Annotated in this window: 100 protein-coding genes, 1 other RNA gene, 4 pseudogenes and 1 riboswitch (1 of these 106 running past the window's edge); of the genes and pseudogenes, 51 read left to right on the plus strand and 54 right to left on the minus strand. The window is 62.8% G+C overall.

All coding sequences use genetic code 11. The annotated features are described in order from the left end of the window. Positions 1–62 precede the first annotated feature (62 nt). Positions 63–689, plus strand: a complete 627-nt coding sequence (locus tag AC57B6_RS29445; RefSeq protein ID WP_046567790.1) for a TetR/AcrR family transcriptional regulator — start codon at positions 63–65, stop codon at positions 687–689. Here the strand turns inward: AC57B6_RS29445 and AC57B6_RS29450 are convergent. Beyond that, positions 686–1,060: a hypothetical protein gene (locus AC57B6_RS29450; protein WP_028196357.1), complete on the minus strand. Its 375-nt coding sequence runs from the start codon at positions 1,058–1,060 to the stop codon at positions 686–688. The two genes, AC57B6_RS29445 and AC57B6_RS29450, sit on opposite strands and share 4 nt — an antisense overlap. A gap of 201 nt (positions 1,061–1,261) precedes the next feature. Here AC57B6_RS29450 and glpD point away from each other — a divergent pair, with 201 nt between their 5' ends. From glpD to AC57B6_RS29465, 3 genes and pseudogenes are all read left to right on the plus strand, one after another. After that, positions 1,262–2,791 carry a glycerol-3-phosphate dehydrogenase gene (gene glpD / locus AC57B6_RS29455; protein ID WP_028196358.1) on the plus strand — a complete coding sequence of 510 codons (1,530 nt, stop codon included), beginning with the start codon at positions 1,262–1,264 and terminating at the stop codon, positions 2,789–2,791. Between the two features lie 161 nt (positions 2,792–2,952). Continuing rightward, positions 2,953–4,452, plus strand: a complete 1,500-nt coding sequence (glpK, locus tag AC57B6_RS29460; RefSeq protein ID WP_028196359.1) for a glycerol kinase GlpK — start codon at positions 2,953–2,955, stop codon at positions 4,450–4,452. A gap of 84 nt (positions 4,453–4,536) precedes the next feature. After that, a pseudogene (locus AC57B6_RS29465) lies at positions 4,537–4,692 on the plus strand (aquaporin family protein); the annotation flags it as partial. A gap of 223 nt (positions 4,693–4,915) precedes the next feature. Here the strand turns inward: AC57B6_RS29465 and AC57B6_RS29470 are convergent. The 3 genes from AC57B6_RS29470 to AC57B6_RS29480 all read right to left on the minus strand — a co-directional run bounded on the left by AC57B6_RS29470 (position 4,916) and on the right by AC57B6_RS29480 (position 7,276). Then, positions 4,916–5,485 (minus strand): DUF2127 domain-containing protein, encoded by a 570-nt coding sequence (locus AC57B6_RS29470; RefSeq protein ID WP_208647899.1) that lies wholly within the window; start codon positions 5,483–5,485, stop codon positions 4,916–4,918. A gap of 70 nt (positions 5,486–5,555) precedes the next feature. Further along, positions 5,556–6,080 carry a hypothetical protein gene (locus AC57B6_RS29475; protein ID WP_106356947.1) on the minus strand — a complete coding sequence of 175 codons (525 nt, stop codon included), beginning with the start codon at positions 6,078–6,080 and terminating at the stop codon, positions 5,556–5,558. Beyond that, positions 6,077–7,276 (minus strand): tyrosine-type recombinase/integrase, encoded by a 1,200-nt coding sequence (locus tag AC57B6_RS29480; protein ID WP_496422687.1) that lies wholly within the window; start codon positions 7,274–7,276, stop codon positions 6,077–6,079. Before AC57B6_RS29480 ends, AC57B6_RS29475 begins: the two co-directional genes overlap by 4 nt. A gap of 179 nt (positions 7,277–7,455) precedes the next feature. On the opposite strand from AC57B6_RS29480, the gene AC57B6_RS29485 reads away from it, so the two are divergent. The 14 genes and pseudogenes from AC57B6_RS29485 to AC57B6_RS29550 all read left to right on the plus strand — a co-directional run bounded on the left by AC57B6_RS29485 (position 7,456) and on the right by AC57B6_RS29550 (position 25,229). Further along, positions 7,456–8,463, plus strand: a complete 1,008-nt coding sequence (locus tag AC57B6_RS29485) for a DNA-binding protein (protein ID WP_106356951.1) — start codon at positions 7,456–7,458, stop codon at positions 8,461–8,463. Positions 8,464–8,526: 63 nt separating this feature from the next. Next, positions 8,527–9,216, plus strand: coding sequence for a response regulator transcription factor (locus tag AC57B6_RS29490; protein ID WP_106356953.1), 690 nt, complete (start codon positions 8,527–8,529; stop codon positions 9,214–9,216). Beyond that, positions 9,200–10,507, plus strand: a complete 1,308-nt coding sequence (locus AC57B6_RS29495; RefSeq protein WP_106356955.1) for a sensor histidine kinase — start codon at positions 9,200–9,202, stop codon at positions 10,505–10,507. Before AC57B6_RS29490 ends, AC57B6_RS29495 begins: the two co-directional genes overlap by 17 nt. A gap of 103 nt (positions 10,508–10,610) precedes the next feature. Further along, positions 10,611–10,901: a DUF4148 domain-containing protein gene (locus AC57B6_RS29500; protein ID WP_106356956.1), complete on the plus strand. Its 291-nt coding sequence runs from the start codon at positions 10,611–10,613 to the stop codon at positions 10,899–10,901. Positions 10,902–11,127: 226 nt separating this feature from the next. Beyond that, the gene (locus AC57B6_RS29505; protein WP_106356958.1) at positions 11,128–12,519 is read left to right on the plus strand and encodes a TolC family protein; all 1,392 of its coding nucleotides are present in this window, start codon (positions 11,128–11,130) and stop codon (positions 12,517–12,519) included. Next, a complete protein-coding gene (locus AC57B6_RS29510) occupies positions 12,516–13,580 on the plus strand; it encodes an efflux RND transporter periplasmic adaptor subunit (RefSeq protein ID WP_106356959.1) in 1,065 nt (354 codons plus the stop codon). Before AC57B6_RS29505 ends, AC57B6_RS29510 begins: the two co-directional genes overlap by 4 nt. Before the next feature lie 42 nt (positions 13,581–13,622). Continuing rightward, positions 13,623–16,742 (plus strand): efflux RND transporter permease subunit, encoded by a 3,120-nt coding sequence (locus AC57B6_RS29515; RefSeq protein ID WP_106356961.1) that lies wholly within the window; start codon positions 13,623–13,625, stop codon positions 16,740–16,742. Between the two features lie 116 nt (positions 16,743–16,858). Continuing rightward, the gene (locus AC57B6_RS29520) at positions 16,859–17,152 is read left to right on the plus strand and encodes a hypothetical protein (RefSeq protein WP_106356962.1); all 294 of its coding nucleotides are present in this window, start codon (positions 16,859–16,861) and stop codon (positions 17,150–17,152) included. Between the two features lie 267 nt (positions 17,153–17,419). Next, complete coding sequence (locus AC57B6_RS29525) at positions 17,420–19,450, plus strand: bifunctional DedA family/phosphatase PAP2 family protein (RefSeq protein ID WP_106356964.1); 2,031 nt, start codon at positions 17,420–17,422, stop codon at positions 19,448–19,450. 39 nt (positions 19,451–19,489) lie between these two features. After that, the gene (locus AC57B6_RS29530; protein ID WP_106356966.1) at positions 19,490–20,092 is read left to right on the plus strand and encodes a phosphatase PAP2 family protein; all 603 of its coding nucleotides are present in this window, start codon (positions 19,490–19,492) and stop codon (positions 20,090–20,092) included. 17 nt (positions 20,093–20,109) lie between these two features. Continuing rightward, complete coding sequence (locus tag AC57B6_RS29535) at positions 20,110–20,763, plus strand: HAD-IB family hydrolase (RefSeq protein WP_106356967.1); 654 nt, start codon at positions 20,110–20,112, stop codon at positions 20,761–20,763. Next, positions 20,760–23,744, plus strand: a complete 2,985-nt coding sequence (locus AC57B6_RS29540; RefSeq protein ID WP_106356969.1) for a Tn3 family transposase — start codon at positions 20,760–20,762, stop codon at positions 23,742–23,744. The genes AC57B6_RS29535 and AC57B6_RS29540 overlap by 4 nt, the downstream gene beginning before the upstream one ends. A gap of 41 nt (positions 23,745–23,785) precedes the next feature. Beyond that, positions 23,786–24,346, plus strand: a pseudogene (locus AC57B6_RS29545) (MIP/aquaporin family protein); the annotation flags it as partial. Between the two features lie 196 nt (positions 24,347–24,542). After that, positions 24,543–25,229, plus strand: coding sequence for an HAD family hydrolase (locus AC57B6_RS29550; protein ID WP_046567788.1), 687 nt, complete (start codon positions 24,543–24,545; stop codon positions 25,227–25,229). Between the two features lie 120 nt (positions 25,230–25,349). Here the strand turns inward: AC57B6_RS29550 and ribB are convergent, their stop codons facing one another. The 4 genes from ribB to AC57B6_RS29570 all read right to left on the minus strand — a co-directional run bounded on the left by ribB (position 25,350) and on the right by AC57B6_RS29570 (position 29,084). Further along, positions 25,350–26,069, minus strand: coding sequence for a 3,4-dihydroxy-2-butanone-4-phosphate synthase (gene ribB, locus AC57B6_RS29555; RefSeq protein ID WP_028196362.1), 720 nt, complete (start codon positions 26,067–26,069; stop codon positions 25,350–25,352). A gap of 146 nt (positions 26,070–26,215) precedes the next feature. Further along, positions 26,216–26,444: riboswitch (FMN riboswitch) on the minus strand. A gap of 120 nt (positions 26,445–26,564) precedes the next feature. Continuing rightward, positions 26,565–27,254 carry a helix-turn-helix domain-containing protein gene (locus AC57B6_RS29560; RefSeq protein WP_028196363.1) on the minus strand — a complete coding sequence of 230 codons (690 nt, stop codon included), beginning with the start codon at positions 27,252–27,254 and terminating at the stop codon, positions 26,565–26,567. Between the two features lie 230 nt (positions 27,255–27,484). Further along, a complete protein-coding gene (locus tag AC57B6_RS29565) occupies positions 27,485–28,651 on the minus strand; it encodes an MFS transporter (protein ID WP_028196364.1) in 1,167 nt (388 codons plus the stop codon). 22 nt (positions 28,652–28,673) lie between these two features. Next, complete coding sequence (locus AC57B6_RS29570; RefSeq protein WP_183796351.1) at positions 28,674–29,084, minus strand: VOC family protein; 411 nt, start codon at positions 29,082–29,084, stop codon at positions 28,674–28,676. A gap of 116 nt (positions 29,085–29,200) precedes the next feature. Here AC57B6_RS29570 and AC57B6_RS29575 point away from each other — a divergent pair, with 116 nt between their 5' ends. The 7 genes from AC57B6_RS29575 (at position 29,201) to lnt (ending at position 37,064) form a co-directional block, all read left to right on the plus strand. After that, the gene (locus AC57B6_RS29575; RefSeq protein ID WP_496422688.1) at positions 29,201–30,184 is read left to right on the plus strand and encodes a LysR family transcriptional regulator; all 984 of its coding nucleotides are present in this window, start codon (positions 29,201–29,203) and stop codon (positions 30,182–30,184) included. A gap of 200 nt (positions 30,185–30,384) precedes the next feature. Beyond that, positions 30,385–31,758: a tRNA (N6-isopentenyl adenosine(37)-C2)-methylthiotransferase MiaB gene (miaB, locus tag AC57B6_RS29580; RefSeq protein ID WP_046567782.1), complete on the plus strand. Its 1,374-nt coding sequence runs from the start codon at positions 30,385–30,387 to the stop codon at positions 31,756–31,758. A gap of 47 nt (positions 31,759–31,805) precedes the next feature. Next, positions 31,806–32,879 (plus strand): PhoH family protein, encoded by a 1,074-nt coding sequence (locus AC57B6_RS29585; protein WP_496422689.1) that lies wholly within the window; start codon positions 31,806–31,808, stop codon positions 32,877–32,879. An 89-nt stretch (positions 32,880–32,968) separates the two neighbouring features. Beyond that, positions 32,969–33,430 carry an rRNA maturation RNase YbeY gene (ybeY, locus tag AC57B6_RS29590; RefSeq protein ID WP_496422690.1) on the plus strand — a complete coding sequence of 154 codons (462 nt, stop codon included), beginning with the start codon at positions 32,969–32,971 and terminating at the stop codon, positions 33,428–33,430. Between the two features lie 27 nt (positions 33,431–33,457). Continuing rightward, positions 33,458–34,138, plus strand: a complete 681-nt coding sequence (locus AC57B6_RS29595) for a gamma-glutamylcyclotransferase (RefSeq protein WP_496422691.1) — start codon at positions 33,458–33,460, stop codon at positions 34,136–34,138. 220 nt (positions 34,139–34,358) lie between these two features. Further along, complete coding sequence (locus tag AC57B6_RS29600; RefSeq protein ID WP_028196370.1) at positions 34,359–35,252, plus strand: CorC family transporter; 894 nt, start codon at positions 34,359–34,361, stop codon at positions 35,250–35,252. Between the two features lie 93 nt (positions 35,253–35,345). After that, the gene (gene lnt, locus AC57B6_RS29605; protein ID WP_028196371.1) at positions 35,346–37,064 is read left to right on the plus strand and encodes an apolipoprotein N-acyltransferase; all 1,719 of its coding nucleotides are present in this window, start codon (positions 35,346–35,348) and stop codon (positions 37,062–37,064) included. A 139-nt stretch (positions 37,065–37,203) separates the two neighbouring features. On the opposite strand, the gene AC57B6_RS29610 is transcribed toward lnt, so the two are convergent. After that, positions 37,204–37,818, minus strand: coding sequence for a glutathione S-transferase C-terminal domain-containing protein (locus AC57B6_RS29610; protein WP_030100989.1), 615 nt, complete (start codon positions 37,816–37,818; stop codon positions 37,204–37,206). 233 nt (positions 37,819–38,051) lie between these two features. Here AC57B6_RS29610 and AC57B6_RS29615 point away from each other — a divergent pair, with 233 nt between their 5' ends. From AC57B6_RS29615 to purH, 5 genes are all read left to right on the plus strand, one after another. Beyond that, positions 38,052–39,458: an aminopeptidase P N-terminal domain-containing protein gene (locus tag AC57B6_RS29615; RefSeq protein WP_046567776.1), complete on the plus strand. Its 1,407-nt coding sequence runs from the start codon at positions 38,052–38,054 to the stop codon at positions 39,456–39,458. A gap of 31 nt (positions 39,459–39,489) precedes the next feature. Continuing rightward, positions 39,490–40,725, plus strand: a complete 1,236-nt coding sequence (locus tag AC57B6_RS29620) for a UbiH/UbiF/VisC/COQ6 family ubiquinone biosynthesis hydroxylase (RefSeq protein ID WP_281664248.1) — start codon at positions 39,490–39,492, stop codon at positions 40,723–40,725. Positions 40,726–40,975: 250 nt separating this feature from the next. Further along, positions 40,976–42,043, plus strand: a complete 1,068-nt coding sequence (gene dusB, locus AC57B6_RS29625; protein WP_496422692.1) for a tRNA dihydrouridine synthase DusB — start codon at positions 40,976–40,978, stop codon at positions 42,041–42,043. Next, positions 42,040–42,273: a Fis family transcriptional regulator gene (locus AC57B6_RS29630; RefSeq protein ID WP_007180440.1), complete on the plus strand. Its 234-nt coding sequence runs from the start codon at positions 42,040–42,042 to the stop codon at positions 42,271–42,273. The genes dusB and AC57B6_RS29630 overlap by 4 nt, the downstream gene beginning before the upstream one ends. A 55-nt stretch (positions 42,274–42,328) precedes the next feature. Then, the gene (purH, locus tag AC57B6_RS29635; protein ID WP_178369261.1) at positions 42,329–43,894 is read left to right on the plus strand and encodes a bifunctional phosphoribosylaminoimidazolecarboxamide formyltransferase/IMP cyclohydrolase; all 1,566 of its coding nucleotides are present in this window, start codon (positions 42,329–42,331) and stop codon (positions 43,892–43,894) included. A gap of 123 nt (positions 43,895–44,017) precedes the next feature. Here purH and AC57B6_RS29640 read toward each other — a convergent pair whose 3' ends face one another. After that, positions 44,018–44,254, minus strand: coding sequence for a hypothetical protein (locus AC57B6_RS29640; protein WP_496422693.1), 237 nt, complete (start codon positions 44,252–44,254; stop codon positions 44,018–44,020). Positions 44,255–44,403: 149 nt separating this feature from the next. Here AC57B6_RS29640 and ruvC point away from each other — a divergent pair, with 149 nt between their 5' ends. Beyond that, positions 44,404–44,946, plus strand: coding sequence for a crossover junction endodeoxyribonuclease RuvC (ruvC, locus tag AC57B6_RS29645; RefSeq protein ID WP_028196378.1), 543 nt, complete (start codon positions 44,404–44,406; stop codon positions 44,944–44,946). A gap of 4 nt (positions 44,947–44,950) precedes the next feature. Here the strand turns inward: ruvC and AC57B6_RS29650 are convergent, their stop codons facing one another. Next, a complete protein-coding gene (locus AC57B6_RS29650; protein WP_030100984.1) occupies positions 44,951–45,583 on the minus strand; it encodes a LysE family translocator in 633 nt (210 codons plus the stop codon). A 197-nt stretch (positions 45,584–45,780) separates the two neighbouring features. Between AC57B6_RS29650 and ruvA the strand changes: the two genes are divergently transcribed. Both ruvA and ruvB read left to right on the plus strand, forming a co-directional pair. After that, positions 45,781–46,362, plus strand: coding sequence for a Holliday junction branch migration protein RuvA (gene ruvA, locus AC57B6_RS29655; RefSeq protein ID WP_028196380.1), 582 nt, complete (start codon positions 45,781–45,783; stop codon positions 46,360–46,362). A gap of 121 nt (positions 46,363–46,483) precedes the next feature. Continuing rightward, entirely contained in the window at positions 46,484–47,548 is a 1,065-nt protein-coding gene (gene ruvB / locus AC57B6_RS29660; protein WP_028196381.1) for a Holliday junction branch migration DNA helicase RuvB, read from the plus strand. Positions 47,549–47,608: 60 nt separating this feature from the next. Here ruvB and AC57B6_RS29665 read toward each other — a convergent pair whose 3' ends face one another. The 3 genes from AC57B6_RS29665 to tyrS all read right to left on the minus strand — a co-directional run bounded on the left by AC57B6_RS29665 (position 47,609) and on the right by tyrS (position 50,172). Then, positions 47,609–48,286 carry a histidine phosphatase family protein gene (locus tag AC57B6_RS29665; RefSeq protein WP_183796347.1) on the minus strand — a complete coding sequence of 226 codons (678 nt, stop codon included), beginning with the start codon at positions 48,284–48,286 and terminating at the stop codon, positions 47,609–47,611. A gap of 111 nt (positions 48,287–48,397) precedes the next feature. Beyond that, positions 48,398–48,856, minus strand: a complete 459-nt coding sequence (gene dtd, locus AC57B6_RS29670; protein WP_030100982.1) for a D-aminoacyl-tRNA deacylase — start codon at positions 48,854–48,856, stop codon at positions 48,398–48,400. 65 nt (positions 48,857–48,921) lie between these two features. Beyond that, positions 48,922–50,172, minus strand: coding sequence for a tyrosine--tRNA ligase (tyrS, locus tag AC57B6_RS29675; RefSeq protein ID WP_030100981.1), 1,251 nt, complete (start codon positions 50,170–50,172; stop codon positions 48,922–48,924). A gap of 205 nt (positions 50,173–50,377) precedes the next feature. On the opposite strand from tyrS, the gene AC57B6_RS29680 reads away from it, so the two are divergent. Beyond that, positions 50,378–51,508, plus strand: coding sequence for an anhydro-N-acetylmuramic acid kinase (locus AC57B6_RS29680; RefSeq protein ID WP_028196385.1), 1,131 nt, complete (start codon positions 50,378–50,380; stop codon positions 51,506–51,508). Positions 51,509–51,595: 87 nt separating this feature from the next. Here the strand turns inward: AC57B6_RS29680 and erpA are convergent, their stop codons facing one another. The 3 genes from erpA to rplM form a co-directional block, all read right to left on the minus strand. Beyond that, positions 51,596–51,961, minus strand: a complete 366-nt coding sequence (gene erpA, locus AC57B6_RS29685) for an iron-sulfur cluster insertion protein ErpA (protein ID WP_007180424.1) — start codon at positions 51,959–51,961, stop codon at positions 51,596–51,598. Positions 51,962–52,229: 268 nt separating this feature from the next. Beyond that, positions 52,230–52,622 carry a 30S ribosomal protein S9 gene (rpsI, locus tag AC57B6_RS29690; protein ID WP_007180423.1) on the minus strand — a complete coding sequence of 131 codons (393 nt, stop codon included), beginning with the start codon at positions 52,620–52,622 and terminating at the stop codon, positions 52,230–52,232. Positions 52,623–52,633: 11 nt separating this feature from the next. Further along, positions 52,634–53,062: a 50S ribosomal protein L13 gene (gene rplM, locus AC57B6_RS29695; RefSeq protein WP_007180422.1), complete on the minus strand. Its 429-nt coding sequence runs from the start codon at positions 53,060–53,062 to the stop codon at positions 52,634–52,636. 334 nt (positions 53,063–53,396) lie between these two features. Between rplM and AC57B6_RS29700 the strand changes: the two genes are divergently transcribed. The 5 genes from AC57B6_RS29700 (at position 53,397) to AC57B6_RS29720 (ending at position 61,345) form a co-directional block, all read left to right on the plus strand. Beyond that, positions 53,397–54,029, plus strand: a complete 633-nt coding sequence (locus tag AC57B6_RS29700; RefSeq protein WP_496422694.1) for a response regulator — start codon at positions 53,397–53,399, stop codon at positions 54,027–54,029. Beyond that, positions 54,022–57,372, plus strand: a complete 3,351-nt coding sequence (locus tag AC57B6_RS29705) for an ATP-binding protein (RefSeq protein WP_496422695.1) — start codon at positions 54,022–54,024, stop codon at positions 57,370–57,372. The genes AC57B6_RS29700 and AC57B6_RS29705 overlap by 8 nt, the downstream gene beginning before the upstream one ends. A 114-nt stretch (positions 57,373–57,486) precedes the next feature. Beyond that, on the plus strand, positions 57,487–57,915 hold the full coding sequence (locus AC57B6_RS29710; protein ID WP_028196388.1) for a DUF1090 family protein: 429 nt from the start codon (positions 57,487–57,489) through the stop codon (positions 57,913–57,915). 88 nt (positions 57,916–58,003) lie between these two features. Continuing rightward, complete coding sequence (locus tag AC57B6_RS29715; protein ID WP_496422696.1) at positions 58,004–60,472, plus strand: fimbria/pilus outer membrane usher protein; 2,469 nt, start codon at positions 58,004–58,006, stop codon at positions 60,470–60,472. A 450-nt stretch (positions 60,473–60,922) separates the two neighbouring features. Then, entirely contained in the window at positions 60,923–61,345 is a 423-nt protein-coding gene (locus tag AC57B6_RS29720; RefSeq protein ID WP_028196390.1) for an OsmC family protein, read from the plus strand. Between the two features lie 97 nt (positions 61,346–61,442). Here the strand turns inward: AC57B6_RS29720 and rnpB are convergent. From rnpB to pyrC, 3 genes are all read right to left on the minus strand, one after another. Next, positions 61,443–61,856: RNase P RNA component class A (rnpB, locus tag AC57B6_RS29725), an RNA gene on the minus strand. 41 nt (positions 61,857–61,897) lie between these two features. Next, on the minus strand, positions 61,898–62,830 hold the full coding sequence (locus AC57B6_RS29730) for a DUF3025 domain-containing protein (protein WP_496422697.1): 933 nt from the start codon (positions 62,828–62,830) through the stop codon (positions 61,898–61,900). Continuing rightward, the gene (gene pyrC, locus AC57B6_RS29735) at positions 62,743–63,822 is read right to left on the minus strand and encodes a dihydroorotase (RefSeq protein WP_030100974.1); all 1,080 of its coding nucleotides are present in this window, start codon (positions 63,820–63,822) and stop codon (positions 62,743–62,745) included. The genes AC57B6_RS29730 and pyrC overlap by 88 nt, the downstream gene beginning before the upstream one ends. 189 nt (positions 63,823–64,011) lie before the next feature. Here pyrC and AC57B6_RS29740 point away from each other — a divergent pair, with 189 nt between their 5' ends. Continuing rightward, a complete protein-coding gene (locus AC57B6_RS29740; RefSeq protein WP_082094311.1) occupies positions 64,012–64,944 on the plus strand; it encodes a class II glutamine amidotransferase in 933 nt (310 codons plus the stop codon). A 91-nt stretch (positions 64,945–65,035) separates the two neighbouring features. On the opposite strand, the gene AC57B6_RS29745 is transcribed toward AC57B6_RS29740, so the two are convergent. The 6 genes from AC57B6_RS29745 to AC57B6_RS29770 form a co-directional block, all read right to left on the minus strand. Beyond that, positions 65,036–65,761: an amino acid ABC transporter ATP-binding protein gene (locus tag AC57B6_RS29745; RefSeq protein ID WP_253045473.1), complete on the minus strand. Its 726-nt coding sequence runs from the start codon at positions 65,759–65,761 to the stop codon at positions 65,036–65,038. Then, positions 65,758–66,435: a glutamate/aspartate ABC transporter permease GltK gene (gltK, locus tag AC57B6_RS29750; RefSeq protein WP_028196395.1), complete on the minus strand. Its 678-nt coding sequence runs from the start codon at positions 66,433–66,435 to the stop codon at positions 65,758–65,760. The genes AC57B6_RS29745 and gltK overlap by 4 nt, the downstream gene beginning before the upstream one ends. Next, positions 66,435–67,175 carry an amino acid ABC transporter permease gene (locus tag AC57B6_RS29755; protein ID WP_028196396.1) on the minus strand — a complete coding sequence of 247 codons (741 nt, stop codon included), beginning with the start codon at positions 67,173–67,175 and terminating at the stop codon, positions 66,435–66,437. The genes gltK and AC57B6_RS29755 overlap by 1 nt, the downstream gene beginning before the upstream one ends. An 82-nt stretch (positions 67,176–67,257) precedes the next feature. After that, on the minus strand, positions 67,258–68,151 hold the full coding sequence (locus AC57B6_RS29760; protein ID WP_028196397.1) for a glutamate/aspartate ABC transporter substrate-binding protein: 894 nt from the start codon (positions 68,149–68,151) through the stop codon (positions 67,258–67,260). Between the two features lie 322 nt (positions 68,152–68,473). Next, positions 68,474–69,787 (minus strand): Glu/Leu/Phe/Val family dehydrogenase, encoded by a 1,314-nt coding sequence (locus tag AC57B6_RS29765; protein ID WP_028196399.1) that lies wholly within the window; start codon positions 69,785–69,787, stop codon positions 68,474–68,476. Between the two features lie 138 nt (positions 69,788–69,925). Further along, on the minus strand, positions 69,926–70,888 hold the full coding sequence (locus tag AC57B6_RS29770; RefSeq protein ID WP_183796339.1) for a LysR family transcriptional regulator: 963 nt from the start codon (positions 70,886–70,888) through the stop codon (positions 69,926–69,928). 311 nt (positions 70,889–71,199) lie between these two features. Between AC57B6_RS29770 and purB the strand changes: the two genes are divergently transcribed. After that, entirely contained in the window at positions 71,200–72,588 is a 1,389-nt protein-coding gene (gene purB / locus AC57B6_RS29775) for an adenylosuccinate lyase (protein ID WP_028196401.1), read from the plus strand. Positions 72,589–72,688: 100 nt separating this feature from the next. Here the strand turns inward: purB and AC57B6_RS29780 are convergent, their stop codons facing one another. The 5 genes from AC57B6_RS29780 to edd form a co-directional block, all read right to left on the minus strand. Further along, complete coding sequence (locus tag AC57B6_RS29780; protein WP_496422698.1) at positions 72,689–73,447, minus strand: class I SAM-dependent methyltransferase; 759 nt, start codon at positions 73,445–73,447, stop codon at positions 72,689–72,691. Between the two features lie 204 nt (positions 73,448–73,651). Further along, positions 73,652–74,155 (minus strand): gluconokinase, encoded by a 504-nt coding sequence (locus tag AC57B6_RS29785; protein WP_046567758.1) that lies wholly within the window; start codon positions 74,153–74,155, stop codon positions 73,652–73,654. A gap of 10 nt (positions 74,156–74,165) precedes the next feature. Beyond that, positions 74,166–75,530: a GntP family permease gene (locus AC57B6_RS29790; RefSeq protein WP_252888434.1), complete on the minus strand. Its 1,365-nt coding sequence runs from the start codon at positions 75,528–75,530 to the stop codon at positions 74,166–74,168. Positions 75,531–75,781: 251 nt separating this feature from the next. Next, complete coding sequence (gene eda / locus AC57B6_RS29795; RefSeq protein WP_028196405.1) at positions 75,782–76,423, minus strand: bifunctional 4-hydroxy-2-oxoglutarate aldolase/2-dehydro-3-deoxy-phosphogluconate aldolase; 642 nt, start codon at positions 76,421–76,423, stop codon at positions 75,782–75,784. Positions 76,424–76,449: 26 nt separating this feature from the next. After that, positions 76,450–78,366, minus strand: coding sequence for a phosphogluconate dehydratase (gene edd, locus AC57B6_RS29800; RefSeq protein WP_030100967.1), 1,917 nt, complete (start codon positions 78,364–78,366; stop codon positions 76,450–76,452). Between the two features lie 291 nt (positions 78,367–78,657). On the opposite strand from edd, the gene AC57B6_RS29805 reads away from it, so the two are divergent. Next, on the plus strand, positions 78,658–79,503 hold the full coding sequence (locus AC57B6_RS29805; RefSeq protein WP_028196407.1) for a MurR/RpiR family transcriptional regulator: 846 nt from the start codon (positions 78,658–78,660) through the stop codon (positions 79,501–79,503). Positions 79,504–79,702: 199 nt separating this feature from the next. Here the strand turns inward: AC57B6_RS29805 and AC57B6_RS29810 are convergent. From AC57B6_RS29810 to AC57B6_RS29860, 11 genes and pseudogenes are all read right to left on the minus strand, one after another. After that, positions 79,703–84,226, minus strand: a pseudogene (locus AC57B6_RS29810) (beta strand repeat-containing protein); the annotation flags it as partial. Positions 84,227–84,535: 309 nt separating this feature from the next. Beyond that, positions 84,536–84,658 (minus strand): annotated as a pseudogene (locus tag AC57B6_RS29815) (ESPR domain-containing protein); the annotation flags it as partial. A 546-nt stretch (positions 84,659–85,204) separates the two neighbouring features. Continuing rightward, a complete protein-coding gene (locus AC57B6_RS29820; protein WP_252888437.1) occupies positions 85,205–85,621 on the minus strand; it encodes a CopD family protein in 417 nt (138 codons plus the stop codon). Between the two features lie 135 nt (positions 85,622–85,756). Next, on the minus strand, positions 85,757–87,028 hold the full coding sequence (locus tag AC57B6_RS29825; RefSeq protein ID WP_178369248.1) for a glutamate-5-semialdehyde dehydrogenase: 1,272 nt from the start codon (positions 87,026–87,028) through the stop codon (positions 85,757–85,759). Between the two features lie 156 nt (positions 87,029–87,184). Beyond that, a complete protein-coding gene (gene holA, locus AC57B6_RS29830) occupies positions 87,185–88,306 on the minus strand; it encodes a DNA polymerase III subunit delta (RefSeq protein ID WP_281664236.1) in 1,122 nt (373 codons plus the stop codon). 49 nt (positions 88,307–88,355) lie between these two features. Next, positions 88,356–88,907 (minus strand): LPS-assembly lipoprotein LptE, encoded by a 552-nt coding sequence (locus AC57B6_RS29835; RefSeq protein ID WP_046567748.1) that lies wholly within the window; start codon positions 88,905–88,907, stop codon positions 88,356–88,358. A gap of 109 nt (positions 88,908–89,016) precedes the next feature. Next, complete coding sequence (gene leuS, locus AC57B6_RS29840) at positions 89,017–91,608, minus strand: leucine--tRNA ligase (RefSeq protein ID WP_496422699.1); 2,592 nt, start codon at positions 91,606–91,608, stop codon at positions 89,017–89,019. 189 nt (positions 91,609–91,797) lie between these two features. Next, positions 91,798–92,235, minus strand: coding sequence for an ExbD/TolR family protein (locus AC57B6_RS29845; RefSeq protein WP_046567744.1), 438 nt, complete (start codon positions 92,233–92,235; stop codon positions 91,798–91,800). Positions 92,236–92,259: 24 nt separating this feature from the next. Beyond that, on the minus strand, positions 92,260–92,988 hold the full coding sequence (locus AC57B6_RS29850) for a MotA/TolQ/ExbB proton channel family protein (protein WP_183796323.1): 729 nt from the start codon (positions 92,986–92,988) through the stop codon (positions 92,260–92,262). Positions 92,989–93,073: 85 nt separating this feature from the next. Further along, positions 93,074–93,871: a 4-hydroxy-tetrahydrodipicolinate reductase gene (gene dapB / locus AC57B6_RS29855; RefSeq protein WP_106354165.1), complete on the minus strand. Its 798-nt coding sequence runs from the start codon at positions 93,869–93,871 to the stop codon at positions 93,074–93,076. A 201-nt stretch (positions 93,872–94,072) separates the two neighbouring features. Then, positions 94,073–94,915 (minus strand): outer membrane protein assembly factor BamE, encoded by an 843-nt coding sequence (locus AC57B6_RS29860; RefSeq protein WP_046567741.1) that lies wholly within the window; start codon positions 94,913–94,915, stop codon positions 94,073–94,075. Positions 94,916–95,073: 158 nt separating this feature from the next. Here AC57B6_RS29860 and fur point away from each other — a divergent pair, with 158 nt between their 5' ends. Then, entirely contained in the window at positions 95,074–95,502 is a 429-nt protein-coding gene (gene fur / locus AC57B6_RS29865; protein WP_012434340.1) for a ferric iron uptake transcriptional regulator, read from the plus strand. Positions 95,503–95,697: 195 nt separating this feature from the next. Here fur and AC57B6_RS29870 read toward each other — a convergent pair whose 3' ends face one another. The 3 genes from AC57B6_RS29870 to AC57B6_RS29880 form a co-directional block, all read right to left on the minus strand. After that, positions 95,698–96,210, minus strand: a complete 513-nt coding sequence (locus tag AC57B6_RS29870) for an ureidoglycolate lyase (RefSeq protein WP_106354163.1) — start codon at positions 96,208–96,210, stop codon at positions 95,698–95,700. A gap of 13 nt (positions 96,211–96,223) precedes the next feature. Beyond that, complete coding sequence (alc, locus tag AC57B6_RS29875; protein ID WP_046567737.1) at positions 96,224–97,234, minus strand: allantoicase; 1,011 nt, start codon at positions 97,232–97,234, stop codon at positions 96,224–96,226. 133 nt (positions 97,235–97,367) lie between these two features. Continuing rightward, positions 97,368–98,696: a C4-dicarboxylate transporter DctA gene (locus AC57B6_RS29880; protein ID WP_030100954.1), complete on the minus strand. Its 1,329-nt coding sequence runs from the start codon at positions 98,694–98,696 to the stop codon at positions 97,368–97,370. A 226-nt stretch (positions 98,697–98,922) separates the two neighbouring features. Between AC57B6_RS29880 and AC57B6_RS29885 the strand changes: the two genes are divergently transcribed. After that, entirely contained in the window at positions 98,923–99,615 is a 693-nt protein-coding gene (locus tag AC57B6_RS29885) for a FadR/GntR family transcriptional regulator (RefSeq protein ID WP_028196420.1), read from the plus strand. A 79-nt stretch (positions 99,616–99,694) separates the two neighbouring features. Here the strand turns inward: AC57B6_RS29885 and gap are convergent, their stop codons facing one another. Both gap and tkt read right to left on the minus strand, forming a co-directional pair. Then, positions 99,695–100,705, minus strand: a complete 1,011-nt coding sequence (gene gap, locus AC57B6_RS29890; RefSeq protein ID WP_106285226.1) for a type I glyceraldehyde-3-phosphate dehydrogenase — start codon at positions 100,703–100,705, stop codon at positions 99,695–99,697. 96 nt (positions 100,706–100,801) lie between these two features. Further along, positions 100,802–102,823 carry a transketolase gene (gene tkt, locus AC57B6_RS29895; protein ID WP_028196422.1) on the minus strand — a complete coding sequence of 674 codons (2,022 nt, stop codon included), beginning with the start codon at positions 102,821–102,823 and terminating at the stop codon, positions 100,802–100,804. 357 nt (positions 102,824–103,180) lie between these two features. Here tkt and speE point away from each other — a divergent pair, with 357 nt between their 5' ends. The 3 genes from speE to AC57B6_RS29910 all read left to right on the plus strand — a co-directional run bounded on the left by speE (position 103,181) and on the right by AC57B6_RS29910 (position 105,350). After that, entirely contained in the window at positions 103,181–104,062 is an 882-nt protein-coding gene (gene speE, locus AC57B6_RS29900; RefSeq protein ID WP_496422700.1) for a polyamine aminopropyltransferase, read from the plus strand. A gap of 114 nt (positions 104,063–104,176) precedes the next feature. Beyond that, positions 104,177–104,590 carry a VOC family protein gene (locus AC57B6_RS29905; protein ID WP_028196424.1) on the plus strand — a complete coding sequence of 138 codons (414 nt, stop codon included), beginning with the start codon at positions 104,177–104,179 and terminating at the stop codon, positions 104,588–104,590. A gap of 19 nt (positions 104,591–104,609) precedes the next feature. Beyond that, positions 104,610–105,350, plus strand: coding sequence for a 16S rRNA (uracil(1498)-N(3))-methyltransferase (locus tag AC57B6_RS29910; RefSeq protein ID WP_030100950.1), 741 nt, complete (start codon positions 104,610–104,612; stop codon positions 105,348–105,350). A gap of 94 nt (positions 105,351–105,444) precedes the next feature. Here AC57B6_RS29910 and AC57B6_RS29915 read toward each other — a convergent pair whose 3' ends face one another. The 3 genes from AC57B6_RS29915 to AC57B6_RS29925 all read right to left on the minus strand — a co-directional run bounded on the left by AC57B6_RS29915 (position 105,445) and on the right by AC57B6_RS29925 (position 109,199). Then, positions 105,445–106,005: a barstar family protein gene (locus AC57B6_RS29915; RefSeq protein WP_028196426.1), complete on the minus strand. Its 561-nt coding sequence runs from the start codon at positions 106,003–106,005 to the stop codon at positions 105,445–105,447. A gap of 16 nt (positions 106,006–106,021) precedes the next feature. Continuing rightward, positions 106,022–106,438: a ribonuclease gene (locus AC57B6_RS29920; RefSeq protein WP_028196427.1), complete on the minus strand. Its 417-nt coding sequence runs from the start codon at positions 106,436–106,438 to the stop codon at positions 106,022–106,024. A 421-nt stretch (positions 106,439–106,859) separates the two neighbouring features. Further along, on the minus strand, positions 106,860–109,199 hold the full coding sequence (locus tag AC57B6_RS29925) for an NADP-dependent malic enzyme (RefSeq protein WP_028196428.1): 2,340 nt from the start codon (positions 109,197–109,199) through the stop codon (positions 106,860–106,862). Positions 109,200–109,403: 204 nt separating this feature from the next. Between AC57B6_RS29925 and thiL the strand changes: the two genes are divergently transcribed. From thiL to AC57B6_RS29945, 4 genes are all read left to right on the plus strand, one after another. Then, positions 109,404–110,399, plus strand: coding sequence for a thiamine-phosphate kinase (thiL, locus tag AC57B6_RS29930; protein ID WP_030100948.1), 996 nt, complete (start codon positions 109,404–109,406; stop codon positions 110,397–110,399). After that, positions 110,389–110,961, plus strand: coding sequence for a phosphatidylglycerophosphatase A family protein (locus AC57B6_RS29935; protein WP_178369244.1), 573 nt, complete (start codon positions 110,389–110,391; stop codon positions 110,959–110,961). The genes thiL and AC57B6_RS29935 overlap by 11 nt, the downstream gene beginning before the upstream one ends. A gap of 82 nt (positions 110,962–111,043) precedes the next feature. Continuing rightward, positions 111,044–111,544 (plus strand): CinA family protein, encoded by a 501-nt coding sequence (locus AC57B6_RS29940; protein WP_028196431.1) that lies wholly within the window; start codon positions 111,044–111,046, stop codon positions 111,542–111,544. Between the two features lie 31 nt (positions 111,545–111,575). Next, positions 111,576–112,106 carry a cupin domain-containing protein gene (locus AC57B6_RS29945; protein ID WP_496422701.1) on the plus strand — a complete coding sequence of 177 codons (531 nt, stop codon included), beginning with the start codon at positions 111,576–111,578 and terminating at the stop codon, positions 112,104–112,106. A 33-nt stretch (positions 112,107–112,139) separates the two neighbouring features. Here AC57B6_RS29945 and pyrF read toward each other — a convergent pair whose 3' ends face one another. The 4 genes from pyrF to AC57B6_RS29965 all read right to left on the minus strand — a co-directional run. After that, positions 112,140–112,955 (minus strand): orotidine-5'-phosphate decarboxylase, encoded by an 816-nt coding sequence (pyrF, locus tag AC57B6_RS29950; RefSeq protein ID WP_496422702.1) that lies wholly within the window; start codon positions 112,953–112,955, stop codon positions 112,140–112,142. Between the two features lie 137 nt (positions 112,956–113,092). Continuing rightward, positions 113,093–114,145 (minus strand): aldose 1-epimerase, encoded by a 1,053-nt coding sequence (locus tag AC57B6_RS29955; protein WP_028196434.1) that lies wholly within the window; start codon positions 114,143–114,145, stop codon positions 113,093–113,095. Between the two features lie 208 nt (positions 114,146–114,353). Beyond that, positions 114,354–115,298 carry an SMP-30/gluconolactonase/LRE family protein gene (locus AC57B6_RS29960; protein ID WP_496422703.1) on the minus strand — a complete coding sequence of 315 codons (945 nt, stop codon included), beginning with the start codon at positions 115,296–115,298 and terminating at the stop codon, positions 114,354–114,356. Beyond that, positions 115,295–115,343 carry the 3' portion of an SDR family NAD(P)-dependent oxidoreductase gene (locus AC57B6_RS29965; RefSeq protein ID WP_028196436.1) on the minus strand. 752 nt of this gene lie beyond the right edge of the window, so the window shows 49 of its 801 coding nt (coding positions 753–801); the start codon falls outside the window, past its right edge; its stop codon occupies positions 115,295–115,297. Before AC57B6_RS29965 ends, AC57B6_RS29960 begins: the two co-directional genes overlap by 4 nt.

The following is a 115,343-nucleotide window of genomic DNA, read 5'->3' on the forward strand; positions in this document are numbered from 1 at the left end:
GCTTTGTTGTGCCTAATTCATTTACGCTGTAAATTGTCGCGACGGATCTTCAGCCCTCGCGCATGCCAAAAACGCTCTCCTCCGACGACATCCAGCAATTTCGCGAAGCCATGCGGCGTGTCGCTGAAAATGCGTTCGCCACCCGCGGCGCAGAAGGCGTGACGATGCGCGAACTGGCGAAGGAGCTGGGTTGCAGCGCGATGACGCCTTACCGCTATTTCCGCGACAAGGATGAAATTCTCGCGATGGTCCGCGCCGCGGCGTTCAACCGCTTTGCGGCGCGGCTCGAAGCCGTGGCGAAACAGGCCCCCTCGACCGACCGCTACGCACTCAGCGACGCCTACGTGGCATTTGCCTTCGACGAGCCGCACGCCTACCGTCTGATGTTCGATCTAGCCCAGCGGGACGAAGCCTACCCGGAACTCGCCGCCGCTTCGCAACGCGCCTGGCAGATGCTCGGGGCGCACTTCGAGAAGCTGGTTGCCGCGGGCATTCTGGAAGGCGATCCCTACCTGATCGGCTACGCCTACTGGGCGAGCTTGCACGGCTTCACCATGCTCGCGCTCGCCAATCAGTTGCCGCTGCCTCAGGCGCAACAGCCCGCCACAAGCAGCGCGCCGACACGCGAAGACGTGTTCGCGCAAATCCGCCGGATGTTGTGGCGCGGAGCTCAGCCTCAGCGCGGCTAGCCCGCACGCAAGGTCGGATCGCCCGCCGCGCGCCAACTCAACGCCCTGGCACGCTGATCGATGAAAAAGCTCACCCACTGATTACGCACCTGCGGATCGGTACTCGTCCCTTGTGCCGTATAGCGCTGCGCAAGCGACGTCTGGAACGCGCAGTAATCCTCTTTCGACAACTTGCCGCGCCGGTTCGCCACGTACGCATCGAACAGCGTCGTGTAGACGTTCTGCGCATCGTTGCCGTAGTCGACCGTTTGGGGACCGCACATCTGTTGCAACGACGCGAACGAAGGCGCGCCCATCGTCCCGTTCAAGCTCGGCGAACTGATGCACCCCGTCAGGAGTGCAACGCCACCGATCATCCAAAGTCCACGCATGAATTCACCTCGAAATGGCTCCTTTCGAGAGTATCGTCCGTGGCCGCGCGTTACGCCACCACCTTCGCCAGGCACTAGAGGAATACCCAAGAAAACCGAACTTTACTTTTTCGAATATGTTCATTAAAGTTCGAAAACGAACACTATCGGTTCGATAGTTTTTCCAAACCATTTCCGGATACGACGCAGGGGACACAGCAGGTGACGCAAGGCTCGAGATACGATTTGCTCGTCGTGGGCGGCGGGATCAACGGCGCAGGCATCGCACGCGATGCGGCGGGCCGCGGCCTGTCGGTGCTGCTCTGCGAACAGGACGATCTGGCCGCCCATACGTCGTCGGCCAGCACCAAGCTGATCCACGGCGGCCTGCGCTACCTTGAATACCGCGAATTCGGGCTGGTGCGCAAAGCGCTGCAGGAGCGCGAAACGCTGCTGCGCGCCGCGCCGCACATCATGTGGCCGCTGCGCTTCGTGATGCCGCACATGCCCGATCTGCGTCCGGCCTGGCTGATCCGCGCCGGCCTGTTCCTTTACGATCACCTGGCGAGGCGCGAACTGCTGCCTGGCTCGCGCGGCATCGTCATGCGCGATCATCCTGCCGGCGCGCCGCTGGTCGATTCGATCAAGCGCGGGTTCGTGTATTCGGATGGGTGGGTAAACGACGCGCGTCTGGTCGTGCTGAACGCGCTGGATGCGCAGGAACGGGGCGCCAAGATTCTCACGCGCACCAAACTGCTGAGCGCGGTGCGCGCCGGTGGCGAATGGCGCGCACAACTCAAGCGTGCGGACGGCACGATCCTCGACGTGCGCGCGGCCTCGATCGCAAATGCGGCCGGACCGTGGGTCGGCGAGTTGCTGCACGGCGCGCTCGGCCGCGAGGCGACCCACAGCGTGCGTCTCGTGAAAGGCAGCCATATCGTCACGCGCCGCCTGTTCGAGCACGATCACGCGTATATCTTCCAGAATCCGGACAAGCGGATCATCTTTGCGATTCCGTACGAACACGATTACACGCTGATCGGCACGACCGACCTCGAATATCGCGGCGACCCGTCGCAAGTCGCAATCAACGCCGAAGAAACACAGTACCTGTGCGATTCGATCAACCGCTACTTCAAGCAGAAGATCTCGCCGCAAGACGTGCGCTGGACCTACTCGGGCGTGCGTCCGCTGCTCGAGGAAGAAGGCGCCGACAACCCCTCGGCGGTCACGCGCGATTACTCGCTCGAACTCGACGCACCCGCGGGCGAAGCACCGCTTCTATCCGTGTTCGGCGGCAAGATCACGACGTTCCGCAAGCTGGCGGAAGAAGCCGTCGACAAACTCGCGCACGCGCTGCATAACGGCGCGCCTTCGTGGACGGCCGGTGTGCCGTTGCCCGGCGGCGATATCCCGCAAGCCAACTTCGAGCGCTTTCTCACCGGCTTTAAACAGCAGAATCCATGGTTGCCGGCCGATCTGGCCCACCGCCTCGCGCGTGCGTACGGCACGCGCGTCACGCATGTCATCGGCAATGCACGCTCGGTAGCGGACCTCGGCCGTGCGTTCGCGCCCGGTCTCCATGAAGCCGAGCTCGCCTATTTGCGCGATGTCGAATGGGCACGCAGCGCGCAGGATGTGCTCTGGCGCCGCTCGAAACTCGGCCTGCACGTCGAGCCCGGCACGCTCGATTCGATCACACACGACATCGACGCGTGGCTCGCCCGCGAGCCCTTCCGACAGAGTGCCTGACCGGGTCACTTACCCCCATCAACCGAATCGATTTTCACCCCTCGGCTACTGAGAAAGCCGGGACGCACAAACTCAAACTGTTGCAGCCCGCTTAAAACAATAAGCCGTTCCCGTCGCCGGTCAGCAGTCCGGCGATTCATAAAACGCATGGAGAAGAGACAATGCAGGATCAGTACATCCTCGCGCTTGACCAAGGCACCACCAGCTCGCGCGCGATGCTGTTCGACCGGCTCGGCAATGTCGTGTCGACCGCTCAGAAAGAATTCCAGCAAATCTATCCGCGTCCGGGCTGGGTCGAGCACGACCCGCAGGAAATCTGGTCGACCCAGGCCGGCGTCGCCGCCGAAGCCGTCACGCGTGCCGGCATGAACGGCACGTCGATCGCCGCGATCGGCATTACCAATCAGCGTGAAACCACCATCGTGTGGGATCGCGAGACCGGCCATCCGATCTATAACGCGATTGTCTGGCAGGACCGCCGGACCGCCGACTTCTGCGATCAACTCAAAGAGCAGGGTCTCGAAGAAAAAGTCCGCGCGAAAACCGGCCTGCCGATCGATTCGTATTTCTCGGCGACCAAGATCCGCTGGATTCTCGACAACGTCGAAGGCGCACGCGAAAAGGCCAAACAAGGCCGGCTCGCCTTCGGCACCGTGGATAGCTGGCTGGTGTGGAATTTCACCAAGGGCGGCCTGCACGTCACCGACGTGACCAACGCGTCGCGCACGATGCTGTTCAACATCCACACGCTGAAGTGGGACGACGAACTGCTCGAAGCGCTCGACATTCCGCGCAACATGCTGCCGGAAGTGCGTGCGTCGTCGGAAGTGTACGGGCCGACCAAGACCACCGTATTCGCCTCCAAGATTCCGCTCGCGGGCATCGCCGGCGACCAGCACGCGGCCCTGTTCGGCCAGATGTGCACGGAATCGGGCATGGTGAAGAACACCTACGGTACGGGTTGTTTCCTCGTGATGAACACCGGCGACAAGCCGATCGAATCGAAGAACAATCTCGTCACCACGATTGCCTGGCAGATCGGCGATCAGATCAACTACGCGCTCGAAGGCAGCATCTTCATCGGCGGCGCGGTGGTGCAATGGCTGCGCGACGGCCTGGGCATCATCAAGAACGCCGCTGAAATCGAAACGATGGCGCGCAGCGTGCCGCATTGCGATGGCGTGTATCTGGTGCCCGCCTTCGCCGGTCTCGGTGCGCCGCACTGGAACGCCCGGGCACGCGGCACGCTGTTCGGCGTGACGCGTGGCACGAGTTCGGCGCATATCGCCCGCGCCGCGCTCGATTCGATCGCCTATCAATCGCTCGACGTGCTCAAGGCGATGGAAGCCGATTCAGGTATTCGCATCGGCGAATTGCGGGTGGACGGCGGCGCTTGCGCGAACAATCTGCTGATGCAATTCCAGGCGGACATTCTCGGTGTCGACGCAGTACGGCCGAAGGTATCGGAAACCACCGCATTGGGCGCGGCGTATCTGGCCGGTCTCGCGGTGGGCTACTGGAAAGACGTGAACGAACTGCAAAGCCAATGGGCGCTCGACCGCCGCTTCACACCTGCCCTGCCGCATGCCGAGGTCAAGGAATGCCTCGACGGCTGGCAGCGCGCGATTCGCGCGGCGAAGGCCTGGGCCGATACGCCCTGATCCGGAATTCACCCAAGACCTCTTGATATAACGAAGCCGCCTGTCCCGCGGCTTCCCTGATAACTATATTTCGGATAACCAACCATGTCTCCTTACATTGCGGAATTTATCGGTACCGCGCTGCTGGTGCTGCTCGGCAACGGCGCGGTCGCCAATGTGCTGCTTGCCCGCACCAAAGGCAAAGGCGCGGATCTGATCGTGATCGTGATGGGCTGGGCGATGGCCGTGTTCATCGCCGTATAGAGGGTCGGCCGGGATTCGTAAAATTTTCGCCAAAACGCCGTCAACCCGTTGTTGCGCAAGGGAATTCGCGCTAACGACGCACGCATCGAATGCGAACCCTCATGCGTGATCGGGGCCGTGCGCGCTATGTCGTTATTGACGATCAGCTCTGGCCTGCACATCGGTGGCCCTCGTGATCGGTAACGCGATGAACTCGCGCTCCCGCACCTGCCCATAGGCGTCAGAGGGCCGCTTGCGAACTGATCTTGCCATGACGCATGAGACGGTATTCATGCCAGATCAATAACATAACGAACAGGTCGAGAACCGTCAGTACAACCAGACCAAAGGAGTGGGTATAGGAAAAACGATATCCTTGATAAATAATGAATAGACCCAATACAACGAGAGACGCCGGATATGCCCACAATTTATTCCTGAGAAGACCGATAACCAGAAAGACCTTAATGATTCCATGACTTAAAAGATAGAACGCGTAAAAATGCTGGCTACTTACAGAAAAATGAGTAGCGAAAGTAAGTAGGTGGGTTGCAATAAAATCTTTCGGGTCTTCGACGAGTTCTTCTTGCGTGAGCGTGTTAACCAACGCCAGTATTGTGCTCTTGTCACCGAAGGCCAACGCGAGACCGCCAATACATTCGATCAATGCGTGAGCACCCTTAAGAATTAGGCTGACGGAAAAAATCCGGTGGATTCGATTTTCGTTCATAAATTTTATCCTTTTATCAACGAGATCCGGCTGCAATCGCGGGGGCGCCGGCTCCGGAAGCAATGGAGCAGAAAAATCCATTTAAACCATCCTGCTATAGAGCCACAATAAAAATTGCCGGGTCCTATTCATCTAATTCATTCAGGGAAGGCTATTGTCGATCGGCCCGCTGGCGGATATTGGCAGCTGTCGCGACCGGCAACGCGATGAAATCGCGCTCCTGCATCTCCCCGTAGATCCTCAGGAACGGCAGGTACAGTTCCACAATCCACTCTTCCCCGTCTTTACGGCCCGCGTAGGGATGGAGGATTTCGCCGTCTGCCCGGCACCGGTCGAAACGCAGAACGCCCTTGTACGGGTACCGGTTATCGGGATCTTTGTAGCGCACCTTCATCATGTGCGTGACGACCTCATGCGGGAAACCCGGGTGCCCGGAGGTTTCATGTTCGTGGACGGCAGCCCTGATCGCCTCTTCCTCCGTCCGATGACAGGCCGCGATTTCATGCTCGTCGAACACCACCTCCTTCGCAATATAGGGCGGTCCGCTATACCAGTGGGGATCGTCCCGATCAAGCTGGATGGCAACGATGATCCGCGTGCCGACATCAGTGCAGCGCCACCAGAAACCCGCGATGCCCATGAATTCAAGGCCGATATGGAAATCCGAATGCTTCATGCGGGTCCCGGCGAAGTGGGTGGAGGCTGAACGGCATCGGCTTGTGCCGGACGGAGTGGATCCGGTTCATTGACTGTTTGCGCATGCCGTCGGTCGTCTTCCGCGTGCAGATAAATGCCGGTGGTCTCGATCGACGCGTGCCGCAGGTTCTTCTGGATGAAGCGCAGATCGGTGCCGGCGTCTGCCTGATGCGAGGCCGCACTGTGGCGAAGCCAGTGCGTCGACGCGCGATGCAGCGTGGCCGCACCGACCGGATTAGTGGATTCAAGCGCGTCCGCTGCGCGCCGGAACACTTCCTTCACGATCAGATAGATCGCCGCCGGTGTCAGGTGCCGCGCGTCGTTGCCGGCGATACTCATCACCGCCGGACCGCCTTCGCTCGCCGATGGCGCGGGCGGCAGGCCGTGAAAGCCCCGGTACCGCGCAAAGTCGGCCATCAATGCGTCGCTGACGGGCACCTCGCCTTCACCGCCGCCCTTGCCCACGACGTGCAGCCACCATTTTCCCCGACGCTGATAGAAGTCGGCCGCCTTCGCGTTCGCAGCTTCCGAGACACGCAGTGCGGTGTGATACAGCAGGCGAATCAGCCAGCGGCTGCGCTCGTAGTGCTGCTCGTCGCGTTCCGTCAGGCGCGGCCACTGCTCGAGACTCACGAGCACGTGATCCCACAGCGCGTGATCAAGGTAGCGCTCGACCCGGCGAGATCGCCTGGCTGAAGTCGTACGCCCACGGCGCAGCGCGAGCGGATTGCCAGCCAGATAGCCGGCGCTGACCAGGTACGTCATGAGACCCGAGAGGATGCCCAGCGCCTGATGCTGGCTGCGCTCCGATAGCGGCCCGTCGAACAGCCGCCGTGCGCGGCCTCGCCTCGGCAGCGCCGGATCGGCCCAGTCGCCGGTCGGCGCCGCGAGAAAACGCTCATACAGCAGGAAGTCTTCGCGCGTGAGGCTCGACAGTGGCCTGTCGAGCATCTGCGTGGCCCAGAGCAGCAGGCGCACCGCCTCCTTGCGATAACTGCGCAGCGTATGCGGCGATGCGCTGTATTCGGCCAGCCACAAGCGCACGGCCTCGATATCGGTGTCGGCGGCGATCTGTTTGTGCCGACCGTTCGCGCGGTTGGTGCCAACGCTACCGTCGAGCACGGTCGGCAGCACCATAGCGAGGACAGGTTCGGCGGGCGCAACGGCGACGTTCATGGTGTGACGCGTTTCGAAACAAGGTTTTCGCAGCGTACAGCAGAAATGCTTGTGATTATGCGGATTATCGTAAATTCTGAGCGTTTATCGTTATGCATATAACGCAATATCCTAATATACATCTTTAATTCTTACAAAAAATCCATACCCTCCACCACTTCCACCTGGAAAACGCCGTCATGAGCCGTGTCAGCGACACCCGCATCCGTACCCGCGAAGCCGCTGCACGGCTCGTTGCCGCCGGCCGCCTCCCGCATGAGCTAACCGTCGACCTGATCTATGCAGAGATCCGCCAGGGCAGCCGCACCACGATCAATGATGAACTGAAGCAATGGAAGGATGAGAAAACCAGAGTCGACGCGCTCTCCAGGCAATTGCCGCCTGCCGTCGCCGATGCGATGCTTGCTGCGTGGGCAGTCGCCGTCGAACATGGCGAGAAGGTGTACGATTCGCGCGTCGGTGAACTGGAAGCGGAGTTGGCGGACGCACTCGTGCGGGCTACGACGGCCGAGCGGACGTGCGCCAATGCCGACGAGGCACGCCGCGTCGCTGACGCTCTGTCTGCCGGACAAGGTGTGCGGGTAGCCGACTTGCAGCGGCAACTCGCGGCGACGGCCGATGAACAAAAAGCGGCACAGACGCGCATCGCCGCGCTGGAACAGCAGTTGGACACTACGCGCGAGCAGGCCGACGCGAAACTCGATGCGCTACGCGCGACCCATGACCGGGAGGTTGCTGCGTTACGGGCATCGGTCGATACGCGCGATGCGGCGTTCCAAAGTGAGCTGAACAGGGCCACCGAACGTATGGAGGGAGTCCAGAAACACATGATGCAGCAGATCAGCGAAGCCCGCGACGAGCGCAAGCGTGCCGAGGCCCAGACTGCAAAAATCCGCGAGAAATGCGAGACGCTGCACGCTGAAGCGGGCGCGTTGCGCACTGATCTGACCGAAAGAAAGCGGATGCTCGAACGATCGGGCAAGTCACTCGAACAGGCTGAGGCCGATCTGCAGCGCTTGCGAAACGAGCATTTAACGGTGCTTACTCAACTGGCCGAAGCGCACGGAAAGCTGGAGAGCGTCGGGCAACTGGTTGCATCACTGGAAGCCCGGGCGAGGGCCGCTGAGGCGCGGCCTTCGGATGAGATATCCGGTCAACCGCGGCACGGCCGCATCGGGCCGCGGTAAGTCCTAGGCACCTGCAAACGTGGCTATTGCCGGCCAGCATGAATTCTTCCGGAGAACCGCACGGTGAAAGTATTGATCATCGAAGACGACACCGCCATCGCGACCAACCTGTACGACTATCTGGAGAGCGGCGGCTATGAGGTAGACCTCGCGTCGGATGGCGTGATGGGGCTGCATCTCGCCGTCACCCAGCATTGGGATGCGATCCTGCTCGATCTGTCGTTACCGGGGATGGACGGCCTGACGATCTGCCGCAAGCTGCGCGAAGAGGCGCGTCGCGATACGCCGATCCTGATGCTGACCGCGAGAGATACGCTGGATGACAAGCTCCAGGGTTTTGGGCAAGGCGCGGACGACTACCTCATCAAACCATTCTCACTCAAGGAAGTAGGCGCACGGCTCGGCGCACTGATAAAGCGCTATAAAGGCAATGTGACGCAGGCGACCGTGTCCTGTGCAGACATCCGCTTCGATCCAGCGACGCTCGCCGTCGACCGTGGCGGCCGGCCGGTGAAGCTGCCACCAAAATGCCTGCATCTGTTGCGCATCCTGATGCAGGCGCCGAATCGCGTATTCGGTCGCGCGGAACTCGAAACCGAAGTCTGGGGCGAGCAGTTGCCGGACAGCGATACCCTTCGCGCGCACATCTATACGCTGCGCCGGGCGCTGACCGCCAATGGCGAGGACGATCTGATCGAAACAGTCCATGGTCTCGGTTACCGGCTGGTGGTGAGCGATGTCAACGCGCCGTAGCCTGCGCTTCAAGGTCGCGCTGGTTTTCTCGGTGCTGACGATCCTGTTGCTAATGGCCCAGGCTCTTGGCGTGAAGGCGCTCGCCGAAGCGCAGGAGGAGCGGCTCATCAGCGCGCTGATCGCCGACGACATGGCGAGCGTCCTCAAGAGCTGGCAATCGGACCCAACGTCTGTGCCGCCGCTCGACCCGCGACTCGATGGTCATGTCTCGACAGGAGGCCACGTAAGCGTGCCGCTGCCCGCGTCAGCCAGGGATCTGCGCAACGGCATCCACGAAATCATCGTGAACGGCCGCGAAATCCATGTGGCGATCGCACCGTTCGGCGATGCCCGCGTCTATCGGATCTACGACTTCAGCGCGTACGAGCAACGCTTCAGGCAGGTGATTGACGCACTGATGTTCGGCACCGGTGTATTTGCGCTACTGGCATTCTGGCTGGCGTTTGGATTGTCGGGCCTGCTGGTCCGACAGGTTGCCGGCCTCGCCCGCCAGGTCAAGGCACTCAGGCTCGGCGCGTCGGCCGCGCTCGATGCCGGCAGGTACGATGAAGTGGAAGTCGTGGAACTGGTCGACGCGTTCAATGACTATCATGGGCGGATGGCACAGATGATTGAGCGGGAAAAAGAGTTCACCGGCAATGTCAGCCACGAATTGCGCACACCGCTCACGGCGATCAAAACCAGTTGCGAACTTCTCGACCACGATGGGTCGATCAACGCGAAGTCGAGAGCGCGCCTGCGACAGATCGAGCGCGCGGCCGACACCATGAGCGATCTGGTCAATGCGCTGCTGCTGCTTGCGCGCGAAGAGTCGCCGGCCGACGTTGGCCCGGTGCGTCTCATCAGCGCCATCGAGGACGCACTTGACCTGGTTACCGACACACTGCAAGCCAGAGGTATCCAGACCCGGATCGAGGTCAATCGCGGCCTGCACGTCGAAGCAAACCGGTCCGCGCTCGCGCTCGTGCTGTCGAACCTGGTCGACAACGCGGTCCGTTACACCAACAGCGGCCATGTCAGCTTCGTCTATGCGGACGGCTGGCTGCAGATCGAAGACACTGGCCGTGGTATCCCGCCGGACGCGCTGCCGCACGTGTTCGAGCGGTTCTACCAGGCGGGCGCGGCACATGCTGCGGCGCCGGGGTTTGGCATTGGCCTGTCGATCGTCAGGAAGGTCTGCGACCGCTACGGCTGGTCGATCAGGCTGGACAGCGAGCCGGGCAGTGGCACCCGTGTCTCGCTCCGGTTGCCGCCGGCGAACCGGATTTCCGCTGACTTCACAAAAAGTTGATGTTCTCTTGACGGAAACTTCACAACCCGCTGCGTAGCATGGGGTTATCGGCCTTTCCGTGGATGCATGGAAAGTACATTACCCCTCCGTGAAGGAGCTTGTCATGAAATCCCTTATCGTCGCGTTCGTTGTCGCGTCAACCGCCGTTCTTCCCTCGGTTTCGTTTGCTCAGCGAACTCACGAACTCACGCGTGCCGAGGTTCGTGCTCAGCTGGTCGCTGCGGAGCAGCAGGGACAGATCCCTCAGTCCAAAACCCAGTATCCAGATCCGATGAACATGCACGGGACGACTGATAACACTTCGGGATACGGTGCACCCGCGGCCGGCAGTCAGCAGGCAGGCGCGCCGCTCGGGCAGCAATTAAGCCGCTCCTCCATCTATGCGCACCACTAAGCGTAGCAGCTCATGCTGCGTTGACACTGAAGCTGCCAATGCAGCATGACTGCCCGGTAGTGGCGACCGGATCACCTTGGGCATCGACGTGCGGCAATCACGGTTGGCGGATAGAGATGTTAGTTGTGACAGATCTTCTTGACGAAAACTTCACAACCCTTAACGTACCATCCACGCCTGCCTGCCGCGTGATCAAGTGGCCAACAAGAAATCCGTGGATATTGCTATGCGCCGACCGATGCTGCTCGTGTGCGTCCTGCTGACGGGATGCGCCACCTATCACCCGCAGCCGATCACGCTGACCCACCTGGCCCGCCACTTCGAGGACCGGTCGCTCGCGAGCGGCGATCTGCGCACCTACCTCACGCGGCAGATCGGACACGAAATCGATCCATGGCCGATGCCGCGCTGGAATCGCGAGATGCTTACCCTCGCGGCCTGGTACTACAGCCCGGCGCTCGATATCGTGCGTGAGCAGTGGGGCACCGCAAAGGCGGCCATCGATGTGGCTGGTGCGATTCCCAACCCGGTACTGCAACTGCCTTTCCAGTACGCGACCCCCAACCCGGGGCCCGGTTCGCCGTTCATCACCGGCCCGGCGCTTGACATTCCCATCGAGACGGCGCACAAGCGCGGCTATCGGATCGACCAGGCATCGCACCTCTCGGAAGCCGCGCGCCTCGCCATCGGCAATGAGGCGTGGAAGGTGCGCGCTCAGGTGCGTGACGCGCTGATTTCGCTTTATGCCGCCCGGCAGCGCATCGCCTTCCTGTCGCGCAAGGCCGATGCGCAGCAGCAGATCGTCGCGATGGTGAAGAAGCGCCGCTCGGTTGGCGAGAACTCCGGACCGGATGTCGATGCAGCAATGCTCGCAGCCACGCAGGCACAGGCCGAGCTTGCCGCTGCGCGCAGTGCCGCGCAGGACGCACTCGCGCAGCTCGCCGCCGCGATCGGCATCCCGGCTGCCGCACTCAACGGGGTGCAGCTCGAGCTGGACGCTTTCGGCACCGCGCCCCCGGCACCGCCCACCGCCGACGCGCGACGCGAGGCGGTTTTCCATCGCGCCGACCTGCTCGCGTCGCTCGCCGCGTACGCGGCCGCCGAGTCGGCGTTGCAGCTCGAAGTAGCGAAACAGTATCCGGATATCCATTTCGGCCCGGGGTACACGTACGACACCGGCACCAACAAGATCGCATTCGGAGTGGCCGGCATCACGCTTCCGATCTTCGACCAGAACCAGGGCGGCATCGCACAGGCGCAAGCGAAACGCAAAGAGGCAGCCGCGCGCACGATGGCGCTGCAGGATGCAATTCTCAACGATCTGGACCACGCGCTCGCCCGTAACCAGGCGAGCCTCGCCGCAGTGCAACTATCCACCGAACACCTGGCGAGCGCGCGCAGGCAACTGGACAGCCAGGCCGCGAGTTTCGCGGCCGGCGCCACCGATCGCCTGACCTTCATGCAAGCCAGGGCTGATTATCAGACGAGCGAGATCGCCCATCTGGACGCTGTGGTCGCCGCGCAGCAGGCAGCCGGCATGCTCGAAGACGCCATGCAGCGGCCTCTCGAACCGGAAACAGCCAACTCCACCGTGACCGAACAGGAGATATCGCGATGAAACGACCAGCGGTCATCTTTTCCATCGTTTACCTGCTGCTGGCAGCCGGTGCCTGCTGGTTCGCCTACCGCACCTTCTACGTCGATGTTCCGCGGCCAGACCCGCCTGCGCTGGTCACTGCGCAACCGTCCGTGCAGACGGTGAACGGCGAAACGGTCGTCGTCGTGGCCACCGACGTGCAGCGTGCCAGCCACATCGATGTTGCACCGCTCACGGCCATCACCAGCCAACCCGGGAGCATTGCGTACGCGACGGTCGTCGATCCGCAGCCGCTGTTCGATCTGCGCAACCGCCTCGCGGCCGCTCAAGCGGACTACGAGACACTGCGCGTGCAATCTGCCAACTCTCGCGCGCAGTTCGAGCGCAGTCGCGTACTGTTCGAAGACGATCGCAACGTCTCTCAGAAGAGCCTGCAGGACGCGCGCGCTGTCATGCAGGCCGATCAGGCGAAGCTGCAGTCGGCCGAGGCCACGCAAGGCGGACTGGATGCGAGCATGCGACAACAATTCGGGACAGTGCTCGCCAACGCCGCAATGGCACCCACCTCGGACTTGTTCCAGCGGCTGCTCGCTGGCCGCGCGGTCGTGTTGCGCGTGACGCTGCCCGCCAGCTATAGCGGCGCCGCGCCTGCGCACATGACGGTGGACACGCCGGAGGGCCATCCGGTCGTGGCGCAGAAACTCTCTGCATCACCGCAGGGCGACCCCGCGATCCAGGGCAACCCGTATTTCTATGAGACGGGCAGCACGCTGCCGGTGGGAACCCATACCGTCGCGCATATGCCGGCGCCGAATCCCGGCACATCCGGGCTTGTGATTCCCGAACGTGCGGTCGTCTGGTACGGGGGACAACCATGGGTGTACGTCCGCACCGCACCCGATCGTTTCACGCGGCGCTACGTACCCGCATCCTCTTCCGGCGAACAGGGCTTCGTCGTGACCAAAGGGTTTCACACGGGCGAGAACGTCGTGATGCACGGCGCGCAGTTGCTGCTCTCTGAAGAACAGCGGCCTCAGGGCATCGCGACGGCCTGCAAGGATCCGCCCGAATGCGATGACTGATCCGTAAGTCTGCTTCGTCCAAAACGAATTCAACGAGTACTCATGCTCAATGCGATCATCCGGTTTTCGCTGCGTTTTCGCGGCGTCATTTACGCGCTGGCCGTGCTGCTAGCCGGCTATGGCCTCTATACGCTCACCCGCGCGAAGCTCGATGTGTTCCCCGAATTCGCACCGCCGATGAGCATCGTGCAGACTGAGGCACCGGGCCTGTCGAGCGAACAGGTCGAAACGCTGGTGACCCAGCCGGTCGAAAATGCGCTCGCCGGCATGGCGGGCCTTCGGTCGATGCGCTCGAAGTCGCTGCAGGGCCTGTCGGCGATCACAGTGGTGTTCGATAGCCATGCGAATCTGTTGCAGGTCCGGCAACTGGTGTCCGAGCGCGTCACTGCGCTGGGCTCGACACTGCCCGCGGGCGTGCAGCCACCCAGGTTGCTGCCCCTCACGACCACGACGAGCGTGGTGCTCACCATCGGGCTGACGTCGAAGACCCGCTCGTTGATGGACCTGTATGACGTCGCGCAGTGGACCGTCCGTCCGCAACTGTTGAGCGTGCCGGGTGTCGCGGATGCCATCGTGTTCGGCGGCGACACGCGGCAGTTGCAGATTCAGGTCGATCCGGCCCGGCTGATGCGCTACGGCATGTCGATCCAGGACGTGATCACTGCAGCCCGGGCATCCACGGGCGTGCGCGGCGCGGGCTTCGTCGAGAGCGCGAACCAGCGCATCGCCATCAATACCGATGGCCAGATCAGAACGCCCGCCGCGCTGGCCGGCGTGGTGCTGCGGTGGAGCAACGGCACAGCCGTGCGGCTCGGCGACGTCGCGACCGTCACCTGGGGTAGTGCGCCGGCGGTGGGTGCGGCGTCGATCATGGGCAAGCCGGGTGTGATGCTGGTACTCGAAAGCCAGTACGGCACCAACACGCTGGCTGTCACGCACGACATCGAGAAGACGCTGGCCTCGCTCAAACCCGTTCTGGCCCAGCAGGGTGTCGAACTGACCGCGGATGTGTTCCGGCCGGCGAACTTCATTGAGGTGGCAGTCAGTCATCTGCGCACCGCATTGCTGGTCGGCGCGGTGCTCGTCGTTGCGGTGCTGTTCCTGTTCCTGCTCAATATCCGCACTGCGGTCATTTCAGCGGTCGCGATTCCGCTCTCACTGCTGGTCGCGATCATAGTGCTAAGCTCATTTGGTGTAAGCCTGAACACGATGACGCTCGGCGGCCTCGCGATCGCGCTCGGCGAGGTGGTCGACGACGCGATCATTGACGTCGAAAATATCTACCGGCGGCTGCGCGAGAACCGCAACCGGCCCGAACCCCTTCCGCCGTTTCGGGTGGTGCTGCGCGCCTCGCTCGAAGTGCGCAGTGCAGTGGTGTTCGCCACCTTCATCGTGATGCTGATCTTCCTGCCGGTGCTGACGCTCTCGGGCATCGCCGGCAAGCTGTTCGCACCGCTTGGCGTCGCCTACATCCTCGCGGTGCTGGCATCGCTTGGCGTCGCACTCACGCTCACGCCGGCGATGGCGCTCGCGCTGCTGGCCCGCGGGCCGTTGCCGGCCGGGGAGCCCCGATTCCTGACGTGGCTGAAAACCCGCTACACCGCGATGCTGCTGAGGGTCGAGCAACGGGTGAGAACCGTCATGGTGGTGGTCGCGTTGATGTGCGTTGCTTCCCTGGCTGTACTGCCGTTCATGAACGGCAATTTCATTCCGCAGTTGCGCGAAGGTCACTTCATTGTGCATATGGGTCTTGAACCGGGAACGTCGCTCACCGAGTCGATGCGCATCGGCACCCTGGTTTCGCAGGCGCTGCTGCATATACCAGGGGTACGCCTGGTCGCGCAGCGCTCCGGGCGGGCCAACGAAGTGGTCGATCCGGTCGGCGTGCAGTTGAGCGAGTTCGAAGTCGACCTCGAGCCGATGGGTTCGACCCGACAAAGTGCAACCCTGCGACGTATCCAGGAAACGCTCGCGCGCTTCCCCGGCCTTACCACGTCGGTCAATACGTTCCTGGTCGAACGGATCGACGAGACCATTTCGGGCGTGACGGCCCCGGTGGTCGTCAACGTGTTTGGCGACAACCTCGACGTGATTGACCGGAAGGCGCAGGAGATCGCCCGACTGCTGGGGACGATCCGTGGCGCAGCAAGCGTGCGGGTGGAATCACCTCCAGGCATCCCGGAACTCGACGTCAGACTGAAGCCTGAACAGTTGAGCCGCTGGGGCTTCCGGCCGGTGGAAGTGCTCGACGCGATCCAGAGTGCCTATCAGGGAAGCACGGTTGCACAAACCTATGACGGCAGCCGCGCCTACGACGTCACTGTGGTTCTCGCGCCCGATGCGCGCAAGAATCTTGCCGATGTCGGCGCGTTGATGCTGCGCAATCCGGATGGGCTGGCCGTCCCGCTGCGCGAACTGGCGAGCATCGGCCAGGTCTCGGGCCGCTATCAGATCACGCACGACGGCGGCCGGCGGATGCAGACAGTCTCGGTCAATCTGGGCAGGCGCGCCGTGAGCGATTTCGTCAGCGAAGCGCGATCCCGCGTCAGTCGTGAAATCGTCATGCCCAAAGGCACCTACGCAGTGTTCTCGGGCGAAAGCGAGGCACGCGCGCAATCGCAGCACGACCTGCTCGCGTACGGCGCCATGTCGGCCGTCGGAATCGCACTGCTGCTCTTCCTCGCGCTGAAGAGCCGGCGCGGTGTCGTGCTGGTGATGCTGAACCTACCCTTCGCAATGGTGGGGGGCGTGCTGAGCGTAATCGTCCCGGGAGGCAACCTGTCGCTGGGCAGCATGGTGGGCTTCGTGACCCTGTTCGGCATTTCGTTGCGCAACTCGATCATGCTGATCAGTCACTTCGAGCACCTCGTGCATGTCGAAGGCGTGCCGTGGGGTATCGACACAGCGGTGCGCGGCGCGTCCGAACGGCTGATCCCGATCCTGATGACAGCGCTCGTGACCGCGCTCGCACTGCTGCCGCTCGCGCTCACCAGCGGCGCGGCGGGCAACGAGATCGAGGGGCCGATGGCGATCGTCATTCTCGGCGGTCTCGCCACCTCGACGCTGCTGAATCTGATCGTGCTGCCGACGCTCGCGCTGCGCTATGGGCGGTTCGAGCGCGATACGCTGGCGGAGCCGGGAGCGCCCATATCGAACGGATAAGCAGGGCATTTCAATTGTGCTGCCTGTGCAGGCGGTGTGTTCCAGCGTTTCCCGCGTGACTGGAACGAGAAAGGTCAACAACGCGGGGACAAGTTTCTTGCGTCAGGAGACTCACCATGTCAATCATTCGACAATCCTTCGTCGGCACCTTCGTCATGATCTGTGCTACGGGTACCGCACTCGCTGCCCCGCCGGCGAGCTATACGACCACCGTGCGACTGCACGATGGCAAAAGGGTCACCTGTGCGGTCAACAAACCGGCAGCCGTGCCAGCCGGTAGCACATCAACCTTGACCAGGCGCGAACGCACCGAAGCCGAGGTCAAGGCGACGGCCCGCCTGCGCCGGCGGACAGGCGATGAGAACGCTTATCCGAGCCCCACGACGGCGCCGCATGTTCAATGCTGGTGAACAAACCCTTGACCGGAATGCGCTTCATGCGCTGCTGCCGGGGAGCGGGCAAGTACATGGATGCCCGGCGGCGTCCATGATGTGGCAACAACCTGACTGACACGGGTTGGCCCGGTCATTGGGATAAAACGAGGTGAAACGGCCACGCGGTGGCCGCCCCGCCAGAATCGTCCTCGTCGTGCTGTCACTATCGGCGGGGACATCTTGCAAGCGGCCGCCTTTCTGGACCCGGGCCCCTGCCGGGTCCATTTTTTATTTGAGTTACCTATGCACGCATGGCTCAACGGCATTAGCGCTCATCCCTACATAGTGCTGGCGATTGTCTTCGCCGTCGCGTGCGCGGAGTCGCTGGCCGTCGTCGGTACGCTGGTCCCTGCGGGCATCGTAATGTTTGCCGCTGGCGCGCTGATCGGAGCCGGCGCGCTGAACGGGTGGGTGACGCTCGCCATCGCCGCACTCGGCGCAGTGGTGGGCGACGGTATCAGCTATGAGATCGGTCACCGGTACCATCGCGAAGTGCGAACGTGGTGGGTGGCGAAGGGACACGAAGCGGCCTGGGAGCGTGGCGAGCATTTTGTTGAACGGCATGGCGGGAAGAGTATCGTGCTGGCGCGGTTCTTCGCGCCCGTGCGCGCGATTGTCCCGCTGGTCGCCGGCGCGGCGCACATGCCGCGGCGCAGGTTTTACCCGATCAATGCAGCCTCCGCGCTCGCCTGGTCGCCCGCGCATATCGGCCCAGGGATCGTGTTCGGCGCGTCGGCGCAACTTGCTGCAGCGGTCAGCGGACGTCTCGCCGCGATGCTGCTCCTGCTGGCGGCACTGCTCTGGCTGGTCCCCGGGCTGACGCGCCTGGCCATCCAGCGCGGCGTGCCGCTCGTCGGGACCGCGTCCCAACGGGTGGTACGACGTTTAAATCGCCGGCATCCGCGGCTGGCGGCCCGCTTATCGCGCATCATCGATCCCGGCAAGCCCGAGTCGCAGACACTCCTGGTAATGACGCTGCTTTTCATCGGCAGTGTGTGGCTGTTTCTTGGCATCCTGCAGGATGTGGTCGCGCACGATCCGCTGGTTCGCGCCGACACCGTCATCTACAGTTTCCTGCAGACCCTGCGCACGGCGCCGACCGATTACGTAATGGCCGTCGTGATTGAGTCGAGCACCTACGGGGTGGGGCTGGCGGTGGCCGCTGCCGTCCTGATCTGGCTCATCGTGCGACGATGCTGGCCGACGGCAGGCTACTGGATTCTTGCGGTGGGCGTTGCAGGCGCGATAAGCCCTGCGATCGAACCCGGGAACGGTTATGCGCGACCCTTCACCTGGCAGCCAGGGATGGTCCATGTTCCGCTGCCCAGCGGCGATGCCACGTTCAACCTACTCGTGTATGGTTTTCTTGGCTGGCTGCTGGTGCGCCGGCAACGGTTGCTCTGGCGGGGCGTGGTCCTTGCCGTCGTCGCCGTCTGGCTGGTCATGACCGGATTTGCCCGCCTGTATCTCGGAGAAAACTGGCTGGCCGACGTGCTGGGCGGCTGGAGCCTGGGGCTCGCGTGGTTTGCAGTACTTGCCGGCGCATACACATACTGGCAGGTGCACGACAACGTGCAGTCAGGTCTGCTGAGCTGCATCGCTATTGGAATGCTCGCCGTTTTTGGCCCCTGGACGAACCGTGAAGGGCTTCACGCCAGTCTCGCGCGGTACGACCCCAGAACGCAACCGGTCACGCTCACGATCAGCCAATGGACGGATGGCGGCTGGCGCGCGCTGCCGCAACGTCGCACCGAACTGAGCGGCGACGAGGAGGAATATCTGCCATTGCAATGGGCCGCCGACGATGGCGCGATCGCGCGTTACCTCGAACCGACTGGCTGGCGGGCCGCCCCGGCATGGTCAGCGCAGTCTGCATTGCTGTGGCTGTCGCCCAGAACATCGCTGGATGCACTGCCGGTGCTGCCGAAACTATCGGAAGGCAAAGGCAACGGGCTGACCTTCCTGAAGTTCGATCCTCAGCGACCGATGATCCGACTGGTGCTGCGGCTCTGGCGATCGCGATATCAATTGATGACCCGCGACAGGGTCGGTGACGGGGCCGATGAGCCGATCTGGTACGGTGCGCTATATCAGGAAACGTTTCAGCAGCCGTGGCACCTCGTCACGGTGGGCACTGCCACGACCTGGCCTGATGCGCCCACTATTCGCCAACTGTTGCCGGCCAGCGTGCAGACGTTGAGTCCTTCGGTAATTGAGAACGGATCAGTCCGGCACGCGGTGCTGATCCTGCCGACTGTGCCGACGGCACCATGATGGATTTTTCTCGACAACCTTCTCGATCATTTCACTGCAATGTATACCCTCGAAGCCTTCAACCAGGCGCTGTTTCTCGCGATCAACGGCACGCTGGCGACGCCTGTATGGCTAGTCGACATCGCATTGCTGATCGCCAATTACGTGATCTATCTGGTTCCGCTGCTGCTGGCCGGCATGTGGCTGTGGGGCAGTGACGCGCAACGGAGTCTTGCCATCCGGGCGTGTCTCGTGGCGATGCTCGGCGTCGGCGCGAACCAGCTGATCGGGCTGGTGTGGCAGCATCCGCGGCCGTTCATGATCGGTCTCGGTCACACGTTTTTGCCGCACGCGCCGGACTCTTCGTTTCCGAGCGACCATGCTACTGTGTTTGCCGGCATCATCCTGACGCTGCTGCTGGGGCGTGCGCACTGGCTGGGCGCCCTCACGTTGCTGGCCGGAGTCTCGGTCGCCTGGGCCCGGGTCTTTCTCGGTGTTCACTTCCCGCTGGACATGCTAGGCGCGGTCGTAGTGGCCTGTGTGGCTTACTTTCTGGTGGCGCCATTCTGGGATCTCGGCGGCGCTGCCTTAACGCGGTGGGCGATTGCGCTGTACCGCAAACTCCTCGCGCGGCCGATCGACCTCGGCTGGCTGCGCCGCTGACTATTACGCACCAACCGATGCCGCGCGATCAGATCGTCGCCGCCTTCGATTTCGACGGCACCAGCACGACCTCGGACAGTCTGCGTGATTTTGTGCATTACACAGTCGGTCGCGCCCAGTTTGCCGTTGTTGCCACGCGCGCGTCGCCGTGGCTCATTGGCCTGCAGGCAGGCGTGCGCGACCGGGGCTTCGCCAAGGCTCGTCTTGTTGCGACGCTCCCCGGTATGACACAGTGCGAGCTTGAGGACGCGGCGCAGCAGCACGCTACCAGGAGACTGCCGGCCCTGATCCGCCCTGAAATGGCCGCGAGGATTCAGGAACACACGCGTCGCGGGCATCGGCTGGTGCTGGTCAGCACGTCGCCCGCGCTGTACTTGAGGCATTGGGTCGCCGGTGCAGGTTTCGACGGGGTACTCGCGACCGAACTCGAATTTCACGGTGGCCGGTTCTCTGGCAGCTTCGCCTCGCCGAACTGCTTGGGGGCCGGAAAAATGCGGCGCCTTCAGCAAGGGTTCGGCAGCGAATCGCCACACGTACTGTACGCATACGGCGATACTCGAGACGACCCGGAAATGCTCGCACTTGGCGAACATGCGCGGCTGCGAGCCAATGCCACCGATCGACACATGGGGAAGCAAACGATGACGCCGCCCGCAGCGAGCCGCGCATGAATCTCGTTCATGACACAGCGTATCCGACGCTGCCGGCAGAGATCAGTGAAGCCGAACTCGAGGCCGTGTTCACGCCCACCAGTGCCGAAGTGCGATACGTATGCGGCCAGTTCCGTCAGGCGCCGACCCGCGTCCTGATCCTCACGCAACTCAAACTGCTGCAGCGGCTGGGCTATTTCCCGCTGGTCTCGAACGTTTCCGCGACGCTCATTGAGCATATCTGTGTCGCGCTTGGATCGCGGCCGTTGCCGCGCGCGGCACTCATTCGCTACGACAGGTCGGGTAGCAAGTCGCGCCACCAGAAACTGCTGCGTGAGTTCGTAGGCATCCGGCCTGCAGATGCGCATACCCAGTCCTGGCTCGATAGTGTTGCAGCCGAGGCCGCACGCACGAAAACGGAATTGCCCGACATCATCAACGTGACGATCGAAGAACTCATCCGGCACCGCTACGAACTGCCGCCACTGGCCGCGTTATCGCGTATCGGAGCACGCGCGCGCAGCCGGCTTCACGAAACGCTCTACCGGACGTTCACCGATTTGCTTGATACGGCACTGATGGAGCGGATCGACGGGTGGTTCGCGAATCGCTCGGGGCGCACCCGCTGGGACCAGCTTAAACGGGAGCCGAAGCGCCCGGGTCCGCGTGAGGTGGCGAGCTTCCTGAAGCACATTCAGGAACTGCGCGAGCTGGCCCAAGGCTTGCCGCCTGCGCCAGAAATGCTCTCCATACCCAAGCGCACCCAGCTTGTCATCGAGGCACGCGCCCTCGATGTGCACGAGATGCGAGCGCTCAAGCCGGAGAAACGCTACACGCTGGCCGTGCTGTTCATCTTCTCGCAGTTGCAAAAGGCGCTCGACGATGTCGCGGAGATATTTATCAAGACAGTCCGCAACTTGGAAAACACCGCCAGGCTGCGGCTTCAGCAGTATCAGCTCGCGCACGCCGACCAGTTGGAGTCGCTCGTTAGCCAGTTCCGCGATGTGCTCACCCTGCTGCAGGACGACACGATGACGGCCGCAGAGCGCGTGGCCCGGATGCGGGCAACACTGAACGACGATCCCGAAGGCGCGCTCACCCGCTGCAACGAGCATATCGCATATGCTGGCAACCACACGTTTCCATTCCTGCTGGGCCCATATCGCAACTTGCGTTCGCTGCTGTTCCAGTGCCTCGACGTTCTGTCGCTGAAATCCAGCTCGCAGGATGACGCGTTGCTCGAAGCGCTCGCCTGGATGCAGGGTCACCGGTCTTCGCGTCGCGAATACCTGATGCTTGGCGAGGCAGAGCTCGCTGAACTACCGCTCGACTGGGTGCCGGAAAAGTGGGAAAAATCGATCTTCCCGGACGGCAGGTCCGGCAGGCTGCTGCACCGCAAGTATTTCGAGTTGTGCGTGTTCAGCCAGTTGATGCGCGAACTCAAATCGGGCGATGTCTACGTCGAGCACAGCGACCAGTACGATGATCCGCGGGAGCATCAGGTGTCGTGGGACGAATTTCGCGAGGAACTGCTGCGCTACGGCGAGCTTGTCGACTTCCCGGTGGACAGCCGTGCCTTCGTCCAGAAACTGAAGGATGAACTCGGCGCGCTGACCGACGAGATCGACGCGGGGTTCCCGGCGAACGACCACGTCGAGATCGGCGAGCAGGGGCTCATCATTCACCGGCTCGAGAAGGAACCGGATCCGCCGAACAAGACGCTCATCGATCAGGCGATCACCGCGTCGATGCGGCCGGTGAGCATTCTCGATATCCTGACCGAGACCGAGCAGTGGCTCGACCTGCACCGGCTGTTCGGCCCACTCTCGGGCTTCGAGGCCAAGATTGATGATCCGCGCAAGCGCTTCATCACGACGCTGTTCTGCTACGGCTGCAACCTCGGTCCGAGCCAGACGGCGCGCTCCGTGAAGAACCTCAGCCGCAAGCAGGTCGCGTGGCTGAATCTGCGGCACGTCACCGAAGATCGGCTCGACAAGGCGATTGTGAAAGTCATCAACGCGTATAACCAGTTCGCGCTGCCCAAATTCTGGGGCTCCGGCAAGCGCGTGTCGGCTGACGGCACGAAGTGGAACCTCTATGAGCAAAATCTGCTGTCCGAATACCACATCCGCTACGGCGGTTATGGCGGCATTGGCTATTACCACGTGTCGGACCAATACATCGCGCTGTTCAGCCACTTCATCCCGTGCGGCGTGCATGAGGCCGTCTATATTCTCGACGGACTGATCAGGAACACTTCCGATCTGCAGCCCGATACCGTTCACGGCGACACGCAGGCGCAAAGCAGCCCGGTATTCGCGCTGGCCCACCTTCTCGGAATCAACCTGATGCCCCGCATCCGCAACATCAAGGATCTGGTGTTCTACAAGGCCGATCGGCGCCGGCGCTACAAGAACATCGACGGGCTGTTTCGTGCGAGCGTCGACTGGGCGCTGATCGAACGGCATTTCCCGGACATGCTGCGGGTCGCGATCTCGATCAAGGCGGGCAAGATGACACCGTCGACCATCCTGCGCCGGTTGGGCTCCGAGAGCGTGAAGAACAAGCTGTATTTTGCCTTCCGCGAACTCGGTCGCGTGATCCGCACGCTATTCCTGCTGAAATACATCAACGACCCCGAGATGCGCCGCACGATACACGCCGCGACGAACAAGAGCGAGCAGTTCAACGATTTCGCGCAGTGGTTGATGTTCGGCGGAGAGGGGACCATCGCCGAAAATATCCGGCACGAGCAGCGCAAGGTCATCAAGTACAACCATCTCGTCGCCAACATGGTGATCCTCTACAACGTGCAGTGGATGTCACGCAGGCTGAAGGAGCTGCAGACTAACGGCCATCCGGTCGACATCGAGGTGCTCAAGGCGCTATCGCCTTACCGGAAGGACCACGTCAACCGGTTCGGCGACTATTTGCTGGACCTGCAGAAGAAGGCGCCACCGCTAGACTCATCGATCAATTTCTATTTTGAAACAGTAGCTTAATGGCACTTCGGCGAGAAATTAACGAATCCCGGCCGACCCTCGTATACGTCACGGCGTCGTATAGCGGTGCGCATCTGAATCCCGTCGTGACGGTCAGCCTTGCGCTGGCGGGCAAGTTCGCATGGGCCAAAGTGCCGGGCTACGTCGCCGCGCAGATGCTCGGCGGTATGGCGGGCGCCCTGCTCGTGTGGATTGCGTACCGTCAGCACTTTGCGAAAGAAGGCGATGCCGATGTGAAACTCGGCGTGTTCTGCACGGCGCCCGCCATTCGCAGCGTGCCGCATAACCTGCTCACCGAAATGATCGCGACTTTCGTGCTGATTCTCGGCGTGCTGTACCTGGCTTCGCCGCAAGTGGGTCTGGGCGCGCTCGACGCGCTACCGGTCGGCCTGCTGGTGCTCGGCATCGGTATTTCGCTCGGCGGCCCGACCGGCTATGCGATGAGCCCCGCGCGCGACCTCTCGCCGCGTCTGATGCACGCGCTGCTGCCGATTCCGGGCAAGCGCGACAGCGACTGGCGTTATTCGTGGATTCCGGTGTGCGGCCCGCTGCTGGGCGGCGCGCTGGCAACGGGGCTGTATCTGTACCTGCACGCGCATTGATCTTGCGGGGTACGTCGGGCGCATATAAAAGCGCGTCCGATGCACCCCGTGAGCGCGCTCAAGACGCAATTAAGCACCGACGGAAGGCGATGGCGCCGCGCACCCGGCGCCAAAGCACGTATCATGATGCTTTCAATCTCCGCGCATGAGCTTGCAACTGCCCTGCTCGCGTGCCTCTCGCTGCCCGTCTTAAAGCATGATCGACCACCTCATTTGCGACTGCGACGGCGTACTCGTCGACAGCGAAATCATCGCTGACCGTGTAATGCTCGAAACGCTGTCCGCCACTTTCCCCGGCCTTGATTTCGAGCCCGTCGTCAAGACGGCGTTCGGCCAGCAGACCTCGCGCTTTCTCGAAGGGATCGAGAAATCGTTCGACATCACACTGCCGCCCGACTTCCTCGATACGATCGAACACAACGTCGAACTCGCGCTCGCCGCATCGCTCAGCCCAATCAACGGCGTGCGCGACGCGTTGCAGCGCGTGACGCTGCCGGCCGCGGTCGTCTCGAACAGCCGTCTCGCACGCGTCAACGCATCGGTGCGGCGCGCGGGCTTGCAGCAGATTTTCGGTGAACGGATCTTCAGCGCCGAACAGGTCGCGCGGCCGAAGCCGTTTCCCGACGTCTATCTGTTCGCCGCAAAAACGCTAGGCGTGGAGCCTTCGCGATGCGTGGTCGTGGAAGATAGCGTAGCCGGGTTGAATGCGGCACGCGCGGCGGGCATGAAAACGATTGCCTTCGTGGGTGCGAGCCATATCCCCGACGGCTATGCCGACGCGCTGCGCAAGATGGGCATGACGCGCATCATGAAGCACATGGATGAGCTGCCCGCGCTGGTTGAAGCCGGCGCGCGCGGCGAGTTTGGCGACGTGCAGTCTTAACGGGCTAGACGGGAGTAGCGGACGTAGCGATAAAAAAAGCCGGCTGCAATCGCCGGCTCCGAACTTCAAACTGGTGATAACCCCACGATTTTCCGAATCGTGGGGTTATTTTTTGCGGAATCAAACCTCGTCGGCCACGCATTCGCGCGCTGCCGCCAGCGCCTGACGGAATTCCACCAGTTCCGCGATCGTCAGCATCGGCAGATTGTGTTGCGCCGCGAAGCGCTCCACGTCCGCGCCACGCGTCATCGTGCCGTCCGCATTCATCAGTTCGCACAGCACGCCGGCCGGCTTCAGACCCGCGAGAATGGCCAGATCGACCGTACCTTCGGTGTGGCCACGGCGTGCCAGTACGCCGCCCGGCTGCGCGCGCAGCGGGAACACGTGGCCCGGGCGCACGATATCGGCAGGCTTTGCCGTATCGCTGATGGCCGCGCGGATCGTCGTCACGCGATCAAGAGCGGACACGCCGGTGGTCACGCCGTCGCGTGCTTCGATCGAGACCGTAAACGCGGTGCCGTGGCGGCTTTCGTTATTGACGGCCATGGGCGGCAGTTCGAGCGCACGGATTTTTTCGTCGGGCAGGCACAGGCAGACGATGCCGCTGCATTCGCGGATCAGCAAAGCCATGGTTTCGACGGAAAGTCGTTCAGCCGAGACAATCAGATCGGCTTCGTTCTCGCGGTCGTGATCGTCTTGCAAAACGACGGCACGGCCATCGCGCATGGCTTGCAGGGCAGCGGCGATACGTGGCGGAACGGGCTCGGTGGCGAGCAGGGGGAGGTCGAGAATCGCGTTGTCCGCAATCACCGACGGAGCAGGAAAAGTAGCAAAAGACATAGTTGAAACGCTCATCGCAAAAGTTGGGCGAAAAACGTTTCAGGGCATTGCAAACAGACAAAGACGCGCCGTTGAACGCCGCGCAAAGCGACGCTCATGCACCGCTCCAACTTCTGGCGGCGACACGGAAACGAACATGACTATCTGCACATCTTCTTCCATCCGGACTCTAACCGTCGGCTCTGGCTTCTCACCAGATCTGCTGACCCCATGTCGATCAGAGTTAGCGCTTTGGCGCTTACTCTGGTCCCATGCAACGTAGTTGCACAGCGTCAAATACATTGACGACACGGGCGCTCGCGGGCTCACCGGCTCACGCTTTCGCGCTGCCGGCATACCGCCGGTGGGGAATTTCACCCCGCCCTGAAGACGCACTGATTGCCGGATCAACCGGCTCGCAAAGGATACAACAGTCGCGCGGGACCTGCAGCGCAACCCCTACTAGTTAGACGGACATCTCTGCTTGACAGCCGGTCCGCCCGAAAACCCGGTGCTTCAAACCGGCTCGGCCTGCCGCGTCAAATCGTGCGGCGCCGGTACATCCCAGCGCGGCGGCGTTTCCGCCTTCAGCGTCACGCGAAACGCGCGCGCCTCGGTGTCGCCAGGATTGCGCAGACTGTGCGGCTGGTCGGCATCGAACACGATCGCGTCGCCCGTAGCCAGTAATTGACGCTGGTCGTGCACGCTGACTTCCAGCGTGCCTTCGCTCACCACCAGATTGACCGTGGTGCCCGGCGCGCGGCGCGTGCCGGCCTCGGTATGCAAGGGCGCAATACGCAGCTCGTGAAACTCGGCGGCGGTCGGTTCGGCGTCGGGATAAAGCGGCCGGGCCGAGTACCGCCCATTCGAACTGACCAGACGCGACGAACGCTCCGCCGGCAAATGCTCGAAGCCGTTGGTCGCATGGCGACGCAGGAAAGCCGCCACCGATACCTTCAACGCCGAGGCCACCTTGCACAGCACCTTGATCGACGGCACGCTACGCGCCGACTCGATCTGCGCGAGCATTGCCCGTGAGACGCCCGAAGCGCGGGCCAGGGCGTCAAGCGAAAGTTGGCGCTCGGCGCGCAAACGGGCGAGATTCACGCCGACCAGATGTTCGAGAGCATCGAAAGGTTCCGCGGCACGCGGCGACGCATGAGTGTCGGCCGTGGGGTCCCGAACCAGCGCAAGCGGGGAATGCATGATTGCCTCCAGAAGCGCCGCCGTACGGCGGGCAAGCGGTTAGTGGAAGCAAGATAGCATCGCGCCCCGCCGCGCCCAACGAAGTTATCTTCACACTGTTATCAGCATTGCGGAGGACGATGCTCGCAAAGCTTGTGCGAATTTTTCATATGGGCTCCTCGGGTTCGGCTGCGCCCGAAGAGCCCATGTGCGGCACCCGGGTCCAGCGCCAGACATCAGGCACCCCACCGTCATGCCCGTTGCGCCACAGCCGCCGTCGGCGCATCCATGCGCGCCGCGAACCACGTGAGCAGCAACGCCACCACACTGACACCCGCTGCGACCCACGGCAGCGTATCGAGCGCATAACCGTGACTGATCACCAGACCGCCAAGCCACGCGCCGCCCGCGTTGCCCACGTTGAACGCACCAATGTTCAACGTCGAAGCCAGATTCGGCGCGGCAGCGGCCTTCTCGACCACGCGCATCTGCAACGGCGGCACCGTGGCGAACGCAGCAATGCCCCATACGAAAATGGTGATCGCCGCGGCCACCTGCGAATGACTGGTACGCGCGAAGATCGCCATCACGATCGCGAGCGCCACCAGAATGCCCATCAGCGAAGGCATCAGCGCGCGGTCCGCGAGTTTGCCGCCCACGGTGTTGCCAACCGTCAGGCCAATGCCGAACAGCACCAGAATCAGCGTCACGCCGCGCGGCGAGAAACCGCTCACCTGCTCGAGAATTGGCGCGATATAGGTGAACACCACGAACACGCCGCCGAAGCCGAGCACCGTCATCGCGAGCGCGGTCCAGACTTGCGGGTCCTTCAGCACGCGCACTTCATGCCCCAAACCGACCGGACCGGAATCGTGACGATTCGGCACCAGCAGCGACACCCCCGCGAGCGACAGCACGCCAAACGCACTGACGATCCAGAACGCCGCGCGCCAGCCGAATTGCTGACCGACGAACGTCCCAAATGGCACGCCGAGCACGTTGGCGAGCGTCAAGCCGGTGAACATCAGCGCAATCGCGCTTGCCCGCTTTTCGGCCGGCACGAGCGAAGCCGCCACCACCGCGCCGATCCCGAAGAACGAGCCATGCGCGAACGATGTCACCACGCGCGCGATCATCAGCACGGAATAGCTGGACGCGATCGCGCACAGCGTGTTGCCGACAATGAACACGCCCATCAGCAACTGCAACGCGAGCTTGCGCGGCATCTTGCTGGTGGCCACCGCGAGCAGCGGCGCACCGACCGCGACGCCGAGCGCATAGCCGCTCACCAACAAGCCGGCCGACGGAATCGACACGGCCAGATCGCGCGCAACCTCGGGCAACAGTCCCATGATCACGAACTCGGTCGTGCCGATCGCAAAAGCGCTGATCGCTAGCGCCAGTAATGGAATGGGCATTTTTCTACTCCAGGTTCTAAAGTTAAGCGTGTTTACTACGGTCGACATGCTGCAGCGCGGTCACAAATTCGATGACCACACCCGGCGCGAGCGCGACGAACAATTGCAATTCGGCTTGCTGCGGACCCATCTGCGGTACTTCGGCTAGCTGATAAGGCGTGTCTGTCGCACGCAGGCGCTGCAACAACGCCTGCCATTCGTCAGCGCTCTCCAGCCGGAAAGCGATATGGTCGATACGCGGCGCGACTCTGCCCACCTGAGCAGCCACGGTCGCGTCGATCAGATGAATCAGTGGACGGCCGTTCGCGTACAACCAGTAGCCATCGATCGAAAATGGCGGACGCGCACCTTGGGTCAGCCCGACGACGTCGACGAAGAAACGTCGGGCGGCGTCGAGATCGGCGGTGACGATCGTTGCGTGATCGAGTTGCATGGTGTGGGTTGCACGCAGCACAAAGGGTTTACGAGGACTGCATTGTGAGCGCGGCACGTCAATTTGATAATTGGCGTAGCATTTGAAGCATTTTCAAATTCTGTTGAAAGATCGCAATGGATAGCCTCGGTGACATCCGCCTGTTCGTCGAAGCGGCGCAGCAAGGCAGCCTCTCGGCTGCGGGCCGCAAGATGGGCCTGACGCCGGCCGCCGCCAGCGCGCGGCTGGCCAAGCTCGAAGCCGGTCTGAAGGCCAAGCTGTTCGAGCGCACCACCCGCCAGCTCAGGCTGACAGACGAAGGGCGCCTGTACCTGAACTGCTGCCGCCAGGCGCTGCAATCGCTCGACGACGCCGAGGCCGCACTGCAAGCCGGCCAGGGCGTGGTGCGCGGCAAGGTCCGGGTCTCGGCAACCTCGGACTTCGGCCGCAATCTGCTGATGCACTGGCTCGACGAGTTCAACGCGCTCTACCCGGAAGTCACCTTCGCGCTGACGCTGTCGGATTCGCTATCGAATCTGGTGCAGGAAGACATCGATCTGGCGATCCGCTTTGGCGTGCCGCAGGACAGCTCGCTGGTCGCCCGCAAGCTGGCGCCGAACCGGCGGGTGCTGTGCGCGTCGCCGGAATACATCGCGCGCAAGGGCGAGCCGAAAGATCCGCACGATCTGGCGAATTTCGATTGCATCGTTCTTGGCACCGCTTCAGGACCCGTCAACGAATGGCGCTTCACGCGCGGCGATGAAGTGCAGAACTACACCGTGCCGTTCGAGACCTCCCGGGAAACCAACGACGGCGCCGTGGCCCGCGAATGGGCCCGGCGCGGCTACGGGATCGTCATCAAGTCGATGTGGGACGTGGAAGCGGACTTACGCAGCGACTGCCTGAAAATCCTGCTACCCGAATGGCGCTATCCAGACGCGCCGTTGCACGCGCTCTACCACCGCAACCGGTTCATGGCGCCGCGCGTGCGCGTGTTGCTGGATTTCCTGAGCGAGCGCTTCGCGCAGGTATCGGACGAACTGGAAGCCCTGCTGGGCTTGCCGCCGGAGCAGTCGCGGGCAACCGCCGCGGCAGAAAGCGCGGCCGATGAAGGGCTATAATGATGAGCTACGTTGCGAACGTGTCGAATCTGTCGAATGGGTCATGAGCGTGGACCGGAATTGACCCTCGCGGGCCCCGGGCCAGCTCGAGCGAACTTGAACACCATCCCGCGGGCCGCCCGCACGCTACCCGCACGTTCGCCCCCTCTACACCTTTTAAACGACGCCCCCATGTTAACCACTGCGACCGGCGAAAATCGATGATCAAGAAAGTTTATGTAAAAACCTTTGGCTGCCAGATGAATGAGTACGACTCCGACAAGATGGTCGACGTACTCGGCGCGGCTGAAGGACTCGTCAAGACCGACACGCCGGAAGACGCGGACGTCATTCTGTTCAACACGTGCTCGGTGCGCGAAAAAGCGCAGGAAAAAGTTTTCTCCGATCTCGGCCGCGTGCGCGAGCTGAAGGAAGCGAATCCGGATCTGATCATCGGCGTGGGCGGCTGCGTGGCAAGCCAGGAAGGCGCGTCGATCGTATCGCGCGCGCCCTATGTCGATCTGGTGTTCGGTCCGCAAACGCTGCACCGTCTGCCGCAAATGATCGACAAACGCCGCGCAAGCGGCCGCGCGCAGGTCGACATCTCGTTCCCGGAAATCGAAAAGTTCGATCACCTGCCGCCGGCGCGCGTCGACGGTCCGAGCGCGTTCGTGTCGATCATGGAAGGTTGCAGCAAGTACTGCAGCTACTGCGTCGTGCCTTATACGCGTGGCGAAGAAGTGTCGCGCCCGCTGGACGACGTGCTGACCGAAATCGCCGGTCTCGCCGACCAGGGCGTGCGTGAAGTCACGCTGCTCGGCCAGAACGTGAATGCGTACCGTGCGGGCATCACGCTCGGCTCAAGCGAAATCGCCGACTTCGCCCAGTTGATCGAATATGTCGCGGATATCCCGGGCATCGAACGGATTCGCTATACCACGTCGCACCCGAAGGAATTCACGCAGCGCCTGATCGACACCTACGCCAAGGTGCCGAAGCTTGTCAGCCATCTGCATCTGCCGGTGCAGCACGGCTCCGACCGCATCCTGATGGCAATGAAGCGTGGCTACACGGTGCTCGAATACAAGTCGGTGATCCGCAAGCTGCGCGCGATCCGCCCGGACCTGTCGTTGTCGACCGACATGATCGTCGGCTTCCCCGGCGAGACCGAAGAAGACTTCGACAAGATGATGGCGCTGGTTCATGAGATGAAATACGACACCAGCTTCTCGTTCATCTACAGCCCGCGTCCCGGCACGCCCGCCGCGAATCTGCACGACGACACGCCGCGTGAAGTGAAACTCAAACGTCTGCAACATCTGCAGGCTACGATCGAAGAAAACGTGCAGCGCATCAGCGATTCGATGGTCGGCAAGGTCGAGCGGATTCTGGTCGAACGCCCGGCACGCAAGGACCCGAACGAACTCGCGGGCCGCACGGAAAACAATCGCGTGGTGAATTTTCCCGCACCGGTCGCCTCGCATGCGCGGCTGATCGGTCAGATGGTGGACGTGAAAATCGTCCATGCGTACCCACATTCGTTACGCGGCGAACTCGTGCTGGTGCACGACGACGCACCCGCGACCACTCACTGAGCGACGCCCGCCCGGCGTCACGAACCCGACAGGATCGATCCACCGCCTTGAAGACCACTCAGCAGCATCTGGAATTCACCGCACCGCGCGACGACAACGCGCGGCTCGCCAACCTCTGCGGACCGCTCGACGAAAATCTGCGGCAGATCGAGCAGGCGCTCGACGTGACGCTGCAACGCCGTGGCCATCGCATCACGATTCGCGGGCGAGGCGCGAAACTCGCGCTCACCGCGCTCGAAAACTTCTACAACAACGCGCGCGAGCCGCTGTCGGTCGACGACATCCAGCTCGCGCTCGTCGAAGTGCGCCATCCGGCGCGCCATCGCGCGAACGGCAACGGCCACGGCGAGGAAACGATCGACTCGCGCTTCCCCGGCAACCCGGATCATCCGTTCGATCAACCCGCCGACACCGGCGAAGACGACCTCGAAGAACTCGGCCCGAAGCTGTACACGCGCCGCGCCGACCTGCGCGGCCGCACGCCGGCGCAACGCGAGTATCTGAAGCAGATCATTTCGCACGACGTGACTTTCGGCGTCGGCCCGGCGGGTACGGGCAAGACGTATCTCGCGGTGGCTTGCGCGGTGGACGCGCTGGAGCGCGATCAGGTCAAACGCATCGTGCTGACGCGGCCGGCCGTCGAAGCGGGTGAGCGCCTCGGCTTCCTGCCGGGCGATCTGGCACAGAAGGTCGATCCGTATCTGCGGCCGCTGTACGACGCGCTGTACGACCTGCTCGGCTTCGATAAAACCGCCAAGATGTTCGAGCGGCAGATGATCGAAATCGCGCCGCTCGCCTATATGCGCGGCCGCACGCTGAACCACGCGTTCATCATCCTCGACGAGGCGCAGAACACCACGCCCGAGCAGATGAAGATGTTCCTCACGCGGATCGGCTTCGGCTCGAAGGCGGTGGTGACCGGCGACACAACTCAGGTCGACTTGCCGCGCGGCGCGAAGAGCGGGCTGATCGAAGCGCAGCAGGTGCTGTCGGACGTGCGTGGGATTGCGCTCACGCGTTTCACGAGCGCCGACGTGGTGCGGCATCCGCTGGTCGCGCGAATTGTGGAGGCGTACGATGCGCATTCGCAGAAAAGCGCCGGTCCGGCGGATTCGCGCTGATTCGCGCTAATTTGCGCTGATATGCAGCAAAATTCACTCGATATGCCGCAGCAACCCAGGCAACAAGAGCAACAAGTCGTCAAAACCGCATGAGCCGCGCACCGAAACTGACGTTGAACCTGCAATTCCCCGCCGCCAAGGCCTGGCCGGAACACAAGGCGCTGCTGCCGCGCGCCACCGTGGCCGGCTGGATCAAGGCGGCGCTCTTCGCGGACGGCGAGCTGACCGTGCGTTTCGTCGACGCCGAAGAAGGCCGCACGCTTAACCGCACCTATCGCGGCAAAGACTATTCGACCAACGTGCTGACGTTCGCCTACGCTGAATCGGAAGACGATCCGGTAACCGGCGACCTGATCCTGTGCTGTCCCGTGGTGGAGAAAGAAGCCGCCGACCAGGGCAAACCGCTGCTTGCGCACTACGCGCATCTGCTGGTGCACGGCACCCTCCATGCGCAAGGTTACGACCACGAGGTCGAGGAAGAGGCCGAGGAAATGGAAGCGATCGAGACTGAAATCCTCGGCAAGCTCGGTTTCCCGGATCCTTATCAATAGTCTTTGCCATCACCGTTAAAAACTACCGTGAGCACGTCCTCCCCTGAAGCCGATCTTCGCAACACGCCCTGCCCGGACTATCCGCCCGCGCTAGGCGAATCGCGGCTATTGACGGACGAGGAATTGCGCGCGTCGCTCGAATGCACGTTGCGCGATTGGGACCGCAAGAGCGATCTCTGGCTGTTCGGCTATGGATCGCTGATCTGGAATCCCGGTTTGCCCACCGTCGAAGCCACCCGTTCGCGAGTGCACGGCTATCATCGCGGACTGTATCTGTGGTCGCGCGTGAATCGCGGCACGCCCGAACAGCCGGGCCTCGTACTCGCGCTCGACCGCGGCGGCTCGTGCTCCGGCATCGCCTTCCGGCTCGCCGCCGAGGGCGCGATGCCGCATCTGGAGGCCTTGTGGCGCCGCGAAATGCCGATGGGGTCGTACCGCCCGGCGTGGCTGCCCTGCGTGCTCGCCGACGGCCGGCGCGTCGATGCGCTCGCGTTCGTGATGCGCCGCGATGTGCCGACCTACACCGGCAAGCTGCGCGATGAGGTTGTCAAAGCCGTGTTCGGCTGCGCCAGCGGCCGTTACGGCACCACACTCGACTATGTCAGCCGCACCGTCCACGCGCTGCGCGAAAGCGGCATGCCCGACCGCGCGCTCGAAGCCTTGCTCGAGCGCTGCCGTGAAAAAAGCCGCGAGACCGGGCAGGCGTAACGCGGACGCGAAGTAAGCGCGGGTAACCACGCTTTTTTGCTCGAAAACGCTTTTTCGCCGGTAATCAGTTAGGATTGACCCACGCCTCTGCCGCGCGCGGCTGGAGGCTTTCATTACAGCTTCGCTCATCGCCCGGCCAGGCGGGACACGGTCCTGCCATGTGCCTGGTGTATCCTTAATGCTCTGCAACAGCGCGCCCAGTCTCGCCGGGCGCACTACCATGAACGACACGTATCCCAGTCGACGCCAAACCGACAAAACGCAAGAAAAACGCTCACTCCTCGAGCGTCTGACCGACTTCATCTCGCCTGAGCCCGACTCGCGCGCGGAACTCCTGGAGATCCTCCAGGACGCCCATGAGCGCAACCTGATCGACGCCGACTCGCTGTCGATGATCGAGGGCGTGTTCCAGGTGTCCGAACTCAGCGCCCGCGACATCATGGTGCCGCGCGCACAAATGGACGCGATCAACATCGCGGACAATCCCGCCGAATTCATCCCCTACGTGCTGGAAAAAGCGCACTCGCGCTATCCGGTCTACGAGGGCAATCGCGACAACATCATCGGTGTGCTGCTGGCGAAAGACCTGCTGCGCTATTACGCTGAAGAAGAATTCGACGTGCGCGGCATGCTGCGCCCCGCTGTTTTCATCCCGGAGTCGAAGCGCCTGAACGTGCTGCTGCACGACTTTCGCGTGAATCGCAACCACCTCGCGGTGGTGGTCGACGAATACGGCGGCGTGGCCGGCCTGATCACGATCGAAGACGTGCTGGAACAGATCGTCGGCGATATCGAAGACGAATACGATTTCGACGAGGAAAGCGGCAACATCATTGCCTCGCCGGACGGCCGTTTCCGCGTGCGCGCGCTCACCGAAATCGAGCAGTTCAACGAGGCTTTCGGCACGCATTACTCAGACGATGAAGTCGATACGATCGGCGGTCTGGTCACGCATCATTTCGGACGGGTACCGCATCGCGGCGAGAAAGTCCGGCTCGACGATCTGATCTTCGAGATTCTGCGCGGCGATGCCCGCCAGATTCACATGCTGCTGGTGCGCCGCGACCCGCTCGCCGGCCAGCGTGAGCGCGAAGCCCAGCATGTGCAGACCTGAGCCGCTTCCGAGTCGTTTCTGAACCGCTTCTGAACCGCTTCTGAGTCGCTTTCTCTCTTTGCTTCCTCAACTCCTCACGCCGACCGCGCAACAATGGCCGACCCGATTACATCCCGTTCGCGCCGCGGCGTGAGTGCTCCTGCCGCCCCCGCCACCCGGGAAACCCGCGGGCGGGCACTGCCCCGCTGGCATTACCTCGTCGCGTTGGCCGCCGGTGCGGCCAATACGCTGTCGTTCGCCCCGACGCCGCACGGCGGCTGGCTCGAACTCGTGATCTTCGTGTTCTTTTTTGCGTGGCTGACTCGCACCACCAGCTGGAAAAGCGCCGCGCTGACAGGTGGCGCTTTCGGCTTCGGCAACTACGTCACCGGTGTGTGGTGGCTGTATGTCAGCATGCACGACTACGGCGGCATGGCCGCACCGCTCGCAGGCGCGGCGGTTGCGCTGTTCTCGCTGTATCTGGCCGTGTACCCGGCTCTGGCTGCGGGCATCTGGTCGTTCTGCGCCGGCCATGCACGCAACAGCGCGGTCGGCGCCGATCAACCGTTCTCGCCGACCTGGCACGGCGCGCTGGCGTTTGCGAGCGCGTGGGCGATCGGCGAATGGTTGCGCGGCACGGTGTTCACCGGCTTTCCGTGGCTCGCGAGCGGTTACGCACAGGTAGATGGCCCGTTCGCCGGCTTTGCGCCGGTGGCGGGTGTGTACGGCGTCGGCTGGATGCTCGCGCTGGTAGCCGCGTTGATCGTGCAGGCGCTGTTGCCGCTGCTGGCCTCGCGCGGGCAAGCCAAGGCTAACGACAGCAGAAGCGCCGTCAATGCGGCAAAGCCTGGTATCGCACGAGTCGCGGTGCCGGCGGCCGTCGCGCTTGCGCTGATCGCGGCTGGCCTCCTCCTGCCGCTCGTGCAATGGACGCTGCCGGCCAACGCGCCGCTAACGGTGCGCCTGCTCCAGGGCAACATCAAGCAGGAAATGAAGTTCGAAGAATCCGGCATGCGCGCTGCGATCGATCAGTATCAGCAGATGATTACGTCGAAGCCGGCCGACCTGGTCGTCACGCCGGAAACCGCCATTCCGGTGCTCGCGCAGCAACTGCCGCCGCAGTTCGCGTCGGCGGTGCGCAACTTCTCCGATACCACTGGCACCGCGATCGTGTTCGGCGCAATCGGCGGCACCATCACGCCGGAAGGTCAGGTAATCGACTATACGAACAGCCTGTTCGGCGTCACGCCGGGCACGCGCGACGTGTATCGCTACGACAAACACCACCTCGTGCCGTTCGGCGAATTCGTGCCATGGGGTTTCCGCTGGTTCGTGAATCTGATGAGTATCCCGCTTGGGGATTTCGCGCGCGGCGCACCAGTGCAAAAACCATTCATCGTGCACAACCAGCCGGTCGCCGTCGACATCTGCTACGAGGATATTTTCGGCGAGGAAATCGCACGGAGCATTCGCGAGAGCGCTACGCCGGCCGGCGTACTGGTCAACTCGACCAATCTTGCCTGGTTCGGCGACACCATCGCACTGGATCAGCACCTGCAGATTGCACGCATGCGCTCGCTGGAAACCGGCCGGCCGATGCTGCGCGCCACCAACACCGGCATGACCGCTGCAATCGATGCCAACGGCCGGGTGATCGGGCGCCTGACGCCGTACACGATCGGCTCGCTCGACGTGACGGTACAAGGAACCTCGGGCAGCACGCCCTATGTGACGAGCGGCAACAATACCGTGCTGGCGATTTCGTTACTGCTGCTGGCGTTCGGGTTTGCGTTCGGTCCGGCGATTACACGGCGTCAAAACGGCAAGCAATGAAGCGCGCTGCGGAAAACCGTGAGCGCGCTTTATCAAGAATCAGGTCTTACTGATTCGATGCGATCCGCTGTTGAATATGCTGCGCACGGGCTGGGCGATTCCAGACAACTTCACCGCCCCGCGGCAACGAGTACCTCGCTCAATTCGCCGGCGCCGTATCAATGAACGACTGCCGCAACGATAGCTTCTGGAAATGCTTATCCAGATTCGGATACCCTTCGCGCCAGTTCAACTCAGGCATGCGGAAATCGAGGTAGCCCAGCGCGCAACCCACCGCGATGTCCGCCAGCGTGTAGTGATTGCCCGTGCACCAGGGTTTGCTGCCGAGGCCCTGCGACATCGCGATCAGGCCTTCGTCGATCTTGCGTTGCTGCCGCGCGACCCAGGCTTCCACGCGCTGCTCGGGCGTGCGCTGCGTGCCTTCGAGACGAATCAGCACCGCCGCGTCCAGGATACCGTCGGCGAGCGCCTCCCAGCACCGCACCTCGACGCGCTCGCGACCCGACGGCGGAATCAGCTTGCCCACCGGCGACAGCGTATCCACGTATTCGCAGATCACCCGCGAGTCAAACACGGCTTCGCCGTCTTCCATCACGAGACACGGCACTTTGCCGAGCGGATTGAAGGTGTGAATCGTGGTCTCGGGCGCCCAGACGTTCTCCGGCACGAGTTCGTAGTCGATCTTCTTGTCGGCCAGAACGATCCGCGCTTTACGCACGAACGGGCTGGCGAGCGAACCGATGAGTTTCATCATGACCATCTGCCTTTTCTTGAATTCGGCGAAAGTATAAGTGGTCGGCGGCCTTCCCGAACACGGGGGGCCGCTTCGCAAGCCGCATGGATGCTCGCTGTGGATGGATTGCAACATTGCCGCAGCGCCCACGCGCCGTCTACCCGGCCGAATGGCCAACGTGGCCGGGACAACCACCTTCTCCCCGTCAGTATCCGCGCAAAATAAGTCTGCGCATTGGGCGCTACAATCGCGACATGAACCAGCCGACCGAACCCACCATCGCCGTCGACGTCTACCGCACGCGCCGCGAGCGCGTACTCGCCGCGCTGCGCGCAGCGGGCGGCGGCGTCGCCATCGTCCCCACCGCGCCGGAAAAACTGCGCAACCGGGACGCCGACTACCCCTACCGGCACGATAGCTACTTCTATTATCTGACGGGTTTCACCGAACCCGAGGCCTGGCTGGTGCTCGATGCGAGCGCGGCGCCGGGCGAGCCGGCGTCGATCCTGTTCTGCCGCGAAAAGAATGTCGAGCGCGAGACGTGGGAAGGCTTCCGTTTCGGACCGGACGGCGCGCGCGAGGCGTTCGGCTTCGACGCCGCCTTCGCCGTGGGCGAACTCGATACGCGGCTGCCGCCGATTCTTGCCGACAAGCCGGCGCTGCACTACGCGCTTGGCACGTCGGCGGAACTGGACGAACAGGTACGTGGCTGGCTCGATACCGTGCGCGCCCAGGGCCGCAGCGGCGTCGCCACGCCCGCCGTCGCGCGAGACCTGATCCCCTTGCTCGACGACATGCGGCTCGTCAAGGATCATCACGAACTCGCCATCATGCGCCGCGCCGGACAGATTTCAGCGCAGGCGCATCGCCGTGCCATGGCCGCCTGCCACCCCGGCGTGCGCGAGTACGAACTCGAAGCCGAGCTGCTCTACACGTTCCGCAAGTTCGGCGCGCAGGCGCCGGCCTACACATCGATCGTCGCGGCGGGCGCCAACGCCTGCGTGCTGCACTACCCGGCCGGCAACGCGATTGCCCAGGACGGCGACCTGATCCTGATCGACGCCGCCTGCGAACTCGACGGCTATGCGTCCGACATCACGCGCACCTTCCCGGCGAGCGGCCGCTTCACGCCGGCACAGCGCGAGCTGTACGACATCGTGCTGGCCGCGCAGCAGGCGGCGGTCGACGCCACACGCGCCGGCGCCACGTTCGACGATCCGCACCAGGCTGCTGTGCGCGTGCTGTCGCAAGGCTTGCTCGATACCGGCATCCTCGAGCGCACGAAATTCGCCTCGGTCGACGAAGTGATCGCCGAGCGCGCCTACGCGCCGTTCTATATGCACCGCACCGGCCACTGGCTCGGCATGGACGTGCACGATGTCGGCGACTACCGCGAACGCGGCGCGCCGCGCGACGAGGCAGGCGCATTGCCATGGCGCACGCTGCAGGCAGGGATGACGCTGACCATCGAGCCCGGCTTGTACATTCGTCCGGCCGAAGGCGTGCCCGAGCGCTACTGGAATATCGGTATCCGCATCGAAGACGACGCGATCGTCACGCCCACCGGCTGCGAGTTGATTACGCGCGATGTGCCGGTGGCCGCCGACGAGATCGAAGCGCTGATGCAGGAAGCCCGCGCGGCCCAGCCAACTCGGCAGTAATTCAGGAAGTAAGCGAAGGAAGCAACCCGCAATGAACGACGTTTCCCAGTCGACGGTGATTCTGAAACCCGCCGAGGCCGACCGCGCCTTCGATTTCGACGTGACGATCGTCGGCGCCGGGCCGGTCGGGCTCGCGCTGGCCGGCTGGCTGGCACGCCGCAGCGCGACTCGGGCGCTGAAAATCGCGTTGATCGACGCGCGCGAGCCGGAAGATTCGATTGCCGATCCGCGCGCGATCGCCGTCTCGCAGGGCAGCCGGATGATTCTCGAGCCACTGCGCTGGCCTGCCGAGGCCACCGCGATCCACCGCATCCACGTATCGCAGCGCGGCCATTTCGGCCGCACATTGATCGACCATAGCGAGCACGGTTTGCCGGCGCTCGGCTACGTGCTGCGTTATGGCGCGATCGTGCACGGTCTCGCCGAAGCAGTTCACGCGAGCGCGGTGCACTGGTTCCGTTCCACCGCCGCCTCGGCGCCGACTCAGGAACTCGACGGCGTCACGCTGCCGATCGAAAGCGCGGGCGTCACACGCAATCTGCGCACGCGAATTCTGGTGAATGCCGAGGGCGGCCTGTTCGGCGACCAGAAAACCGCCGGAAGCGCGGGCAACAGCGCCGGCGGCGGATCGCGCGATTACGGACAAACCGCGCTGGTCGGCACGGTCACGGTGTCGGCACCGCAACCGCATGTGGCATGGGAGCGTTTCACGTCGCAAGGACCCATCGCGCTGCTGCCAATGGGCGGCGTGCGCGGCGCGAATTACGCACTGGTCTGGTGTTGCGCCCCCGACGAAGCCGCCCGGCGCGCCCAGCTTCCGGACGCCGAATTCCTGCGCGAACTCGGCGCCGCCTTCGGCAGCCGCATGGGTAGCTTTACGCAAATCAAGGGCCGCGCGTCGTTTCCGCTGGGGCTGAACGCCGCCGATACGCTCGTGAAGGGTCATGTCGTCGCCATCGGCAACGCGGCGCAGACGCTGCATCCGGTGGCGGGTCAGGGCCTGAATCTGGGCTTGCGCGACGCGCACGCTCTGGCCGACGCCCTGTCGGCGGAAGGCCCCACGCCGCTCGCTCTCGCCACCTTCGCACAACGCCGCGCGCTCGACCGGCGCCTGACAATCGGCGCGACCGACACCCTCGCCCGCCTTTTCACCGTCGACTTCCCGCCGCTCGCCGCCTTGCGAGGTCTCGCCCTCACCGCGCTGGAATTCGTGCCGCCGGTGAAAACCGCGCTGGCGCGGCAAATGATGTTCGGGCAGCGCCGCTGAGCTTACTCCCCGCTTGCGCCCCACCGCCGTTGCAGCCTTTTTAGGCAGCGCCGACGGCTCCGCGCGAGCGGTGTCGATTCTATGAACCAGAGCACTTTCATAGAAGATTTAACAAGTTACGAGGGATTCAAGTCGGGTGCCGGCTATCCGTTAACGCTAAAATAGCGGTTTTCCCTCGCATTTCGCGAACGCTCCGATTGACAGATTCTGAAAAGAAACTGAAGCAATCGGCCGCAGGCGCGTCCAACTCATGCCCACTCTCGGCTCCCACAATCTGCGTAATAACCTGTTCGTCGCCCCCATGGCCGGCGTGACCGACCGTCCGTTCCGGCAATTGTGCAAACGGCTGGGCGCAGGCTATGCGGTGTCGGAAATGGTCGCCTCGAATGCGCAGTTGTGGAAAAGCGAAAAGACCATGCGCCGTGCCAATCACACGGGCGAGGTCGAACCGATTGCCGTGCAGATCGCCGGCGCCGATCCGGCCATGATGGCTGAAGCCGCGCGCTACAACGTGGCGAACGGCGCGCAGATCATCGACATCAACATGGGCTGCCCGGCCAAGAAGGTGTGTAACGTGGCCGCGGGTTCCGCATTGCTGCAGAACGAACCGCTGGTGCAGCGCATCGTCGAGGCCGTGGTGGGCGCGGTGGGCACCGGGCCCGATGCGGTGCCCGTCACCTTGAAGATCCGCACCGGCTGGAATCGCGACAATAAAAACGCCTTGACGGTCGCCCGTCTGGCCGAAGCCGCCGGCATTTCCATGCTGACCGTGCACGGCCGCACGCGCGCCGATCTGTATCACGGCGACGCCGAATACGAGACCATCGCTGCCGTCAAAGCGGCGGTGCGCATTCCGGTGGTCGCCAATGGCGACATTACGTCGCCGCAAAAAGCCCGCGAGGTGCTCGCCGCCACCGGCGCCGACGCCATCATGATCGGCCGCGCCGCGCAGGGTCGGCCGTGGCTGTTCCGCGAGATCGAGTATTTCCTGCAGACGGGTGAATTGCTGCCGCCGCCGCGCATCGACGAAATCCAGCAGGTGATGAACGAACATCTCGAAGATCACTACGCGTTCTACGGCGAATTTACGGGCGTGCGCACTGCGCGTAAGCATATCGGCTGGTACACTCGCGGCCTTTCTGGCGCCAATGTGTTCCGGCACCGCATGAATACGCTGGACACCACGCGCGAACAACTCCTCGCCGTCAACGAATTCTTCGACGCCCAAAAGGCGATCTCCGACCGCCTCGTCTACGTCGACGAGACGCTCAGCAAGAACGACGGCGAGCCGGACCATACCGACCGACTAGCAGCATGAGCAAGAACAATATCGAACAATCTGTCCGCGACAGCCTGGGGATGTATTTCCAGGATCTCGACGGCTCCAATCCGCATGACGTCTACGACATGGTTATTTCATGCGTGGAAAAACCCTTGCTCGAAGTGGTGCTCGAGCAGGCCGGCGGCAATCAGTCGCTGGCCGCCGAGTATCTCGGCATCAACCGCAATACGCTGCGCAAGAAACTGCAACAGCACGGTCTGTTGTAGTTCGTTGTAGTTTCAGGCGCCCTGCCACGTTTCCCTTCGGCTTTTCGTCTTCATCATGATCAAGCAAGCGCTCATCTCCGTTTCCGACAAGTCCGGCATCGTCGACTTCGCCAAGTCGCTGTCGGACCTCGGCGTCAAGATCCTGTCGACCGGCGGCACCGCGAAACTGCTCGCGGACGCGGGTCTCTCCGTCACCGAGGTCGCCGACTACACGGGCTTCCCGGAAATGCTGGACGGGCGCGTGAAAACGCTGCATCCGAAGGTGCACGGCGGCATTCTGGCGCGCCGCGACCTGCCGGAACACATGGCAGCGCTTGAAAAGCACGACATCCCGACGATCGACCTGCTGGTCGTGAATCTGTATCCGTTCGTGCAGACCGTGTCGAAAGAAGAGTGCTCGCTGGAAGACGCGATCGAGAACATCGACATCGGCGGCCCGACCATGCTGCGCTCGGCCGCGAAGAATCATCGCGACGTGACCGTGGTGGTCGATCCGGCGGATTACGCGGTCGTGCTCGACGAAATGCGCGCGAACAGCAACGCCGTTTCGTACAAGACGAACTTCCGCCTCGCCACCAAAGTGTTCGCGCACACCGCGCAGTACGACGGCGCGATCACGAACTACCTGACGAGCCTGACCGACGAACTGCAACACTCGTCGCGCAACACGTATCCGGCAACCTTCAACCTGGCGTTCAGCAAGGTGCAGGACCTGCGCTACGGCGAAAACCCGCACCAGAGCGCCGCGTTCTACCGCGACCTGGCGTTGCAGCCGGGCGCGCTGGCGAACTACGTCCAGTTGCAAGGCAAGGAACTGTCGTACAACAACATCGCCGATTCCGATGCAGCGTGGGAATGCGTGAAGACGTTCGACGTGCCGGCCTGCGTGATCGTCAAGCATGCGAATCCGTGCGGCGTGGCGGTGGGCGCGGACGCGAACGAAGCGTATGCAAAAGCGTTCCAGACCGATCCGACCTCGGCGTTCGGCGGCATCATCGCGTTCAACCGTGAAGTCGACGAAACGACGGCCCAGGCAGTGGCCAAGCAGTTTGTCGAAGTGCTGATCGCCCCGTCGTTCAGCGCGGCGGCCCGCCAGGTGTTCGCGGCCAAGCAGAACGTGCGTCTGCTGGAAATCGCCTTGGGCGAAGGCCATAACGCGTTCGATCTGAAACGCGTCGGCGGCGGCCTGCTGGTGCAATCGCTCGATTCGAAGAACGTGCAGCCGCGCGAATTGCGCGTGGTCACGAAGCGTCACCCGACGCCGAAGGAAATGGACGACCTGCTGTTCGCATGGCGCGTCGCGAAGTACGTGAAGTCGAACGCGATCGTGTTCTGCGGCAACGGCATGACGCTCGGCGTCGGCGCGGGCCAGATGAGCCGCGTGGACTCGGCGCGTATCGCCAGCATCAAGGCGCAGAACGCCGGGCTGACGCTGACGGGTTCGGCCGTGGCGTCGGATGCGTTCTTCCCGTTCCGTGACGGTCTGGATGTGGTGGTCGCGGCAGGCGCAACCTGCGTGATTCAACCGGGCGGTTCGATGCGTGACGACGAAGTGGTCAGCGCGGCGGACGAGCACAACATCGCGATGGTGTTGACCGGCGTGCGGCACTTCCGGCATTGATTTTGGCTTCGCGGGCGGCGTGGGTGTTGCGCGGCGCTCGTCGAACCTCGCTGTCGATGAAACGGCCCGGCGGAGATTCCGCCGGGCCGTTCTGCTTTCTAGCTATGGGGCGCGCCCGGCCGCTCAATCCTCTTCCTTGCGGTCATAACCGCCGCTGACGTCTGCGTGCTGGCCGATGTAGGTGCTGAGCCCCTGCCCTCGCCGCGCAAGGCGCTTGAGCGTGGCGACATGTTTCGCGCCGACACTCGCCGATGTGTACCAATACGTGACGCCCGGCCTGAAGCGGACCGCGATGAAGTCGTCACCGATTTCATAGGCCACGACGCCTGAGTCGCCGCTGAGATTCCGATAACGCTCCATCCGCGTTGCCTCCTGTTGGCCCGGTTGCGCCTGTCCCGTTCGTAGCGCAGCAGTTTTTATTCCGCCGGCTTCGCGCCGCGCCGCCCGCCGCACGGCGCGTTCGTTGTAGTATCGCAAGCACCCAGTTTTTACCGCACGTGCGGCACCTCATGAGAATTCTCGGCATCGACCCCGGCTTGCGCGTGACCGGCTTCGGCGTGATCGATCAACACGGCCACCGGCTCAGCTACGTCGCGAGCGGCACGATTAAAACCGCCGACGCCGACCTGCCCTCGCGTCTCGGCACTATTTTCGAAGGCATTTCGACGCTGATCCGTCAGCATTCACCGGATCAGTCGGCGATTGAAAAGGTATTCGTCAACGTCAATCCGCAATCCACTCTGCTGCTCGGCCAGGCGCGCGGCGCGGCGATCTGTGGGCTGGTGGCGGGTGGCGTGCCGGTTGCCGAATATACGGCCTTGCAGTTGAAGCAGGCCGTGGTCGGATACGGCCGTGCGACCAAAGAGCAGATGCAGCAGATGGTGGTGCGGCTGCTCAACCTCTCCGGCGTGCCCGGCACCGATGCGGCCGACGCCCTCGGCATGGCGATTTGCCACGCACACGGGGGCTCGACGCTGAGTACGCTGGGTGGTATTGCACCGTCGCTCGCGAAGAAAGGCTTGCGTGTGCGGCGTGGACGGCTGGTGGGCTAGGCCCTCAGTTCCGGCTCGCCAGCGCCAGCCGGCAAGCCAGCCCGGCAAACACGGTTCCGAGCAGATACTGCGGCAGGCGCGACGGCCGGCGCCCGGCACTGAGCTTACGGCTCAGCTTGCTCGCCATCAGAATTACCGCGCCGTTCACACAGAAGCCGATCAGATTCAGCACGGTCGCAAGCACCATGATCTGCAACGCCACCGAGCCCGCTTCTGGCCGCACGAACTGCGGAAACAGCGCGAGTACGAACAGCGCGACTTTGGGGTTCAGCAGGTTGGTGAACAGACCCTGGCGGAATATCCGGCCAACCGGGTAACGGCTCATCGACGCATTCGGCGACAGCACGGTGCCTTGCGTGCGGAATGTCTTCCAGGCGAGATACAGGAGGTAAGCGGCGCCGGCGAAACGCACGACGTCATAGGCCATCGGCACGGCCAGAAACAGTTGCGACAGACCGAATGCGGCGGCCAGCGCATGACAGTAAGTGCCGACCAGAATACCCGCCAACGAGGCGAAACCGGCGGGACGTCCCTGGCTCACGCTGCGCGAAGCGATTAGCAGCATGTCGGGGCCGGGCGTGGCGGTCAACGCGAGACACGCGCCGGCAAACAGCGCGAGAGTGGTGAGGCTTAGTATGGAAGCTCCTTCTGGTTGTGCCGGGCGAGAACCCGCCAAAAGGGATCTCAGTCTAGTGGGCCGTAACACGCTGGTCAACCGCGATCGCGGATAACGCGGCGCGCCACTGCACAGCGGGCCGGTACGCCACCGCGCTGCCAGACCCGCCGCGCATCCACTGCGCTACACTCGCCCTTTCTCTCTAGATTGAATCCGCCATGATCGGTCGCATTGCCGGCGTTCTGCTGGAAAAAAACCCGCCACATCTGCTCGTCGACTGCAACGGCGTGGGTTACGAAGTCGATGTGCCGATGAGCACGTTCTACAACCTGCCCTCGACCGGCGAGCGCGTCGTGCTGCTCACGCAAATGATCGTGCGTGAAGATGCGCATCTGCTCTATGGCTTCGGCACGGCCGAGGAACGCTCGACCTTCCGCGAATTGCTGAAAATCACCGGCATCGGCGCACGCATGGCGCTCGCCGTGCTCTCCGGCATGAGCGTGCATGAGCTCGCACAGACCGTCACCATGCAGGACGCTGCGCGCCTGACTCGCGTGCCGGGCATCGGCAAGAAAACAGCCGAGCGCCTGCTTCTCGAATTGAAGGGCAAGATCGGCGCCGATCTGGGCGCGATGGCTGGCACGGTGTCGGCGTCCGATCACGCCTCCGATATCCTGAACGCGCTGATCGCGTTGGGTTACTCCGAAAAAGAGGCGCTGGCGGCCGTCAAGAACGTGCCGGCGGGCACCGGCGTTTCCGAAGGGATCAAGCTCGCGCTGAAGGCGCTCTCCAAGGGTTAATAGCGCATGCCGTGACGGTGGCGCTGCGTGCGACATGTAGAGCTTCGCACATGGCTGCGCGACGCGCACCCTGGCCGTTCGGCCGGGTTTCGCCACGGGCGGGGCGCGGTACAATGACCGCATGATCGAAACCGACAAACTCGCCGCCGAGCGCATCATCGCGGCCACGCCCGTCTCGCCGAACGAAGAAGCGTTCGAGCGCGCGCTGCGCCCACGCCAGCTCGACGAGTATGTCGGGCAGGAAAAAGTACGCGGTCAGCTGGAAATCTTCATTGAAGCCGCCAAGCGCCGCTCGGAGTCACTCGACCACGTGCTGCTGTTCGGACCGCCCGGTCTCGGCAAAACCACGCTCGCGCACATCATCGCGCGGGAAATGGGTGTCAATCTGCGGCAAACGTCCGGCCCGGTGCTCGAACGCGCCGGCGACCTTGCCGCGTTGCTCACCAATCTGGAAGCCAACGACGTGCTGTTCATCGACGAAATCCACCGGCTCTCGCCGGTCGTCGAAGAAATTCTGTATCCGGCGTTGGAGGATTATCAGATCGACATCATGATTGGCGAAGGACCGGCCGCGCGCAGCGTGAAGCTGGATCTGCAGCCTTTCACGCTGGTCGGCGCCACCACGCGCGCTGGCATGCTGACCAATCCGTTGCGCGATCGCTTCGGCATCGTCGCACGGCTCGAGTTTTATAACGCCGAAGAACTGGCGCGCATCGTCACCCGTTCGGCGTCGCTGTTGAATGCGCAGATTCACCCGGATGGTGCGTTCGAAATCGCCAAGCGCGCGCGCGGCACGCCGCGGATCGCGAACCGGCTGTTGCGCCGTGTGCGCGATTTCGCTGAGGTGAAGGCGGACGGCAATATCACCGCGCAGGTGGCCGACGCCGCGCTCAGAATGCTCGACGTGGACGCGGTCGGTTTCGACCTGATGGACCGCAAGCTGCTCGAGGCGATCCTGCACAAGTTCGACGGCGGCCCGGTCGGCGTCGACAACCTCGCAGCGGCAATCGGCGAAGAGCGTGACACGATCGAAGACGTGCTCGAACCGTATCTGATCCAGCAAGGCTTCTTGCAGCGCACGCCGCGCGGGCGTGTCGCCACGCTGCTAACTTACCGGCATTTCGGCCTCGCCGCGCCGGACGCTTCGAGCCCCATCCCTGGCCTGTGGGATTCGGCCGCGACCTGAACGTCGCGCCTCTGGCCACCGGCAGCGCCCCCACGCTTGAGAGCTCGGGAAGCGCGCGGCTTAACGCCCCGGTTCCGGCACCCGCTTGAAGCTATCGTCGGTGCTCGGCGCATCGAGATGCGACACATCGGCCCACGCGACGACCGTTGCCTTGCTGCCGTCGTCGGCGTAGTCCACAACATTGATGCTCGCATTCAGCAGCGCGTAATCGCGCGGCGCTTCGAGTGGCAAACCACAGGCAAAACGGCGCACGCAGTCCAGCACGCCGCCATGCGCAACGACAGCGATCCGTCCGCCCGGATGCGCCGCCACCAAAGGTTCAACCGCATGCAGCACGCGATGGTAAAACACGCGCTGCGATTCGCCCTCGGGCGGCGCGAAACCCGGATCGCGAGTTTGCCAGTGTGCGTATTCATCGGGGAAACGGACTGCAATCTCGTCACTATCATGCCCCTGGAACGCGCCGTATGAACGCTCGCGTAAACCTTCACGCAACTGCAGTGGCAAGCCGAGCGCGTCGGCGATCGGCTGCGCAGTCTGCTGTGCACGTTGCAGATCGCTCGAATAAATCGCATCGAGCCGCGCGCCCTCTTTCACCTCATTCGCGATACGGCGCGCGAGGCGTTGTGCCTGCGCGAGGCCGGTCGTCGCGAGTGGGATGTCGATATGGCCTTGAATGCGCTTGATCTGGTTCCAGTCGGTCTCGCCGTGGCGAATGAACAGAATCTGCGTGGTCATGGAATGAGTGGGCGCCAGTAGCCGATTTATGCCGAGCCGCTATTGTCGCAAAAAGCGGCTGGAGAAGTAGAGGCGTGCCGCCGCGTGCGCCAGGCGCGCGGTAGTTGAAATTCAGGCGTTGGTCTGCAGCCAGAACGTGACCGGCCCGTCGTTGACGAGCGACACCTGCATATCGGCGCCGAATTCGCCCGTCTCGACGATCGGGTGTTTGGCGCGGGCTGCTGAGACGAAGTAATCGAATAGGCGCTTGCCCTCGTCGGGCGGTGCGGCGGGCGTAAAGCTGGGACGCAGGCCGCTGTTGGTGTCCGCGGCCAGCGTGAACTGCGAAACGAGCAGCAGGCCACCTGCGCGCCCTGCGCCGTCGAGGTTCTGCACGGAGAGATTCATCTTGCCGGCCGCATCGCTGAAGACACGGTAGCCGAGCATCTTGGCGAGCAAACGGTCGGCGGCGGCTTCGGTGTCGCCGCGTTCGGCGCAGACGAGCGCGAGCAGGCCCGTCTCGATCGCGCCGGTCACGCGCTCGCCGACGCGCACTTCCGCGCGCCGCACGCGCTGAATCAGCGCGATCATGCGCCCGGCTCCGGATGCAATAACGCTTGCGTCACCATCGTGCTCATCGTGCTACGGCTGCACGGTCAAGCGGTCAGCGTGACGCGCGCAAAGCGGCGCTTGCCGACCTGCACGACGTACTCGCCGGCCTCGACCTTCAAGCCCTTGTCGGACACGGTCGCGCCATCGATCTTCACGCCGCCCTGCTCGATGTTGCGCAGCGCCTCGCTGGTGGACGGCACGAGGTTCGCCTGCTTGAGCAACTGGCCAATCGCGAGCGGCGCGCCCGCGAGCGTCACCGCCGGAATGTCGTCCGGCACGCCGCCCTTCGCGCGATGGTTGAAGTCTTCGAGCGCGCGCTCGGCGTCGGCTTGCGAGTGAAAGCGCGCGACGATTTCCTGGCCGAGCATCACCTTGAAATCGCGCGGATTGCGACCCGCCTCGATCTCTTTCCTGAAGCCGGCGATCTCATCCATCGGACGGAACGACAGCAGTTCGAAGTAACGCCACATCAGGACGTCGGAGATGCTCATCAGCTTGCCGAACATGTCCGTCGGCTTTTCGCTGATGCCGATATAGTTGTTCTTCGACTTCGACATCTTCTCGACGCCGTCGAGGCCCTCGAGCAAGGGCATCGTCAAGATGCACTGCTGCTCCTGGCCATACTGCTTCTGCAGCTCACGGCCCACCAGCAGGTTGAACTTCTGGTCGGTGCCGCCCAGCTCCAGATCCGCATTGAGCGCGACCGAGTCGTAGCCTTGCATCAGCGGGTACAGGAATTCATGAATCGAGATCGGCACACCGCCCTGGAAGCGCTTGGTGAAATCTTCGCGCTCGAGAATACGCGCCACCGTGTAGCGCGACGCCAGCTTGATCATGCCGTCGGCGCCGAGCGGCATCGACCATTCGCTGTTGTAGCGGATTTCGGTCTTGTCGCGGTCGAGCACCAGCGCGGCCTGCTCGAAATACGTTTTCGCGTTCGATTCGATCTGCTCGCGCGTAAGCGGCGGACGCGTGGCGTTGCGCCCCGACGGGTCACCAATCAGCGACGTGAAATCGCCGATCAGGAAAATCACCGTATGACCCAGGTCCTGCAACTGGCGCATCTTGTTCAGCACGACCGTGTGGCCGATGTGGATGTCGGGCGCGGTCGGATCGAGGCCGAGCTTGATACGCAGCGGCTTGCCTGTCGCCGCGCTCCTGGCGAGCTTTTGCGCGAATTCGTCTTCGATCAGCAGTTCGTCGACGCCGCGCTTGGTAACGGCGAGCGCATGACGGACTTCGTCGGTGATCGGGAAGGCGGCAGCGGGATTAGGCTTGGTGGACTCGGTGGTCATGCTGGAAACGTGAAGTCGCGAAAAAAGAGATTGTCCCATAGATGCGCGCCGCCGCGCCCACTGACTGGGCCATAAGCGCCCGGCCGACGCATGATTTCGGCGCGGCCGACCGCGCCATTGGCGTCGCGACGCTTTATATTCGGCCGCGCTTGCGTCGATAATCTGCTAAAACAGATCGCAATAAGTCATCGAGAGGAGCAGCAACGTGGCGCAAGACCCAGCAGATGGCGTCTACTTTGGATTGATGTCCGGCACGAGCATGGACGGTGTCGACGGTGTCGCTGTCCGGTTTGCCCAAGGCAAACCGCCGGTGGTGCTGGCCGAAGCGTTTGTCGGCTTCGCGGCAGGTTTGCGCGAGGCGCTATTCGCGCTTCAACACCCGGGCGACAACGAGATCGAACGCGAAGCGCTGGCCGCCAATGCACTCGCCACGCGATACACCGTTTGCTGCCACGAGTTGCTGCAAGCCAGCCGCGTGCCGGCCTCGGAAGTGCGCGCGATAGGCGTGCATGGTCAGACGGTGCGGCATAGGCCGGAAAAGGGTTACACGCGGCAGATCAACAATCCCGCGCTGCTGGCGGAAATGCTGCATATCGACGTGGTGGCCGACTTCCGCAGCCGCGACGTCGCGGCCGGCGGCCAGGGCGCGCCGCTCGTGCCCGCGTTTCACGCCACGGTGTTCGGCGCGAAAGACGAAACCCGCGTGGTCTGCAATCTCGGCGGGATCAGCAATATCACGATCCTGAACGCGACCGGCGGCGTGCGCGGCTTCGACTGCGGGCCGGCGAACGCGCTGCTCGACGAATGGGCGCAGCGCCATATCGGCAAGCCGTTCGATGAAAACGGCCATTTCGCCGCGAGCGGACAGGTCGACCGGACATTGCTGAATGCGCTGCTCGATGAGCCCTTTTTCTCGCAACAACCGCCGAAAAGCACGGGTCGCGACCTGTTCAACGCGCAATGGCTGGATGCCAAACTCCAGCCCTTCGCATCCCTCGCCCCCGCCGATGTTCAAGCCACGTTGGTCGCGCTGACCGCGGTAACGGTGGCTCGCGAAATCGAACGGCATGCATCGGATGTGAAGGCGGTCTACGTGTGTGGTGGCGGTGCGCGCAATCCGGAGATTATGAAAGCCCTGCAACAGGCGCTCGAAGACAGCGGCGTGAGCGGCGTGCCCGTTATGACGACCGACGCGCTCGGCGTCCCGCCGAGCCAGGTCGAGCCGCTGGCGTTCGCATGGCTCGCCATGCGCTGCGTGGCGCGCCTGCCGGGCAATTTGCCGGCCGTCACCGGCGCCGCAGCGGAACGTGTACTAGGCGCGATCTACGCACGCTAAGCCAGGTATCTGGGTTTTAGCTCAGGCAATAAAAAACGGGGCCGAAAGCGGCCCCGTTCTCTTTACAACCTGTCGCCTAACCAGCCATCAAACCGAGAATGACGAACCGCAACCGCAGGTCGTGGTCGCATTCGGATTCTTGATGACAAACTGGGCGCCGTTGATGTCGTCCTTGTAATCAATCTCAGCGCCGACCAGATACTGGTAACTCATCGAATCGATCAGCAGCTGGACGCCGCTCTTGTTCATGACGGTGTCGTCTTCGTTGACGGCTTCGTCGAACGTAAAACCGTACTGAAAGCCCGAGCAGCCGCCGCCCTGCACGAAAACGCGCAGTTTGAGGTCCGCATTGCCTTCTTCTTCGATCAGTTGCTTGACCTTGTCAGCCGCTGCGTCGGTAAAAACGAAGGGGGCGGGCATCTCGGTCACGGGTGTATCGGTGACTGCGTTCATTCGAACTCTCCAAAAAGCTTCTAACCGCTATTGTAGGGCTGATCTCAATATCGTGCTGAAGCCCACAAAATCAATGGGTTCTTCCAGGAAACACGAGCGAGCGGGGCGCCAGCCGCCGTCAGCCTGCCTGAGCGAACCGCATCGCCGCTGCAGCGAGCAAGCCGGTGCCGCCAACCGACGTGGAAAACCATAAAAAAAGCCGCCTTCGCGAAAGCGTTGGCGGCTTTTGCAGCGCTCCGGCACGAAAGCCGGATCGCACCCGAAGCGATTAACGCTTCGAGAATTGCTTCCTGCGACGTGCCTTGTGGAAGCCGACCTTCTTACGTTCGACTTCACGAGCATCACGCGTAACGAAGCCAGCCTTCGACAGTTCCGGCTTCAGCGTTGCGTCGTAGTCCATCAGCGCGCGGGTGATGCCGTGGCGAACCGCACCGGCTTGACCCGTTTCACCGCCACCGTTCACGTTGACTTTGATGTCGAACGTGACGCCGTGGTTCGTGAGTTCCAGCGGCTGACGCACGATCATCAGCGACGTTTCGCGCGAGAAGTAATCGGCGATAGGCTTGCCGTTTACAATGATCTCGCCCTTGCCAGCCTTGATGAAGACGCGTGCGACGGCGCTCTTGCGGCGGCCCGTGCCGTAATTCCAGTTACCGATCATGTGGGCTCCCCTTAGATCTCGAGCGCTTTCGGCTGTTGTGCCGAATGCGGATGCGTTGCTTCAGCGTAGACCTTCAGCTTCTTGATCATCGCGTAGCCGAGCGGGCCCTTCGGCAGCATGCCCTTGACCGCTTTCTCGAGCGCACGGCCCGGGAAGCGTTCTTGCATCTTGCCGAACGTCGTTTCATAGATACCGCCCGGGTAGCCCGAGTGACGGTAGTACTTCTTGTCAGTAGCCTTGTTGCCCGTGACACGCAGCTTGCCGGCGTTGATAACGATGATGAAATCACCGGTGTCGACGTGCGGAGTGAATTCAGGCTTGTGCTTGCCGCGAAGACGGTGTGCCACTTCGCTGGCGACACGCCCGAGAACCTTATCCGTCGCGTCAATCACGTACCATTCACGCGTAACCTCATGGGCTTTTGCGGAAAACGTCTTCATGATCGATCCAAAAAAATTGCTGCGCCCAATGTGTTTTTTCCTGCTTGTAGTGTGCGCATCGAGGCGCGTGCAGGCTCTCCCTGGTTCTTCCTCCGCGGGCGCGGATGCGGAAAAGCTCTGAATTATAAAGGAAAATCAAGGCGCAAGTCAAAAGTGGCGCCTGACGTGGCGCGACGGCCCGGCGTGAATGCCGATGGCCGCCCGTGAAAGTGAATTTTCTTCATCGAAAACGGCGTTCCACGTCACGAACTGCGCCCATTGCGACATCAAAGCGCACAAATCGATAGCCCGGGTTTGCTAAGGTTGTCCGACTTTCACTCCGTAAGGATCCCCAATGCTCCGGATCGGTCTGGCGGACGACCATCCCGTGATCATGGACGCGCTCGAATCGGCCTTTGTCGAAGCGGGCGGATTCAGCGTCGTGTTCAAGGCGCGCACCGGCGCCCAGTTGATCGAGGCACTGCGCGCCGCCCCCTGCGACGCCGTGGTCACGGACTACTCCATGACCCAAGGCATGTCCGGCGGCGACGGCCTCGCGCTGATCGCGCAGTTGCTGCGCCAGTTTCCCACCGTGCGGGTCATCGTCTTCACCATGCTCGCCAATCCGGCGCTCTGCGAACAGCTCGCCGCGCTCGGCGTGCACGGGATCGTCAGCAAGAGCGACGACCGCGCCGAAGTGCTGGCCGCCATGCGCGCGCTATCAGTCGGCGGCGAGCCACCTATTCTATCGCCCGGCGTGCGGGCGTCGATCGGCGCGCGCAGGAGCCGCGCGCCGCAGCCGCTCAGCCAACGAGAAACCGACGTGGTCCGGTTGTTCGCTCAAGGCCACTCGCTCGACGAGATCGCGACCAGTCTGAATCGCGCCAAAACTACCGTGGCCACGCACAAACAGAACGCCATGCAGAAGCTAGGGCTCACGAGCAACGCGGACCTGGTCCGCTACGCCTACGAGCTCGGCATTGCCTGACACGCGAGACCCGGCCGCAACCGTGCGCGCGGCAACCCGGTTGCGGCGGGCTCTCGCGGCGGCGGCCTGGGTCACGATGCTGGCGGTGGCTCCCCGCCTCGGCACCGCTGGCATCGCGTCCGGCGCTGAGGCGTCGGAGCGCGCCAATCCGGGGCTGCTGGCTCGGGCGCCCGACCGCCAGGGCGCGTCCTCCGCCGCGCTGCTGCGTCTCGGCAGCCAACTGGCGCCCACCCGATTCGCCGCGCCGCTGACGCTCACGTCCCGTCAATGGCTCGCCAGTCACCGCATGCTGACCGTGGGCGTGTGGGGCAACGACTACGCGCCGGTCCAATTCCGCCCAGGTAACAACACGATGGCCGGCATTGCCGCGGACTACCTGCACCTGCTGGCCAATTCGCTCGACACGCCAATCCGCGTCCGCTGGTTCGCGAGCCAGGCGGCTGCGCTCGCGGCCCTCAAGTCGCACGATATCGATCTGCTCAGCGTGATCGGCTCGCCGGGCGCCCATGCGTTCGACTACGTCGAGCGCGTGCCGTATCTGCGCATGCCGCTCGCGATCGTGCGCCGCGCCGGCCCCGCGCTGGACACAGACGGCGCGTGGCATGGACGCGCGGCCGTCGTCGAAGATCAGCGGGACGCCCTTGCGGTGCTGCGGCGCCATCAGCCCGCAGCGGCCCCACCGCTCGACGAACCATCGCTCTACCGGGCGCTCGCCGCCGTCTCGCTCGGCGAAGCGGACTATTACATCGGCGATCTGGTCTCCGCGACGTTTTGCGTGGAGCAAGGCATGTATCTCAACCTCCGCGTGGCGCGAGTCGACAGTGCGCAAACCGCGTTTTCCGTCGCCGTGGCGTCCGACCGGCCGGCCTTGAAAGACGCCGTCGAGACCTCCTTCGGCGCACTCCCCGCGTGGCTCGAAGCGAGCGTGCTGCGCCGCTGGGCGGCCGGCGCGGCGCAGGATATGCAGGACGGCCCGCTGCCGTTGAGTCCGGCCGAGCGCGCCTGGATCGCAGCGCACCCGGTCGTGCCGGTGGGTGTCGATACGGCCGACGCGCCGTACACCTTCGTGGATTCGGCCGGCGAATTCTCGGGCGTGCACGCGGAATTGCTCAAGCTGATCGGCCGGCGCACGGGGCTGCGCTTCAAGGTCGTCGCGCGGGACACCCTGCCGGCGCTGGAGGCGGATCTGCGCGCCGGACACACCGCGCTCGTCACGACGCTCATGCCCACACCCGTGCGCAACGCCTTCATGGCGTTTTCCGACCCCGTCATGCCGCTGATCTGGGCAATCGTCGCGCGCGAAGGCGACGCGTCCATCACGAGTCTGCGCAGTCTGGACGGCAAACGGCTCGCGCTGGTCACCGGACATGCGCTTGCGAGCGTCGTGCTGGCCGTGCATCCATCGATCCGGCTCGTGTTCGTGCGCACCGCCGCCGACGCGCTCGATCTGGTCGCCCGGGGCGGCGCGGACGCTACGCTGCAAACCATGGGCGGCGCGAGTTATTCGATCGAGCGATTTTTCCCCAACCGGCTGCGCATCGCCGGCACCGCGTTCGACGACCCCGATCAGGTCCGGTTCGGTGTCTCGCCCGCGGCGCCCGAACTGCTCGGCATCCTCGACAAGGCGCTTGCCGCGATCACGCCGGCCGAGCGCGCCGCGATCGCATCACGCTGGCTCGCGCACATCAACTATCCGAGCAGCACGTGGGACAGTCTACGCCGCTCGGTATTCCGCTGGCTGCCGTGGGGGCTCGCGGCGCTGGCGCTCGCGGTGGTGTGGAACAGCCTGCTGCAATACCAGATCCGCCGACGGCGCCAGGTGGAGCGCGAACTTCGAGCGGCGCGCGATGCTGCCGAACGGGCGAGCGCGGACAAGAGCGAATTTCTCGCGCTGATGAGCCACGAAATCCGCACGCCGATGAGCGCCGTGCTCGGCCTGCTGGAACAGGCGCAACGGCGCGCCGCAGCGGGCATCGCCGACCCAGCGCCGCTGGCGATCGCGCGCCGCTCGGCGCTTGGTCTGCTGGAACTGGTCGGCGATCTGCTCGACGTGCACAAGTCCGAGGCCGGCGAGCTGCGCGTCACGCCGCGCGCTATCGATCTGCGTGCCCTGCTCGCCGAGACCGCGACGCTTTTCGCCGCCGTCGCGCATGAGAAAGGCATCGAACTGCGCGCCGAGACGGCGCCCGATGTGCCGCACGGCGCCCGCTTCGATCCGCTCCGGCTTCGCCAGGTGATCGGCAACGTGCTATCGAACGCGGTGAAGTTCACCGAGCGCGGCGAGGTCGTGCTGCATGCCTCGCTCGAGGTCGATCCGGATGGCAAGCCAATCTTGTGCGTCGACATCCGCGATACCGGCGAAGGTATCGCGCCCGACGAACTCGACCGTCTGTTCGAACCGTTCAGACAGACTTCGGCGGCGGCGGTGCGCGGCGGGACGGGCCTCGGCCTCGTGGTCGTCAAGCGGCTGGTCACGCTGATGAACGGCAGCGTGGACGTGACCAGCGCAGCAGGCCGCGGTACCTGCGTCCTGCTGCGCCTGCCGTGCATCGCGTGCGATCCGCCGGCCGCGGCATCCGGCGACGGGTTCGAGTCCGGTTCGTCAGGCGCGCCGGCGAGGCTGCGCGCGGGCGCTTCGTTGCGCGTCCTCGCCGTCGACGATCATCCGTTGAACCTGCGCATTCTGGCGGACCAGTTGAGGGAACTGGGTTGCACGCCCGTCGAGGCCTGCGACGCAGACGCCGCGCTGGCCACACTCGACTCCGGCGTGGACCTGATGTTCACCGACTGCAACATGCCGGGCATGTCGGGGCTCGAACTCACGCGTCTCATCCGCGCCGCCGAAAACGGCGCCGCGCGCCCTCGCCTGCCGATTCTCGGCTACACCGCCAACGCGCTGCCCGAGGCGCATGCCGATTGCCTTGCTGCGGGTATGGATCAGGTGCTGGTGAAGCCACTTGCGCTGGGGCAACTCGCGGCTGCGTTGGCGCGCTGGTTGCCGGCGCGCTTCGTGATGAGCGAGGCGCGCGAGCCTCCCGAATGCGAAGCGGCGCCGCAACCGGTCACACCTGAACTCGCCGCCAGCCTCGCCGAGGATCTCGCTGCGCTGAAGGCCTCGATCGATCGCGGCGCATGGCAAACCGCCGCCGACTATGCGCATCGGATGCGCGGCGTGATCGCCTGTGCGTCGCCCGATGAAGCCGTCGATCACGCCTGCATCGTTCTGGAGATGCAGGCCTGCCGACGTGCGCCGGATGTCGCCACCGCATTGGACGCGCAGTACGCGCGACTCGAAGCGCTGCTGCAACGTCACGTCGCCGTCGTGAACGCAGGCCGTCTCTAAAAGAAACGGCCTGCACTTTCGAATCTATACGATGGTGGGCGCCCTCACGGCCGGGCAAAGTGTCATCGAACGGCACACCCCGCCGCTCTTAACCTGAAGTAGAAAGGTATCCTCATGAAAAAGACTTTGATCGCCGCTGTTATTCCTTTTGTCCTCCTGAGCACGACTGCTTTCGCCGGCACGCAGGACTGCGCGACGCGCGTCAGCGCCCTCAAGTCCGAGATCCAGACGGCCCAACAATACGGCAACACGCAAAAGGTCCGTGCGCTGCAAGGCGCGCTCGCCGAAGTGCAGGCGCATTGCACGGACGCAGGCCAGGTGCAGCGCGCCGAGCGCAAGGTTCAGGATAAGCAGAACGACGTGCGCAAGGCTCAGGACGAAGTGCGCGACGCCGAAGCCAAGCTGCGCGAAGCACAGGCACGCAATGACGCCAAGAAGATCCAGAAGGCTCAGGAGAAAGTCAGCGACAAGCAGGACAAACTGCGCGAAAAAATGGACGACCTGCGCAGCGCGCAAGCCGATCTCGCCGCACTGAAGGGCTAACCGCCACAAGCGCCGCGTGCGGCGCTTCGGTTCGGAGCAAACAGGGGCCTCGCCCCTGTTTTTTGTTTTTCGCGTCAGACGGATCATTTTGCGCAAGCGCCTACTCTCTTCCGCCTGGAGCCTGGCCTGGCTTGCCCCGGCCTTCGCCTTCGCCAATGAAGCCTTCGCCAATGAAGCACGCTCGTCCGGCGCGGACGACGTCCCCGCCAACAGTGCACGCCTTGCCGATGCGCCCTTTCGGGCGGCGCTGCTGGGCGCCCTGAAGGGTGAGCCGGAGCCCGGCGCAGAAGCAGGGCCGCCTGGAGACGAAGGCGCGCTGCAGCGCGAGTTCACACGGTACGCCGTGGTGGTCAATGGACACTGGAGCGGCTTCTCATGGCTCGCGACGGGCGCGGACGGCAAACCATGCGCCGAAGTGGCCGATTGGCTCGAGTGGGGCGTCATGCCGGCGGCCGAGTTCGCGGCTCAAGCGGACGCCGGCGACGCGCGTTGCGTGATGCCGCAGCGTTCACAACACCCGCACGACGCCGACGCTGCGCCGCCGGACATCCCTGACGACGCTACACCCGAGGAACGCGAAGCGGCCGGGGAAGCCCTGGAGGAAGCGGCCGAGCCGGCGGCGCGCGTGCGATACGACGCGCACCAGCAGCAACTCAACGTGCGCATCGCCGATCCGTTGATGAGCCGCGCGCGCGGTTACGTTGCGCCCGCGCGACTCGATAACGGCGTCGACGCCGTGCGGTTCGACTACCAGTTGAGCGCGTCACACACCGAAGGCGCGAACGCGCTCGACTACAACCGCCGCACGTCCGCATTCGCCACGCTCAACGCTGGCGCGAACGTCGACGTGTGGCAGTTCCGTTCGAACCACGTCTACTCGAGTCCCACGATCGGCAAACCCGAATGGGAGCGCCTCGAAACCTACGTGCAGCGCGACGTGCGACGCGTGCGCGGCAAGTTGCTGCTGGGCGACGGCGCAACAGACAGTCTTCTGTTCGACAGCATCCCTTTCTCCGGCGCGCAGCTCGCCTCCGACGACAATCTCCTGCCCGACCATCTGAGCGCCGCGCCGCCCGTGGTGCGAGGCAACGCGCACGGCAGCGCCGAAGTGTTCATTCGCCAGCGCGGGCTGCTCTTCTATCACGCGGTGGTCGCGCCCGGCCCGTTTGCGTTCTACGACGTGCGGCCGCCTTCCAGTAGTGGCGACCTCAGCGTGACGGTGCGCGAGGCGGACGGCACCGAACACGTGTCGGTCGTGCCGTTTATCGCGATGCCGTTGCTCGTGCATCAGGACGCGATCAAGTACGCGTTCAGCGCCGGACGCTACCGTCGCGCGAGCATGAACGCGGCTTTCGACCAGCCGCCATTCGTGCAGGCCACGCTCGGCATCGGACTGCCGCACCGTCTGAGCGCATTCGGGGGCGCGCTGCAGGCGCGCGGCTACCGTAGCATGGCGGCCGGACTCGGCTGGGACCTGGGCGAAGCCGGCGCGCTTTCTTTCGACCTCGCGCGCTCGCAAGTCGACGCGCCATCCGCGACGATGCCCAGCGGCCTGCGCTTTCGCACGCGCTACGCGAAGTCGTTCGCGTCGACCGGAACCGGCATGAGCGTCGACTGGCGGCAATTCGGCGGCGGCCATTTCCGCACAATGGAAGACATGTTGCAGCGCGAAGCGGACGCCGCATTTTGGCGCGATCTGTTCGGTGACACGGATGGCGTGCCATTCAATGAATCCGCGCCGCGTCGGCAGATCCGCCTCAACGTTCAACAGAACGTGGGCGACACCGGCAACCTCTACGCCACCCTGAGCGCGAACAATTACGCCAGCAGCCATCCCGCACGCGGGACGCTGCAACTGGGCGCGACCTGGTACGGCGACAAATTCGACGTCGATCTGCAGGCCGGCATCCGGCAGATTGGCGGCATGCGCAGCAAGTCGTTTCAGGCCACGCTCTCGATCCCGCTTTCGCTGGGCAGCAAAACGGGCAGCCTGCGCTACGGCCTTGCTGCCAGCCGCGACGACGACGGCGCGCTGGTCTGGAGCAATAGCCTGTCCGGCTCCGCGCTCCGTGACTACCGGCTCAATTACGCGCTGACCCAACAGCATTCCGGCGCTGTGGGCAGCGAAGGGACTGGCCACGTGTCCTATCAGGGCGACGGCGGGCGCATCGATGCCGGCTACGGACAAGGCCGCGGCTACCGCAAAGTGGACATGGCGGTGGCGGGAAGCGTGGTGGGTTTTCACAGTCGCGACGACCGGGCGGCGCAAGGCATCGTGCTCGGTCAGTCGCTGGGCGACACGATTGCCGTGGTCGACGCGCCCGGTTACGCGGATGCCAGCGTGGACGGTCAGTTGTCCACCCGCACCGACGCCCGCGGTCGCGCGATCATCTCTTATCTAACGCCGTATCGGGTGAACCGGGTGGGTCTGGACAGCCTGACGGCCGGCGAAGACCTCGACTACGGCTCCCTGCTCCGGGAGGTCGCGCCGGTATCCGGTTCAGTGCTCTACGTGCCGATTCATCCGCAGAAAATGCCTGGACTGGACTCCAGGTAGAGGACATTGCCCGGCAATCCACGGACGAAAAAAAACCCGAACGAGCGGTTCGGGTTTAATCCACCAAAGGAGGAGGTGGAGGAGACAGCGGAGGTTGCAGAACTGCTGCAACCGATGGAGCTGATTATATGAGGCACCCTTGTGCGACGCAAGAACATTTGCATTGTGAAATCGAATTTCACAATGCGGCAGTTCAGACCGCTAATCAAATACCAGCAAATTCCCTTTAAAATCAAAAGCATATACGGCTGCAGCTAATTACGAAAGCGGACATCGACTAGAGTAAAACCCCTAAAGCAGTCCGGGCATTCCCGAATCGCCGAAACATGCCGCACCGCAACACGCAAGCAGCCATTGCGCATAAGTTCCGTCGAAAGTCCTTTCGGGCGGACACGCAAACACCGGGCTACAATGCCGTTTCGATATCAGCAGAGCGCGGTGGAGCACAGCATGGAATGCAAAGTTAGCTGGATGGGGCAGGACGGAATGGCGTTCGCCGCCGAGACGGGCAGTGGCCATCTGGTCATGATGGACGGCGCGCCGGAAGGCGGCGGTCGCAATCTGGCGCCGCGTCCAATGGAAATGGTTCTGCTCGGCACGGGCGGATGCACCGCCTACGACGTCGTGATGATCCTGAAGAAAAGCCGGCAGGAAGTGGCGGGCTGCTCGGTAACACTGAAGGCCGAACGCGCCAGCGAAGATCCGAAGGTGTTCACCAAGATCCACTTCCACTTCACCGTGACCGGCAAGAATCTGAACCCGGCTACCGTGGAACGGGCGATCAATCTGTCGCATGACAAATACTGCTCGGCGTCGATCATGATCGCGAAGACCGCCGAACTGTCGCACTCGTTCGATATCGTCGCGAGCTGAACCCGGCTCGGCGGTGGCCTCGCCTCGGCGCAAGCAGCCGAGGCGCGCACAAAACAAAATGCCGGCGTCCGTTTGGGCGCCGGCATTTTTCATTAGGTGGCAAAGCAAGCCGATAAGCCGGATTCTGTGCACGCGCCGCGTCCGAAAACACGACGCGCGTAGCAGTCATTCCTCTAGGCACGCCATTACTGACGCGCTCAAGCTTCCTACCCGCAGACGTGACGGGGGCCCCGTCCTGCATCTCGAAGATGCTAGCCTGCCTACTTGGAATTGCTCCGGGTGGAGGTTACCGTGCCGGTCTGCCTTGCAGCAGCCGCGGTGCGCTCTTACCGCACCGTTTCACCCTTACCTGATCCCGGCTTGCGCCGGGCCATCGGCGGTTTGCTTTCTGTTGCCCTGTTCCGCGTGTCGCCACGGATGGCCGTTAGCCATCACCCTGCCCTATGGAGTCCGGACTTTCCTCGCCCTCTTTGGCCGAAACCGCAGAGGCCGCGACTGCCTGGCCTGCTTTGCTGGGGCGCATTTTAACACTGCGGCGGACCGGGAAGCGCTTTAACGCGCGCGCCGCCCCGTGCGAAAGACGGATGTGTCGTCGTAAAACGCCGGGGACTCGTTCTCCCCGCACCAACCTGGAATTCCCAGCACAGGCAGCGGCGCAAACATGCGGCTGGTCAATGCGTCAGTGTTCAGGAGTGCCGCGCTGACAGACTCGTCGAGCCACGCGTCGCGTGCCGCAACGCCCCAGCCAAAATACTCGGATGGAACATCGACGATCCACGCATGGCCCGTGCAGGCTTTAAACGGCGCGATCAGCTTTTCCAGCAGCGCGTGACCGAAGCAGCGCACTTCGCAGCGCTTGCCCCAGGCATCACGGCGAGCCACCAGCAGCGTTTGCCAGTCGAATCCGCGCAATGCCGCGCTCAACGCCGGGTCGGCGCAGGCGAACAACAACGCGTTTTCGTCGAATAAGGTTAACGTGTCGCGCACGCCGCCACGGGTCGGACCGACGCCTAGCGCATCGATCGCCGCCGACTGTCGCGCATTCAGCGCCGCCTTGATGCGCGGAAACGCGAACCACATCGACCCGTTGAAGAAGTCATGCAGGTTATGGCGCGTAGGCACGCAGCCGGTCGACGCGATGTGCGCCTCGTAAGCCGCGCCGGGTGGCAGATCGTCCTGCGCAATGAACGTGAGCCGCTGGCCGCGGCCGGTACGCTGCTGCATGGCACGCGCATCCGCATTCATCTCGGCGAGCAAGGCCGCATAGCTTTGAAGCGCGGCCTGCTGCCAGCGCTCGCCGCGTGCCGCGAACTGCGCGAACCACGGTTTCGACCAGTCAATATCGGCGAATCCGAAGATCACGCGCGCCGCCTCTGGCTCCTGCATATAGCGCAAGCTCAGACGAGGCGCCAACCGATCGACTCGCCGCCACGCAGCGGTACCACGGGCGTGTCGCCAACCGGCAACTCGGCCGGCAGCGTCCATTCCTCACGACGCAGCGTGACCTTCTCTTCGCTACGCGGCAGACCATAAAAATCGGCGCCGAAGAAGCTGGCGAAGCCTTCAAGCTTGTCCAGCGCGCCGGCTTTGTCGAAGGCTTCCGTATAGAGCTCAAGCGCATGCAGCGCCGTGTAGCAACCTGCACAGCCGCACGCGTGCTCCTTCAAACCCTTCGGATGCGGCGCGCTATCGGTGCCGAGGAAGAAGCGCGGATTGCCCGAGGTCGCCGCCTCGACCAGCGCCACACGATGCGTCTCACGCTTCAACACCGGCAGGCAGTAGTAATGCGGACGGATGCCGCCCTGGAAGATCGCGTTGCGGTTGTACAGCAGGTGATGCGCGGTAATCGTCGCGCCCAGCAGCCCCGGCGCCACGCCGGCTTCACGGATGTAGTCGACAGCATCCTTCGTGGTGATGTGCTCGAACACTACTTTCAGCGCCGGAAACGCGCGACGCAGCGGCGTCATCACGCGGTCGATAAACACCTTCTCGCGGTCGAACAGGTCGATCGACGAATCCGTCACTTCGCCGTGCACCAGCAGCGGCATGCCGGTTTCCTGCATCACTTCGAGCGTTTTGGCGCACTTCATGATGTCGGTGACGCCCGCGTCCGAGTTGGTCGTCGCGCCCGCCGGGTACAGCTTCACGCCATGCACGAAGCCGCTTTCACGCGCGCGGCGGATTTCATCGGGCGGCGTGTTGTCGGTCAGGTACAGCGTCATCAACGGTTCGAACTTCGCCCCGGCCGGGATCGCGGCGACGATGCGCTCGCGGTACGCCTGCGCCATCGCGGTCGTGGTGACCGGCGGCTTCAGGTTAGGCATGATGATCGCGCGGCCGAACTGGCGCGCGGTATCCGGCAGCACCGCAGCGAGCATCTCGCCGTCGCGAACGTGCAGGTGCCAGTCGTCCGGGCGGGCGAGCGTAACGGAGTCGATGGAGTCGACGGAATCGAGAGGAGCGTTGGAAGCGGTCATGGCGAGAAGGGGACGAGATTCGGCGGCAAAAAAACAGATCAGCATGCTCAAAGCGGTACAAATCGCAGCAAATCGCAGCGCTGAGACCTAAACACACGTCAATTTTGCTATTTGGCGCTTCTGGCTCGGTGATATGCTTGGAAAATCATCATTGTAACGGCTCGCCCCGTTCACAGGCTTACCTGCAACATGTGCCAACTTCTCGGAATGAACTGCGCCGCGCCAACGGACGTCACGTTCTCGTTCACCGGCTTTGCGGCGCGCGGCGGCGTCACCGATCACCACGCGGACGGCTGGGGCATCGCCTTCTTCGAAGATAAAGCCTGCCGCCTGTTCATCGACCATCAATCGTCGGCCACCTCGCCGATCGCCGAAATGGTCAAGCGCTACCCGATCAAATCGAAGAACACGATCGCGCACATTCGCAAAGCGACGCAAGGGCACATCCTGCTCGAAAACTGCCATCCGTTCATGCGAGAACTGTGGGGGCGCCACTGGATCTTTGCGCACAACGGCGATCTGAAAGACTATTCGCCGGCGCTGACCGGCGTCTATCAACCGGTCGGCACGACCGATAGCGAGCTGGCGTTCTGCGCGCTGCTGCAAGGCTTACGCAAGGCTTTTCCGGGCTGCCAACCGCCGCTGGAAGAACTGTTCGCGGCGCTCGAAATGCTCACGCGCGAGATCACGCAATTCGGCGTGTTCAATTTTCTGATGTCGAACGGCCAGGCGTTGTTCGCGCATTGTTCGACGCATCTGCATTACATCGTGCGGCGCTGGCCGTTCTCGACCGCGCATCTGGTCGATGCGGACGTGTCGATCGATTTCGCCAAATACACCACGCCGGAAGACCGCGTCGCCGTAATCGCGACCAAGCCGCTCACCGACAACGAAGTGTGGTCCGCCTTCCAACCGGGCGATCTGTTGATGTTCCAGCACGGCGAAGTGATTGGCCGGGTCAACGTGCCGGTCCCGGCTTCGGTGCTGGAGAAGCTGCGCAATCCGGCGCTAGACGCGTCGGCTTCGGCAACCACGATCGCGGCTTCGGCCGGGGCAATGGCGATAGGCACGACCGAGCTTGACCTCGAAGCCGCGGACGACGCCGCCGCATTCGAGTCCTGATCCGAAGTCGATACAAAAAAGCCGCTTCTTCCGAAGCGGCTTTTTTTCTGCCCAGACCACGCCAACTAATCGACGTGGCCCGGCAACACGCTCAGTGCAGGATCTTGGCCAGAAAGTCTTTCGCACGATCCGACTTCGGATTCGCGAAGAAGTCTTCCTTCCTGTCGTCTTCCACGATCAAGCCTTTGTCCATGAAGATCACGCGGTGCGCGACCTTCCTCGCAAAGCCCATTTCGTGCGTGACGCACATCATCGTCATGCCTTCCTGCGCGAGTTCGACCATCACGTCGAGCACTTCGTTGATCATTTCCGGATCGAGTGCGGAAGTCGGTTCGTCGAACAGCATCGCGATCGGGTCCATCGACAATGCGCGCGCAATCGCCACACGCTGCTGCTGACCGCCGGACAACTGCCCCGGAAACTTATCCGCATGCGCGCGCAGACCGACGCGATCGAGCAGCTTCAGCCCCTTCGCAGTGGCTTCGTCGTTCGAGCGGCCAAGCACCTTGACCTGTGCGAGTGTCAGGTTCTGCACGATCGACAGATGCGGGAACAGCTCGAAGTGCTGGAACACCATGCCGACTTTCGCACGCAGCTTGGACAGATTGGTTTTCTTGTCGGTCAGCGATTGGCCGTTGATGACGATCTCGCCCTTCTGGAACGGCTCGAGGCCGTTGACGGTTTTGATCAGCGTGGACTTGCCCGAGCCCGACGGCCCGCACACCACCACCACTTCACCTTTTTTGACTTCCGTCGTGCAGTCGGTCAGCACTTGAAACTGACCGTACCACTTCGAAACATTCTTGATAGAGATCATCTTGCGACCTTTTTCTGAAGACCTTTGACGAGGCTCGACGCGATCACGCAGATCACGAAATAACACGCGCCCGCGAACAGTACCATTTCGACATTCGTGCCGTCACGATCGCCAATATTCGTGGCGGTGCGGAAGAAGTCGGCGAGGCTGATCACGTAGACGAGCGACGTATCCTGAAACAGCACGATACCTTGCGTAAGCAGCAGCGGCACCATCGCGCGGAACGCCTGCGGCAACACGATGAGGCGCATTGCCTGCGGGTAGCTCATGCCGAGCGCAAACGCGGCATTGACCTGTCCGCGCGGCACCGCCTGGATGCCGGCACGGATGATCTCCGAATAGTACGCGGCCTCGAACAGCGAGAAGGCGACCATTGCCGAAGCCAGCCGGATATCGATATCCGGCGACAAACCCAGCACGTTTTGCAGCACCTGCGGCACGATCAGGAAGAACCACAGAAGCACCATCACCAGCGGGATCGAACGGAAGATCGTGACGTAACCCTTCGCGAACCATTCGAACGGCTTGAACGGCGAGAGCCGCATGATCGCGAGAATCGTGCCCCAGATAATGCCGATCACGATCGCGATCAGCGTGATCTTGATGGTGACGATAGCGCCGGTCCACAGCGTAGGCAGTGCGCCCGGAATACCGCTCCAGTCGAAATGATGCATCACTTACCTCCGATATAGCCGGGCAACCGGGACTTGTGTTCGACCCAGCGCATCAGTTGCATCACGACCAGGTTGATCAGCACATAAGCCAGCGTGACCGCAATGAACGACTCATACGTCTGCGACGTGTAGTCGACCAGTTGCCGCGCCTGCGCGGACAGGTCCAGCAGACCGATGGTCGACGCCACCGCCGAGTTCTTGAAAATGTTCAGAAACTCGGACGTCAGCGGCGGCACGATGATCCGGTACGCCACCGGCAGCAGCACGTAGCGATACGTCTGCCACTGCGTGAACCCCATGGCCAGACCCGCGGCGCGCTGGCCCTTCGGCAACGCGTTGATGCCCGAGCGAACCTGCTCGCAGACGCGCGCGGCAGTGAACAGCCCGAGACAGAGGATCGACGACGAGAAGAACTGCGCGCCCGGCGGCAGTTGCTTGAACCAGTTGCCGATCGACACCGGCAGCAGCTCCGGTATCACCAGATACCAGATGAAGAACTGCACGATGAGGGGAATGTTGCGGAAAATCGCGACATACAGCGTGCCGATACCCGACGCCCATTTGTTCGGCACCGTGCGCAGCACACCGAAAAACGAGCCGACGATCAGCGCGATCACCCACGCCGACAGCGACACGGTAATCGTCACCCAGAAGCCGGACATTAGCCAGCCCAGATAGGTGGTCGGCTCGCCGGTGGAGACGGGACTCAGCAGAATGCCCCAGTTCCAGTGATATGACATGACCAAGACTCCAGCAAAAAGAAACGGAAGAAGCGCGTGGCCCCTTCCGTTTCGTTCAGCGTTTCAAAAAAACGGCTAAGGTTTAATCGATTGCCTTGTCATTCGGGCTCTTGAAGAGCGCCTTCATGTCGTCGCTTTCCGGGAAGTTCAGGTTCAGGCCCTTCGGCGGAATCGGCGATTCGAACCACTTCTTGTAGATCTGATCGGCTTCGCCCGAAGTTTCGACCTTCGCGATCGCGTCGTCCACCACCTTCTTGAATTCCGGATCGTTCTTGCGGATCATGCAGCCGTAAGCTTCATGCGATTGCGGCGTGCCGACGATCACGAAATCGCCCGGATTGTTCGACTTCGCGCGCTCGCCCGCGAGCAGTGCGTCGTCCATCATGAACGCGGCAGCGCGGCCGGTGGAGAGCGTCAGGAACGACTCGCCGTGGTCTTTCGCGCTGATGATGTTCATGCCCATGCTCTTGTCCTGATTCATCTTGCGAAGCAGGCGCTCGGACGTCGTGCCGGCGGTTGTGACGACCGTCTTGCCCTTCAGATCGGCCCAGTCCTTGATGCCGGAGTCTTTCTTGGTCATCAGGCGCGTGCCGATCACGAAGATCGTGTTCGAGAAGGCAGCCTGTTGCTGGCGCTCGGCGTTATTCGTGGTCGAACCGCATTCCATGTCGACGGTGCCGTTCTGCACCAGCGGAATCCGGTTTTGCGACGTGACGGGCGTCAGCTTGACCTTCAGGTTCGGCATGTTCAGCTTCTGCTTGACCGCCTCAACCACCTTCAGCGCGAATTCCTGCGAGTAGCCGATGACATTCTGCTTGTCGTCGTAATACGAGAACGGGATCGACGATTCGCGGTGGCCCAGCGAAATGACGCCCGTGTCCTTGATTTTTTTCAGCGTACCAGCGTCTTGCGCGTGCGCGCCGACCGTGAACAGTCCGAGAGTCGCGAGCAGCAGCGCAGCTTTTTTAACCTTCATTTGGTGATCTCCTTGGCAAGAACCGGCGCCAGTTTAGCAAAGTAATTATTCTGAAAGTATTGCTATAAACCATGTTGTTGTGTATCGCCCAAAGCCCTTGCGCGGCGGCGCCCGGCGCGTCGGGCATGCCGGGCACCCGTTACGCGGCTTGTCGCTCAAGGCGGCGCTTCCCGGACGGTCGCTCAACCTTTCCGGACAGACGAAGGCGGGCGGCATCGATACGATGCCGCCCGCCGGGTCGAACACGCGGTCTTTTGAACCGCGTTGAAGCAAGGACCGTCAGGCCCGCGAGGTAGCGGACCCGCCGTTTCACGCAATCGGATCAGGGGTACAGGCCGCGCAGTTCGCGCGCTTCGAGAATCCGCTTACACGCAACGATAAACGCCGCGGTCCGCACGGACACTTTCTGTTCGCTCGACACTTGCCATACGGCGGCAAATGCTTCGCGCATCACGCGTTCGAGACGCTGGTTGATCTCGTCTTCAGTCCAGAAGAAGCTCGAGAAGTCTTGCACCCACTCGAAGTACGACACCGTGACGCCGCCGGCATTGGCCACCACGTCCGGAATCACGAGGATGCCGCGGTCGTGCAGAATGTCGTCCGCTGCCGTGGTGGTCGGGCCGTTGGCGCCTTCCACGACGATCTTCGTCTTGATCTTGCCGGCGTTCTTTTCGGTGATCTGGTTTTCCAGTGCGGCCGGAATCAGGATGTCCGATTCGACCGTCCAGAATTCTTCATTCGTGACGGCATCGGCTTCCGGGAAACCACCCACGCCGCCGTTCTTCGCCACGTAATCCGCCAACGCGACAGCGTCGATACCGGTCGATTTGTACAGCGAGCCGGTGTGATCCTGCACCGCCACCAGCTTCGAACCCGCTTCCTGGAACAGACGCGCGGCAATGCCGCCCACGTTGCCGAAGCCCTGCACGGCAATACGCGCGCCTTCGATGTCGACGCCGATGCGGCGCGCCGCTTCGGAGGCCACCACGAATACGCCGCGGCCCGTCGCTTCACGACGGCCCAGCGAACCGCCCAGCGCGATCGGCTTGCCGGTCACGACGCCCGTCGCCGTTTGGCCCTGGTTCATGGAGTACGTGTCCATCATCCACGCCATGATCTGCTCGTTCGTGTTTACGTCCGGCGCGGGGATGTCGGTGTTCGGTCCGATGATGATGCCGATTTCGCTCGTGTAGCGGCGCGTCACGCGCTCCAGCTCGCCACGCGACAAGGTGCGCGGGTCGACGCGAATACCGCCCTTCGCGCCGCCGTACGGCACGTTCACGGCCGCGTTCTTGACCGACATCCACGCCGACAGCGCCATCACTTCCGACAGCGTCACGTCCTGGTGATAGCGCACACCGCCCTTACCCGGACCGCGCGACACGTTGTGCTGCACGCGATAGCCCTCGAAATGCGCCACCGTACCGTTATCGAGTTCGATCGGCACGTCGACGACCAGAATGCGCTTCGGGCGCTTCAGAGTTTCGAGCCAGCGGGACAGGGAGCCGAGGTACGGCGCGACGCGGTCGACCTGACGCAGGTAGTTGCCCCACGGGCCGAGGTCGTCTTTATTCAGGTAGGAAGGAACGGACTGCAACGTTGATGCGGATTGTGCGGCTTGTTGCTGGGATGACATGAACGCTCCGGCGTTGATCGAATAACAGCATTGTCGAAAAACGCCGTTTTGAAATCCAATGCCGTTTCCTTATCCAGTTATGTTTTTTTTGCATAACCATCAAGAAGCCGCAAATTCACGTCGTGGGGACGCAGGTTTTCAGGTAGCGCCCGTACCCTGCGCCAACTCCTCCGACACCACATCCCACAACTGCCGCACGAGTATCTGCCGCGCATCGTCGCCTTTCGCGGCCAGCTTGTCGCGATAGAGGCGAATCTCCATGGTCAGCGTGAGTTGCCCCTCGGGCGTGCCACGCGTGGCGCGATCAAGGCGAATCAGCTTGCCGTCGGCAACCGCGTCTTCCACCGCGCTGTAGGGCAGAAAGGCAATGCCGTGACCGGCCAGCGCCATCGCCTTGAGCCCTTCGGCCATGTCGGTTTCGTACAGCCGGTCGAGATAGAGACGCTCGGGCGCATTGGCGAGGATCACTTCGGTCATCCGGCCCAGGTATGCGTTCGGTGTGTAGGTCAGATAGGGCGTCGGGTTCTGCGCCGTGCCCGGCAGCGTGTGCCGCGGCCGGCCGGCGCGGCCTGGCGCCGAGAATGGACTGATCGGCTCGTTGCCGAGCGTGAGCATGTCGTAGCGTGCCGGATCGAGCGCGATGGGGTGGCTCGGATGGTGATACGCCATCATCAGATCGCAGCCGCCTTCCACCAGCGCCAACGCCGCATCGTGCACGTTCAGCGCCCGCAGCCGGGTGTGGATCGGGCCCATTTGAGCCTCGATGCGTTGCAGCCAGCGCGGAAAGTACGTGAGCGACAGCGTGTGCGGCACCGCGAACTCGATGGTCGCCTGCGGCGTCGCCGTGTGCCCGCGCAGCAGAGCACGCGCCTCGTGGAACTGCGAGAGCATGGCAAGCGCCTGCTCGTAGAAAACCTGACCCGCCGCCGTCAGCCGCGTCGGATACACCGAACGATCGATCAGTTCCGTACCGAGCCACGCTTCCAGTGCCTGAATCCGTCGCGAAAACGCCGGCTGCGTGACGTGGCGCGATTCGGCCGAGCGGCTGAAACTACGCGTTTCCGCGAGCGAAACGAAGTCTTCGAGCCATTTCAGTTCCATGCGAAGCCTGCTGCCAGCGGAAGGGAAGAAGTCAGCATTCTAGCGGCGCGGCCGGGGCGCGGGGTTGCGCGCGAGGCGTGCACTGAACCCGCCGTTAGGGACTGCCCGGAATTCCCCGGCCAGAACGGCGAGAAAGGCGCCCCATGCTCCATACCCGTCCCGATCCCGGCCCGTCACCGCCGGGAAAGCCGCCAACTTCGGGCCGCGCGCCGCACAGTGGTAAAATTCGCGCTTCCCTCCGTTCCAGAACCGGTCATTGAGCGCCCCCCGAACGCTCAACGCCCCAATCAGCCACAACTCGCGCCTCCACCATGTCCGACACCCGCCCCGACACCCTGTTCGCGCTTAACGCGCTCTCCCCGCTCGACGGCCGTTACGCCTCGAAGACCGAAGCCCTGCGCGACTGGCTCTCGGAAGCCGCGTTCATGCGCAATCGCGTCACCGTCGAAATTCACTGGCTGATCGCGCTCTCGCACGCCGGTTTCGCCGAAGTGCCGCGCTTTTCCGAAGCGTCCGAACAATTCCTGCTGCAACTGGCCGAGCGCTTCACCGCTCACGACGCCGCGCGCATCAAGGAAATCGAACGCGTGACGAATCACGACGTGAAGGCTGTCGAATACTGGCTGAAGGAATCGGTCAAGGGTCAGGAAGAACTGGAACGCGCGAGCGAGTTCATCCATTTCGCCTGCACGTCGGAAGACATCAACAACACGTCACACGGCCTGATGCTGGCGGGCGCGCGCGAACACGTGATCCTGCCGGCGCTGCGCTCGGTGCACCAACGCCTCGTGGCGCTGGCGCATGCGCAAGCCGAACAGCCGATGCTGTCCCGCACGCACGGCCAGCCGGCCAGCCCCACCACGCTCGGCAAGGAAATCGCGAACGTCGCCGCGCGCCTGGAACGTGCGATCGAGCGCATTGCGAAGGTCGAACTGCTGGGCAAGATGAACGGCGCGGTCGGCAACTTCAATGCGCATCTGTCGGCGTATCCGGAATTCGACTGGGAAGCGTTCTCGCGCGAAGTAGTGGAAAAGCGTCTGAAGCTCACGTTCAATCCGTACACGATCCAGATCGAACCGCACGACTACATGGCTGAGCTGTTCGACGCCGTGTCGCGTGCCAACACGATCCTGCTGGACCTGGACCGCGACGTGTGGGGCTACATCTCGGTCGGTTACTTCAAGCAACGCACGAAGGCCGGCGAAATTGGTTCGTCCACGATGCCGCACAAGGTCAATCCGATCGATTTCGAAAACTCGGAAGGCAACCTCGGTCTCGCCAACGCCACGCTGCGCCACCTCGCCGACAAGCTGCCGATTTCGCGCTGGCAGCGCGACCTGACAGACTCGACGGTGCTGCGCAATATCGGCGTCGCGTTCGGCTACTCGCTGCTTGCATACGACTCGCTGATTCGCGGCCTGGACAAACTTGAAGTAAATGCGCAGCGTCTGAACGAAGACCTCGACAACTGCTGGGAAGTGCTGGCGGAACCGGTGCAAACGGTGATGCGCCGTTACGGCATCGAGAACCCGTACGAGCAACTGAAGGAATTGACGCGCGGCAAGGGCATCACGCGTGAAGCGTTGCAAACGTTCGTGAGCGGCCTCGCGATTCCGCAAGATGCGAAGGACCGTTTGCTCGCCATGACGCCGGGTTCGTATATCGGCAAGGCCGTGGAACTGGCCAAGCGGATCGCTTAAGGCTTAAGGCAGCACTCCGCCGCGCGCAAACTTACCGCGCAAGCAACGCCGTTCAGTCGAACACTGAACGGCGTTTTTCATTTGAGCCGCCGCAAGCGGCTTAAGACAACCAGTCCGGCACTTCGCGCAAGGCGAGGTGGGTATTCGGGTCGAGATGCTGCACGCGATAGCCGAACGCCTCGAAGAGCGTATCCAGTGAGCGGCACGTGTGAATCGTGATGTGGCCGTTGCGCGGCGCAATGTACCAATGGTCCATCGCACGCGGCGGCAGCGTGTCGATCGTCAATGTCGTAAACAGCATCACACCTTGCGGCCTGAGCTTGCTGAGCGCGTTCGCAACCGTCACGCGCGGCTCGGGCGTATGTTCCAGCACTTCGAACGCCGTCACCAGGTCGAAAGAGTCCGACGACGGTTCGGTACCAGCCTGCCCCATTGGATCCCAACTGTGCGCATCCACGCCACGTTCGCGCAACAACGCGGCCAGCTGCCCATTGCCGCCGCCGTAGTCGAGACACTTGAGCCGGTCGCCTCGCGCGGCTATATTCGCGATCGCCGGTGCATTGGCTGCGGGACGGGTCGCGATATAGTCGGGATCGACGTCTGCATAAGCGGCGTTATAAATGTGCGTCGCGAACGCATGCTTGCTCCATCGATCGAACGCATGCGTGAAAACCAGTCCGCAATCGTCGCAGCGGTGGTAGTAAATCGGTATCGCAGCAAGCGGCAAGAAATGGCCACGGCGTTCTTCGCAGTTCTTGTTGAAGTCGACCACGCCGCAAAGCGGCGCCCTGCCCCGGCAAACCTTGCAGCTTGAAATACTTGCGACCGGGTTCAGCCTGTCTCCCTCGATGTGCACCATGTTCACCGCCTTTGAGTTTCGATCCGTCAGAAAGACTGCGATTGGATCAAAGCGCGGACAACGAGAGAATCGGACACGTCCCAAAGCACAGCGCTTCATGCCTGAAATGTCGGCGCGCCGGCACAACCCACATGGCTCTCAAATTGAAACGACCCGGCCACTTGCGCGGCCGGGTCGTCAATAGGCAGCGTCGGCCGTGAAGCCTTAGCGCACTGCCAGTTGCCTCAACACCTCGTCGACGATCTGCTCCGGCGACAGTTCGATACTCACCGTGATTGCCTCGTCCGGACCCGGCTCCTCGAGCGTGTCGAGCTGGCTTTGCAGCAGGGAAGGATCGAAGAAGTGGCCGGTACGCGTCGTCAACCGTTCGCGCAGCACGTCGAACGAACCCTTCAGATAGACGAAGCAGACACCTTTGTCGCCGCTGCTACCGCCGCGCAGCACGTCGCGATACGAACGTTTCAGCGACGAGCACGTGAACACCGCCTTCTCACCCGCCCTCTGCTTCTCCTCGATCGCCGCACGGATGGTTTGCAACCACGGCCAACGGTCTTCGTCGGTAAGCGGAATGCCGTGGTGCATTTTCTCTTTGTTGGCGGCGCTGTGAAACGCGTCGCCGTCAGTGAACGCGCAGTGCAGGCGCTCCGCCAGCATTTCGCCAATCCTCGTTTTGCCGGCGCCCGATACGCCCATTGCGATCAGAATCATCAAAAACTCCTTACACGACCGTCGCGAGCGCGAAAGTCAAACCCAAGCCCATCAATGAAATGATGGTTTCGAGGAGCGACCATGTCTTGAAGGTCTGCCCCACTGTCATACCGAAGTATTCCTTGATCAGCCAGAAACCGCCGTCGTTCACGTGCGAAAAAATCAGCGAACCCGAACCCGTGGCGAGCACCAGCAATTCCGGTGTGACCTGCACACCGCTAGCCGAAGCGATCGGTGCGACGATGCCGCACGCGGTTGTCATCGCCACGGTCGCCGAGCCTGTAGCCAGACGAATCAGCGCGGCCACCAGCCAGCCGAACAGCAGCGGCGACAGATGCATGGCCGTCGCCACGTTGACGATTTCCTTGGAGATGCCGCTGTCCATCAGCACACGCCCGAAACCGCCGCCCGCGCCCACGATCAGCGTGATGCCCGCGATCGGCGCCAGACATTCGCCGCAGAACTTCTGAATCTGCTCACGATTGAAGCCGCGGCTCGCGCCGAAGGTCCAGAAACTGACCAGCACGGCAATCAATAGCGCGACGTCCGAGTTGCCGACGAAACGCAGCAGGTCGTTCGCCAGAGTTTTCGGCGCGAACACGAGATCGGCCCAACTGCCGATCAGCATCAGAATCACCGGCAGCAGGATCGTGAACAGCGTGATGCCGAAGCCCGGCAGTTCGCGCGCTTCCTTTTGCTTGTTGGCCTCGCCTAGAAACTGCGCGGACAGCGGATTGTTCTCCGGCAGCTTGATGTAGCGGCTGATCAGCAGCGCAAACAACGGACCGGCGACGATTGCGGTGGGCACGCCCACGATCAGACCGTACGCAATCGTCTTGCCGATGTCGGCGTGATACGCCTGCACCGCCAGCATTGCAGCGGGGTGCGGCGGGATTAGACCGTGCACGACGGACAGACCGGCGACCATCGGCAAGCCGATCAGCAGCAACGATTTGTTGGTGCGTTTGGCGACGTTGAACGCAATCGGAATCAGCAGCACGAAACCGACTTCAAAAAACACCGGCAAGCCGACGATGATCGCCACGACCATCATCGCCCAGTGAATGTGCTTCTCGCCGAACTTGTCGATCAGCGTGGTCGCGATACGCTCCGCGCCGCCCGATTCGGCCATCATTTTGCCGAGCATTGTGCCGAGGCCGACCACGATCGCAATGTGGCCGAGCGTGTTGCCGTTGCCGGTTTCGAACGATTTGACGATCGTGCCGATCGGCATGCCGGATGCGAGACCCAGCAGCAGCGAAACGATGATCAGAACGAGGAACGGATAAACCTTGTAGCGGGTGATCAGCAGGATCAGAAGTGCGATGGCGATCACCGCGAAGACCAGCAGCGTGCTGCCGTGGACAGCTTCCATGAAGCTCCTCCTTTGCGTTATTGATGTTGGTGCGGAACACGGCTGGCACCTGTCTCACGGCGACCTGCAGCGGTGCCAGAAAACCCGGCAAGCCGCGCGGACGCTGAATTTTACTGTTTGTTGCAGCTAAACGCGTGCGAATCCGGCGCACATATCGAAAAGAGCCTCGCCGCGACAACCTGACAGGCTGCTTCGACGAGGCTCTTTTTCCTTGAGCCAGGCTACCGGACTAAAGTACCGACCGCTTCAATTCAATGGGCAGGTGCAGCCAACTGGCTGGCGGCACGCGCGAGACGCGTGACTTCGTCCCAGTTCTGCGCGGCGAGCGCGGCTTTCGGCGTCAACCACGAGCCGCCGACACACACCACGTTCGGCAGCGCGAGGAAGTTAGGGGCCGTTTCGGCGGTAATGCCGCCGGTCGGGCAGAACTTGAGTGCCGGGAACGGGCCATGAAATGCCTGCAGCATCGGCACGCCACCGGCCTGCTGCGCCGGGAAGAACTTGACGATCTCGTAGCCGAGTTCGAGCGCGGCGATGATGTCCGACGGCGTCATGACGCCCGGCAGCAGCGGCAAACCCGCATCCTGCGCGGCCTTGTGCATGTCTTTCGTGAGGCCGGGCGAAACGCCGAACTGCGCGCCGGCCTTCTTGGCCTGAGCGCAGTGCTCGGGCTTCGTGATCGTGCCGACGCCGACCACGATGTCTTCCGCCAGTTGGCTCGCGCGTTCGATCGCTTCCAGACCGGCCGCGGTGCGCAGCGTAATTTCCAGCACTTTTACGCCACCCGCGTGCAAGGCGCGCGACACGTGCTCACCCTGCTCGACCGAATCGAACGCGAGCACCGGAATCACCGGGCCAAGGCGCACGATCTCGCTTACTGTTTTCGACGTCATAGTCAGACTCCTTATTTCTGCAGCGTTTAGCTGGCTTGCGTGGTGCTTGTATGTGCGTTGCCGTGTGCTTTGGTGTGTGCCTGGGCCGGCTCACCATGGTGCGCCGCGCGCTCGCCGACCATCGGACCGAACACCGAGGCGCCGAGCTCCGCCGGCGCCGCCGCCGCGCGAAACACGCCGAACAGTTCACGGCCGAAACCGACTTCGTTTTCCGCCTGATGCTGCGGCACTGCTTCCGGTCGCGCCGCCCATTCGGCTGCATCGATCTCGATGTCGAGCACGCCTGCGTCAGCGTCGATCACCAGCATGTCGCCCGTGCGGACCTTGCCGATCGGGCCTTGCAGCAACGCTTCCGGCGACAGATGGATCACCGCCGGCACCTTGCCCGAAGCGCCCGACATGCGGCCGTCGGTAACCAGCGCGACATGGAAACCCTGATCCTGCAACACACCGAGCAGCGGCGTCAAACGATGGAGCTCTGGCATGCCGTTTGCGCGCGCGCCCTGGAAGCGCACCACCGCGATGAAGTCGCGCTTCAGTTCGCCGTTGTCGAACGCGGCCTGTACCGCTTCCTGCGAATCGAACACGATAGCCGGCGCCTTCACCTTGCGATGCTGCGCCGCCACCGCGGAAATCTTGATCACGCCGCGGCCGAGCTTGCCCTGCATCAGACGCAAGCCGCCGTCCGGCTGGAACGGCTCCTTGATGCCGCGCAGCACCGCCGTGTCTTCGCTCTTGTCCGCGCCCGGCACCCATTGCAGCTTGCCGTCGATCAGCTTCGGCTCTTGCGTGTAGTGCTTGAGCCCCTTGCCCGCGACGGTGTTCACGTCCTCATGCAGCAAGCCGCCTTCAAGCAGATTGCGAACCAGGAACGCAACACCGCCGGCCGCGTGGAAGTGATTCACGTCGGCTTTGCCGTTCGGGTAAATCTTTGCGAGCAGCGGCACCGCTTGCGACAACGTATCGAAATCGTTCCAGTCGATCACGATGCCGGCCGCCCGCGCAATCGCCACCAGGTGCAGCGTATGGTTGGTCGATCCGCCCGTTGCCAGCAACGCGACGATGCCGTTGACGACCGCTTTCTCGTCGACCACATGGCCGATCGGCGTGTAGTTGCCGCGCTCCACCGTCAGATCGAGCACGCGGCGCGCGGCCTGCGCGGTCAGCGCGTCGCGCAACGCCGTATGCGGATGGACGAAGGCCGAGCCCGGCAGATGCAGGCCCATGACTTCCATCAGCATCTGATTGCTGTTCGCGGTGCCGTAGAACGTGCAGGTGCCCTGGCTGTGATACGCCGCGGCTTCCGCTTCGAGCAGCGCGTCGCGGCCGCACTGGCCGGTGGCGAAGAGTTGGCGGGTCTTGGCTTTGTCGTCGTTCGACAGACCGCTACCCATCGGGCCGGCCGGCACGAAAATCGTCGGCAGATGGCCGAATTGCAGCGCGCCGATCAGCAGACCCGGCACGATCTTGTCGCAGATGCCCAGGCACAGCGCCGCGTCGAACATGTTGTGCGTGAGGGCGACCGCCGTGCTCATCGCGATCACTTCGCGCGAGAACAACGACAGTTCCATGCCCGCGTTGCCCTGCGTGACGCCGTCGCACATGGCCGGCACGCCGCCCGCGAACTGCGCGACGCCGCCGTTTTCCCGCGCGGCCTCCTTGATGATGTCCGGGTAGTTTTTGTACGGCGCATGCGCGGACAGCATTTCGTTATACGACGACACGATGCCGATGTTCGGTTCGCGAACCTGCTTGATCACGAGCTTGTCGTTGCCTACGAGGCCGGCAAAACCGTGGGCCAGATTGGCGCAGGAGAGCGCGCCGCGCGCCGGAAATTTGCCTTGCGCGTGCTCGATGCGCGCCAGATATGACTCGCGGGTGGGTTTGCTGCGCTCGATCACGCGTTGCGTGACCTTCAACAATTGCGAATGCGGGGAAACCATCGGAGCTCCTTCGTCGCTGGCTTGAAGCGCGCACGCACTATGCCAGGCAGGTATCGCGGGGATGTCGAATCAGTCGACGACGCAATCTTAGTAGAAAAACTACATGATCGCAACGATGATCCTTGCTGCGTCGCGGCATCTCTAAACAGCCTCACGGCCTTACTGGCTTTACCTTGGCGGCATCAGCACTAAAACCTAGGGAATACACCTAGCGCCTAATATGTAGTTTTTGTACCTTCTTCTGCAATCAGATATAGTCCACGCATTCTTCAGCATAGTGCGAGTTTTCCGATGATGCTGTCTCAGGTGGAAGAGATGCGCGACCAGTTGCGTCCGTCCGAGCGCAAGCTGGCCGACTACGTGATCGAAGCGCCGCGCGAGGTGCTCGATCTTTCGATGACCGAGGTGGCCGCACGCGCGGGCGTCAGCCAGCCGACCATCGCGCGGTTCTGTCATGCACTCGGATTTTCGGGTTTCCGCGAGTTCAAGATCCGGCTCGCGCAGGGCATTGCCGCGGAAGTACCGGCTGTCTATCGCGACGTGCGGCCGGACGAGCCGGCGCCGGGCGTTGCCGCGAAGGTGCTGGACCGGACCATCGGCGCGCTGATCCAGGTGCGCAACAATTTGTCGTCGGACAGCGTGGCGGCGGCGATCGAATTGCTGGCCCACGCACGGCGAATCGAGTTTTATGGCGCGGGGGGCTCGGGCATCGCCGCGCTGGACGTGCAGCACAAGTTCTTCCGCCTGGGAATGCCGAGCGTCGCGTATTCGGACCCGCATACGTTTTTGATGTCGGCCGCATTGCTTGGAGAGGGCGACGTAGTGGTGGCGATCTCGAACACGGGCCGCACACGCGACATCGTGGACGCGGTGAAATCCGCGCTTGCAACCGGCGCCAAGGTGATTGCGATCACACACGGCAACTCGCCGCTGGCGCGACTGGCTACGGTTGGCCTGTTCGCCAACGTCGACGAAGACACGGATATTTTTTCGCCGATGACCTCGCGCGTCTCGCATCTCGCGATCGGCGATATTCTGGCGGTGGGGGTGGCACTGAGCCGGGGACCGGAGTTGGTGGAAAAAATGGCGCAAGCGAAGGAAGTGATCACCCGGCGGCGGATCGATCCGGGCGCTTAGTCGAGCTGCGTCACGCGCCAGTAGCCTGGTTTGCGCGGCAACCGGCGCAGCATCTGTCTGTCGTTCTCGAATCGGCGTGCAAAACAAGACGGGCTCCCTAATGGGAGCCCGTCTTGTTTCTACTAAAGTACAACGCGATGGCTAGGGCTGGCTGGCGAACCGCGGCCCACCGACACCGCTTCTCGCCATCCTCACCGGCTTACCACTGGTACGACGCACCGACACCGTAGGTCGTGTCGGCCGCGCTGATACCCGCGCCTACCTTTACCTTCAGGTTCGCGTTGATACGCGCCGAAGCACCAATCGCCGCAGCCTGATAACCCTTGTAGCTGCCACCTGCCACACCGACCGCCAGGGTCTTGCCCGGATCGACTTCGGGAATCATCGTCAACGCAGTAGCTGCTGCCACGCCGCTGTAAGCATTGCGTGCCACCGCGCCCATGCCGGACTGGAACTGGCGCATGTTCACGGCGTCCGTCGGCGCCTTACCGTCGGCGACATTCGTGATGCGTCGCTCGTTACCCGGCGAACCGACCGACACGGTGTTCGCCTGATCGGCCACCGAACCCGCGCCGAGCGCAACCGAGTTGTCCCCGCTGGCTTGCGAACCCGCACCCATCGCCATCGAGCCGCTGCCGCTTGCGTTCGCGCCGCTGCCCATGGCCATCGAATTATCACCGCTCGCCTGTGAACCCCCACCCATCGCCATCGAACCGCTGCCAGTCGCGGCGGCCGCTGGTGCGCCGCCGTTATCGATCGACATGCCGGCGGCGCCGGTGGTCTGATAGTTCTGCACAGTCTGATTCAGATCGGAGATCTGTTGATTGGTGTTCCACAATTGCGCGCCGGTCACGGCGTCCGTGCTGGTCGCCGACAGTTCGGCATCCTGCAGGTTGCTCAGCTTGACCTTCGACGCGCTGTCCATACCACCCAGCGTCACCTTGTCATGCGCGGCGGAGTCATACTGCACCGCGTTCGCGACCGAACCGCTGATCGTGCCGACCGTCGATTGCAGGCTCGCGATGTCCGAGGTGTTCTGACTGACGCGGCCGTCGATATTGCTGATCGCCGCGCCGACGTTGTTTACCGTCGTACCGCCCACGCTGTAGGTCGGCGCCGAAATCGTGCCGTCTGCGTTGACGATCGAACCGCCACCCAGTGCGGACGCCGTGCTGCCTGCATTCGCGTACAACTGCGAACCGTTCACCACGTCGCTGCTCGATGCATTGACCGCGCCCGCTGCCACGCCGGTCACAACGCGATTTCCAGCGGTGCCCGCCATGCTGATGCGCAACCCATCAGTGCTCGCGCCAACGCGCAGATCGCGCGACGTGCTGTCCTGCGTGACCATGCCGATGCTGCCGGTATTGATCTGCGCGGTCAGCGACGACAGATTGGTGTCCAACGCGTCCAACGCGCCGCCGACGGTGGTCTGCGTGCCGCCCTGCATGTGGTACGTCGGGCTGATGATCGAGCCGTCCGCGTTCACCTGCGCGCCGCCGCCGAGGGCTGCCACGACCGGGCTCAACTGACCAAGATTCACGGCCGAACCAAGGGTCGTCCCGGCTGCGACGCCGAGCAGTTCACGCGCACCCGCTGTGCCGGCGAAATCGACGTGAGTACCGTCCGTGTTCTTTGCGACAGTCAGATCGCGTGTCGTCTGATCCTGTTGCACGAGACCCAATTCGCCGCTGTTGATCTGGTTCGTGATATTGGTCATCGAGCCTTCAACGTTCGTGACACGCGAATCGATGCTGGTGATGTCGCCGGCGTTTTTCGTGATATCGCTGGTGTTCTGGGCGATGTCGCTCGTGTTTTGCGCGATCGCGGCGGCGTTCTGCGCGACATTCTGATTCGTCGTGTAAAGCTGCGAACCATTAACTGCATCGGTGCTGGATGCAGAAAGAACACCGGCCTTCAGGTTCGTGATCGACGTACCCGTCACGCCGCCGCCCAAGGTCAATACATCCTTCGTGTTGTCGTCATACGCGACGAAGGCGTTGGTCACATTGCCGCTTGCGTCAGTCGACAGACCCGCTGCCTTCAACTGCGCAACGTTGACTGCGTCGGTGTCGGCGATACCGGTTGCCACGCCCTTCAACTGGCGTGCGCCGGCGGTGCCGGCAAAGTCCACGGTCGTGCCGGCGGTCGCGTTCGCGACAGTAATTTTATGGCTCGTCGCATCCTGTTGCACGAGGCCTACCGATCCGCTGTTGACGTTATTGACCGTCGTATTGAGCGTCGTGATGGCGCTTGCATTCTCCGCGATATCGCTGGTGTTCTGTGCAATAGCGGCGGCATTCTGCGCGACATTCTGGTTCGTCGCGTAGAGCTGCGAACCGTTCACGGCATCATTGCTCGACGCGGTGAGGCTACCGGCGGCTACACCTGTCATCACACGATTGCCAGCCGTGCCGGCCACGCTGATCTGTGTGCCGTCCGTCGCCGCACCTACGGTCAGGTTGCGCGAAGTCTGGTCCTGCTGCACGAGACCGAGTTCACCGCTGTTGATCTGATTCGTGATGTTCGTCACCGAGCCTTCGACAGTTGACACACGCGAATCGATATTCGTGATATCGCCGGCGTTCTTCGCGATGTCGCTCGTGTTTTGCGCGATCGCGGCAGTGTTTTGAGTAATGTTCTGGTTCGTCGTGTACAACTGCGAGCCGACGACGGCATCGGTGCTCGATGCAGACAACGCGCCGGCTTTCAGATTCGTGAGGGTCGTGCCAGCCGCGCCGCCGAGCGTTACCTTGTCCTTCGTGCTGTCGTCATATGCCACGAACGCGTTCGTTACGTTGCCCGACGTGTCCACGTTCAGGCCCACTGCCTTCAGCTGCTTCAGGTTCACCGCGTCCGTGTCCGCCGTACCGGCTGCCACGTTCACGATCTGGCGCTGCGCCGTTCCAGTACCGACTGATACAGTATTTGCACGATTCGCCACCGAGTTGGCGCCCAGCGCCACCGCGTTGCCAGCCGTAACCGATGTATTATTGCCCAGCGCAACCGAGCTGGCCTGCGTTACGCTCGCACTCGCGCCCAGCGCAATACTGTTGACGCCGCCCGTTATGCTTGCGTTGGCCCCCAGCGCCATGGCGTACGTCGAAGTCGTGTCTACTGCAGCCGAAGTGCCAAGGGCAATGGCCGATCCAGATGCCGCTTGGGAGGAATTACCAACCGCAACGGCATTGCCGTCCGAGGCACTGGCCCCAATGCCAACTGCCATGCTCAGGTCGGACGCTGATGCGCTCGCGCCCAATGCCACGGACCTGCCTTTCGCTGATGCGCCGTCACCGACCGCCAAGGTCGACGCATACGACGTTGTCATCAGCGCACTCGCCCCACGCCCAATTGCGATGCTACCGCCGCCAGTCGCTGTGCCGCCGGGACCGATCGCAATTGCTTCGCCGGTCACCACGGAGTCTGCACCGGTGGAGTTCACATGAAAATACTTGATGCCGCTGCCATTGCTAATGCTATTGACGGTGTTGCTGAGGTTCGTCACGTTCGTGTTCGTCGCGAACAGTTGTGAGCCGTTCACCGCATCCATGCTCGTTGCGCTCAGCGCGCCCGCGTTCACGTTCGTGATCGTCGTGCCTGCCACACCGCCGCCCAGGCTGATCTTCGCCTTCGTGCTGTCGTCGTATGCCACGAAAGCGTTCGTCACGTTACCCGACGTGTCCGTCGTCAGCCCCGCGTTCTTCAACTGCTTGAGGTTGACCGCCGCCGTATCTTGCTTACCGGCTGCCATATTAACGATCTGCCGCTCGCCGCCTACCGTGCCCACCGAAACCGTACTCGCAACGCTAGCCACCGAACCACGACCAAGCGCGATCGAGTCGGTAGCACTAGCCGTCGCGTAGGCGCCCAAGGCAGTTGCGTTGTAACTCGCGCTCGACACGGCTCCCACTGCTGTAGCGTTGGTCTGACTAGCGGTCGCATACGCACCCGCCGCGAAAGTGCCCGTCGACAATGACGTTGCCCCCCGACCAAGCGCAACACCGTTGTATAGGCTTTGCGAGTCTGCGCCCACAGCCATTGCACCGGTATAGGCGTTAGAACCCGCAAAAGCGTTCTGACCAATGGCAATCACGCCATATGCCACAGTCCCATCGGATGCCGTCTGCGCATTAGCACCGATTGCAATCCCACCGCCCCCACCGACAGACGCATTGTCCGTTCCATTGCCAGCCCCGTTCACTTGCACGTACGCGGAATTCATCGCGGTCGAGCCATCCGTCAGCTTGAACAGCTGCGCACCATTCACGGCGTCCGTGCTGGTTGCCGAAACAGCGCCAGCCATCAAATTCGTAATTTTCGTGCCAGATGCACCGCCAAGGCTAACTTTGGCCTTCGTGCTGTCGTCATAAGCAACGAACGAATTCGTAGCGTTGCCGCTGGTGTCCGTCGTCAGGCCTGCTGCCTTCAACTGTGCAACGTTCACGGCGTCCGTGTTCTGCGTACCCGCCGCCACGTTCACAATTTGACGTTGTGCAGTCGTCGAACCGACCGAGACGGTGTTAGCGCGGTCGGCAACCGTATTGGCGCCCAAAGCAACCGAATTGATTCCGCTTACAACTGCGCCAGCGCCCAAAGCGACAGCGTTGGCAGCCTGAGCGATCGCCGTCGCGCCGACGGCGATCGCACCAAGTTGCGAGGCCTGCGCCGCGTCACCGATCGCGATGGCTGAATTTGCCGAGGCGGATGCCGCGGAGCCAAGCGCGACCGCAGCAACTCCCGAGGAATTAGAGTCCACACCAATAGCTGTAGCAGCGTTGGCCGCGGCAGTGGAACGCACACCGACTGCCAGTTGATCGTAGTCGCCGGAACCCTTGCCTGAAACTGAGGTGCCAGCACCAGCCCCTCCCGCCGTCGCAGATGATCCGATGGCAATAGAACTCGTCCCGGTAGCCTTAGTGCAATTGATCGCAGCTGCGCCGTCGATTGCAATATTGGAGTCGAAAGAGCTAGTTGTGCAGCCGCCTATGGCTGTCCCCGTTGCAGCAAAAGCATCCGCAGCGCCTCCCGTCGCGAGCATCGCCAAAACTAGCGCTATCTTGCTCGAGCTTTTCTTGCCACGACTTCTCGCCCGTTCCGGCGCAGCGACATAGGTGCCAGTAGCTTCATTCCATACGCTTTTATACGACTTGTTCACGTTTTCATCCTTCCTGATAACAGGATCTGTGTTTGAAGAGGCGCGTACCAGGAAATCTGCATACGTCAGCCGGTGACAGAAGGATTGAAAAAGTGGTCGTTACGATAAGAATTCTCGGACCATCCCATTAATCCTTCCGGGATGACGTCAATGTAGGATTTATCTGTCGGACGATGAATCAGATGACTCTTAAACCAGATTGGTCTGTAAGAGGATTCACTTGGTGATAAACATGAGATTGATGAGGTAGCGCCGCACCGAGTGTGGAGACTCAGAACTGTCAACGCCAGGCACAGCTGCCTCAAGCAACAATTGACGCGCCATTGGCCCTGCATGCGGATTCAGATAATTCTGAACGCATCGGTCAAACGCATTGCGAAATTCTTGGGATTAATAGTTAGCGTAGAAACGCGCCAACCCGGAATCGCCGACGATCAGATAAAATCGCCAGGATAAATGGTCACGAAGTGGATTTCAGCGCGACTAATACATGCCGCACGAAATCATTCATAACCCATCAAAAAATAAATAAGAGATTTCTTATTCTTAAAACGGCTTGATCACCACCAACGCCACCGCAGCCAACATCCCCAGCACGGGTAGTTCGTTAAACATTCGATACCACTTGTCCGTGCGCCTGTTCTCGCCGCGCTCGAACGTCCGCAGCAGCACGCCGCAATACGCGTGATAGATGATCAGCAGTACAACCACACCCACCTTCGCGTGGATCCAGCCTTGCCCGCGGCCAATGCCTACCGCGAGCCACAACCATAGTCCGCAAGCCAATGCGGGCACCGCGATGAACGTCATGAAGCGGAACAGTTTGCGCGCCATGGTCAGCAGCCGCGCCGTTGCAGCGGGCTCCGTTTCCATCGCCAGATTGACGAAAATGCGCGGCAAGTAGAACAGGCCGGCAAACCAGGAGGCAATCAGAACGATGTGAAACGTCTTTACCCAAAGCATCAGCGATCCTTGTTCAAGCTTTTGCAACGTGTCGATGGCGTACCAAGTCGGCCGCCGGTCGGCGCACTCCCGGAAAAATGCGCCCGTTAGCGGTAGCTCTTTTCCACCGCCAGTCCGCCGCCGGCCCGTTACCGCCTACTGCCGACCCTCACCGTGCCCAAGCACAACATACTTCAGCGACGTCAGCCCTTCCAGCCCCACGGGCCCACGCGCATGCAACTTGTCGTTGGAAATACCGATCTCCGCGCCGAGCCCGAATTCAAAGCCGTCAGCGAAACGCGTCGAGGCGTTCACCATGACACTCGCCGAATCCACTTCACGCAGGAACCGCATGGCGCGATCGTGATCTTCGGTGACGATCGCATCCGTATGATGCGAACTGTACTCGTTGATGTGTTCGATCGCCGCGTCGAGGTTGTCGACCACCTTGATCGCGAGCACCGGGGCGAGATATTCGGTGCGCCAGTCTTCTTCAGTGGCATCCACCAGCGGACCGACACCCGCGTCAGCAAGCACCGTGCGCGCCGCGGCATCTACTCGCAGCTCGACCTCTTTGTCACGATACAACTTGCCCAGCGGCGGCAGCACGTCGGCGGCAATGCCGCGCGCGATCAGCAGCGTTTCCATCGTGTTGCAGGTGCCGTAGCGATGCGTCTTGGCGTTGTCGCAAACGGTCAGCGCCTTCGCAATGTCGGCGCGATCATCCACGTACACGTGGCAGATACCGTCGAGGTGCTTGATCATCGGCACGCGCGCCTCGTTGATCAACCGCTCGATCAAACTCTTGCCGCCGCGCGGCACAATCACGTCGACGTATTCGGTCATCGTAATCAGCTTGCCCACCGCAGCCCGATCCGACGTAGCCACCACTTGCACGGCGTCCTGCGGCAAACCCGCGGCCTCCAGGCCTTCGCCGATCAGCTTCGCCAGCGCGGTGTTGCATTCGAGCGCCTCCGAACCGCCGCGCAGAATCGTCGCGTTGCCCGACTTCAGGCACAACGCGGCGGCGTCGATCGTCACGTTCGGACGCGATTCATAAATGATGCCGATCACGCCGAGCGGCACGCGCATCTGACCGACCTGGATACCGCTTGGCCGGTATTTCAGATTGCTGATCTCACCAATCGGATCGGCCAGCGCGGCGACTTGCCGCAAACCTTCGACCATCGTCTTCAACGCCTTGTCCGACAGCGTTAAGCGATCGATAAACGCAGCGTCGAGACCTTTGTCGCGAGCGCGAGCGACATCGCGCGCGTTGGCATCTTTCAACAACGCGGCGTCGCGCTCGATCGCCTCGGCAACGGCCGCGAGCGCAGCATTCTTCGCCGCAGTCGACGCACGTGCCATCGCGCGCGAAGCGTGGCGGGCGCGACGACCGACGTCGGTCATGTACTGGTCGATATCCATGGTGATTCTCGTGATGCCGCGCACATCGAGGTGCAGCGGACAGGCAGAATTAGCAAAAAGATGAAACGATTGTAAGTCGGGTGGCGCAGCTTTGCTTGTCACGTGGGCGAGTGGCTGAGATGAGATCCTTAGCGCCGCCGACGTCGATCGCCCAGTTCAGACGGGCCTTCGCACCGGCGCAATTGCCGCCGAACGAGGCCGCGGCGGCGGCACAGGCGCCGCTTTGGACGGCGAAGCCACCGTCATCGCCAGCTCAAACAGACCGTCCCAAGGATCGGGCGGCGGATCGTTGCGATGATTGCCCGGCGTGCCGCCCGACAATCCCTTCACCTGCCGATCCAGCCGCGCTGCCAAAGCGAGCGCCTTTTCAAGCGCGCTTTCCGTGACGCGCGACAGCGCGGGCCCAATCAGCCGTTCGCGCGGACCCCAGACACGGTTCTCACGCACCAGCATCGCAAGCGGCTTGCCGGCCGCGACGCCGCGCTTGATCCGCAACAACGTCCGCACTTCTTCAACAACCGCCCACAGCACCAGCACCGCAGCCTCGCCTTCGCCGCGCAAGCCGTCGAGCATGCGCGATAAGCGGCCGACGTCACCCGCCAGCATCGCTTCGTTCAGCTTGAAAACGTCGTAACGGGCGACATTCAGCACTGCATCCTGAATCTGTTCAAAGCTCAACGATCCCGCCGGATACAGCAGCCCGAGCTTCTGGATTTCCTGATGCGCCGCCAGCAGATTGCCTTCAACCCGCTCAGCAATGAACGCCAACGCGCGACGCCCCTCTTCACCGGCCACAACTCGCTGGCCCTGCGCCGCAAGCCGCTGGCCGACCCAATTCGGCAACTGCGCACGCTCCACTGGATCGATTTTCAGCGCTACGCCGGCATCGGACAGCGCGGTGAACCACGCGGACTTTTGCGTCGCCGCATCAAGCCGCGGTAGCGTGATCATGGTCAGCACGTCGTCATTCACGGCGGCGGCAAGCGCCTTCAGCGCATCCGCGCCTTCCTTGCCGGGCTTGCCCGACGGAATGCGCAACTCGACCAGTTGGCGGTCGCCGAACAGCGACATCGACTGACTCGCGCCCAGCAACGAACTCCAGTCGAAGCCGCGCTCGACGGTGAACACCGAACGATCGGTAAAACCGGCCGCGCGCGCCGTTGCGCGAATCCGGTCGCACGCTTCCTGCGCAAGCAGATGCTCGTCGCCGTACACAACGTACAGTCCGGCGAGTCCCTTGGCGAGATGCGCTTCGAGCGCGTCAAGTCGCAGTTGCATGGCTACCGATCGGGGTGGTTGATTAAGTACATAAGCTAACGCGTGACGCTCACAACGGCGGCGGCGGCAACGGCGCGCGCGGCGCAACCCCCGGCACCTGCTGATCCGGTGCCGGATGCAGCGAGCGCACCAGCGACAGACGGCGCGTGAGCTGGTCGATCGCGTCGTTCTCCATGTCCGCGAACAGAATATCGGCTTCGGCGGCCTTGGCCTGCGAGTACTGATCGCTATAGGTCATTGCACGGTTCAGCGCGATTACGCTTGGCGGAATCAGCACCGTACCGTCCTTGCCGACCAGCGAGTAGGTCATCGAGAGATTAATCGCATACTCTTCAACGACACCGAGCGAATTCAGCGTGAGCGAATTGACGCCGCGCCCTTCGGTGATTTGCAAGGTTGCGTCGGCATTCGCGACGGAACTGACCACCACCGTGTCGCTGCCGCCCTGCACGATGCGGGTCAGCCGCGCGCCGGCCGCTGCCGAACCGCCGGAGATATAGAGTCGTTTGAATGCGTAGTCCTGCTGGCCGCGCAGCTGGAAGCCGCAGGCGGACAACATCAGCACGCTGCACACCAGCGTCAATAACGATCTGCGAGTCACATTGGCTCCTGGTTCGCAGTAGATTCCGCAGCGAGAGACAAGCACTGCCGCAGGCGGCGGCGCTTGTCTGCTGTCATGTCCCGGTGGGCTGTCAAACTGTCAAAGGGCTTCAAACGACCACGTTCACCAGACGGCCCGGCACCACGACGATCTTCTTCGGCGCCTTGCCTTCGCTGAACTTCCCGACCGCTTCATGGGCGGCGGCGAGCTGTTCGATCGCTTCACGCGTCGCATCTTTCGCCACCGTGAGCGCGCCACGCACTTTGCCGTTCACCTGCAGCACGAGTTCGATTTCGGCCTGTTCCAGCGCCTGCTCGTCGACCTTCGGCCACGCTGCGTCGAGCAGCGAGCCAAATTCGTCGGCGTAACCGAGTTCCTGCCACAACTGGAAGGTCTGGTGCGGCACGACCGGATACAGCACGCGCAGCAGCACGCTGTACGTCTCGCGCAGCACCGCCGGTTGCGCGCTCTTCGCGCTGTCGAGCGCGTTTAGCATCTTCATCGCCGCCGACACCACCGTGTTGTATTGCAAACGCTGATAGTCGAAGTCAGCCTGCTTCAGCACGCTGTAGATCTCGCGACGCAATACCTTGTCGACTTCGCCGAGTTGCGCGGGATCGATCGTGCCGCCGGCACGCAGCGCGGCTTCGTTCGTGTGACCGAAACCCCATACGCGACGCAGGAAGCGGCTCGCGCCTTCCACGCCCGAACCCGACCATTCGAGCTGCTGCTCGGGCGGTGCGGCGAACATCACGAACAGACGCGCGGTGTCCGCGCCGTGCTGATCGATCAGCAATTGCGGATCGACGCCGTTGTTCTTCGACTTCGACATTTTTTCGACGCCGCCGAGCACCACCGGCTGGCCGTCCTCGTTCAACACGGCGCCAACCGGGCGGCCCTTGTCGTCGAACGAGACGGTGACGTCGGCCGGGTTGTACCAGGTCTTCTTACCCGCTTCGTTCTCGCGGTAATAGGTTTCGTTGAGCACCATGCCCTGCGTGAGCAGGTTTCTGGCCGGCTCGCCGAATTTGATCAAACCGAGGTCGCGCATCACCTTCGCCCAGAAGCGCGAATACAAGAGGTGCAGAATCGCGTGCTCGATGCCGCCGATGTACTGATCCATCGGCGCCCAGTAGTCGGTGCGCTCGTCGACCATGGTTTTCGCGTCCGGCGCCGCATAGCGGTAGAAGTACCAGGACGAATCGACGAAGGTGTCCATCGTGTCGGTTTCACGCTTCGCCGCGCCGCCGCAGGTCGGGCAGGTGCAGTTCACAAACGCTTCTGACTTCGCGAGCGGATTGCCCGTACCGTCCGGCACGAGGTCTTCGGGCAACACCACCGGCAGATCTTTTTCCGGCACCGGCACGTCGCCGCAGGTCGGGCAGTGAATGATCGGAATCGGCGTGCCCCAGTACCGTTGGCGCGACACGCCCCAGTCGCGCAGACGCCACGTGATCTGCTTGTCGCCGAGGCCAAGTTCCTTCAGGTCGGCCGCAATCGCATCGACCGCCTGGGTGTAGTTCAAGCCGTCGTACTTACCGCTGTTGACGAGCGTGCCGTCCTTGTCGCCGTACCATTCCTGCCAGGCATCAGTCGAGTAATCCTTCCCTTCAACAGCGACCACCTGCCTGATCGGCAGGCTGTATTTCTTCGCGAACGCGAAGTCGCGTTCGTCGTGCGCGGGCACCCCCATCACCGCGCCCTCGCCGTAGCTCATCAGCACGTAGTTGCCGATCCACACTTCGACCTGTTCCTGCGTCAGCGGATGCGTGACGGTGAAGCCGGTGGCCATGCCCTTCTTTTCCATCGTCGCCATGTCGGCTTCAGCGACGCCGCCGCGCTTGCATTCTTCGATGAAGGCCTGCAGTTCCGGCTTGTCTTGCGCGAGACGCGTGGCGAGCGGATGCTCGGCGGCGACCGCGCAAAAGGTCACGCCCATGATCGTGTCGGCGCGCGTGGTGAACACGCGCAGCAGCTTCTGTTCGCCGTCGATTTCATACGGGAAACCGAAGTTCACGCCGAAGCTCTTGCCGATCCAGTTCTGCTGCATGATCTTGACGCGCTCGGGCCAGCCGAGGCCTTCGAGGTCGTTCAGCAACTCATCCGCGTACTGCGTGATGCGCATGTAGTACATCGGGATTTCGCGCTTTTCGATCAGCGCGCCCGAACGCCAGCCGCGGCCATCGATCACCTGCTCGTTGGCGAGCACGGTCTGATCGACCGGATCCCAGTTGACGGTGCCGGTTTTCTTGTACGCGATGCCCTTTTCGAGCATCTTCAGGAACAGCCACTGGTTCCACTTGTAGTAATCGGGGCTGCAGGTCGCGACTTCGCGCGACCAGTCGATCGCGAGGCCCATCGACTGCATCTGCTTCTTCATGTAAGCGATGTTGTCGTAGGTCCACTTCGCCGGCGGCACGTTGTTCGCCATCGCAGCGTTTTCCGCCGGCATGCCGAACGCGTCCCAGCCCATTGGCATCAACACGTTGTAGCCGTTCATCCGCAAATAGCGGTACATCACGTCGTTGATCGTGTAGTTGCGCACGTGCCCCATGTGCAGTTTGCCCGACGGGTACGGCAGCATCGAGACGCAATAGAACTTGGGCTTATCAGTGGTTTCCGATGTCTTGTACGCGTCGATGGCGCGCCATTGCCCTTGCGCGGCGGATTCGACGTCGGAGGGAACGTATTTTTCGTGCATGGTGTGATGGAGTCGCTGGTTCGGTGCTTTCGCACCGGCCGCTTTGGTGCTCTGCTGGATGAAATGGCTTCGTTTCCCCTTTTGCGGGGGAAAGGGCTGATTATACCGTTCGCGGACGGGTGCGCCGCGCGGCGTGGTGCCCGGCTTCGGCTGGATTGCGCCTGCGCGGGCGCAGTGTTGCCGGGACCGTTATGGCTTCGCGCCAGGCGGCGGCGGGTCCGTCACGAAACCGATCCGCTCGAGCCCGGCCTGTTGCGCCGCCCCCATCACCTGCGCGATCACCTCGTAGCGCGTGGAGCGCTCGGCGCGCAGCTGGATTTCCGGCTGGTCGGCCTGCCCCGCTTTACCCGCCTCAACGAAGCGTGCGCGCATCTGCTGCAGCGTAATGACGGTGCCGTTCCAGTACAGCTTGCCGGCGGCATCGATTGAAAGAGAAATGGTTTGCGGCGTTTGCCGCGCGGGCGCCGCAGCGACTTTGGGCAAGTCGAGCCGGATCGCGTGCGTGAATAAAGGCGCGGTAATGATGAAAATCACCAGCAGCACCAGCATCACGTCGATTAACGGCGTCATGTTGATCTCCGCCATCGGCGCGGCCGCCTGCTTTTTCTCGAGTCCGCCGAATGCCATGTCGCCTCCTTCCGTCTTCCGCTCTCAGCGCTGCGCCTCGGGAGTCCGGGCCTGAGCTTGTTGCGCCTGAGGCTGGGGCCGGGGTTGATCCGCCGGCGCGCACACATAGGCATGCAGATCGTGAGCGAAGCCGTCGAGTTCTTCCGACAACTGCCGCACCATCCGCCCCAGCACGTTGTAGGCAAGCACCGCCGGAATCGCGACCACGAGGCCGAAAGCCGTCATGATCAGCGCCTCGCCGACCGGTCCGGCGACGTTCTCGATCTGCGCCTGCCCACTCGCCGCAATGCTGCCGAGTGCGTGATAGATGCCCCAAACCGTGCCGAGCAGGCCGACGAAGGGCGCCGTGCTGCCCACCGAAGCCAGCAGCACCTGGCCGAACTCGAGCCGCCGCTGCGACATATTGAGCGCCTGACGCAGCGCCCGCAGCACCCGCTCGCCGCGTTCGACGCGGGCGAGCAGCGCACCGGGAATGTCCACTTCGGCTGCATGCAACGCAGCCTCGGCAAGCGGCGTGAAAACGCGCTCGCGGTCGACGCGCCTCAGTGCCGCAACGCCTTCCGCCAATGTCGGGGCCTGCCAGAACTGGGCAATGGCCGGCGTGGCCTGGCGTTTCGCGCGTGTGAGGATCCAGCTTTTGACGATCAGAAAGCACCAGCTCGCAATCGACATAGCCAGCAGCACATACGCGACGCCATGCGTGATCGCGTCGCTGGTTTCCAGGTAATGGAGGATGCCGCTGCTGCCTGTCATCTGATCTCGCCGATGGAAAGTGATTACAGGGGTGCTGCAAAAGAGCAATCGGGGCCGTAACCGGCCCCGTGGCCCCATGACACGCTCAGCGCAGGCCGAGCACGTCCTGCATGTCGAAGAAGCCGGTCTTGTGGCCTTCGAGGAAACGTACAGCACGAAGCGCGCCTTGCGCATACGACAGGCGGCTCGCCGATTTGTGCGTGATCTCGATGCGCTCGCCGATCCCGGCAAACAGCACCGTATGGTCGCCGACGATGTCGCCGCCACGAATCGCCGAAAAGCCGATCGTGGACGGATCGCGTTCGCCGGTCACGCCTTCGCGGCTATAGACCGCGCAGTCGTCGAGATTGCGGCCGAGCGCATGAGCGATCACTTCGCCCATGGTCAGCGCCGTGCCGGACGGTGCGTCGACCTTGTGGCGGTGATGCGCCTCGATGATTTCGATGTCGTAGCCAGTCGCGAAATGCTTCGCGGCGTACTCGAGCAGCTTGAGTGTGACGTTGACGCCCACGCTCATATTCGACGAAAACATGATCGCGATCTTGTCCGCCGCGTCGCGCAGTTGCGCTTTCTGCTCGTTGTCGAAACCGGTGGTGCCGATCACCATCTTGACGTTGTGGCGCTGCGCGGCTTCCAGATGCATCAGCGTGCCTTCGGGACGCGTGAAGTCGATCAGGTAGTCGGATTCGGCGAACACGCGCTCGACATCGTCCGTCAGCAGCACGCCGGTCTGTTTGCCGAGAAATGCGCCGGCGTCCTGACCGAGTTGCGGCGAATCCGCACGGTCGAGCGCGCCGGACAGCGTTGCGCCGGAATCGTTGAGGACGGTTTCGATGAGCATCCGGCCCATACGGCCCGATGCGCCAGCAATGGCAATTTTCATGGCTACGAGGGTTCGAAAGGGGTAAACCCGGCAAATTCCGACAATTGCGGGCAAAAGCGGCGGCGCACAGCACGCCCTGGCGCCGCACTGACTGAGACTGAAACAGCAGAATGCCTGAAAGCCGCCACGCACGGCGTGTTGCCCATACGTGACGCCTGCACAACGTTCTCGCCGTGTCTTATTAAGACACGGACAGCGCGATTAGTTGCCTGTTCCCGAAGACGCGGGAGATGCGGGCGAAGCAGTCAGCGGTGCGTTCAACGTCGGGCCGCCGCTGCCGCTTTGCGAGCCAGTTGGTCCCACCGGATTGTCCTGCGCGCCCTGAACCTGCGGCGGCGGCGGACGGTGGAACTGGAACTGCGGCTGCCCGGCAGCCGTTGGGCCTTGCGACGGAATACCGCCACCGTTGGCGGTCGGCACCGCCGAGCGCACCGACGGCTGCGCATTCGACGGCGTCTGCACCGCGTTGGTCAGCCGATTGGCGGCCTGCGCGGCTTCGGCGTTGGCGTCCGTTGACGGCAGGGCCGCAGCGGCCGCGGCGCCGTCGACGGAAGGCGAACGCGTGGTGTCCACGGTCGCCGCAGCAGCGACCGGCGCGCTGGCGCCCGTGGCCGCGCTTGCCACGTTCGGCGCGGCAGCCTTCTTCTTGCCGAGCTTGTCGCCGTCGATTTCAGCCAGCAACTCGAGGTTGGAAGGCAGATCGTCGCCACCCGTCCAGCTGGCGACGCGGTCACCCGAGAACAGAATCACGAAGTCACGCTGTTGAACGACGTTAGTCGAGCCGCGTTTGAAATAGAACACGTAGTCCCAGCGGTCCGCGTGGAACATGTCGGTCAGGAGCGGCGTGCCGAGCAGTTGCTTCACCTGGGCGCGCGACATGCCGACCTGCATCTGTGCAGCTGCTTCCTTCGAGACGAAATTGCCTTGCACGACCGTAATACGGTACGGCGTAATACTCTGGGCAACGCGCTGCGTCAGGCTGTCGTAGGTGGAACATCCGGCAAGAACCGCGACAGTCGCAACAGCGATCAAGGTACCCCGCATGCGGCTCCCCCGGTAGATCAATTGAGATTTTGAAATCATTTCACTCACCGTGCGGGCCCGCTGACGAGCCGCGCGAGTTTCATTCCATCGAAGATGACCAGAACGGCAAAAACACATTACTATGAGAGCCCAGCATTGTACTCTAGGGATCCCTTGTCATGACCAATCCAACCGATCTCAAGAATATCGGGCTCAAGGCGACCCTTCCGCGCCTCAAAATCCTTGAGATTTTCCAGCATAGCCCGGTACGCCACCTGACCGCAGAAGACGTCTACCGCAACCTTCTGCACGAAGAACTCGATATCGGGCTTGCCACCGTGTATCGCGTGCTGACGCAGTTCGAGCAGGCCGGCCTGCTCTCGCGCAGCAATTTCGAATCCGGCAAGGCGGTGTTCGAATTGAACGAAGGGTCGCATCACGACCACCTCGTCTGCCTCGATTGCGGGCTCGTCGAAGAATTTTTCGACTCCGAGATCGAGAGCCGCCAGCAGTCCATCGCAAAGGAACGCGGCTTCAAGCTGCAGGAGCATGCGCTGGCGCTGTACGGCGCGTGCACCAAGGAAAATTGCCCGCATCGCAAGCACTGAAGCTGGATTAGTGCGATGTCGGCCGCGTCGGGGTGCGCGGCACGGTGGGCAATGAAAGAAAAAACCCGGCCGATGAAAATCAGCCGGGTTTTTTGCGTGTGCGGCACCGAGGCCGCGCGAGGACGGTCGTGCCTTGAGGCATCCCTACATGGCCGGCATGGCCGACGAGTTGCGCCACCCGCCCGATCCCCCGTTTCAGGCCACCAACTCAGCGCTCGCTTCAAACAACAGCCGCCACGGCTCGGCCAACGGCAATTCGTCGCAGTTGGGCTGCTCGCCGCCACGATCCACCACCACAAAATCGCTCACCTGATCGAGTGCGAGCAGCGGGTGATGCCAAACGCCTTTGGCATAGTTCACGCCCTGCCAGCCGTCGCTCCAGAACGCCCGCATGCGCGCCGGATCCTGCTCGCCGGCCGGCGCGACGACCACCAGATAGCGGCAAGCCGTTAAGGGAATGAAAGCCTGACTGCCCAGCGGATGCCGTTCCATCATGGCGATTTCGATCGGCAACTCGCGAGGCTGCGCGCGAAACAGATTGATCAGCGGCCGACCGCCATTGTCCGTTACGTCGACATTCGCGAGGTCGTGATAGCGCTCGGTCGTGCCGCCGTTGATCGGGAAATGGCGTGCGCCGTTCAGTTCGATGACGTCACCGAACAGCGCGAAAGCCGCGCGCGTCAGCCGTTCAACATGCAAGGTCTTCATCGGCGTGACTCCGTTACGCGATCTCGCCCCACAAGCGCAAGCGCGACACGCCGCCGTCGGGGAAGATATTGAAACGCACATGCGTCACCGGTCCAAGGGATGCGATGCCGTCCGCGAATGTATGCACGTGGTCCATCTGCAACTTCTGTTCGCCGATCAGCACCGGCCAGAACATCGCCTGCGTGATCAGTGAGTCGTCGGTGCCGCCCGTCACGGAGGCCGCCTGCAGCGAGCAGCGATCGGGGTAGTTACCCTTGAAGTGCGCCGTGTCCACTTCGATCTTGCGAATCACGCCCGGCCGCGCAAGCGCGACAATCGCCCAGTCGTTGCCCGGCTCCCGACGGCGACGCGTTTCCCAGCCGTCGCCCATATTGACGCCGCGGCCCGGCATCAGCATCTGCGAGGCCGGCCCGAAATGCTGATTGTTCGCGGCAACCATATACGCGCCGTTTTCGATGGCGGCGAGGTCCAGCAACGTGCCGCGTTCGACGCGCTCCCAGTCGCGCTTTGGCTGGCCATACACACGCAGACGAGCGAGACCGCCGTCCGGATACAGATTCACGCGCAGATGCGTAAAAGCGCGGGCGTCGTTCACGTCGACGTAATGGTGGGTGTTGCCTTGCAGCGTGGTGGCAGGCACGAGCGATTGCCAGTCGGCGTTGTCGGGCGGGACTTCGCCGTCCACATAGCACGCGTCGATTGACGCGGCCGGCGGGAAATTGCCGGTGAAGTGGCTCGTGTCCAGGTCGACACCGTGCACGACGCCCGGGCGCGCGAGCCGGATCACGCAATAGTCGTGGCCGGTGGTGCGCTTGCGGCGGGTTTCCCAGCCGTCCATCCATTTGCCGTGATCGTCGTACTTGCCGGGAATGAATACGGCCGGCTGCGGCTCGAGCATGCGTTCTTTCGGCGCGAAGAATTCGTCGCTCGCGTAGAGCGCCTTCGCGCCCAGCCGGGGGTCGGCGAGGTTCATGTAGCGACGGGTGAAAGCAGGAGCGTTGGGGTCGAGGATCGGATTAGCCATAGTCTCAGTCAGGCGACGAAAAGTAAGGGGAGCCGGCGGAGTCAGAGCATCCGCCGGATGCAGAACGCGCGCTGCGTCGGCGCGCTGTGGAATAACTGTCAAGCTGGCCGCTGTGTGACGGGGTTAAGCCGCGTCAGACTGCCGGCACATGGTCGCCGGCCGCGTGCTCGGCGCCGGCATCGTCGCCAGCGGGCACGTAGCGCAGTGCTTCGTCGCGATTCAGTACACGATGGGCGCGCGCCCGGTCGATGTCGTTTTCCCACACGGCGACCACCACGGTTGCCACGCAATTGCCGATCAGATTGGTCAGCGCGCGGGCAATGCCGACAAACCAGTCGACCGGCAGAATCAGCACAAGGCCAAGCACGGGAATCGCCGGAATCGCGGACAGCGTCGCAGCCAGAATCACGATGGCCGAACCGGGAATGCCGTGCGCGCCCTTCGACGTCACCAGCGACACCAGCACCACCACAATCAGATCGTGCAGCGACAGCGGCGTATTGGTCGCCTGTGCGATGAAAATCACCGCAAGGGTCAGATAGATGGAGAAGCCATCGAGATTGAAGGAGTAGCCGGTCGGAATGACCAGACCGACGGTCGAATCCTTGACGCCCATCCATTCGAGCTTGCGCATGATCTGCGGCAGCACGGCGTCTGAAGAAGCCGTGCCGAGCACGATGGAAAGCTCTTCGCGCAGATAGCGGATCAGCTTGAAGATGCTGAAACCTGCCAGGCGCATTACGACGCCCAGCACGACCACCACGAACACAATGCAGCTCGCGTAGAACACCACCACGAGCATGCCGAGTTGCTTGAGCGACTCGACCCCGTACGTGCCGGTCGTGAACGCGATCGCACCGAGCACGCCGAGCGGCGCGAGCTTGATGATGAACCCCATCACGCGGAAGAACACCTGCGAAAGCTCGTCGATCAGGCTGCTCACGCGTTGCGCCTTGTTGCCGAGCAGCGACAGCGCCGAGCCGAACAACACGGAGAAAACGAGAATTTGCAGGATGTCGCCGGTTGCGAACGCATTGATCGCCGTGTCGGGGATGATCTTCAGCAGAAAGCCGGCTGTGTCCTTCAGGCTCTTCGCGTTCTCGGTGTAGGTCGCGAGCGATGCGGGGTCGAGCGAGTGCAGGTTGATGTTCATGCCGACGCCGGGCCGCGTTGCATAGGCCAGCGCCGCGCCGATCACGAGCGCAATCGTCGTCATGACCTCGAAATAGACCACCGCCTTCAGGCCGACGCGGCCGACTTTGCGCAGATCGCCGGCATGCGCCATGCCGCTCACCACCACGCAGAACACGATCGGACCGATCACCATCTTGATCAGCTTGAGAAAGCCGTCGCCGAGCGGGCGCAGCGATTGGGCGAAATGCGGAAATACGGCGCCGATCACAATGCCCGCCACTAACGCTATGACGACCCGGCCAAACAGCGAATTGAAGAACTTCAACACGGCTTCCTCCTGTTGGGAATCACATCTGTTCAGACTGGTCCGACCAGTGCTGTTATGGCGAATAGTAGGAAGCCGATATACTGGCGTCAAGAAATCATTAAATAGCGTTTACCCGCTGTTTTTTAATCGTTTTGGGGCGGGATTACGCATCTTTAACGACTCATCATACGAGCGCTCAGAACACGCATACAATGCTGGTCAGACCGCGCACCCAAAGTGAGCCAGGATGAAAAATGTTCCGCATACCGTCACCGATGCCGCCATCGCGATCATCCGCGAACGGATCGAAGCGGGCGTCTATCCCGTGGGCAGTTTGTTGCCAGCGCAGCGCCAACTCTCCGAAGAGCTCGCGATCAGCCGCGCATCGTTGCGCGAGGCGCTCTCCACGCTCGAAGCGCTCGGTCTTCTGACGATTCGCCCCGGTAAGGGCGTCTATGTGGACAGCGCACAGGCGACGACCACCCAGGCATGGCGGTTCGCGGAACAGTCTTCGTTGCCGGATACGTACCAGATGCGTTTCGCACTTGAGGGCTTTATTGCCCGCATGGCAGCGCTGGCGATCAGCGATTCCGACCTCGCCTGGTTCGAAGACAACATCGCCGCCATGCAAACAGCGCTCGCCTGCGACGAACTCGACGAAGCCGCCCGCCTCGACTACGACTTTCACATGCGCATCGTGAGCATTGCCGGCAACGCGGCAATCGAATCGATACTGAGTAGTGCCGCGGAAATCATGAAGGAAAGCCAGCGGATGCCGTTTTATCGGCGTGAGTTGGTGCTGTCCACGTACACCGAGCATCGAGTGATTCTCGACGCGCTCAAGGCGCGCGATTCCGCCGCAGCAGGCAAGGCCATCGAAACCCATATCTCGAACGCCGCGCAGCGCGCCGGCGTCTATTTCCCGACGCCGCAGGCGTAAAAAAAGCCGCTCCGAGGAGCGGCTTTGATCTTTCTGCCCTGCCGGCCGCGCAGGCCGCGGGGCATGCAAAGCAAACAGCTTACTTCGCGTTGGCGAGCGCCACGGCCGTGTCCAGCATGCGGTTCGAGAAGCCCCACTCGTTGTCGTACCAGCTCGACACCTTCACCAGACGGCCCGACACCTTGGTCAGCGTGGCGTCGAAGGTCGACGAAGCCGGGTTGTGGTTGAAGTCGATCGACACCAGCGGTGCCTCGTTGTAACCGAGGATGCCCTTGAGCGAACCTTCCGACGCTTCCTTCATGATCGCGTTGACTTCTTCAACCGTCGTATCGCGCGCGGCGATGAACGACAGGTCGACCACCGACACGTTGATCGTCGGAACGCGAATCGCGTAGCCGTCCAGCTTGCCGTTCAGTTCCGGCAGCACCAGGCCGACAGCCGATGCAGCGCCGGTCTTGGTCGGGATCTGGCTGTGCGTGGCCGAGCGCGCGCGGCGCAGGTCTTCGTGGTACACGTCGGTCAGAACCTGGTCGTTCGTGTACGCGTGGATCGTGGTCATCAGACCGTTCACCAGGCCGATCTTGTCGTTCAGCGGCTTGACGAGCGGCGCGAGGCAGTTGGTCGTGCACGATGCGTTCGAGATCACAGTGTCCGATGCCTTCAGGACGTTGTGGTTCACGCCGTAGACGATCGTTGCATCGACGTCTTTACCGCCCGGCGCCGAGATGATGACCTTCTTTGCGCCGCCCTTGATGTGCGCGCTGGCCTTTTCCTTGGTTGTGAAAAAGCCCGTGCATTCCATCACGACGTCGACGTTCAGCTCGCCCCACGGCAGTTCTGCCGGGTTGCGGTTAGCCAGCACGCGAATCTTGTCGCCGTTCACGACCAGGTAGTCGCCGTCCACCGAGACTTCGCCCGGGAACTTGCCGTGTGCCGTGTCGTATTGCGTCAGGTGAGCGTTGGTCTTGGCATCGCCAAGATCGTTGATGGCGACGATTTCGATATCGTGCTTCTTGCCGTTTTCATAGAAGGCGCGCAGCGTGTTGCGGCCGATCCGGCCGTAGCCGTTGATTGCGACGCGAATCGTCATGGTCTATCTCCTGATGGCTGAAAAAAAATCGTCCAGGTTGGCCTGATTTGCCGGGATTACCGCGCGTGGGATGCGCGCGGCAGCCTCGAAGGCAGATCAGCCGAGTGCGGCTTTTGCCGTCTCTACGACGTGCTCGACGGTGAAGCCGAAATGCTTGAACAGCACGCCAGCCGGGGCCGATTCGCCGAACGTGTCGATGCCGACCACGCCGCCTTCCAGACCCACGTACTTGCGCCAGAAATCCGTGACACCCGCTTCGATCGCGACGCGACGCACGCCGTGCGGCAACACGCGTTCGCGATATTCGGCGTCCTGCTTGTCGAACACCGTGGTCGACGGCATCGACACGACACGTGCCGCGATGCCTTCGCGAGCCAGCGGCTCGACAGCGTTCAACGCCAGTTCGACTTCCGAACCGGTGGCGATCAGGATGATCTTGCGCGCGACGATTTCGTCGTTCCAGTCGCGCAGCACGTAACCGCCCTTCTCGATATTGGCGATCTGCGCATCGGTACGCTCCGAGAACGGCAGGTTCTGACGGCTGAAGATCAGGCACGACGGGCCATGATGCTCGACCGCGTGAGTCCAGGCCACCGCCGTTTCGACCGTATCAGCCGGACGCCACACTTGTAGGTTCGGAATCAGACGCAGGCTTGCGACATGTTCGATCGACTGGTGGGTCGGACCGTCTTCGCCCAGACCGATCGAATCGTGCGTGAACACGAAAATCGACGGCGCCTTCATCAAAGCGGCAACACGCAGCGCGTTGCGACTGTAGTCCGAGAACGTCAGGAACGTGCCGCCGAAGGCCTTGAAGCCACCATGCAGCGCGATGCCGTTGATCGCGGCGCTCATGCCGAACTCGCGCACGCCGTAGTTCACGTAGTTGCCGGCGGCCTTGCCTTCGGCGTTCACGCGCACCGGCTTGGCAGCCTTCCAGTTGGTCAGGTTCGAACCGGTCAGGTCGGCGGAGCCGCCGAGCAGTTCCGGCAGCACGGCCGACAGGCCTTCGATAGCCTGTTGCGATGCCTTGCGCGTCGCGACGGTTTCCTTGCGTTCGTTAGCGCCGGCGATGATGGCCTGCGCCTTTTCCTTCCAGTCGGCGGGCAACTGCTTCGCGTCGCGGCGCTTGAATTCAGCGGCTTCCTGCGGGTATTTGGCTGCGTACGCGGCAAACGCCTTGTCCCACTCGGATTCGTGGCGCGCGCCGGCTTCGGTCGCATCCCACGCTGCGTAGACTTCCTGCGGGATTACGAACGGCTCCCACTTCCAGCCGATCGCTTCACGGGTGGCCGCGATTTCCTTGTCGCCGAGCGGCGAGCCGTGCGAATCATGGCTGCCGGACTTGGTCGGCGCGCCTTCACCGATCACGGTCTTGCAGCAGATCAGCGTGGGCTTGTCCGACAGCTTGGCTTGCTTGATTGCGGCGTCGACCGCATCGACATCGTGGCCGACCACGTTCGGGATCACGTTCCAGCCGTAAGCTTCGAAGCGCTTCGGCGTGTCGTCGTGGAACCAGTGGACCACTTCGCCGTCGATCGAGATGCCGTTGTCGTCGTAGAACGCGATCAGCTTGTTCAGCTTCAGCACGCCCGCGAGCGAGCAGGCTTCGTGCGAGATGCCTTCCATCAGGCAGCCATCGCCCACGAACACGTACGTGTGGTGGTCGACGATCTTCGCGTCGGGCTTGTTGAATTCGGTGGCGAGTAGCGATTCGGCGAGCGCCATGCCGACTGCGTTCGCGAGACCCTGGCCGAGCGGGCCGGTGGTCGTTTCGACGCCCGGCGTGATGCCGTATTCCGGGTGGCCCGGCGTCTTCGAGTGCATCTGGCGGAAGTTCTTCAGCTCTTCCATCGGCAAGTCATAGCCGGTCAGGTGCAGGAGCGAGTACAGCAGCATCGAGCCGTGGCCGTTCGACAGAATGAAACGGTCGCGATCGGCCCACTGCGGGTTCTTCGGGTTGTGGCGCAAATGACGCGACCACAAGGCCACGCCGATTTCGGCCATGCCCATCGGCATGCCGGGGTGGCCGGAATTCGCTTTTTGAACGGCATCCATGGACAACGCGCGGATTGCGTTAGCCATCAGGGAGGTGGGTGCGGGAGACGGGGTCGTCATGTCGAGTCCGGAGACAGAGTCAGAAAGCGGTGCGCGCTTGAGGCCCGGATGCTCGAATGCCAGTCCACTTCGGCGCACGGTGCGGCGCCAGGAGACGCGAAACGGGCAGAGCAAACGGACAAGGCTGAAAGCGTGACATTCTAACAGAACGTTGGGCGCCCTCCCGCGCGCAGGCCCCCCTCGCTGCAGGTCCCTGGCTGGTTGCGCGTTGGCTCCTGGGCTGACTGCGCGCTGGGTCCGGAATGTGCCCGCCCCCCGGTTTCGGGCCGGCGCCGCGTGCGGACGGGCCACGCCGCGTTTGCGCCTTTACAATTGAGCGAGACCAACCCACCGCGCTCCGAACGGAGCCCGCCATCCGTGAACGCTCCCCTGCTGTTCCGCCCGACCGCCGACGCCGTCTACGGATTTCCGAACGCTCGACGGCTTGCGTGCGTCGATTCGCTCTATCAGCGTATCGAGGTATGGGACACGCCACAGCTCGGCCGGCTATTTACGCTCGACGGGCGCCCGATGACCTCGACCGGTGACGAGTTCATCTACCATGAGTGCATGGTGCATCCAGCCGCGCTGGCGCATCCTGCGCCGAAAGCGGCGCTGGTGCTGGGTGGCGGCGACGGCGGCGCTGCGCGGCAATTACTGAAACACACCGGCATCGCGCGAATCGTGGTGGCGGAGCTCGATGCCGAAGTCGTGCGCCTGACCCGCGAGTATCTCGCCGACGTGCACGATGGCGCTTTCGACGATCCACGTGTCGAACTGGTGATCGGCGATGCCGCGCATTATGTCGCAGGGATCGATGCAAAGGCCGCGGCGCGGTTCGATCTGGTTGTCTTCGACCTGACACCGCCGGATTCACCTGCGGCGGACCTGTACACACCCGACTTTTACCGGCAACTCAAGCATGTCATGAGTCCGGCCTCAGTTCTCACGCTGCATCTCGGCTCGCCGTACTTCCATGCCGAACGCGTCGCCCGTCTGCTCGGCGATCTGCGCAACACCTTCGCCGTCGTGCGCACGATGCATACCTTCATCCCGCTCTACGGCTCACTCTGGATGATGGCTAGCGCCAGCGATACGCTCGACCCTGCAGCTCTCACCGCCGAAACACTGACCCAGCGCCTCGCCGCGCGCCAAATCGATTCGCTAAAACACTACGATGCCGCTCTGCATGCCGGACTGTTCTCGGCTTCCCGCTCCGTGCGCGATAAACTAAGTCAATTCTTAAAGCCATCAAGCTAACGCGTGGGCAAAATGCACGGTTCGGTCGGCGCGCGCTATCGGTATATCGATACGCGAGCGCTCACCTGGCCTCGCAACATGCATCCCGCAACCCCAATAGATCCGGAGAACTCCATGACCGCCTCCCGCCCAGCCGGTGTGCCCTGGTTGACCCCCTATCTGACGGTGCGCGACGCACGTGCCGCGACCGCGTTCTTCGAAGCGGCATTCGGCTTCGAGATACGCGATAGCGTTCAGGACGACGGCGTCGTCATGCATGTCGAGATGACCTATCAAGGCCAGCTGATCGTGATGTTCGCGCCGGAAGGCGCGTTCGGCTCGGCGGCGAAAACCCCCAAGAGCGCGGGCGCGATTGCGCCGCAATCGTTTTATGTCTATGTCGACGACGTCGACGCGGTTTACACGCGGGCGCTGGCCGCCGGCGCAAAATCGCTGAGCGAGCCACAGGATCAGTTCTGGGGCGACCGGTTTGCCCAGGTCGAAGATCTGGACGGCTACCGTTGGGCGCTCGCTCGCCACCTTTCCTGAACTAATGAGTATTTTTCTGATGCCTCGCTTCTTCGTCGGTACGCCTCTCAAGCCCGACGACATCATGCCGTTGCCCGATGACGTCACGCGCCACATCCTCGTACTGCGTTTGCAGCCCGGCGATTCGATCGTGCTTTTCAATGGCGAAGGCGGCGAATACAGCGCCGAACTCGTCGAAGTCGAACGCCGCTCGGCCAAAGTGAGAATTCACGAATTCCGCAATATCGAAGTGGAGCCGCCATATCACCTCACGCTCGCGCAAGGCATTGCCGGCGGCGACAAGATGGACTGGCTCATCGAGAAGGCCGTCGAACTCGGGGCATCGTGTTTCGTGCCGCTGACCACCACGCGCAGCGTCGTGCGTCTTTCCGGCGACCGCGCGCAGCGGCGGCATGTTCACTGGCAGGGCATTGTGCGGGCGTCGTGCGAACAATGCGGGCGCAATCGCCTGCCTGAGGTGATGCCGGTGCGCGAGATCGCTACATGGCTCGGCGCGCTCCCCCGCGCACCGGAAGAAGGCGAATTGCGCATTCTGCTGTCGCCCCGCGCCAGCATCAGCTTTTCAGCGCTGCCCGCCAATCCGCCGTTCGGGCGTGTAACGGTGCTGGTCGGCCCCGAAGGCGGTTTTTCCGCAGCGGAAGAAGCCGCTGCGACTGATCACGGATTTACGGCAGTCGGTCTCGGCCCGCGTGTGTTGCGTACCGAAACCGCCGGCATCGCGGTACTCTCGGCATTGGCCGCCCGCTGGGGCGGCTGGTAAGCCAAGCCACTGATTTGAAATGCAAAAGAGAAAGGCCCGCCAATTGGCGGGCCTTTCTCTTTTTGGCGGTGATGAGCAATGCTCAACGCATCCTTCAGGCAAACGAATAAAACACCCGGAACGCGACCTTGCGCTCGGCCCAGAACTCGGCCGCCTCGCGAAACACGTCGAGGAGCGTCTCGCGCCCTTCCTTATCGAACTTCTGCGCGACCGGCAACTGCTCGAGCACGATCACGAACCCGGGCTGCGTACCGGCCTTGTGGACCAGATCGGTCAGACAATCGTAGAGCGCGTCGTAATTCTTGCCGAAATGCTTCGGAAACAGAAACGACGTGGCAATGGTCTCCAGCACTTCCTGTTTGGACTGGGCATTCGCGCAGTACGCATAAAGAAAATGCTGGCCGAGTTGATTGGCCTCGTCAGCGAGATCCTGCACGCGAAACGCGCGGATCGACTGTACGATGTTCGGTCGTACGGTCTTGAAAAGGCTCATGGGCTCCTCGTTCGATGAAAGCACAGTGCTGCCTTCGCTCTGGTTATCCCGGCCTTGGTCGCCGGCGCGCATCCGCATGACGCGCTGGAACAAATTGCCGTCGCCGGCCGCGAAAAGATCCGTCGCGACTCCGGAGTCGTGCGCGTAGACGTTGTCGCTCATGCCGTTCATCCCGATGTCATTCAACAATACGATTAAAACTGGTGTAATGGTCGTCCGAGTAGTAACAGTTGTCGATCCGCTGTAGCGGACCTCCGCAGACGATGCGACGCGCCCCGCGGTTTCTCGAGCGAGGCGTGGGAACGGTGTATTCGTGGTAATAGCCGCGCCGATGCGGCGGTAGCAACCGTTCGCGATTGCCGAATACGATGCCGTCCTTCTCATACGGGTAAGGCCCGCCCGCGGCAATCAAGTTCAATGTATTGACTGCTTCGCGCGGCAACTGCGCCGCGGCGATGGTGCCCTGCACCTGTGCTTGTGTATCGGCGGGTGCCGTGTAGTCGCGCGCAAACGCGCCAGGCACGGAGCCGGATAAAGCGCAGAGCGTCAAAGCACCGATCAGCACGCCTTTAATGCGCTGCCACTTGCGTGCCATGAATCAAGGTTCCCCGCTGTTAGATCACGAGTTTTACGACCATGAAAGTCGTAAGGGTATCGCTAAAACCCCACAGAATCAACGTTCACCAGACCGGCAAACACATCCTATCGCGCGGGAAAGAGCCACGGAACTGGCTTTGACGACTTTTGACAGAATATTTAGCCTATACAAGCTAAAATTAGCTCAATCAAGCAAATACAGGGCAAAACCAGGCGCACACGGCGTCCGTTGCGTGGTTCGTTCTCTGGAGTGAAAGCCTTGCGGTTGCTGCAGCCTCTCAAAGGCTGAATGGTTTCATTCAGCCTTTTTTAGGGTGACTATCCCCTGTTCACCCGCAGGCGTGCCCGTTGCGGGCACGCCTTTTTTTTGCGTGACGCCCACAGTCGGGCGACGCCACGCTTCAGTCCCGGCTCAAGAATCAGCGGGCTGCGATTACGTCAGCCACCAGCAGCGCGGTCATGTTGACGATCCGGCGAACCGTCGCCGAGGCCGTCAGCACGTGCACCGGCTTGGCCGCGCCGAGCAGCATCGGACCAATCGCGATGTTGTTGCCCGCGGCGGTCTTCAGCAGGTTGTACGAGATGTTGGCCGCGTCGATGTTCGGCAGCACCAGCAGGTTCGCGTCGCCTTCGAGCGTCGAGTCGGGCAGCACTTCGCGGCGCAGGTTCGCGTCGAGCGCGAGGTCGCCGTGCATTTCGCCGTCCACTTGCAAGTCCGGCGCGCGCTCGCGCAAGATCGCCAGCGTGTCGCGCATTTTCTGCGCGGTCGGCGCATTGCTCGAGCCGAAGTTCGAATGCGACAGCAGCGCAACCTTCGGCTCGATACCGAAGCGGCGTACTTCTTCAGCCGCCATGATCGTGATCTCGGCCAGTTGCTCCGGCGTCGGGTCGACGTTCACGTGCGTGTCGACGAGGAAAATCTGCCGGTTCGGCAACACCAGCGCGTTCATTGCCGCGTAGACCTTCGCGCCTTCCTTCTTGCCGATCACCTGATCGATGAAGTGCAGGTGGCGATGCGTGGTGGACACCGTGCCGCAGATCATGCCGTCGGCCTCGCCGCGTTCCACCATCATCGCGCCGATCAGCGTGGTGCGGCGGCGCATTTCGAGCTTGGCCATCTGCTCGGTGATGCCCTTGCGCGACATCATCTTGTGATATTGCTGCCAGAAATCGCGGTAACGCTCGTCGTGATCGGTGTTCACGACCGTGTAGTCCTGCCCCGCGACCAGGCGCAGGCCATAACGCGCGATGCGCTGTTCGATCACCGCCGGACGACCGATCAGGATCGGCTTCGCGAGCTTTTCGTCGACGATGATCTGCATGGCGCGCAGCACGCGCTCTTCTTCGCCTTCCGCGAACACAATGCGCTTCTTCTCCGGCTCGACGCCGCGCGCCAGCTGGAAAATCGGCTTCATGGTGGTGCCGCTGTGGTACACGAACTGCTGCAGATGCTGTTCGTACGCTTCCATGTCCTCGATCGGACGCTCGGCAACACCCGAATCCATCGCGGCCTTCGCCACCGCCGGCGCGACCTTGACGATCAGGCGCGGGTCGAACGGCTTCGGAATCAGGTATTCCGGGCCAAACGAGAGATCCTGGATGCCATACGCAGTCGCGACGATATCGCTCTGCTCCTGGCGCGCCAGTTCGGCAATCGCGTTGACCGCGGCGATTTCCATTTCACGCGTGACGGTTGTCGCGCCCGCATCCAGCGCACCGCGGAACAGGAACGGGAACACCAGCACGTTGTTCACCTGGTTCGGGTAGTCCGTGCGGCCCGTGCAAAGCACGGCGTCCGGACGCACTTCGAGCGCCAGTTCCGGCAGGATTTCGGGGGTCGGATTGGCCAGCGCCAGAATCAGCGGCTTGTCGGCCATCTGCTTGACCATGTCCTGCTTGAGCACGCCGCCGGCCGAGAGGCCGAGGAAAATGTCCGCGCCGCCGATCGCCTCGGCAAGCGTGCGAGCGTCGGTTTCGCGTGCGAAGCGTTCCTTGTCCGGGTCCATCAACTCGACGCGGCCCTTATAGACCACGCCGGCCAGGTCAGTGACGGTGATGTTTTCGAGCGGCAGGCCGATGTCGACCAGCAGGTCCAGACACGCCAGTGCCGCTGCGCCCGCGCCGGACGACACCAGCTTGACGCTCTTGATGTCTTTACCGACCACCTTCAGGCCATTGGTGATAGCCGCCGCGACAACAATCGCCGTGCCATGCTGGTCGTCGTGGAAAACTGGAATCTTCATGCGCTTGCGGCATTCGCGCTCGACGATGAAGCAGTCCGGCGCCTTGATGTCTTCGAGGTTGATGCCGCCGAAGGTCGGTTCCAGCGCGGCGATCACGTCGACCAGCTTGTGCGGATCGGACTCGTTCAACTCGATATCGAACACGTCGATGCCGGCGAACTTCTTGAACAGGACAGCCTTGCCTTCCATGACCGGCTTCGACGCGAGCGGTCCGATGTTGCCCAGACCCAGCACGGCGGTGCCGTTCGTGACGACGCCGACCAGGTTGCTGCGCGCGGTGAAACGCGCGGCGTTCAGCGGATTCTCGACAATTTCCTCACACGCGAACGCGACGCCCGGCGAGTACGCCAGCGCGAGGTCGCGCTGGTTGATCATCTGCTTGGTCGGTGCGATCGCGATCTTCCCGGGAGTCGGGAACTCGTGATAATCGAGGGCGGCTTCGCGGAGTTTGCTATTGACGGGAGTCGACATAAGGCGGGCTTCGAAGTGCGGATTAGAATAGACGTTCGACGGCATTGTAGCCCCAATTGCCGGCCCAATTCCTTCAATACGGGTACAACTGCCGCGACTGAAACAGAGTGAAAGGCAAACGTCGCGCGGTCGGCTGATTGCCCGTCAAACCCGCGTCGAGTGCGAATAAAGTGTTTACCCGTTCGCGCTTCCGCATAATGCGCGCCGTTAGCAGCTTTTCGTTGCAGTTATCCGTTCATCCATCACCCCATGCTCTCCGAGTTCTCGCTGATCGATCGCTTCTTCGCCCGCCGCGCCGCCGCGGCACCCCGTGCCGATGACGGCTCACTCGGCATCGGCGACGACTGCGCGCTACTCGCGCCGCGGCGGGGAGAAATGCTGGCGATATCGACGGATATGCTGGTGGAAGGCCGTCACTTCTTTCCCGATGTCGATCCCGAGGCGCTCGGTCATAAGGCCCTCGCGGTGAACCTGTCGGACCTGGCCGCGATGGGTGCGAGACCGCAGGCGTTCACACTGGCGTTCTCCTTGCCCAAGGCCGACGAAGTCTGGCTGGCCGCCTTTAGCGAGGGGCTCTTCACTCTGGCCGAGCGCTATGGCTGCACTCTGATCGGCGGCGACACGACCGGTGGCCCATTGAATTTGTGCCTTACCGTGTTCGGCAGCGTGCCGCCGCAAGCCGCGCTGCGCCGCGACGCCGCGCAACCGGGCGACGACATCTGGATCTCCGGCACGCTTGGCGACGCCCGGGCGGGCCTGGGTGTGCAGCGCGGCGAGTGGTCTGCCGATGCCAGCGACACTGCGACGTTTCGTCGCGCCCTCGAACGCCCGGAGCCGCGCATCCGCCTGGGGCTCGCGTTGCGAGGAATCGCACACGCCGCGCTCGATCTGTCAGACGGACTTGCCGGCGACCTGCTGCACATCCTGAAACGCTCGAACGTGCAGGCCACTGTCGACGTCGACGCTGTGCCGAGATCAGACGCGCTGCGCCGCCTCTCGCCCGAAATCCAGCAACGTTGCACGCTAGCCGGCGGCGACGATTACGAACTGTGCTTCACCGCCCCGGCTGCGGCACGCGCCGCGGTCGAATCAGCCGGCCGCGAGGCCGCGATACCGGTCACGCGCATCGGTACAATAAGCGCTCTTCAATCGGCGGCCGACCGCCCGGCGATCGGCTGGCGCAATGCCGCCGGCACGCCGCTCACCCTGACGTTGCAAGGCTTCGACCATTTCCATGCAGACTGATCCCCCGCTGGTGCCCGCTGACGAAGTTATCGGCAATCCGCCGCCCAACGCGTCCGGGCCCCGCGCGCCACGCCCTCAGCCGCGCCGCGCCACCGCGCGCTTCATGCTGTCGCACCCGCTGCACATCCTGTCGCTGGGTTTCGGCAGCGGTTTATCGCCGGTTGCGCCGGGCACGGTCGGCACGCTGTTCGCATGGGCATCGTTCGCCGTCCTGAGCCGCTACTTGACCGTGGTCGACTGGGGCGTGCTGATCGTCGCCGGTTTTCTCGGCGGCATTGCGATTTGCGGCTTCACCGCCAAAAAGCTCGGCACCGACGATCCGTCGCCGGTCGTCTGGGACGAAATCGTCGCATTCTGGCTGGTGCTGCTGATGGTCACGCCGGTCACGCTGACCGGGCAGTTCGTCGCGTTCATCGTGTTCCGTTTCTTCGATATGGTGAAGCCGCCGCCCATCGGCTATTTCGATCGCCGACTGAAAGGTGGCTTTGGCATCATGTTCGATGACCTGGTCGCCGCGTTTTTCACGCTGCTCGTGATTGCGCTCTGGCGCATGTCGGTTTAACCGTTGCCGGTTGGCCAGTGCCGGCCAAGGGCTGCAAGCCGGCAGCCTCTTGCAGCAGTTCCCCGTTTTCCGGATTGATGTCATGCCTACCGATTCCGTGGTTCATCAGCTCGCGATTCGCGTGAGCAACCGTCTGCGCGACGAGCGCCTGATGCTCGTCACCGCCGAATCCTGCACGGGCGGCATGGTGGCAACCGCGATCACCGATATTTCCGGCAGCAGCGGCTGGTTCGAGCGCGGTTTCGTCACGTATTCGAATCAGGCCAAATCCGAGATGATCGGCGTGCCAGCCGAGCTGATCGAAAAGCACGGCGCGGTCAGCGAACAGGTGGCACGCGCGATGGCCGAGGGTGCGCTACGCAACAGCCGCGCGCAGGTGTCGTTGTCGATTACCGGCGTGGCCGGTCCGGGCGGCGGCACAGAAACCAAGCCGGTAGGCATGGTGTCGTTCGGCTGGAGCAATCGGCTGCATACATCCGTGGAAACCAAAGTATTCAAGGGCGACCGCGAGAAGATCCGCGTGCAGGCTGCCGCGCACGCGTTGCGCGGCGTGCTGGCCCTGCTCGACGAACGCGAACATTAACGTCCGGTTCAAACCCTGAGGCGCCATCACGATGCCCGACACGCTGACTTCAACCGCAGCCAAAGACGAACTGATCCGCCGCTTCGATCTGAAGCCGCATCCGGAAGGGGGATTCTTTAGCGAGACGTATCGGTCCGTGGACGCGGTTCTTCGCGATGACGGTTCGACGCAGATGCGCTCGGCGTCCACGGCGATTTACTACCTGCTCTGTGACGGCGCGCATTCGGCGTGGCACCGGATCAAATCCGACGAGGTCTGGCATTTCTACGCCGGCGAGCCGTTGAACGTTCATGTAATCGACGAAGCAGGTTCGTTGATTACGCACAGGCTGGGCAATGCGCTGGTCCATCCGGAGGCCGTGTTTCAGGCAGTGGTGCCCGCAGGCCGGTGGTTTGCCGCGGAATGTGCGGACCCGGCGACGTTCGCGCTGGTGGGCTGCACAGTCGCGCCAGGATTTGAATTCAGCGAATTCGAGCTGGCGGATATTGCAGCGCTGAAGGCGCAACATCCGCGGCATTCGGTGGTTATCGAGCGGCTGGGGCCAGCCGCTCAACCGGTCTGAACAGAAGCGCAAAGCGCTGCACAGCGCCGTCGCTTACCGGAACGCATTGATCCGATCACGCGTTTCCATCGCCGCTTTCGCCGCGGCCTCAGCGAAATCGTCGTCCTTGCCGGCATAAATAATCGCCCGCGACGAGTTGATCAGCATGCCGGTGCCGTTCGCTGTACGACCGGCATTGACCGTCGCCTGAACATCGCCGCCTTGCGCGCCGATGCCCGGAATCAGCAGCGGCATATCGCCGACGATTCCGCGCACCACTTCGATCTCTTTCGGGAACGTCGCGCCGACCACGAGACCCAGTTGGCCATTCGCGTTCCACTTATCCGCCGCCAGTTGCGCAACGACCTGATACAACGGACGTCCGCCCGTCTCCAGAAACTGCAGATCGGAGCCGCCCGGATTCGAGGTCCGGCACAACACGATCACGCCCTTGCCCGCGTGCTCCAGATACGGCTCGATCGAATCGAAACCCATATACGGATTCACCGTTACGGCATCCGCCTGATAGCGCTCGAACGCCTCGCGCGCGTACTGCTCGGCGGTGCTGCCGATGTCGCCACGCTTCGCGTCCAGAATCACCGGCAAGCCCGGGTGGTTCGCATGAATGTGCGCGATCAGTTGCTCGAGTTGATCTTCCGCGCGATGCGCCGCGAAGTACGCGATCTGAGGCTTGAACGAAGACGCATACGGCGCGGTGGCGTCGACGATGGTGCGGCAGAAGTCGAAAATCGCCTCGGGACGGCCCGCAAGCGCGCCCGGAAATTTGCTGGGCTCGGGATCGAGGCCGACGCACAGCAGCGAGTTCGTGCGCTGCCAGGCGTCGTTGAGTGTCTGGATGAAATTGGACATAGTGTGTCTCGCGGCGAGCCGATAACGGAAGTGGCGCGTATTTTACCTGTCTCGCGCGCGAGGCCGCGCCGACGCGCCACACCGGCGGGCGCCGCGGACGTGACAGATGCGCCCTGCCGGTCAGCCCGGCCTACTGACTACTGGCGCCGCCGCGATCCTCGCGTACCCGGCATCGAGCGCAAACCCGTGCGTTCAACGCTGAAGCGGAACGTGCGCGTCAGACGCTCGCCGCGTTTCAGCATCGTCATGCCGTTCTCGCACGCACCGCCCGCCAGATTCATCGCGTTGATCGGGTGATCCACCGGCTCGAAGCAGAAGAACTCTTCGCCGGGTGGCGTGTAGAGCACATAGTAGTCGGTGTCGGCGGCAATATTCAGCGACAGGCGCCGCTTCGGCCACACCACAGCCGCCTGCCCGCTCCAGCCCGTGAAGGCGTGATTGACGATGGCTTCCGGCAGCGGATACGCCACACCGAATTGCCACGCGGGCGGCGCCGGCACGTGACGCACCGGCAGCCAGTCGTCGCCGGAGAGCCACAAGCCGCCGGCGGCCGCGGACAGTTCGGTGTCCGTGTCGCGCACGAAAAACGGATGCACGCCCAAGCCGAAAGGCAACGCCTCGCGACCGGCATTCTCGATTTCCAGCGTGATGACGAGCGTGGGGCCGTCCAGCGAATAGGTTTGCGTCGCATGGAATGCGTACGGTTTGCCGTCCTGGCGATCGAGCGTCAGCCGGACATTTTCACGGTCCGCTTCGGCGACCTGCCAGGCAGAGAGCCAACCGTCGCCATGAATCGGCAGCGGTTCGTCGGCGCGATTGTTTGGCACTTCGATACGCCGCCCCGCCACATTGAAATGACCGCCGCCGATCCGGTTCGAATACGGCAGCAACGGATAGCAGGCCAGCTCGTTCGGCTGGGTATCGGCGGCGACATGGCGGCAGCGCCGGAAAATCGGCGTGAGCGCGCCGTCGTTACGCCAATCGAAACGGGTGATGCCGCCGCCGAGCGTCGGCGCGACGTCGAGACGCAGATGCGCGTTGGCAAGCGTAATACATGCAAGTTCGCCGCCGCTTGTCTCACCGACCGCAACCGCCGACGTACTCGGCCCCGGATGCACCGGATTGGCCGCCGCGTTGAGTCGCGCGCGCCGACTCTGGGAAGAAGCGGAAACAGGATTCGCAACAGTCATATCTGGCTCCATCGAGAGGCGTGGGACATTGCCGTCATTGCTGACGGATGCTGTTGGGCGATTTTCTTGAACCGGTCGCCTCTGGGTCCGAACGGCATGCTGCCGATTTGCTGCCACTGGTTTTGCGACATCGACTCTTTGCACTTTCTCAAACACGGCTCGACCACCCTCCGCTGCCGCCTCGACATCGAGGCCGGGCTATTTTGCGCTAGGCAGGCGAGCCTTGAAACACCGGCTCCTGCAAACCCTGTCGCCCAGGCGTTGCGATAAATACTCCGCCCGCGTGAGCATCGGTCGCGAGCGCCACGGCATCGAGATCGATGCGCGCGCTCGTAATGTACAGCGTGTCCAGTTGCGCGGCGTGTCCAGCGGGAAGTCCGCTCGGAGGACCGCCAAACGCGATGCAGCTCGGTTGCGCAGTCGGTACGTCGACGCGTTCGGTTTCCACGCCGTCGGGTCCATATCGCACCACTCGCCTGCCGCCCCATTGCGCATTCCACAGACCGCCGTCACCGTCGACGGTCGAACCGTCGGGTTCGCCGGTTGCGTCGGTCAATGTCGTGAAGACGCGATCGTTGGCGATGCTGCCGTCCGCGCGATAGTCGCACACGCGAATTTCACGCGTTGGCGAATCGCAGTAATACATCGTCGCACCGTCAGGACTGAACGCAATGCTGTTCGAGATCGCCGGCGCGGGTAACGGCAACCGCTCCAGCGACAAATCATGATTCAGCCGATAAAACCCGCCGAGCGCCCGCAGCGGAGAGCCTTCGTCCTTTGTGCCGAAGACGAAACGGCCCTGACGGTCGCAACGGCCGTCGTTCACGCGCGTATTCAAATCCGCTTCGACGTCGACGATATGCTGCGTCACACCTGTTGCCAGATCGAAGAACGCCAGATGCGTCGCCAATCCGAGCAGCAGGTAGCGGGGGTCGGCACACAACGCAAACGTGGCAAGACGCTCGGGCATGAGCCAGGACGTGCTTTGTCCGTCGCTCGGGTCATAGCGCCATAAACGCGCGCCTTCGATATCGGTCCAGTAGAGGCGGCCTGTTCTGGCGCACCACGTCGCGCCTTCGCCGAGCGTGCATTGCGTATCGAGCAGCAACGCCGCGCGAGGCGCCGGCTGAACTGTACGCGGCCCCGCACTCACGCCCAGCCTCCGTCGACAATGAGGTCCTGCGCGGTGATCATACGG

The organism is Paraburkholderia sp. BGA-UO-ETr-F12, from assembly GCF_059567945.1.

Excerpts from the sequence above, each read along its gene's own strand:
- ruvB (WP_028196381.1), top strand. The coding sequence starts at position 46,484 with ATGATCGAAACCGACAAACTCGCCGCCGAGCGCATCATCGCGGCCACG.
- purB (WP_028196401.1), top strand. The coding sequence starts at position 71,200 with ATGTCCGACACCCGCCCCGACACCCTGTTCGCGCTTAACGCGCTCTCC.
- tkt (WP_028196422.1), bottom strand. The coding sequence starts at position 102,823 with ATGACGACCCCGTCTCCCGCACCCACCTCCCTGATGGCTAACGCAATC.
- AC57B6_RS29630 (WP_007180440.1), top strand. The coding sequence starts at position 42,040 with ATGAGCAAGAACAATATCGAACAATCTGTCCGCGACAGCCTGGGGATG.
- miaB (WP_046567782.1), top strand. The coding sequence starts at position 30,385 with ATGATCAAGAAAGTTTATGTAAAAACCTTTGGCTGCCAGATGAATGAG.
- AC57B6_RS29955 (WP_028196434.1), bottom strand. The coding sequence starts at position 114,145 with ATGACTGTTGCGAATCCTGTTTCCGCTTCTTCCCAGAGTCGGCGCGCG.
- AC57B6_RS29445 (WP_046567790.1), top strand. The coding sequence starts at position 63 with ATGCCAAAAACGCTCTCCTCCGACGACATCCAGCAATTTCGCGAAGCC.
- AC57B6_RS29525 (WP_106356964.1), top strand. The coding sequence starts at position 17,420 with ATGCACGCATGGCTCAACGGCATTAGCGCTCATCCCTACATAGTGCTG.
- dtd (WP_030100982.1), bottom strand. The coding sequence starts at position 48,856 with ATGATCGCGCTGATTCAGCGCGTGCGGCGCGCGGAAGTGCGCGTCGGC.
- AC57B6_RS29560 (WP_028196363.1), bottom strand. The coding sequence starts at position 27,254 with ATGCATTCCCCGCTTGCGCTGGTTCGGGACCCCACGGCCGACACTCAT.
- erpA (WP_007180424.1), bottom strand. The coding sequence starts at position 51,961 with ATGAACGCAGTCACCGATACACCCGTGACCGAGATGCCCGCCCCCTTC.
- AC57B6_RS29620 (WP_281664248.1), top strand. The coding sequence starts at position 39,490 with ATGAACGACGTTTCCCAGTCGACGGTGATTCTGAAACCCGCCGAGGCC.
- AC57B6_RS29520 (WP_106356962.1), top strand. The coding sequence starts at position 16,859 with ATGTCAATCATTCGACAATCCTTCGTCGGCACCTTCGTCATGATCTGT.
- edd (WP_030100967.1), bottom strand. The coding sequence starts at position 78,366 with ATGGTTTCCCCGCATTCGCAATTGTTGAAGGTCACGCAACGCGTGATC.
- AC57B6_RS29615 (WP_046567776.1), top strand. The coding sequence starts at position 38,052 with ATGAACCAGCCGACCGAACCCACCATCGCCGTCGACGTCTACCGCACG.
- AC57B6_RS29845 (WP_046567744.1), bottom strand. The coding sequence starts at position 92,235 with ATGGCATTCGGCGGACTCGAGAAAAAGCAGGCGGCCGCGCCGATGGCG.
- AC57B6_RS29740 (WP_082094311.1), top strand. The coding sequence starts at position 64,012 with ATGTGCCAACTTCTCGGAATGAACTGCGCCGCGCCAACGGACGTCACG.
- AC57B6_RS29820 (WP_252888437.1), bottom strand. The coding sequence starts at position 85,621 with ATGCTTTGGGTAAAGACGTTTCACATCGTTCTGATTGCCTCCTGGTTT.
- AC57B6_RS29470 (WP_208647899.1), bottom strand. The coding sequence starts at position 5,485 with ATGGATTTTTCTGCTCCATTGCTTCCGGAGCCGGCGCCCCCGCGATTG.
- AC57B6_RS29535 (WP_106356967.1), top strand. The coding sequence starts at position 20,110 with ATGCCGCGCGATCAGATCGTCGCCGCCTTCGATTTCGACGGCACCAGC.
- AC57B6_RS29925 (WP_028196428.1), bottom strand. The coding sequence starts at position 109,199 with ATGCCGTCGAACGTCTATTCTAATCCGCACTTCGAAGCCCGCCTTATG.
- glpK (WP_028196359.1), top strand. The coding sequence starts at position 2,953 with ATGCAGGATCAGTACATCCTCGCGCTTGACCAAGGCACCACCAGCTCG.
- pyrC (WP_030100974.1), bottom strand. The coding sequence starts at position 63,822 with ATGACCGCTTCCAACGCTCCTCTCGATTCCGTCGACTCCATCGACTCC.
- AC57B6_RS29825 (WP_178369248.1), bottom strand. The coding sequence starts at position 87,028 with ATGGATATCGACCAGTACATGACCGACGTCGGTCGTCGCGCCCGCCAC.
- thiL (WP_030100948.1), top strand. The coding sequence starts at position 109,404 with ATGCTCTCCGAGTTCTCGCTGATCGATCGCTTCTTCGCCCGCCGCGCC.
- AC57B6_RS29515 (WP_106356961.1), top strand. The coding sequence starts at position 13,623 with ATGCTCAATGCGATCATCCGGTTTTCGCTGCGTTTTCGCGGCGTCATT.
- dusB (WP_496422692.1), top strand. The coding sequence starts at position 40,976 with ATGCCCACTCTCGGCTCCCACAATCTGCGTAATAACCTGTTCGTCGCC.
- pyrF (WP_496422702.1), bottom strand. The coding sequence starts at position 112,955 with ATGTCCAATTTCATCCAGACACTCAACGACGCCTGGCAGCGCACGAAC.
- AC57B6_RS29500 (WP_106356956.1), top strand. The coding sequence starts at position 10,611 with ATGAAATCCCTTATCGTCGCGTTCGTTGTCGCGTCAACCGCCGTTCTT.
- alc (WP_046567737.1), bottom strand. The coding sequence starts at position 97,234 with ATGGCTAATCCGATCCTCGACCCCAACGCTCCTGCTTTCACCCGTCGC.
- AC57B6_RS29485 (WP_106356951.1), top strand. The coding sequence starts at position 7,456 with ATGAGCCGTGTCAGCGACACCCGCATCCGTACCCGCGAAGCCGCTGCA.
- AC57B6_RS29610 (WP_030100989.1), bottom strand. The coding sequence starts at position 37,818 with ATGATGAAACTCATCGGTTCGCTCGCCAGCCCGTTCGTGCGTAAAGCG.
- AC57B6_RS29870 (WP_106354163.1), bottom strand. The coding sequence starts at position 96,210 with ATGAAGACCTTGCATGTTGAACGGCTGACGCGCGCGGCTTTCGCGCTG.
- AC57B6_RS29480 (WP_496422687.1), bottom strand. The coding sequence starts at position 7,276 with ATGAACGTCGCCGTTGCGCCCGCCGAACCTGTCCTCGCTATGGTGCTG.
- purH (WP_178369261.1), top strand. The coding sequence starts at position 42,329 with ATGATCAAGCAAGCGCTCATCTCCGTTTCCGACAAGTCCGGCATCGTC.
- AC57B6_RS29540 (WP_106356969.1), top strand. The coding sequence starts at position 20,760 with ATGAATCTCGTTCATGACACAGCGTATCCGACGCTGCCGGCAGAGATC.
- AC57B6_RS29730 (WP_496422697.1), bottom strand. The coding sequence starts at position 62,830 with ATGGACGCTGCCGGCCGAGTTGCCGGTTGGCGACACGCCCGTGGTACC.
- fur (WP_012434340.1), top strand. The coding sequence starts at position 95,074 with ATGACCAATCCAACCGATCTCAAGAATATCGGGCTCAAGGCGACCCTT.
- ruvA (WP_028196380.1), top strand. The coding sequence starts at position 45,781 with ATGATCGGTCGCATTGCCGGCGTTCTGCTGGAAAAAAACCCGCCACAT.
- AC57B6_RS29700 (WP_496422694.1), top strand. The coding sequence starts at position 53,397 with ATGCTCCGGATCGGTCTGGCGGACGACCATCCCGTGATCATGGACGCG.
- AC57B6_RS29505 (WP_106356958.1), top strand. The coding sequence starts at position 11,128 with ATGCGCCGACCGATGCTGCTCGTGTGCGTCCTGCTGACGGGATGCGCC.
- lnt (WP_028196371.1), top strand. The coding sequence starts at position 35,346 with ATGGCCGACCCGATTACATCCCGTTCGCGCCGCGGCGTGAGTGCTCCT.
- AC57B6_RS29790 (WP_252888434.1), bottom strand. The coding sequence starts at position 75,530 with ATGGAAGCTGTCCACGGCAGCACGCTGCTGGTCTTCGCGGTGATCGCC.
- AC57B6_RS29570 (WP_183796351.1), bottom strand. The coding sequence starts at position 29,084 with ATGCAACTCGATCACGCAACGATCGTCACCGCCGATCTCGACGCCGCC.
- AC57B6_RS29860 (WP_046567741.1), bottom strand. The coding sequence starts at position 94,915 with ATGCGGGGTACCTTGATCGCTGTTGCGACTGTCGCGGTTCTTGCCGGA.
- AC57B6_RS29550 (WP_046567788.1), top strand. The coding sequence starts at position 24,543 with ATGATCGACCACCTCATTTGCGACTGCGACGGCGTACTCGTCGACAGC.
- AC57B6_RS29850 (WP_183796323.1), bottom strand. The coding sequence starts at position 92,988 with ATGACAGGCAGCAGCGGCATCCTCCATTACCTGGAAACCAGCGACGCG.
- AC57B6_RS29885 (WP_028196420.1), top strand. The coding sequence starts at position 98,923 with ATGAAAAATGTTCCGCATACCGTCACCGATGCCGCCATCGCGATCATC.
- rpsI (WP_007180423.1), bottom strand. The coding sequence starts at position 52,622 with ATGATCGGTAACTGGAATTACGGCACGGGCCGCCGCAAGAGCGCCGTC.
- AC57B6_RS29640 (WP_496422693.1), bottom strand. The coding sequence starts at position 44,254 with ATGGAGCGTTATCGGAATCTCAGCGGCGACTCAGGCGTCGTGGCCTAT.
- AC57B6_RS29940 (WP_028196431.1), top strand. The coding sequence starts at position 111,044 with ATGCCTACCGATTCCGTGGTTCATCAGCTCGCGATTCGCGTGAGCAAC.
- AC57B6_RS29530 (WP_106356966.1), top strand. The coding sequence starts at position 19,490 with ATGTATACCCTCGAAGCCTTCAACCAGGCGCTGTTTCTCGCGATCAAC.
- AC57B6_RS29710 (WP_028196388.1), top strand. The coding sequence starts at position 57,487 with ATGAAAAAGACTTTGATCGCCGCTGTTATTCCTTTTGTCCTCCTGAGC.
- holA (WP_281664236.1), bottom strand. The coding sequence starts at position 88,306 with ATGCAACTGCGACTTGACGCGCTCGAAGCGCATCTCGCCAAGGGACTC.
- AC57B6_RS29785 (WP_046567758.1), bottom strand. The coding sequence starts at position 74,155 with ATGATTCTGATCGCAATGGGCGTATCGGGCGCCGGCAAAACGAGGATT.
- AC57B6_RS29475 (WP_106356947.1), bottom strand. The coding sequence starts at position 6,080 with ATGAAGCATTCGGATTTCCATATCGGCCTTGAATTCATGGGCATCGCG.
- AC57B6_RS29510 (WP_106356959.1), top strand. The coding sequence starts at position 12,516 with ATGAAACGACCAGCGGTCATCTTTTCCATCGTTTACCTGCTGCTGGCA.
- dapB (WP_106354165.1), bottom strand. The coding sequence starts at position 93,871 with ATGAAAATTGCCATTGCTGGCGCATCGGGCCGTATGGGCCGGATGCTC.
- AC57B6_RS29760 (WP_028196397.1), bottom strand. The coding sequence starts at position 68,151 with ATGAAGGTTAAAAAAGCTGCGCTGCTGCTCGCGACTCTCGGACTGTTC.
- rplM (WP_007180422.1), bottom strand. The coding sequence starts at position 53,062 with ATGAAGACGTTTTCCGCAAAAGCCCATGAGGTTACGCGTGAATGGTAC.
- AC57B6_RS29770 (WP_183796339.1), bottom strand. The coding sequence starts at position 70,888 with ATGGAACTGAAATGGCTCGAAGACTTCGTTTCGCTCGCGGAAACGCGT.
- leuS (WP_496422699.1), bottom strand. The coding sequence starts at position 91,608 with ATGCACGAAAAATACGTTCCCTCCGACGTCGAATCCGCCGCGCAAGGG.
- ribB (WP_028196362.1), bottom strand. The coding sequence starts at position 26,069 with ATGTCTTTTGCTACTTTTCCTGCTCCGTCGGTGATTGCGGACAACGCG.
- tyrS (WP_030100981.1), bottom strand. The coding sequence starts at position 50,172 with ATGACCACCGAGTCCACCAAGCCTAATCCCGCTGCCGCCTTCCCGATC.
- AC57B6_RS29450 (WP_028196357.1), bottom strand. The coding sequence starts at position 1,060 with ATGCGTGGACTTTGGATGATCGGTGGCGTTGCACTCCTGACGGGGTGC.
- AC57B6_RS29575 (WP_496422688.1), top strand. The coding sequence starts at position 29,201 with ATGGATAGCCTCGGTGACATCCGCCTGTTCGTCGAAGCGGCGCAGCAA.
- AC57B6_RS29665 (WP_183796347.1), bottom strand. The coding sequence starts at position 48,286 with ATGACCACGCAGATTCTGTTCATTCGCCACGGCGAGACCGACTGGAAC.
- AC57B6_RS29755 (WP_028196396.1), bottom strand. The coding sequence starts at position 67,175 with ATGTCATATCACTGGAACTGGGGCATTCTGCTGAGTCCCGTCTCCACC.
- AC57B6_RS29905 (WP_028196424.1), top strand. The coding sequence starts at position 104,177 with ATGACCGCCTCCCGCCCAGCCGGTGTGCCCTGGTTGACCCCCTATCTG.
- AC57B6_RS29780 (WP_496422698.1), bottom strand. The coding sequence starts at position 73,447 with ATGGTGCACATCGAGGGAGACAGGCTGAACCCGGTCGCAAGTATTTCA.
- ruvC (WP_028196378.1), top strand. The coding sequence starts at position 44,404 with ATGAGAATTCTCGGCATCGACCCCGGCTTGCGCGTGACCGGCTTCGGC.
- eda (WP_028196405.1), bottom strand. The coding sequence starts at position 76,423 with ATGACGTCGAAAACAGTAAGCGAGATCGTGCGCCTTGGCCCGGTGATT.
- AC57B6_RS29915 (WP_028196426.1), bottom strand. The coding sequence starts at position 106,005 with ATGAGCGACAACGTCTACGCGCACGACTCCGGAGTCGCGACGGATCTT.
- AC57B6_RS29600 (WP_028196370.1), top strand. The coding sequence starts at position 34,359 with ATGAACGACACGTATCCCAGTCGACGCCAAACCGACAAAACGCAAGAA.
- AC57B6_RS29910 (WP_030100950.1), top strand. The coding sequence starts at position 104,610 with ATGCCTCGCTTCTTCGTCGGTACGCCTCTCAAGCCCGACGACATCATG.
- AC57B6_RS29720 (WP_028196390.1), top strand. The coding sequence starts at position 60,923 with ATGGAATGCAAAGTTAGCTGGATGGGGCAGGACGGAATGGCGTTCGCC.
- ybeY (WP_496422690.1), top strand. The coding sequence starts at position 32,969 with ATGAGCCGCGCACCGAAACTGACGTTGAACCTGCAATTCCCCGCCGCC.
- AC57B6_RS29935 (WP_178369244.1), top strand. The coding sequence starts at position 110,389 with ATGCAGACTGATCCCCCGCTGGTGCCCGCTGACGAAGTTATCGGCAAT.
- AC57B6_RS29565 (WP_028196364.1), bottom strand. The coding sequence starts at position 28,651 with ATGCCCATTCCATTACTGGCGCTAGCGATCAGCGCTTTTGCGATCGGC.
- gltK (WP_028196395.1), bottom strand. The coding sequence starts at position 66,435 with ATGCATCATTTCGACTGGAGCGGTATTCCGGGCGCACTGCCTACGCTG.
- AC57B6_RS29805 (WP_028196407.1), top strand. The coding sequence starts at position 78,658 with ATGATGCTGTCTCAGGTGGAAGAGATGCGCGACCAGTTGCGTCCGTCC.
- gap (WP_106285226.1), bottom strand. The coding sequence starts at position 100,705 with ATGACGATTCGCGTCGCAATCAACGGCTACGGCCGGATCGGCCGCAAC.
- AC57B6_RS29765 (WP_028196399.1), bottom strand. The coding sequence starts at position 69,787 with ATGTCATCCCAGCAACAAGCCGCACAATCCGCATCAACGTTGCAGTCC.
- AC57B6_RS29745 (WP_253045473.1), bottom strand. The coding sequence starts at position 65,761 with ATGATCTCTATCAAGAATGTTTCGAAGTGGTACGGTCAGTTTCAAGTG.
- AC57B6_RS29920 (WP_028196427.1), bottom strand. The coding sequence starts at position 106,438 with ATGGCACGCAAGTGGCAGCGCATTAAAGGCGTGCTGATCGGTGCTTTG.
- AC57B6_RS29945 (WP_496422701.1), top strand. The coding sequence starts at position 111,576 with ATGCCCGACACGCTGACTTCAACCGCAGCCAAAGACGAACTGATCCGC.
- AC57B6_RS29495 (WP_106356955.1), top strand. The coding sequence starts at position 9,200 with ATGTCAACGCGCCGTAGCCTGCGCTTCAAGGTCGCGCTGGTTTTCTCG.